The 115343-nt window shown below is 61.2% G+C and carries 98 protein-coding genes and 3 pseudogenes; 45 read left to right on the top strand and 56 right to left on the bottom strand.

Annotated features, from left to right (window positions below; all coding sequences use genetic code 11):
- Positions 1-3: 3 nt before the first annotated feature.
- The 4 genes from FH061_RS19260 to FH061_RS19245 all read right to left on the bottom strand — a co-directional run bounded on the left by FH061_RS19260 (position 4) and on the right by FH061_RS19245 (position 4603).
- Positions 4-765 (bottom strand): type 1 glutamine amidotransferase domain-containing protein, encoded by a 762-nt coding sequence (locus FH061_RS19260; protein ID WP_151637453.1) that lies wholly within the window; start codon positions 763-765, stop codon positions 4-6.
- Between the two features lie 19 nt (positions 766-784).
- The gene (locus tag FH061_RS19255) at positions 785-1360 is read right to left on the bottom strand and encodes a hypothetical protein (protein ID WP_225984732.1); all 576 of its coding nucleotides are present in this window, start codon (positions 1358-1360) and stop codon (positions 785-787) included.
- Positions 1361-1396: 36 nt separating this feature from the next.
- The gene (locus tag FH061_RS19250) at positions 1397-2566 is read right to left on the bottom strand and encodes a zinc-dependent alcohol dehydrogenase (protein ID WP_151637452.1); all 1170 of its coding nucleotides are present in this window, start codon (positions 2564-2566) and stop codon (positions 1397-1399) included.
- Between the two features lie 1458 nt (positions 2567-4024).
- Positions 4025-4603, bottom strand: coding sequence for a hypothetical protein (locus tag FH061_RS19245; protein WP_151637511.1), 579 nt, complete (start codon positions 4601-4603; stop codon positions 4025-4027).
- A 669-nt stretch (positions 4604-5272) separates the two neighbouring features.
- Here FH061_RS19245 and FH061_RS19240 point away from each other — a divergent pair.
- The 3 genes from FH061_RS19240 to FH061_RS19230 all read left to right on the top strand — a co-directional run bounded on the left by FH061_RS19240 (position 5273) and on the right by FH061_RS19230 (position 12408).
- Positions 5273-8323 (top strand): PAS domain S-box protein, encoded by a 3051-nt coding sequence (locus FH061_RS19240; protein WP_151637451.1) that lies wholly within the window; start codon positions 5273-5275, stop codon positions 8321-8323.
- Between the two features lie 643 nt (positions 8324-8966).
- Positions 8967-11165 carry a hybrid sensor histidine kinase/response regulator gene (locus FH061_RS19235; protein ID WP_151637450.1) on the top strand — a complete coding sequence of 733 codons (2199 nt, stop codon included), beginning with the start codon at positions 8967-8969 and terminating at the stop codon, positions 11163-11165.
- A gap of 94 nt (positions 11166-11259) precedes the next feature.
- Positions 11260-12408, top strand: a complete 1149-nt coding sequence (locus FH061_RS19230) for a sensor histidine kinase (protein WP_151637449.1) — start codon at positions 11260-11262, stop codon at positions 12406-12408.
- Between the two features lie 15 nt (positions 12409-12423).
- Here FH061_RS19230 and manD read toward each other — a convergent pair whose 3' ends face one another.
- Entirely contained in the window at positions 12424-13635 is a 1212-nt protein-coding gene (manD, locus tag FH061_RS19225; RefSeq protein ID WP_151637448.1) for a D-mannonate dehydratase ManD, read from the bottom strand.
- A 48-nt stretch (positions 13636-13683) separates the two neighbouring features.
- A complete protein-coding gene (locus tag FH061_RS19220; RefSeq protein WP_151637447.1) occupies positions 13684-15153 on the bottom strand; it encodes a mannitol dehydrogenase family protein in 1470 nt (489 codons plus the stop codon).
- A gap of 167 nt (positions 15154-15320) precedes the next feature.
- On the opposite strand from FH061_RS19220, the gene FH061_RS19215 reads away from it, so the two are divergent.
- The 4 genes from FH061_RS19215 to FH061_RS19200 all read left to right on the top strand — a co-directional run bounded on the left by FH061_RS19215 (position 15321) and on the right by FH061_RS19200 (position 18355).
- Entirely contained in the window at positions 15321-16073 is a 753-nt protein-coding gene (locus tag FH061_RS19215; RefSeq protein ID WP_151637446.1) for an SDR family oxidoreductase, read from the top strand.
- Positions 16074-16131: 58 nt separating this feature from the next.
- A complete protein-coding gene (locus FH061_RS19210) occupies positions 16132-16998 on the top strand; it encodes a fumarylacetoacetate hydrolase family protein (protein WP_151637445.1) in 867 nt (288 codons plus the stop codon).
- Positions 16999-17122: 124 nt separating this feature from the next.
- Complete coding sequence (locus FH061_RS19205) at positions 17123-17854, top strand: SDR family NAD(P)-dependent oxidoreductase (protein WP_151637510.1); 732 nt, start codon at positions 17123-17125, stop codon at positions 17852-17854.
- A 9-nt stretch (positions 17855-17863) separates the two neighbouring features.
- Positions 17864-18355: a 2,4'-dihydroxyacetophenone dioxygenase family protein gene (locus FH061_RS19200; RefSeq protein WP_151637444.1), complete on the top strand. Its 492-nt coding sequence runs from the start codon at positions 17864-17866 to the stop codon at positions 18353-18355.
- A gap of 325 nt (positions 18356-18680) precedes the next feature.
- On the opposite strand, the gene FH061_RS19195 is transcribed toward FH061_RS19200, so the two are convergent.
- Together FH061_RS19195 and FH061_RS19190 are read right to left on the bottom strand one after the other, a co-directional pair.
- Positions 18681-19007: a BON domain-containing protein gene (locus FH061_RS19195; protein ID WP_192805140.1), complete on the bottom strand. Its 327-nt coding sequence runs from the start codon at positions 19005-19007 to the stop codon at positions 18681-18683.
- 322 nt (positions 19008-19329) lie between these two features.
- On the bottom strand, positions 19330-20310 hold the full coding sequence (locus tag FH061_RS19190; RefSeq protein WP_151637442.1) for a Bug family tripartite tricarboxylate transporter substrate binding protein: 981 nt from the start codon (positions 20308-20310) through the stop codon (positions 19330-19332).
- Between the two features lie 310 nt (positions 20311-20620).
- Here FH061_RS19190 and FH061_RS19185 point away from each other — a divergent pair, with 310 nt between their 5' ends.
- Positions 20621-21394: a ferredoxin--NADP reductase gene (locus FH061_RS19185; protein ID WP_151637441.1), complete on the top strand. Its 774-nt coding sequence runs from the start codon at positions 20621-20623 to the stop codon at positions 21392-21394.
- A gap of 70 nt (positions 21395-21464) precedes the next feature.
- Here FH061_RS19185 and FH061_RS19180 read toward each other — a convergent pair whose 3' ends face one another.
- Positions 21465-22376, bottom strand: coding sequence for an AraC family transcriptional regulator (locus FH061_RS19180; RefSeq protein WP_151637440.1), 912 nt, complete (start codon positions 22374-22376; stop codon positions 21465-21467).
- Positions 22377-22537: 161 nt separating this feature from the next.
- On the opposite strand from FH061_RS19180, the gene FH061_RS19175 reads away from it, so the two are divergent.
- Both FH061_RS19175 and FH061_RS19170 read left to right on the top strand, forming a co-directional pair.
- On the top strand, positions 22538-23074 hold the full coding sequence (locus FH061_RS19175; protein WP_151637439.1) for a carboxymuconolactone decarboxylase family protein: 537 nt from the start codon (positions 22538-22540) through the stop codon (positions 23072-23074).
- A gap of 69 nt (positions 23075-23143) precedes the next feature.
- Entirely contained in the window at positions 23144-23707 is a 564-nt protein-coding gene (locus FH061_RS19170) for a peroxiredoxin family protein (protein WP_151637438.1), read from the top strand.
- Positions 23708-23890: 183 nt separating this feature from the next.
- Here FH061_RS19170 and FH061_RS19165 read toward each other — a convergent pair whose 3' ends face one another.
- From FH061_RS19165 to FH061_RS19155, 3 genes are all read right to left on the bottom strand, one after another.
- On the bottom strand, positions 23891-24856 hold the full coding sequence (locus FH061_RS19165; RefSeq protein ID WP_151637437.1) for a Bug family tripartite tricarboxylate transporter substrate binding protein: 966 nt from the start codon (positions 24854-24856) through the stop codon (positions 23891-23893).
- A 60-nt stretch (positions 24857-24916) separates the two neighbouring features.
- Positions 24917-25570 (bottom strand): aspartate/glutamate racemase family protein, encoded by a 654-nt coding sequence (locus FH061_RS19160; RefSeq protein ID WP_151637436.1) that lies wholly within the window; start codon positions 25568-25570, stop codon positions 24917-24919.
- 79 nt (positions 25571-25649) lie between these two features.
- Entirely contained in the window at positions 25650-26642 is a 993-nt protein-coding gene (locus tag FH061_RS19155; RefSeq protein ID WP_151637435.1) for a 3-hydroxyacyl-CoA dehydrogenase family protein, read from the bottom strand.
- Between the two features lie 94 nt (positions 26643-26736).
- On the opposite strand from FH061_RS19155, the gene FH061_RS19150 reads away from it, so the two are divergent.
- Positions 26737-27648, top strand: a complete 912-nt coding sequence (locus tag FH061_RS19150; protein WP_151637434.1) for a LysR family transcriptional regulator — start codon at positions 26737-26739, stop codon at positions 27646-27648.
- A 67-nt stretch (positions 27649-27715) separates the two neighbouring features.
- On the opposite strand, the gene FH061_RS19145 is transcribed toward FH061_RS19150, so the two are convergent.
- Positions 27716-28420, bottom strand: a complete 705-nt coding sequence (locus tag FH061_RS19145; RefSeq protein WP_151637433.1) for a GntR family transcriptional regulator — start codon at positions 28418-28420, stop codon at positions 27716-27718.
- A 230-nt stretch (positions 28421-28650) separates the two neighbouring features.
- On the opposite strand from FH061_RS19145, the gene araD reads away from it, so the two are divergent.
- From araD to FH061_RS19130, 3 genes are all read left to right on the top strand, one after another.
- A complete protein-coding gene (gene araD / locus FH061_RS19140; RefSeq protein ID WP_151637432.1) occupies positions 28651-30390 on the top strand; it encodes an L-arabinonate dehydratase in 1740 nt (579 codons plus the stop codon).
- 28 nt (positions 30391-30418) lie between these two features.
- Positions 30419-31135, top strand: a complete 717-nt coding sequence (locus FH061_RS19135; RefSeq protein WP_151637431.1) for a ribonuclease activity regulator RraA — start codon at positions 30419-30421, stop codon at positions 31133-31135.
- A 92-nt stretch (positions 31136-31227) separates the two neighbouring features.
- Positions 31228-32205 (top strand): Bug family tripartite tricarboxylate transporter substrate binding protein, encoded by a 978-nt coding sequence (locus FH061_RS19130; protein WP_151637430.1) that lies wholly within the window; start codon positions 31228-31230, stop codon positions 32203-32205.
- A gap of 84 nt (positions 32206-32289) precedes the next feature.
- Here the strand turns inward: FH061_RS19130 and FH061_RS19125 are convergent, their stop codons facing one another.
- Positions 32290-32757 (bottom strand): chemotaxis protein CheW, encoded by a 468-nt coding sequence (locus FH061_RS19125; protein WP_192805139.1) that lies wholly within the window; start codon positions 32755-32757, stop codon positions 32290-32292.
- A 624-nt stretch (positions 32758-33381) separates the two neighbouring features.
- Between FH061_RS19125 and FH061_RS19120 the strand changes: the two genes are divergently transcribed.
- The gene (locus FH061_RS19120) at positions 33382-35574 is read left to right on the top strand and encodes a hybrid sensor histidine kinase/response regulator (protein ID WP_151637428.1); all 2193 of its coding nucleotides are present in this window, start codon (positions 33382-33384) and stop codon (positions 35572-35574) included.
- A 65-nt stretch (positions 35575-35639) separates the two neighbouring features.
- Here the strand turns inward: FH061_RS19120 and FH061_RS19115 are convergent, their stop codons facing one another.
- The gene (locus tag FH061_RS19115) at positions 35640-36026 is read right to left on the bottom strand and encodes a response regulator (RefSeq protein ID WP_151637427.1); all 387 of its coding nucleotides are present in this window, start codon (positions 36024-36026) and stop codon (positions 35640-35642) included.
- Between the two features lie 602 nt (positions 36027-36628).
- Between FH061_RS19115 and FH061_RS19110 the strand changes: the two genes are divergently transcribed.
- Positions 36629-38365, top strand: coding sequence for a histidine kinase famiy protein (locus tag FH061_RS19110; protein WP_151637426.1), 1737 nt, complete (start codon positions 36629-36631; stop codon positions 38363-38365).
- A 104-nt stretch (positions 38366-38469) separates the two neighbouring features.
- Here FH061_RS19110 and FH061_RS19105 read toward each other — a convergent pair whose 3' ends face one another.
- Positions 38470-38781 carry a DUF4148 domain-containing protein gene (locus tag FH061_RS19105; protein WP_192805138.1) on the bottom strand — a complete coding sequence of 104 codons (312 nt, stop codon included), beginning with the start codon at positions 38779-38781 and terminating at the stop codon, positions 38470-38472.
- Positions 38782-39281: 500 nt separating this feature from the next.
- Between FH061_RS19105 and FH061_RS19100 the strand changes: the two genes are divergently transcribed.
- Both FH061_RS19100 and FH061_RS19095 read left to right on the top strand, forming a co-directional pair.
- Positions 39282-39938 (top strand): DUF1028 domain-containing protein, encoded by a 657-nt coding sequence (locus FH061_RS19100; RefSeq protein WP_151637424.1) that lies wholly within the window; start codon positions 39282-39284, stop codon positions 39936-39938.
- A 697-nt stretch (positions 39939-40635) separates the two neighbouring features.
- A complete protein-coding gene (locus tag FH061_RS19095; RefSeq protein WP_192805137.1) occupies positions 40636-43467 on the top strand; it encodes a hybrid sensor histidine kinase/response regulator in 2832 nt (943 codons plus the stop codon).
- Between the two features lie 151 nt (positions 43468-43618).
- On the opposite strand, the gene FH061_RS19090 is transcribed toward FH061_RS19095, so the two are convergent.
- Complete coding sequence (locus FH061_RS19090) at positions 43619-45055, bottom strand: DUF2254 domain-containing protein (RefSeq protein ID WP_151637422.1); 1437 nt, start codon at positions 45053-45055, stop codon at positions 43619-43621.
- A gap of 313 nt (positions 45056-45368) precedes the next feature.
- Between FH061_RS19090 and FH061_RS19085 the strand changes: the two genes are divergently transcribed.
- The 6 genes from FH061_RS19085 (at position 45369) to FH061_RS19065 (ending at position 49853) form a co-directional block, all read left to right on the top strand.
- Positions 45369-46616, top strand: a complete 1248-nt coding sequence (locus FH061_RS19085; RefSeq protein WP_151637421.1) for an HTH domain-containing protein — start codon at positions 45369-45371, stop codon at positions 46614-46616.
- Between the two features lie 52 nt (positions 46617-46668).
- Entirely contained in the window at positions 46669-47376 is a 708-nt protein-coding gene (locus FH061_RS19080) for an NHL repeat-containing protein (protein ID WP_151637420.1), read from the top strand.
- Between the two features lie 149 nt (positions 47377-47525).
- On the top strand, positions 47526-48320 hold the full coding sequence (locus FH061_RS19075; RefSeq protein ID WP_151637509.1) for a DUF899 domain-containing protein: 795 nt from the start codon (positions 47526-47528) through the stop codon (positions 48318-48320).
- 31 nt (positions 48321-48351) lie between these two features.
- On the top strand, positions 48352-48681 hold the full coding sequence (locus FH061_RS31650; protein ID WP_318841031.1) for a hypothetical protein: 330 nt from the start codon (positions 48352-48354) through the stop codon (positions 48679-48681).
- Positions 48678-48929 carry a hypothetical protein gene (locus FH061_RS31645; protein ID WP_318841030.1) on the top strand — a complete coding sequence of 84 codons (252 nt, stop codon included), beginning with the start codon at positions 48678-48680 and terminating at the stop codon, positions 48927-48929. The genes FH061_RS31650 and FH061_RS31645 overlap by 4 nt, the downstream gene beginning before the upstream one ends.
- Positions 48930-49196: 267 nt before the next feature.
- The gene (locus tag FH061_RS19065; protein WP_151637419.1) at positions 49197-49853 is read left to right on the top strand and encodes an MlaC/ttg2D family ABC transporter substrate-binding protein; all 657 of its coding nucleotides are present in this window, start codon (positions 49197-49199) and stop codon (positions 49851-49853) included.
- A gap of 103 nt (positions 49854-49956) precedes the next feature.
- Here FH061_RS19065 and FH061_RS19060 read toward each other — a convergent pair whose 3' ends face one another.
- The 3 genes from FH061_RS19060 to FH061_RS19040 all read right to left on the bottom strand — a co-directional run bounded on the left by FH061_RS19060 (position 49957) and on the right by FH061_RS19040 (position 54047).
- A complete protein-coding gene (locus tag FH061_RS19060) occupies positions 49957-51927 on the bottom strand; it encodes a peptidase U32 family protein (RefSeq protein ID WP_151637418.1) in 1971 nt (656 codons plus the stop codon).
- Positions 51928-53175: 1248 nt separating this feature from the next.
- On the bottom strand, positions 53176-53511 hold the full coding sequence (locus FH061_RS19045) for a hypothetical protein (protein WP_151637417.1): 336 nt from the start codon (positions 53509-53511) through the stop codon (positions 53176-53178).
- 119 nt (positions 53512-53630) lie between these two features.
- A complete protein-coding gene (locus FH061_RS19040) occupies positions 53631-54047 on the bottom strand; it encodes a hypothetical protein (RefSeq protein WP_151637416.1) in 417 nt (138 codons plus the stop codon).
- Between the two features lie 306 nt (positions 54048-54353).
- Between FH061_RS19040 and FH061_RS19035 the strand changes: the two genes are divergently transcribed.
- The gene (locus FH061_RS19035) at positions 54354-54770 is read left to right on the top strand and encodes a hypothetical protein (protein WP_151637415.1); all 417 of its coding nucleotides are present in this window, start codon (positions 54354-54356) and stop codon (positions 54768-54770) included.
- A 523-nt stretch (positions 54771-55293) separates the two neighbouring features.
- Positions 55294-57006, top strand: coding sequence for a methyl-accepting chemotaxis protein (locus FH061_RS19030; RefSeq protein ID WP_151637414.1), 1713 nt, complete (start codon positions 55294-55296; stop codon positions 57004-57006).
- A gap of 321 nt (positions 57007-57327) precedes the next feature.
- Here the strand turns inward: FH061_RS19030 and FH061_RS19025 are convergent, their stop codons facing one another.
- Positions 57328-57573 (bottom strand): hypothetical protein, encoded by a 246-nt coding sequence (locus FH061_RS19025; RefSeq protein WP_151637413.1) that lies wholly within the window; start codon positions 57571-57573, stop codon positions 57328-57330.
- 34 nt (positions 57574-57607) lie between these two features.
- The gene (locus FH061_RS19020; protein ID WP_151637412.1) at positions 57608-58240 is read right to left on the bottom strand and encodes a phosphohydrolase; all 633 of its coding nucleotides are present in this window, start codon (positions 58238-58240) and stop codon (positions 57608-57610) included.
- 93 nt (positions 58241-58333) lie between these two features.
- Between FH061_RS19020 and FH061_RS19015 the strand changes: the two genes are divergently transcribed.
- A complete protein-coding gene (locus tag FH061_RS19015; protein ID WP_151637411.1) occupies positions 58334-58675 on the top strand; it encodes a DUF6173 family protein in 342 nt (113 codons plus the stop codon).
- Between the two features lie 257 nt (positions 58676-58932).
- Here FH061_RS19015 and FH061_RS31070 read toward each other — a convergent pair.
- From FH061_RS31070 to FH061_RS19000, 3 genes and pseudogenes are all read right to left on the bottom strand, one after another.
- Positions 58933-59106, bottom strand: a pseudogene (locus FH061_RS31070) (IS5/IS1182 family transposase); the annotation flags it as partial.
- A 21-nt stretch (positions 59107-59127) separates the two neighbouring features.
- Positions 59128-60477, bottom strand: coding sequence for a glutathione-disulfide reductase (gene gorA, locus FH061_RS19005; protein WP_151637409.1), 1350 nt, complete (start codon positions 60475-60477; stop codon positions 59128-59130).
- 413 nt (positions 60478-60890) lie between these two features.
- Positions 60891-61820 (bottom strand): LysR family transcriptional regulator, encoded by a 930-nt coding sequence (locus FH061_RS19000; protein ID WP_151637408.1) that lies wholly within the window; start codon positions 61818-61820, stop codon positions 60891-60893.
- A gap of 116 nt (positions 61821-61936) precedes the next feature.
- On the opposite strand from FH061_RS19000, the gene FH061_RS18995 reads away from it, so the two are divergent.
- The 3 genes from FH061_RS18995 (at position 61937) to FH061_RS18985 (ending at position 65453) form a co-directional block, all read left to right on the top strand.
- On the top strand, positions 61937-62689 hold the full coding sequence (locus FH061_RS18995) for a 3-oxoacyl-ACP reductase family protein (protein WP_151637407.1): 753 nt from the start codon (positions 61937-61939) through the stop codon (positions 62687-62689).
- 32 nt (positions 62690-62721) lie between these two features.
- Positions 62722-63324 (top strand): NADPH-dependent F420 reductase, encoded by a 603-nt coding sequence (locus FH061_RS18990; RefSeq protein ID WP_151637406.1) that lies wholly within the window; start codon positions 62722-62724, stop codon positions 63322-63324.
- Positions 63325-63971: 647 nt separating this feature from the next.
- Entirely contained in the window at positions 63972-65453 is a 1482-nt protein-coding gene (locus tag FH061_RS18985; protein ID WP_151637405.1) for a SulP family inorganic anion transporter, read from the top strand.
- Positions 65454-65707: 254 nt separating this feature from the next.
- On the opposite strand, the gene FH061_RS18980 is transcribed toward FH061_RS18985, so the two are convergent.
- The 3 genes from FH061_RS18980 to FH061_RS18970 all read right to left on the bottom strand — a co-directional run bounded on the left by FH061_RS18980 (position 65708) and on the right by FH061_RS18970 (position 68394).
- On the bottom strand, positions 65708-66166 hold the full coding sequence (locus tag FH061_RS18980; RefSeq protein WP_151637404.1) for a hypothetical protein: 459 nt from the start codon (positions 66164-66166) through the stop codon (positions 65708-65710).
- Positions 66167-66356: 190 nt separating this feature from the next.
- On the bottom strand, positions 66357-66962 hold the full coding sequence (locus FH061_RS18975; RefSeq protein WP_151637403.1) for an SAM-dependent methyltransferase: 606 nt from the start codon (positions 66960-66962) through the stop codon (positions 66357-66359).
- Positions 66963-66966: 4 nt separating this feature from the next.
- Positions 66967-68394 carry an APC family permease gene (locus FH061_RS18970; RefSeq protein WP_151637402.1) on the bottom strand — a complete coding sequence of 476 codons (1428 nt, stop codon included), beginning with the start codon at positions 68392-68394 and terminating at the stop codon, positions 66967-66969.
- Positions 68395-68817: 423 nt separating this feature from the next.
- Between FH061_RS18970 and FH061_RS18965 the strand changes: the two genes are divergently transcribed.
- A complete protein-coding gene (locus tag FH061_RS18965; RefSeq protein WP_151637401.1) occupies positions 68818-69708 on the top strand; it encodes a LysR family transcriptional regulator in 891 nt (296 codons plus the stop codon).
- On the opposite strand, the gene FH061_RS18960 is transcribed toward FH061_RS18965, so the two are convergent.
- From FH061_RS18960 to FH061_RS18935, 6 genes are all read right to left on the bottom strand, one after another.
- Positions 69683-70606, bottom strand: a complete 924-nt coding sequence (locus tag FH061_RS18960) for a LysR family transcriptional regulator (protein ID WP_151637400.1) — start codon at positions 70604-70606, stop codon at positions 69683-69685. The two genes, FH061_RS18965 and FH061_RS18960, sit on opposite strands and share 26 nt — an antisense overlap.
- 43 nt (positions 70607-70649) lie before the next feature.
- A complete protein-coding gene (locus FH061_RS18955) occupies positions 70650-71570 on the bottom strand; it encodes a dihydrodipicolinate synthase family protein (RefSeq protein ID WP_151637399.1) in 921 nt (306 codons plus the stop codon).
- A gap of 107 nt (positions 71571-71677) precedes the next feature.
- On the bottom strand, positions 71678-72637 hold the full coding sequence (locus FH061_RS18950; protein ID WP_151637398.1) for a Bug family tripartite tricarboxylate transporter substrate binding protein: 960 nt from the start codon (positions 72635-72637) through the stop codon (positions 71678-71680).
- 294 nt (positions 72638-72931) lie between these two features.
- Positions 72932-76021 (bottom strand): amidohydrolase family protein, encoded by a 3090-nt coding sequence (locus FH061_RS18945; protein ID WP_192805136.1) that lies wholly within the window; start codon positions 76019-76021, stop codon positions 72932-72934.
- 574 nt (positions 76022-76595) lie between these two features.
- Positions 76596-77216, bottom strand: coding sequence for a restriction endonuclease (locus tag FH061_RS18940; protein ID WP_151637396.1), 621 nt, complete (start codon positions 77214-77216; stop codon positions 76596-76598).
- 265 nt (positions 77217-77481) lie between these two features.
- Positions 77482-79146, bottom strand: a complete 1665-nt coding sequence (locus tag FH061_RS18935; RefSeq protein ID WP_151637395.1) for a PAS domain S-box protein — start codon at positions 79144-79146, stop codon at positions 77482-77484.
- Positions 79147-79536: 390 nt separating this feature from the next.
- On the opposite strand from FH061_RS18935, the gene FH061_RS18930 reads away from it, so the two are divergent.
- The 3 genes from FH061_RS18930 to FH061_RS18920 all read left to right on the top strand — a co-directional run bounded on the left by FH061_RS18930 (position 79537) and on the right by FH061_RS18920 (position 81218).
- On the top strand, positions 79537-79806 hold the full coding sequence (locus FH061_RS18930) for a VOC family protein (RefSeq protein WP_151637394.1): 270 nt from the start codon (positions 79537-79539) through the stop codon (positions 79804-79806).
- A complete protein-coding gene (locus FH061_RS18925; protein WP_151637393.1) occupies positions 79803-80186 on the top strand; it encodes a c-type cytochrome in 384 nt (127 codons plus the stop codon). The genes FH061_RS18930 and FH061_RS18925 overlap by 4 nt, the downstream gene beginning before the upstream one ends.
- Positions 80187-80279: 93 nt before the next feature.
- Entirely contained in the window at positions 80280-81218 is a 939-nt protein-coding gene (locus FH061_RS18920; protein WP_151637392.1) for a LysR family transcriptional regulator, read from the top strand.
- Between the two features lie 31 nt (positions 81219-81249).
- Here FH061_RS18920 and FH061_RS18915 read toward each other — a convergent pair whose 3' ends face one another.
- Positions 81250-82476 (bottom strand): cation:dicarboxylate symporter family transporter, encoded by a 1227-nt coding sequence (locus FH061_RS18915; protein WP_151637391.1) that lies wholly within the window; start codon positions 82474-82476, stop codon positions 81250-81252.
- 290 nt (positions 82477-82766) lie between these two features.
- Here FH061_RS18915 and FH061_RS18910 point away from each other — a divergent pair, with 290 nt between their 5' ends.
- The 4 genes from FH061_RS18910 (at position 82767) to FH061_RS18895 (ending at position 88175) form a co-directional block, all read left to right on the top strand.
- Complete coding sequence (locus FH061_RS18910) at positions 82767-84176, top strand: hypothetical protein (RefSeq protein ID WP_151637390.1); 1410 nt, start codon at positions 82767-82769, stop codon at positions 84174-84176.
- 71 nt (positions 84177-84247) lie between these two features.
- Entirely contained in the window at positions 84248-85297 is a 1050-nt protein-coding gene (locus tag FH061_RS18905) for a porin (protein WP_151637389.1), read from the top strand.
- A 446-nt stretch (positions 85298-85743) separates the two neighbouring features.
- Positions 85744-86454: an alpha/beta hydrolase family protein gene (locus FH061_RS18900; RefSeq protein WP_151637388.1), complete on the top strand. Its 711-nt coding sequence runs from the start codon at positions 85744-85746 to the stop codon at positions 86452-86454.
- A 179-nt stretch (positions 86455-86633) separates the two neighbouring features.
- Entirely contained in the window at positions 86634-88175 is a 1542-nt protein-coding gene (locus FH061_RS18895; RefSeq protein ID WP_151637387.1) for an acetolactate synthase large subunit, read from the top strand.
- 236 nt (positions 88176-88411) lie between these two features.
- Here the strand turns inward: FH061_RS18895 and FH061_RS18890 are convergent, their stop codons facing one another.
- Positions 88412-90361, bottom strand: a complete 1950-nt coding sequence (locus FH061_RS18890) for an FAD-dependent oxidoreductase (protein WP_225984731.1) — start codon at positions 90359-90361, stop codon at positions 88412-88414.
- A 165-nt stretch (positions 90362-90526) separates the two neighbouring features.
- Here FH061_RS18890 and FH061_RS18885 point away from each other — a divergent pair, with 165 nt between their 5' ends.
- From FH061_RS18885 to FH061_RS18875, 3 genes are all read left to right on the top strand, one after another.
- Complete coding sequence (locus FH061_RS18885) at positions 90527-91234, top strand: RNA polymerase sigma factor (protein ID WP_151637506.1); 708 nt, start codon at positions 90527-90529, stop codon at positions 91232-91234.
- Positions 91235-91361: 127 nt separating this feature from the next.
- Complete coding sequence (locus FH061_RS18880) at positions 91362-91895, top strand: DUF4142 domain-containing protein (RefSeq protein WP_151637386.1); 534 nt, start codon at positions 91362-91364, stop codon at positions 91893-91895.
- Positions 91896-91903: 8 nt separating this feature from the next.
- On the top strand, positions 91904-92272 hold the full coding sequence (locus tag FH061_RS18875) for a cupredoxin domain-containing protein (RefSeq protein ID WP_225984730.1): 369 nt from the start codon (positions 91904-91906) through the stop codon (positions 92270-92272).
- Here the strand turns inward: FH061_RS18875 and FH061_RS31790 are convergent.
- Positions 92259-92585 (bottom strand): transposase, encoded by a 327-nt coding sequence (locus FH061_RS31790; protein ID WP_404822482.1) that lies wholly within the window; start codon positions 92583-92585, stop codon positions 92259-92261. The genes FH061_RS18875 and FH061_RS31790 overlap by 14 nt on opposite strands.
- Positions 92586-93382: 797 nt before the next feature.
- On the opposite strand from FH061_RS31790, the gene FH061_RS18865 reads away from it, so the two are divergent.
- Entirely contained in the window at positions 93383-95098 is a 1716-nt protein-coding gene (locus FH061_RS18865) for a SulP family inorganic anion transporter (protein ID WP_151637385.1), read from the top strand.
- A 17-nt stretch (positions 95099-95115) separates the two neighbouring features.
- Here the strand turns inward: FH061_RS18865 and FH061_RS18860 are convergent, their stop codons facing one another.
- The gene (locus FH061_RS18860; RefSeq protein ID WP_225984729.1) at positions 95116-97071 is read right to left on the bottom strand and encodes an ABC transporter ATP-binding protein; all 1956 of its coding nucleotides are present in this window, start codon (positions 97069-97071) and stop codon (positions 95116-95118) included.
- Positions 97072-97434: 363 nt separating this feature from the next.
- Between FH061_RS18860 and FH061_RS18855 the strand changes: the two genes are divergently transcribed.
- Positions 97435-98232 (top strand): AraC family transcriptional regulator, encoded by a 798-nt coding sequence (locus FH061_RS18855; protein ID WP_151637384.1) that lies wholly within the window; start codon positions 97435-97437, stop codon positions 98230-98232.
- Here the strand turns inward: FH061_RS18855 and FH061_RS18850 are convergent.
- The 8 genes from FH061_RS18850 to FH061_RS18815 all read right to left on the bottom strand — a co-directional run bounded on the left by FH061_RS18850 (position 98180) and on the right by FH061_RS18815 (position 106093).
- On the bottom strand, positions 98180-99103 hold the full coding sequence (locus FH061_RS18850; RefSeq protein ID WP_151637383.1) for an NAD(P)-dependent oxidoreductase: 924 nt from the start codon (positions 99101-99103) through the stop codon (positions 98180-98182). The genes FH061_RS18855 and FH061_RS18850 overlap by 53 nt on opposite strands.
- Before the next feature lie 249 nt (positions 99104-99352).
- On the bottom strand, positions 99353-100630 hold the full coding sequence (locus FH061_RS18845; RefSeq protein ID WP_151637382.1) for a TRAP transporter large permease: 1278 nt from the start codon (positions 100628-100630) through the stop codon (positions 99353-99355).
- Between the two features lie 36 nt (positions 100631-100666).
- The gene (locus FH061_RS18840; RefSeq protein WP_151637381.1) at positions 100667-101161 is read right to left on the bottom strand and encodes a TRAP transporter small permease; all 495 of its coding nucleotides are present in this window, start codon (positions 101159-101161) and stop codon (positions 100667-100669) included.
- Positions 101162-101412: 251 nt separating this feature from the next.
- A complete protein-coding gene (locus FH061_RS18835; protein ID WP_404822481.1) occupies positions 101413-102399 on the bottom strand; it encodes a TRAP transporter substrate-binding protein in 987 nt (328 codons plus the stop codon).
- Between the two features lie 87 nt (positions 102400-102486).
- Entirely contained in the window at positions 102487-103281 is a 795-nt protein-coding gene (gene otnI / locus FH061_RS18830; protein ID WP_151637380.1) for a 2-oxo-tetronate isomerase, read from the bottom strand.
- A 60-nt stretch (positions 103282-103341) separates the two neighbouring features.
- Positions 103342-103983 (bottom strand): 3-oxo-tetronate 4-phosphate decarboxylase, encoded by a 642-nt coding sequence (gene otnC / locus FH061_RS18825; RefSeq protein WP_151637379.1) that lies wholly within the window; start codon positions 103981-103983, stop codon positions 103342-103344.
- A complete protein-coding gene (otnK, locus tag FH061_RS18820; RefSeq protein ID WP_151637378.1) occupies positions 103980-105248 on the bottom strand; it encodes a 3-oxo-tetronate kinase in 1269 nt (422 codons plus the stop codon). Before otnK ends, otnC begins: the two co-directional genes overlap by 4 nt.
- Before the next feature lie 59 nt (positions 105249-105307).
- Positions 105308-106093, bottom strand: a complete 786-nt coding sequence (locus FH061_RS18815) for a FadR/GntR family transcriptional regulator (RefSeq protein WP_151637377.1) — start codon at positions 106091-106093, stop codon at positions 105308-105310.
- A 162-nt stretch (positions 106094-106255) separates the two neighbouring features.
- Between FH061_RS18815 and denD the strand changes: the two genes are divergently transcribed.
- Positions 106256-107242, top strand: coding sequence for a D-erythronate dehydrogenase (gene denD / locus FH061_RS18810; RefSeq protein ID WP_151637376.1), 987 nt, complete (start codon positions 106256-106258; stop codon positions 107240-107242).
- Positions 107243-107374: 132 nt separating this feature from the next.
- Entirely contained in the window at positions 107375-108103 is a 729-nt protein-coding gene (locus FH061_RS18805) for a carbonic anhydrase (protein WP_151637375.1), read from the top strand.
- Here FH061_RS18805 and FH061_RS18800 read toward each other — a convergent pair.
- From FH061_RS18800 to FH061_RS18765, 10 genes and pseudogenes are all read right to left on the bottom strand, one after another.
- Positions 108061-108306: a hypothetical protein gene (locus FH061_RS18800; RefSeq protein ID WP_151637374.1), complete on the bottom strand. Its 246-nt coding sequence runs from the start codon at positions 108304-108306 to the stop codon at positions 108061-108063. The genes FH061_RS18805 and FH061_RS18800 overlap by 43 nt on opposite strands.
- Positions 108307-109098: 792 nt before the next feature.
- Positions 109099-109548, bottom strand: coding sequence for a hypothetical protein (locus tag FH061_RS18795; protein WP_225984728.1), 450 nt, complete (start codon positions 109546-109548; stop codon positions 109099-109101).
- A gap of 2 nt (positions 109549-109550) precedes the next feature.
- Positions 109551-109922 (bottom strand): polymorphic toxin type 47 domain-containing protein, encoded by a 372-nt coding sequence (locus FH061_RS18790; protein ID WP_449866995.1) that lies wholly within the window; start codon positions 109920-109922, stop codon positions 109551-109553.
- Positions 109923-109925: 3 nt separating this feature from the next.
- Positions 109926-110093, bottom strand: a pseudogene (locus FH061_RS31985) (RHS repeat-associated core domain-containing protein); the annotation flags it as partial.
- Positions 110094-110187: 94 nt separating this feature from the next.
- Entirely contained in the window at positions 110188-110652 is a 465-nt protein-coding gene (locus FH061_RS18785; RefSeq protein ID WP_151637373.1) for a hypothetical protein, read from the bottom strand.
- Positions 110609-110935, bottom strand: coding sequence for an HNH/endonuclease VII fold putative polymorphic toxin (locus tag FH061_RS31060; RefSeq protein ID WP_225984727.1), 327 nt, complete (start codon positions 110933-110935; stop codon positions 110609-110611). The genes FH061_RS18785 and FH061_RS31060 overlap by 44 nt, the downstream gene beginning before the upstream one ends.
- Before the next feature lie 99 nt (positions 110936-111034).
- Positions 111035-111112: pseudogene (locus tag FH061_RS31785) on the bottom strand (RHS repeat-associated core domain-containing protein); the annotation flags it as partial.
- A gap of 15 nt (positions 111113-111127) precedes the next feature.
- Positions 111128-112237 carry an RHS domain-containing protein gene (locus FH061_RS18775; protein WP_151637372.1) on the bottom strand — a complete coding sequence of 370 codons (1110 nt, stop codon included), beginning with the start codon at positions 112235-112237 and terminating at the stop codon, positions 111128-111130.
- A gap of 97 nt (positions 112238-112334) precedes the next feature.
- Positions 112335-112583 (bottom strand): hypothetical protein, encoded by a 249-nt coding sequence (locus FH061_RS18770; protein ID WP_151637371.1) that lies wholly within the window; start codon positions 112581-112583, stop codon positions 112335-112337.
- Positions 112584-112596: 13 nt separating this feature from the next.
- The coding region (locus FH061_RS18765) for an RHS repeat-associated core domain-containing protein (protein ID WP_192805135.1) at positions 112597-115343 on the bottom strand (2747 nt) is incomplete at its 5' end.

Genomic DNA, 115343 nt, shown 5'->3' with positions numbered 1-115343 from the left:
GGCCTAGGCCTGGCCCAGCCGATGTCGTTCCGGGGGCTGGTTCATCCGATAGTCCGGCCGCCGGCCTGTCGCAGCCAGTCCCGCGCCGAGCAGCATCACTCCCAATATGGTCCGGAATGAAGGGCGCGGCAGCCAGCGCATGGAATTGACGACCAGCGCGGGCGCCTGCTCCCGCTGCGGATCCGAACGGGCGGCTTGAGGAACGCTCCGAGTGTCTGCGGCACCGGAGAACAACTCGGTCATTGCGCTGACGAACGGCACCATGTCCTGCGGGCCGCGGCTGGTTACCCAATTGCCGTCTCTCACCACTTCCCGGTCCAGCCAGGTGGCGCCTGCGTTCACCATGTCATCCCGTATACCCGGCCAGGAAGTCATGGTCCTTCTCGAAGTGAGTCCCGCGGAGGCCAGCAGCCAGGGCCCATGGCAAAGGGTTGCGATTGGCTTGCGCTGCCGGTCGAACGCTCGCACGAAGTCGCGCGCCTTGGCGGACTGGCGCAACAGGTCCGGGTTGATGAACCCGCCCGGTATCAGCAGCCCGTCGTATTCCGCCGGACTGGCTTGGCCCAGGATTTTGTCAACGCGTACCTTGCTTGCAGGTTCATGCAGATTAACGCCGCGGATCCTCCCGGCATGCAGCGATACGATGTCGACATCCGCTCCCTCCATCTTGAGGGCGGCGACCGGAACGGCGAGTTCAACCTTCTCGAAACCGTCAACCGCCAGCACGGCGATGCGGCGGCCCGCAAGCGCATTCGGTTCAGGCATCACGTCCTCCAATGCGGGTTCAAAACCGGTATGCGCGCGCGTTCCGCCGCTTGAGCAGGAAATAGCCAATGCCGATCACCGCGGATGCTACCGCCGCCGTGCGGATGAGCCCTGCGCGGTTGTGGTGCCATTCGGCCTTAATGCCCATTTCGGCGAAGACATTGGGAACGCGGCCGCCCATGAGGTCCTGTCCTATGCCTTCCACGACGTTGACCCGGTCTGCCAGCAACAGCAGCATCCAGTGGCGAACGTCGTTCTCGCTGAATCCGTATGCGACGTCACGTATTTTTCCGCTGATGCCGCTGGGCGGCGTGCTGGTTCCGAACACCGGCGTGATGCCAGGCCGTTCGACCGAGTGGTATACCTTTATCCTCAGCGGCTGGTCTTCGACATCGTGCCAATGCAGCCCTTCTAGGCGCGGCGGGGTCCTCTCCATCGGATATGCCGGCCGGTCGTTGGGATCGAGATCGGCCCCCCAGCCCTTGATGTGGGAAAAATTGTCAGCCGACTTTTTACTGTCGTCGTGTTCATGCCGATGCTGCGCTTTTGTCCCGCTGTGGTCGCGCAGATTGGTTGGGCGAGTTTGTATGTCCATTTCGCTTCACTCCTTGGAATGGGTGGATAAGACCGTTCAATGCATCGTTGCTAGGCTCCGCGCTCTGGGCGGGACCAGGATGGTCTTGATGCAGTTATCCAGCTTGCTGGAGAAGATGTGATAAGCGTCGGACACTTCCTCAAGCGGCACCCGATGCGTGATGATCTTCCTCGGTTCCAGGTTGCCCGCACGGATATGCTCGAACAGGCGCGGCAGGTGGCGCTTCACGCTGGCCTGGTTCATGCGCATCGTGATGCCTTTGTTCAGCGCATTCCCGATCGGCACGATGTTGAATGGAGGCCCATACACGCCGACGATGGAAACCGTGCCGCCCTTGCGCACGGAATTGATTGCCCAGTGCAATGCCGTGCTGGTACCGGCTTGCCATTTCAGGTATCTGCCCGTGAGCCGCTGTATCGCGCTGCCGGCGGCTTCGCAGCCTACCGCATCGATGCAGACGTCGGCGCCTAGCCAGTCGGTCATCTTCTTGATATGGATGGCCATGTCATCGACCTCCCTGAAGTTGACCACCTCGCATTGCGCGAAATTCTTGACGAACTCCAGCCGGTATTCCACATGGTCGACCACGATGACACGTCCCGCGCCCATCAGCCAGGCCGACTTCGCGGCAAAGATGCCGACCGGTCCGGCGCCGAAAACGACCACGGTGTCTCCTTGAGCGATGTCGCCCATTTCCGCGGCCTGGTAGCCGGTCGGGCAGGCATCGGTCAACAGAACGGCATCGTCGGGATGAATGTCTTTGGGGATCACCGTCGGGCCGACATCAGCCATCGGCACACGCACGTATTCCGCCTGGCCACCGTCATAGCCCCCGGTCGTGTGCGAGTAGCCGTAGATGCCGCCGACGGCTGTGGCTTCTGGGTTTACGTTATGGCAGTTGCTGTAAAGTTCTTTTTGGCAGAAAAAACAGGAGCCGCAAAAGATATTGAAAGGCACGAGCACATGGTCGCCCACTTTCAAGTTCTGGACCGACGGGCCGACCTCTTCCACTATGCCGGTGAACTCGTGGCCGAAGATCATGCCGACCCTGGTGTCGGGGACCAGGCCATGATAAAGATGCAGATCCGATCCGCAGATGCATGCGCGCGAGACTCGTACGATCGCGTCGTTCGGGTGCTCGATTTGCGGATCGGGCTTTTGTTCTGCGCGTACCCTGTAGGGGCCTCTGTAATTCATTGCCAGCATAAGATTCTCCTAACCAGAAATAGTGATGGCAGCCGCTCGCAACAACATGACAAGCCTTACAGCCGCTCCTTTCGGAAACGCCGCGCTGCCTTCGATTCGTCGGCCGATGTCCTTTTCCATTGCACCGTTTCATTAGCAAGCCGTTCAGCTGCGGCAGCAGCCTGCGCGGGCCATAGTCAGAAATCTTTCATCATGAGCTAGGGTGGCTTCGTGTCCCAGGTCAGAATTTTTCTAACCAGAAGATATTCGCCTCAGCAGGATGCTTTCCGTAGCCGAGCCTGCGATGGCAGGCTCGATACCGCAGGGCCAGCCATGACTGCTTCTTTACGAGATATGACGATTGTCTTCATCGTACGGTCCGATGATCCGCGGCCTCGTCATCACATATGGATGCAGATGAAATCGCAGACCTAATGAACGGCTGAGAATGGCTTTGTGTACGTAAGTTCAATAAAAAAACTGAATGCGATGTGCTTCGATACGGCGGCTGTGCGTTCCTTGGCGCGCCAAAAAATATGGGATGCAGGAGGTGTCGAAATCTGCACGCAAGCATAGTCGGGCGGCTGATGATTTCGGTGTTGTGTGACCGTCCGTTTCGCTTTCCCGTGCCGGTGCCCGCCGGCATATGCCGTCTTCAGTTCGGGCGGCTGCGGATAACATCGAACATCATCAATTAGTATGGAGTGCCACTTTCTGCCATAGACAAAACTTGGGCGTGCACACGGCACATGGTGGGAATGGGCCAACATGTGGTAACTGTCCTGCCTCCGAATATTGATAGGCGCTTTCTCGCGGATCGGACACAAGAAATCACCAGTGGTGAATCCGAAGATGAAACCACTGCGTACAGCATCGAGGTTTAGAAGAGTGTCGAGCGACGCAACATGGTGACGATGCAGCCGGCAAACGGGAGCCGCGGCGTCGTGGCCCAAACAGTGCCTTGGTCTGGTGCGGATGGCAGCCTGTTCCGGATCACTGTTGTCTCCATGATTCTGCCTTCAAATATTTCGAGTTATTTCCGAGCTTCGTGGACCATTGCTACGCGTGTGCCGCAGCCCCATGCAAGAGTACCGACAATAATGTCTGCTGCCATGTGATTGGAACGCGCTCAATGAAAGAGTGCGAATAACATCGGCTTCTGAAGCTTAAGTGAAAATGCGTTTGCCGCTCGCAGTTGGTCTTGGCCGAAGAAGGGCTGCTTGCTTACTGGTTGCGTACGGATCGCGAGGGACTTCTTGGAAGCCGCATCATGAACTAGAAGGCAGCCTGAAGCTGAAGGGAAGCGGTTTGCCCTCGGAACCTCGGTGTGCGGACAATACGCTATCAAGCGGCGCGGGGCGTGTGCTTGAGAGGTTGCGCAACGGTCTCAAAATCCCAACGATGAAATGGCAGCGGGATTGCCGGCCTGATTCAAGTGTGCAGCGCCGTGGCCAAGCCGTTCCACGGTATCCGTACGGCTCATTTGTCGACTCTCTTGAAGCTCACCACCCAGACCCATGGATTCGAGTCCCAGCTGCCGGCTCCGTTAAGGTCTTTCCACAGTTGCCGGTAGGCGTCCCGGCTGGTCGGCACCAGGCTGCTGATGCCGTCGACACCCTCGGCAGCCGCGTCAGGCTCGCTGATGTCTTGCAATCGTTCCACCCACACGCCACTCACTTCCAGCAGGATGCGTGACAGGCGACGCGGGCAGTGGATTGATGCCAGATGATTTCGCTGCCACGGCCAGGCGTCAGCTATGGTCGGCATGCCATCGGCCGAGTAACGCGACATCTGCATGTCATTGCCATAGCCGCGTACGATACTTTCCTTCACCCAAAGCCGGTCGCCCGGGACGCCGTAGGGGCATCTCCAGTTCTGATCAGGCAAGAGACGGCTTTCGGTGTCGCTCCATGGGTGAAAGAAATTTTCCTTGTACTCAAGGACATCTTCCGTCCCCGCTTGCGGCTGTGGTTTCAGGATGCGCCGCGTCTGCGTTTTGCGGTCATCAAGCAAGGCTCGGACCATGGGAGCGGAAAAAAGGATAGGGCGTTCTTTCATTTCATCATTTCTTTCTGGAGGGATGATAGGAATAAGTTTTGGGAAATGATGACCGCACCGGGCACGGTTGCAGCCGTGGTCCTGGCACTGATGTTGGCCTGCCAGCAGTTCTTTTCGCATGCACGAATCCATGAATTGTGCCTATGTGATTGCGGCTTTTCTTGCCTCCACGCTTGAAGGTTGAAATGGGGTAGAGTGTCTTCGACGTGAGAGTTGGTAAATCCGTCTTTCCTGAGATTGAGACACAACCACTTCTTGTAATGGACACCTTTAGTGTACCGACAGAGGAACTCTTTACTCTTTGCGTTCTTCCAAAGAATGTTGCATACCGCTTCGCTTATCCATCTCGCTTTTGGAAGCAGCGAAACCTTCAATTGGCCGGATTGCCCAGATGCCAAATTGCGCTTTTCGTACTGGAATCGATGGCATGCCGGAGCAGGGCGAATTTCGAAAGCCATTTCGACATGTCATGACCATTGTTTTCGCTCTTTTGTGTTCGCTTCGCTCTAGGCCGGGAATGTGCATTCGAGAATGGGTATCTTCGCCTCGCGAAGAATCGAAGGAAATGAATTGAACATACATTCCATCTATGGCGAGACTAAACTCGAGTTACCTGATCTGCCACCTCCTATGTATTCATAAAGGCTTTTTCTCTGCTGGAAGGCGACCATGCGCAGCCCCGCAATTTCTGCCGAAAAGATAAAAGACATCCTGCGCTTAAAAATGGACATGCGGCTTTCGCACGAGCAAATCGCGCAAACCTTGGGCCTCTCAAAAGGCGTGGTTGGGAAATATGTCGGATTAGCGAAGGGCGTCGCGCTCGATTGGCCGGCAGTGCGACTGATGAGCGAAGCCGACCTCAAGCGATGCCTGCATGTGGGCCGGCAACAAGTCTTCCCCTATGTGCGGCCTGACTATGGCCGTCTCCATCTTCGTTTATGCCGCAGCGGCAACACACTCCTAAGCGAATGGGAGCGATACAAGGCCGATTATGCTGAACAGAAAACCTACCGTTATACCCAGTTCTGCGAGCACTATCATTCCTTCGTCTTGCGCATTGGCCGCTCGTTGCGTCAGGTGTTTCGGGGTGGCGAAAGAATGTTCTGCGGTTTCGCCGTATCGGCCGTTCCCTTGACCGAAGGAGGCTGCGCGTATATTTTTCTGGCCACCATGGGCGCTTCCAGGCTGGCCTTCGCCTGCGTCGCCTCCGCAGACACGGCGCATGAATGGATTTGTTGCGCCGTCCGGGCCTTGCATTTCTATGGCGGCGTGCCCCGGCTCATTATTCCCGATGGCTCGAATCAAACGCTACCCATCGATGACACGCGCGATGGTGAGATGGTGCTCGGCTTCGCCCGCCATTACGGTACCTCGGTGTTGCCATCAATGCCCCAGGATGCCAGACAGAAGGCGCAGGCCGTATTGCAGGTCAAATTCCTTGAACGCTGGATCTTGCGGGACTTGCGTCACCTGCGGTTCGCCACGGCAGCCGAAGTCGAGGCCGCGCTGCATCCCTGCATGGAGCGCTTGAACCAGCACCCGTTCCGACGGTTGCCCGGCAACCGCGCCAGCGCATTTGCCGAGTGGGACCAGACTGCCTTGTCTGCGTTGCCGGCACAATCCTATGAATTTCCAAATCCATCAATCGGGCCGATTACGGTTAGGGCTTTGCATCCCGCTACCAAGGGCAAGCCGAAGGCCAGGATACTGGTAGCGGAATCCGATGCTGGCATGCGGACCTACCTGGAACAGTTGTTCGGCAAAGAATACCAAGTCATCTCAGCACCCAACGGGCCCGTGGCATTGCAGGCAGCCTTGGAACACCGGCCGGAGATGGTGCTAAGCGGACTGGCCAGGCCGGAGTCGGACGGTTTCGATTTGCTTCGCGGTCTGCGCGCTCAATCCTCTACCTCGACAATCGCGTTCGTCCTGCTGTTCTTCGGGCCGAACGTTAACGCCGATGAGGAAGGCATGCTCGCCGGGGCCGACGACTGGCTTGCCAAGCCTTTCAACGGACGCGAACTGTTAAGCAAGGCAAGAGGGATGATTGCCCTGACGAGATCGCGGCGCGAAATGCAATGCAGCGATGAGCGACTGCGCGTGGTGCCCTTGACCATCCTCGAAGATTTGGGCGGGGGACTCATGGCGGTCGATTCCGAATGGCGTATCACCTACCTCAACACCGCGGCTGAAAAACGGGTTCGCCTGCCACGATCTTATCTGGTCAACAGAAACTATTGGGAGGTCTTTCGCACCGTGCGAGGAACCCTGGTCGAGTTGGAATGCCGCCGCGCGATGTCGAGTCGCATAGCGGTACGCTTCGAGTACTATGATGTGCATTCTCAGGCATGGACCGAGATGAGCGCATCGCCAATGGAGGATGGCGGGATTCTGCTGTACGCGAACGACATTACCGACCGCAAGCGCGCACAGGAAGCCCTGCAGGGAGCCGAAGCGCGGCTGAGCACTGAGTTGCAGGCGATGAGCCAACTGCAGCTTCTCGGCACCCGCCTGCTAGACATCCCGGACTTTGAACTCGCGCTCAAGGAAGTGTTGAATGCAGCGATTTCCTTGCTTGGCACGACTATGGGAACGATACAGCTTTACAGGCCACAGACCCAAACTCTGGAAATCGTCACGCAACAAGGACTCAGCGCGGAATTCTTGGCGCATTTCCACTTCGTGAAATGCGACGACAGCACCGCAAGCGGTGAGGCTGCCAAACACTGCAAGCGCACCATCGTTCAGGATGGCTATCTTGATTACCGTTTTGCGGCAGACAGGTCGCTTCTCGACTCGGCCGGCATCCGGGCTTGGCAATCCACGCCCCTGTTTGGCCGCAATGGAATATTGCTGGGAGTCCTTTCCACTCATTTCCGCGAGCCGCACTATCCTCCGGACCGTGAATTGCGCATGCTTGATCTTTATTCGCGCCAGGCGGTCAGCATTATCGAGCGCTTGTTCGCAGAGACCGCACTGCGCGAACAACAAGAGTTTGTCATGATGGTATTGAACAGCACCATCGATGGACTGATGACCCTGGATGCCGAGTCCCGGTTCGTCTATTTCAGCGCGGCCGCAAGAAAGATGCTTGCCGAGCAGGGAATCAACGCCGACAGTCTGATCGGCAAACAATATCTCACCGAAGCTTTTCGTGATGCGAGCGAGGATGAATCGGGACTGGGCTTCCAGCGCGCGGTGAGCGAGCGGGTGCTGGTCGAGGTTGAAAACTACTATGTGCCTTTCAACCGCTGGTATCTGATCCGCTTTTTCCCGATGAATGGGGAGAGAATGGCGATCATCGTACAGGACATTACCGAGCGCAGACGCGCCGTGGAAGCCTTGCGCGAGAGCGAAACCCGGTTCCGCGCGCTGGCCGAGGCCTCCCCCGGCCTGATATGGCAGTTGGATGCCACGGGAAATGCGATTTATCTGAACCCGCGGTTCCGCGAATTACTGGGCGTGCCGCTGAAAGATCTCATGGGCGCCGCGTGGCATAAGGTGGTTCACCCACAAGATTTGCCATCCTATGTGGCTGCGATCGACAAGGCGATCCGTGAGCACGGACGCTTGCAGCATCGGGTGCGTGTCAAAAGAAAGGATGGGGAATGGCGCTGGCTGGAAACCAATGCGCTGCCGTGGTTCACCTCCGAGGGTGAATATGCGGGGCACGTTGGCATTTCCATCGACATCAGCGAAGCGTTGGAGGCTGCGGGGTAGCCGCGTTCATGCAGTCCGATGACCTCGATCGCGAGACGTTCGCGGAGCTACGCCGGGGGATAACCTCGTTCAAACCTGCCCGCATCGCGGTGTCATCAGGACCCACCGCTATATGCTCGTTCAAGCCGGCCACCTTTTCCGCGAGGCGTTGATTCGCCTTCGTGATCTGTTTAGCTTCGCCCGCTAATCGGGCCCATTTGTGCCGAAGCCCTTGCACCCCCATGCTGTTTGCCATGGCACTTCCTCCAGACATGATTGGTAGGCGGCACATCCGCCCTCATCCAGTCTAAAAGATTGCCATGCAGACAAGATCGCTAAAAAAGCCGAAAATTTCCAGGTGTCATGTACAACAGCGACATAATGCCGCATTTGCGGATTGTCATGGTGCAATGGCATTCCGGGCATGGCTTGACTTGGCAAGTAAAAGAATGTGAGGGTTTGTGACAGTCGTCACGGTAGCGGCTGCTCGATGGGCATACAGTCGGGCCAACGACTTACGCATGGTCGCCAAAGGTTTAGCCCGCATGCCGTTCGGCATGCGGGCTTTTTTATTGCCGCTGGTACCGGAAAACCGCAAGAATACCGAACCGGTATACTTCAAATCCTGCAATTCTTACGAATCCTGCAAATACCGAAAGCATTCATGCGCATCCGAACCCGCCTGCTGGTCCTGATCCTGTCGGTCCTGATCCCGTCGTTTCTGGCATCGCTGCTGGCGGTCTGGTTCGTCTACAAGGAACAGCAGCAGGAACAGATCAACGGCATGTCGGAAACGGCGCGCGCGCTGTCGGCGCTGGTCGACAGCGACCTGCAGGCAACGGAGAGCTTGCTGCGTGCGCTGGCAAGCTCTCCGGCGATTGCCGGAAACGACCTGCGGGCCTTCTATGATCATGCGCGCAGTCTGGCGCCGCCGGAGACATCGACGGTCGTCATCCGCGACTTGTCGGGCAAGCAGTTGCTCAATACCCGGTTGCCCTTCGGCGCGCCTCTTCCCAAGGGCAATTCCAATCTTTCCGAGCTGCAGCGCCGCTATGGCCTGGAAAAGACGGTGGTATCCGACCTGTTCTTTGCGCCCGCCGGCAAGCGCTACGACTATGCAGTGCAGGTGCCCATCATGCAGGGCGGCGAGGTGCGCCATCACCTGGCGATGGGCATCGCCGCATCGAACCTGCAGTCGCTACTCAATGGCCAAGGCTTGCCCGCCGGCTGGCTGACCGTGCTGGTCGACCGCCAGGGCATGGTGATGGCAAGGACAAGCGAACCCGAAAGGTACGTCGGCAAATTGGCGAACGAGGCGCTCAGAAAGCGCATTCTCGCGGGAGAAAAGTCGGGACTGCATTACGGCACGACGCTGGACGGCAGGCAGACCGCGGCGTTTTTCAGCCGCGCCGCGAAGTCCGAATGGACGGTGGTGGTCAATATCCCGGTCGCGGAAATGCGGCGCCCCGCCATTTACGCCGCGCAATTCCTTGGCGGCATCATGCTGGTCCTGCTGGGCGTGGCCATCGCCGGCGCCCGCTGGTATGCCCGACGCACCGCCGAGCCCATCGAGCAGCTGAGAATGGCCGCGAAAAGCCTGGGCCGGGGCGAGCCCGTGCGCGTCATGCCTTCCGGCATGCTGGAGACGGATGCGGCCGGCTTTGCGATGGTCGATGCCAGCCGCCAGATCCGCCAGCATCAGGCCAACCTGGAGCTGCGGGTTGCCGAAGCGGTGGCCGCCGCCGAGCGGGCGCAGCGCGCCTTGCTTCAGGGCCAGAAACTGGAAGCGCTCGGCCGCCTGACCGGCGGCATCGCGCATGACTTCAACAATATCCTCCAGACCCTGGCGACCTCGCTGCAGCTGATCCGCCTGAACAAGGATGCCTCGCGCATCCCGTCGCTGGTCGACACCTGCGAACGGGCGATCGAACGGGCCGCGCTGCTAACCGGGCAGATGCGCTCCTTCGGCAGGGCGCAGGAAGCGCGGCTCGACACGATCCGCCCGGATGACACCCTGCATGCGGCGCTGCCGCTGCTGCAAAGCGCGCTGCCGAGCAGTATCCGCCTCGATCTGCGATTGGACGACGGCTTGTGGCCGGTGACGGTGGACACGCTGCAGTTCGAACTGGCCCTGCTCAATGTCGTGATCAACGCGCGCGACGCCATGCCCGACGGCGGCGGCATTACGCTGGACATGCGCAATGTCGTCATGGCCGAATCCGTCAATGGCCTTGCGCCCGGAAACTATGTGCGTATCGCCATCACCGACACTGGAACGGGCATGTCGGCCGAGGTGCTTTCCAGGGCGCTCGATCCCTTCTTCACCACCAAGCCGGTGGACAAGGGCAGCGGCTGGGGCCTGTCGCAGACTTATGCGTTCGCGACCCAGGCACGGGGCACGGCTCTGCTGCACAGCGAGGAAGGCAAGGGCACCACCGTCACGCTGTATCTGCCGCAAGCCACTGGCGCGCTTCAGGCAACGCGGTCGGGCGAGAAGGCGGGACAGCCGCTCGCGGGGTCCGGCACGCTGCTGCTTGTCGAGGACGATGCGCTGGTGCGGGAATCGATGGCGCCGGCACTGTCGAACGCCGGATTCCGTGTCGTCGCCGCCGCCGACGGCGAACAGGCGCTGGCCATGCTCGACAGCGAACCGTCGATTTCCATGGTGCTCTCGGACATCGTCATGCCGGGCGGCGTCAGCGGCATCGATCTTGCCCGCATCGTCAGGGAGCGCTTTCCGCATATCCGCGTGGTGCTGGCCACCGGTTATACCGAAACGCGGGTGGACATGCCACACGTCGGCCTGCTTGCCAAGCCCTACAGGCTGTCCGACGCGGTGCGGATATTGAGCGAATCGGCATGATCTTCATTCAGACCGCGCCGGGCCGGGTAGGGTGGCGCAGCGATTGCTACAATCGGGGCAGCTCATTGCTTTTATGTTAATTAAAGGTAATAACGTGACATTCGCAAGCGATCAACAACTGGATGACGACAAGCTGTCCGCCAACGCAAGGCGGATGCTGGCACTGCGCGAGGCTGTGCTCCAGGAATGGGGGCAACGCCTGCGCGCGACGGTCAAGGAAGCCGAGCATCTGCCGCATCCGATCATGATCAATACCTTTCCCGGCCTGTACGACAACATCGCCGAAGCCATTACGCCCGGCTATGCGCGCAGTCCGGAAACCGAAACCAATACGGTGGCATCCGAACACGGCGGCGAACGCGCCCGCCTGACCAACTACAACGCCCAGGCCGTCGTCTCCGAATACCAGCTGCTGCGCTGGACCATCTTCGATGTGCTGCGCGAACATGGCGTGCAGCTCAACAGCGACGAGTTCGCCATCATCAATGCCTCGATCGACAATTCCATTCGCGATGCGGTCAATGCCTTCGCGCTGGCCCAGTCCGCGCTGCGCGAGCGCTTCGTGGCCGCGCTCACCCATGACCTGCGCAATCCGCTCGCCACCGCGGTGGCGGCGGCCGACCTGATCAAGCATTCCACCGACCCGGAAAAAATGAAGTCGCTGGCCGACCGCATCCTGAGCAATCTCAGCCGCATGGACGGCATGATCCAGAATCTGCTCGACGCCATCGTGTTCCAGACCGGCGAGCGCCTGCGACTGCGCATCGAGCCGTTCGACATGCTGGAACTGACGCGCGAGGTGGCCGAACAGTTCGCCTCCATCCATGGCGCATTGTTCGAAGTGGACGGCAGCCCGGTCAACGGCCATTGGGACCGCGAGGCGGTCAGGCGCTGCATTGAAAACCTGGCGAACAATGCGGTCAAATACGGCACGCCCGGCAGCCCGGTGCGTTTCAGCGTGACTGCATTGCATGGGCGGGCCGTGGTGTCAGTGCATAACGAAGGCCCGGCGATTCCTCCCGATCAGATGGAATCGGTATTCCAGGTGTTCCGGCGCGCCGTGTCGGCCAAGGAAGGCGGCAGCCGCGGCTGGGGCATCGGCTTGCCCTACGTGCGCGGCGTGGTCGAAAGCCACGGCGGCAGCGTCGGCGTCGACAGCACCGCCCAGCGCGGCACCACCTTCATCATCGACATGCCGGTGGATGCGCGCCCGTTTCAGCATGCCCCGACACTGGCGGAGTAATCTGCCTTTCAGGCATCACCAATGCCACAGCGTGCCGTCATGCGCCAGGCGGTTTACCGGCAGGTAGGCGGGCCTGTATGGATAGCGTGCCGCCAGCGTCTCGTCGATGTCGACACCATGGCCGGGCGCATCGCCCGGATACAGGAAGCCGTCCTCGAAGGTGTAGGCATGCGGGAAGACCGCATCGGTTTCATCGGTATGGCGCATGTATTCCTGAATGCCGAAATTGGGTACCCACAGGTCGAAATGCAGGGCCGCGCCCATGCAGGCCGGCGACAGATCGGTTGCGCCGTGCGATCCGGTGCGCACCTGGTACATGCCGGCGAAATCGGCGATGCGGCGCAGCTGCGTGATGCCGCCGGCATGGACCACGGTGGTACGGATGTAGTCGATCAGCTGCTGCTGGATCAGGTCCTTGCAATCCCAGATGGAATTGAAGATTTCCCCCACCGCCAGCGGCGTCGTGGTGTGCTGCCGGATCAGGCGGAAGCTCTCCTGGTTTTCGGCAGGCGTCGCATCCTCCATCCAGAACAGATGGTATGGCTCGAGCGCCTTGCCCAGCCGTGCCGCTTCGATGGGCGTCAGCCGGTGATGCACGTCGTGCAGCAGATGCACGTCCGGCCCCACCGCTTCGCGCACCGCCGCAAACAGCTTCGGCGTATGCAGCAGATAGCGCTCGGTGCTCCAGTCATGCTCCGACGGCAGCGTGCTGTCGGCCGGCTCATAGAACAGCGAGCCGCGTCCCACGCCGTATACCTTGTTCAGCCCGGGCACGCCCGACTGCGCGCGGATGGCCTTGTAGCCGAGCTTCTTGTAATGCAGCACCTGCTCGACCGTCTCGTCGATGTCGGCGCCGTTGGCATGGCCGTACACCATGACGCCGGTGCGGCTCTTCCCGCCCAGCAGCTGATACAGCGGCATGCCGGCCGCCTTGGCCTTGATGTCCCACAGCGCGGTATCGACCGCGGCGATCGCCGTCATTGTCACCGGCCCGCGCCGCCAGTAGGCGCCGCGGTACAGGTACTGCCAGATATCCTCGATCTGATGCGCGTCGCGCCCGATCAGGCAGGGAATGACATGGTCCGTCAGATAAGATGCCACCGACAACTCGCGTCCGTTCAATGTCGCATCGCCGATGCCGCTGAGGCCGTCGTCGGTGATGATCTTGAGCGTGACGAAATTGCGGCCGGGCGAACAGACGATGACCTTGGCATCGATGATTTTCATGGAGTCTCCTGGTTCGATTTATTGTGATCCGGATGCCTGGCGAAATAATCAGGCGGTGACGTATTCCATCACGGCCGCGCGGCTGCCGACCTGTTGCAGACGCTGCAGCGCGGCGACCAGTTCGCCGCGGAAGCGCTCGCTGCGCGGCAGGTCTTCACCGAAGATGGAACGCATGCCGAGCACGCGATCGACGATGTCCGCGGCGCTGCCCTGCGCGGCCGCCTGCAGCTGCTGCGCCAGCGGATCCTGCACCGCGATGGGCCGGCCATTCTCGTCGGCGCCGCCGACATAACGCATCCAGGCGGCGACCGCCAGCGCCGACAGGCGCACCGGCCTGCCGGCCGCCAGGTTGTCGCGCACCACCGCGAGAAAACGCTGCGGCAGCTTCTGCGAACCATCCATTGCAATCTGGTGGCAGCGGTGCGGCAGGGCCGTATTGCCGAAACGCTCGATGAGCTGCGCCTGATAGGCGCCGAGGTCCTGCTCCGCGGGCATCGACAGCGTAGGCGCGGCTTCTTCCTGCATGAAGCGCCGCACCAGCTGCGCATAGCCGGGCAAGGCGATGGCCTGGTAGACATAATCGCAGCCGCCGAGATAGCCGAGGTAGGCGAGCAGGGAATTGCTGCTGTTGAGCAGCCGCAGCTTCATGTCTTCATAAGGCTTCACGTCGCTGACGAACTGCGCGCCGCCGGCTTCCCAGCGCGGCCGTTCGCCGGCGAACGCATCCTCGATCACCCACTGCATGAAGGGCTCGCCCCAGACCGCGGCAGCGTCGCGCAGGCCGAGCCTTTCCTCGACCTCGTCCAGCGTCGCAGGCGTGGTGGCGGGCACGATGCGGTCCACCATGGTGTCGGGGAAGGCGACCCGGGATTCGATCCAGCGCGCGGTGGCGCCATCGACCTGTTCGGCAAAGGCCAGCACGAGCTGCCTCAGCAGGCGGCCGTTGTGCTGCAGGTTGTCGCAGCACAGTACGGTCAGCGGCTGGCCATGCGCAAGCCGGCGCGCATGCAGGCCGGCGAACAGCGTGCCGACGGTGCTTGCGGGCAGGTGCGGTGCGCGCAGGTCTTGTGCGATATCGGGATGGGTGAAGTCGAGCGAGCGCGTCGCCGGATCCAGCCCGTATCCCTTCTCGGTCACGGTCAGCGATACCAGCCTGATCTGCGGCGAAGCAATCAGCGCGGGCAGGCGCTGCGGATCGGAAGGCGTGTGGATCACGTCGCGGAGGCAGGCGATCACGCGCACGCCGCTGCCCGCGGCGCTCCTGGTAAGCACGCTGTACAAGCTGTCCTGCGCGCGCAGCGTGTCGCCCACGCCGGGCTGGCGCAGGCTTGCGCCGATGATTCCCCAGTCGCCGTAATCGGCGGCCAGCGCTTCTTCGGTATACACGGCCTGGTGGGCGCGATGAAACGCGCCGGTGCCGATGTGAACGATTCCGGCACGCAATGCTGCCGGGTCGTAATGCGGCCTGATTGCCAACGGCAGGCGGGCGAATGTGCTCAGCGATAACGATTGCGTCATGTCCGGTGAAAAAATAATTGAGAATGAATTGATAAAGTGGTCTTACCAATTTATCATACGGTCAATCGGCGTTCAACACGAAAAATCATCCCGCCCCATCGACGCGCCGGCATGCCTGCAAGGGCACGCCGGTATCGATGAAGCGGGAACAGACCATGGAGACCAGCATGCCCCGCCTTTCCAACAAGATCGCCCTCGTGACCGCAGCCGGCCAGGGCATAGGCCGCGCCACCGTCGAGGCCTTCGTGCGCGAAGGCGCACGCGTGATCGCCACCGACATCAATGAAGACCTGCTGCCGGAACTGGCCGAACTGCCCGGTTGCACCGCGCGCCGCCTCGATGTCACCGATGCGGCCGCCATCGAGGCGCTGGCCCGCGAAGTGGGACATATCGATGTGCTGTTCAACTGCGCCGGCTTTGTCGATCACGGCAGCATCCTTGAATGCGACGAGAAGTCATGGGATTTCTCCTTCGATCTCAACGTGCGCGCGATGTACCGCATGATGCGCGCCTTCCTGCCGGCGATGGTCGAAGGCGGCGGCGGTTCCATCATCAACATGTCCTCGGCCGCGTCCAGCATCAAGGGCGTGCCCAACCGTTTCGTCTATGGCGCATCAAAGGCAGCGGTAATCGGCATGACCAAGTCGGTCGCCGCCGATTTCGTCACCAGGGGCATACGCTGCAACGCGATTTGTCCCGGCACCGTAGAATCACCTTCATTGAGGCAGCGGATAGAAACGCAGGCCCGCAACAGCGGACAAAGCATTGCCGCAGTGGAAGCCGCCTTCGTCGCGCGCCAGCCCATGGGCCGCGTCGGCCGGGCAAGCGAAATCGCCGCGCTGGCGGTGTATCTTGCCTCCGACGAATCCTCATTCACGACCGGCACCGCGCAGCTCATCGACGGCGGCTGGTCCAATTGAAGACATCTCAGTCATTGAAGAGCTGAGCACAATCACTACACCTGATCAAGGAAGACACATGAAGTTGATGCGATATGGCGCGAAGGGAAACGAGAAACCGGCAATCGTCGATACCGGCGGCAAGGTGAGGGACCTGTCCTCCGTGGTGCCGGACTTCACGACCGGGACGTTGTCGCCGGAGGCGCTCGCCAGGCTGGCCGACATCGATACCGGCAAGCTGCCGGTGGTCGAGAATCCCGGCCGCATCGCGACGCCGTATTCCGGCGTCGGCAAGTTCATCTGCGTCGGCCTCAACTACGCCGATCATGCGGCCGAATCGAATCTGCCGGTGCCGCCGGAGCCGGTGCTGTTCATGAAGGCCACCAGCGCCGTGATCGGCTGCAATGATCCGGTGGTGCTGCCGCAGGGCTCGGTGAAGACCGACTGGGAAGTCGAGCTCGGCGTGGTGATCGGCTCCAAGGCGCGCTATGTCAGCGAAGAGAATGCGCTGGATTATGTTGCCGGCTACTGCGTGGTGAACGACATCTCCGAGCGCGAATTCCAGATCGAGCGCGCGGGCCAGTGGGACAAGGGCAAGGGCTGCGATACCTTCGGTCCCATCGGACCCTGGCTGGTCACTAAAGATGAAGTGCCCGATCCGCAGAATCTCGACATGTGGCTCGAAGTCAACGGCAAGCGTTTCCAGAACGGCAGCACCCGCACCATGGTCTACAAGGTGGCGCACCTGGTCAGCTATATCAGCCGTTTCATGACCCTGTACCCGGGCGACGTCATCAGCACCGGCACGCCGCCGGGCGTGGGCATGGGCCAGAAGCCTGCGCCGGTCTATCTGAAGGCGGGCGATGTGATGCGTCTCGGCGTTGCCGGCCTCGGCGAACAGCAGCAGACCGTGCATGCCTGGAATCCGGAACTGATCGACAACTGAGTTCCGGCGATATTGCGGCGACATGGCCACCATATAGCTGCTATGTCGGCGCAATGCGAGGGATGGACAAATCATGTCTGCCCCTCGTCCTCACTTTGATTCTTCCTGCATCGACGAGGTGGCAATGACGGCAATGAATTTCGGACTGGCCGGGAAATCGGTATTGGTGGCCGGCGGGACCAGCGGCATCGGCGCCGGCATCGCGGCGGCGTTCGCCCAACAGGACGCGCGCGTGCTGGTGACCGGCGCCACCGAACGCGAGGTGGAAGCAGCCGCGGCGGGCGGCAAGGCGGTGAATGCGCGCGTTCTCGATGTGCGCGACGGCGACGCGGTGACGCAGTTGATCGCGGGCTTCGACAGCCTCGATGTCGTCGTCAATTGCGCCGGCGTCATCCGCCGCGGCGCCGAGCATGATCCGGCCGCGTTCGAAGATGTCATCGACATCAACCTCAACGGCAGCATGCGCGTCTGCGCCGCCGCGCGTTCCCTGCTCAGGCAGTCGAAAGGCTGCATCATCAATACCGCGTCGATGCTGTCGTATTTCGGCGGCGGCCTGGTGCCCGGCTACAGCGCGAGCAAGGGCGGCGTCATGCAGCTGACCAAGTCGCTGGCGATCGCCTATGCGGAGGATGGCATCCGCGTCAACGCGGTGGCGCCCGGATGGATCGCCACGCCTCTGACGCAGGCGCTGCAGGACGACGAGGGCCGCAGCAGGCAGATCCTTGACCGCACGCCGCTGCGGCGCTGGGGCACGCCGGCCGATGTGGCGGCGCCGGTGCTGTTCCTTGCCAGCGATGCAGCGCGTTTCATCACCGGCGTCATCCTCCCTGTCGATGGCGGTTATCTCGTTGCCTAAGGAATCAGCATGTCTGCCTTTATTGCGCCAGCCGGCGGCATACAGCCGGAAATCGTAGCCACCGCCATTCCTGCCGACGAGCGCGAGTGGGTGCCGCAAGCGCAGGACGTCTGGTTCCGTCCCCTGCTGCTCAATACCGTCACCGGGGGCTGGTGCAACCTGCTGCGGGTGCGCAAGTCGGGCGTGCTGTCCCGGCATCGCCATCCGATGCTGGTGGTCGGCTATGTCATCAGGGGCAAGTGGTTCTACCGCGAGCACGACTGGGTGGCCAATGCCGGCGACTTCGTCTATGAGCCGCCGGGCGAGATCCATACGCTGGAAGTGCCCGCCGACTGCGAGGAAATGATCACCTTCTTCAATATCAGCGGGGCCATGATCTATGTCGACGAGAACGGCATGCAGACCGGCTATGAAGATGTGTTCACCAAGATCGACATGTGCCGGCGCCATTACGAGGCCGTGGGATTGGGTGCCGATTACGTCCAGCGCTTCGTGCGTTAGGGCCTGTTCACACTTCCTTCGGGAGATGCGTTCGCATCAAAACGCGTGTTGGCGGTGGCGCGTGGCGACGCAAAGGCTTGCCGCCTTTGCCGGCCCTGCAACGCCTACGGTGCCTTCGCACTCCCGAACGAAGTGTGAACAGGCCCCGGAGCGGACTGCCGTTTGCACTTCGGAAAATGAAAAGCCCCGCGTTGCGGGGCCTGGGGCATCGAGATATTCGGGTACTGGCAGCGAAGTTGTCGCTTGCGCCCGATACCGCTGCCTTCCTTCATGAAGCCGGCATGCCTGCCGGCCACGTATCCGGTATGGTGCGGCCGCGACAGGCTTAGCCTGTGACGATCAGCTGGTTGTCGACCGACTTGACGCCGGGGACATCCTTGACGATCGCGTCGACCTTGCGGCGCAGTGCGAGCGACTTGATTTCGCCTTTCAGGCGTACCGCGCCCTGGGCGCTGGTGACATCGATCTTGGTGTCCTTGAGATCGGCGTCGGCAGCCAGGCCGCTCTTGATCTTGCTGACGATGGCCGTATCGTCGGTAGCGGAGCTGCTTTGCTGCGAGGCACTGGAGCCTGCGCCCGACTGTTTCATGCCGGCGCAGCCTGCGAGCACTGCGGCAGACAATACGAGAGCGAGTAATTTGATATTTTTCATGAGTTGTCTCTCTTTCTTGGTGGGACCGTTTAAGTAAAAAGTCATCTGATGGCTGCCCCGGCCATCAAACGTAAACTGCGGAGCAGGCTCATTCTGCCAGCCTCCGATGCGGGCCGCTTTGGCGCGCATCATCGGACATGCCGGTCAGGCCGAAACTGCTACAGTGGTGCGAGTCGAAAATCTGCTGGTCCGATGCAGACGGGAATCGGGCCGGTACCGCGCCGACAATGCCCGCAAGGCCCTGGCCTTGCTGCGCTTGTCCTTGTCCCGACACGATGTTGCCGCGTCTGCCTTAACCTTATCAAATTTCCAAGCCACCCCGCTAGTCTAACTTGATATTGGCATCGGAGATAACTTTAGCCCAGTTTGCGATTTCGGTCTTCATCCAGGCGCCGAATTCCTCGGGGCTGTTGGTCTGGGCTTCGGCGCCGAGCGCGGTCATCTTCTCGCGCACGTCCGGCATTCTGACGATGGCCGCCATTTCCTTGTTGAGCTTGTCGATGATGGGCTTGGGCGTGCCAGCCGGTGCCATCACGCCCTGCCAGCTGCCGGTCACGAAGCCCGGGATCATTTCACTGACGGTGGGCACGTCCGGCAACTGCGGCAGGCGCTTGGCGCTCGATACCGCGAGCAGCTTGATCTTGCCGGCCTTGACGTGCGGATAGGTGGCGACCATGCCGTTCATGGTCACGTCGATCTGGCCGCCGATCAGGTCATTGAGCGCCTGCGCGCCGCCGCGATAGGGCACATAACCCCAGTCGGCGCCGGTCTTCTGGGCAAACAGCACGCCGGCCAGGTGGGTGGCGCTGCCGGTTCCCGCGGCCGCGGCGAAATTGAGCTTGTTCTTGTTGGCCTTGCTGTAGTTCACCAGCTCGGCCTGCGACTTGACCGGGAGCGAATTGGTGGTCACCAGCAGGTGGGGCGAGTAGGCCAGCATCGTCACCGGCACCAGGTCCCTGACCGGGCTGAAAGGCAGTTTCGGATACAGCGTGGGGCTGAGAGTGAGATTGCCCATGTCCATCAGCAGCAGGGTATAGCCGTCGGGATCGGACTTGGCCACCTGGTCGGCGCCGATGTTGCCGTTGGCGCCGCTGCGATTGTCGATCACCACCGGCTGTCCCCAGGCTGCCGTCAGCTTCTGGCCGACCAGGCGCGCCAGGACATCCGAGGTGCCGCCTGCGGGGAAGGGCACCACGATCTTGATCGACTTCTTCGGATAATCGGCGGCGTTCTGGGCGATAGCGGGTGCGGCGAGCGTGGCGGCGCAGCATGCGGCCAGCGCGAGGGACATGAGTTTTTTCATGCAGTCTCCTGATCGGCAATAAGTCTGCCTTGTTTGACGGGAAGGTGGTAATGGCACCCGGATGCCGGCCACGATGTCCGGCCGTCGGTGCGCGCAAACATTATACATGTTGGCTGGCTTGTATGATGTCTAAGAATGCATCTGCGCGGGCTATTGCCATTCATCCATCATTCCGGCGAGCCCAGGGAATTGCACGTTCGGCAAGGTCTTGCGCGGGCGCGCAATGGCTGAAAAGCACAACTTGCAAGCCGTCCGCGCGCCGGAGCGGTAAAATGTCGCCTTTTTCCCGGTTTATGAGGAACGGAAACCAATGAGTGCCCTGCACGAAGAACGCGTCCTGAGTGTTCACCACTGGACGGATCGTCTTTTCACCTTCACCACTACGCGTGACCCCGCCCTGCGCTTTTCCAACGGCCATTTCACGATGATCGGCCTGCGGGTCGAAGGCAAGCCGCTGCTGCGCGCCTACAGCATCGTCAGCGCCAACTACGAGGAACACCTGGAATTCCTGAGCATTAAAGTGCCGGAAGGTCCGCTGACCTCGCGCCTTCAGCATATCCAGGTCGGCGACACCATCATCGTCGGACGCAAGCCGACCGGTACGCTGCTGATCGATTACCTGCTGCCCGGCCGCCGCCTCTATCTGCTGTCCACCGGTACCGGCCTGGCGCCGTTCATGAGCATCATCCGCGATCCGGAAACCTACGAGAAATTTGAACAGGTGGTGCTGGTGCATGGCGTGCGCCAGGTGGATGAACTGGCTTACCACGACGTCCTGATGGAGCACCTGCCCAATCATGAATTCCTCGGTGAACTGGTCACCAGCAAGCTGCGCTACTACCCGACCGTGACGCGCGAACAGTACAAGAACATGGGCCGCATCACCGACCTCATCAGCACCGGCAAGCTGTGCGCCGACCTCGGCACCCCGCCGCTGAATGCGAAGGAAGACCGCGTGATGATCTGCGGCAGTCCGGCCATGCTGCGCGACCTCAAGCGCATGCTTGAAGAAGGCGGCTTCAAGGAAGGCAATACTTCGACTCCGGGCGATTTCGTGATCGAGCGCGCATTCGCCGAGCAGTGAAGCAATAATGCAGTAATGCAGGAAACTGCGTTTCTTTCCTGAATCGACCGGTTCCCGGACCGCGGCCGGTTCAGGGAAGGTTCTGCGGGACCGTGTCGCTGCCGGCTTGCGCTTCGCCGGCGCCCCGGTCCCGAGTCAGCCAGTCCCTTGGCGACAGTCCCACCTTTGCCGCAAAGGCGCGCGACAGCGCCGGCGGATTCGCATAGCCGAGCTGTTCGGCCAGCAGCTTGACCGGCCGCCCCTCGCGCAGCCCGGCCTGGGCGAGCGCGATACGGCAGCTCGCCACATGATCCGCCGGCGTCTGCCCCACCACCTGCTTGAACACCGTTGCGAAACTCGTGCGCGACATGCCCGCGCATTCCGCCAGGCGTTCCAGCGTCCATGCGTCGCCGGGCGCTTCATGCAGCGCCACCAGCGCGCGCGCAAGTCGCGGGTGGGAGAGCCCGGTGATCAGTCCGGGCTGTATGCCTGCCTGTTCCGGATGATCCAGCAGCCATCGCAGCAACTGAATCAGCACCACTTCAAAAAGCCGGTCCGCCAGCACGCGCTGGCCGCAGCGCACCCGGTCCGTCTCTGCGAACAGCAGCGCCAGCGCGGGTTCCAGCCCTTCGACGGCGTCCAGCCGCAGGCGGAGGAACGGCGGCAGGCTGCGTGCGAGAAGATTGTTTTCGCCGCCTTCGAATTCCAGTGCGGCGCAGGTGAAATCCGACCCGTCCCTGGGCGGATTGTGGAAATGATGCGTCAGCGGCCGCGGGTAGAACAGCAGGCTCGGCTCATCCAGCACCAGCTTTTCCGGCATGCCGGCGGTGCCGTGATGCGTCACCTCCATCCTGCCGCGCCGAAGCACATGCAGAAAACCAAGACCGCTGCCGCAGTCAAACTTTTGCAGGCCGCACAGCGGCCCCGAATGGAAAAGGCTGACGCGCACACGGAAGCGCGTCAGCAGCGCCGATAACCTGTCGATGGGGGCCTGGAGATCCATTTGAACGAAAAGGTATGAATGATGGATGAAATGGTGCCAATCATACGCTTTCGAATCGCATACTGCATCTCACTGAAGCCGCCGGATGTGAAATTCCCGCCGCGACAGGAGTTCTCCATCGTGATCAAGTGATCAAGCCTCGCCTTTGAAAGGAAACCAGCATGTCCCGTATCAATATGAATATCGAACACGTTCCCGATGCCAGCCAGCAGACCTTGAAGCAGATCCATGCGGCCTTCGGCGCCACGCCTAACATGTTCAGGACGGTGGCCAATTCCCCGGCCGCCCTGAAAAGCATGTGGGGTGCGTTCGGCGCGCTGGGCGGCGGCGCCATCGACCCGAAGCTTGGCGAGCAGATCGCCGTCGCCATTGCCAACCGTAACCGGTGCGAATACTGCCTGGCGGCCCATACCATGCTCGGCAAGAAGGCCGGCGCCAGCGCGGAGGAAATGGCTGCGGCCCAGGCCGGCCGCGCCGCGGAGCCGAAAACGGCGGCTGCGCTCGCGTTTGCCCTCAAGGTGGTGAACGAGCGTGCGCAGGTATCGGCTGCCGACATCTCGGCATTGCGTGAAGCGGGTTTCAATGATGAGCACATCGTCGAGATCATGGCGCATGTGGCGCTGAACCTGTTCACCAACTATGTCAATGTCGCCTTCGACGTGCCGCTGGATTTTCCGGCGGTGGCATTGAGCAATTGAGCAATTCGGAAACCGAGTACTGAAAGCCAAGGGCGGCGCCTGCCGCCCGCAATCAACCCGGAGGACAACATGCAGAATTTTTCTCTGTATCCCGAGCTCGACGTGGCCGAGTGGATCAATACCCCGCAGCCAATCCGGCTGGCCGACCTGCGCGGCCGCGTGGTGGTGCTGCATGCCTTCCAGATGCTGTGCCCCGGCTGCGTGATGTACGGCATTCCCCAGGCCGAACGCATCGTTCGCGCATTCCCCACCCCGGACGTCGCCGTGCTTGGTCTGCATACGGTGTTCGAGCACCATGACGTGATGACCCCGGCGGCGCTGCGCGCCTTCGCCAGCGAATACCGGATCAGCATGCCGATCGGCATCGACCGTCCGGCCGAGCAGGGTTCCGTGCCGCGCACGATGCGGATGCTGCAGCTGCGCGGCACGCCCAGCCTGGTGCTGATCGACAGGAGCGGCAGGATCAGGCACCAGCACCTGGGACAGGTGGAAGACTTGCGTGTGGGAGCGGAGATCGGGGCGCTGCTGGCCGAGAGCGCGAACACAGCGCAGACGACGAATGGCGATGCAATGAGTCCGGCGCCTGATGACGGCGGATGCGATGCGGACAGCTGCCGCGCGAATGCAGGATGACGCCTTCCCGTACTGGTCCTGTACGGGAAGGCATCTGGCGTACCGGTGCGACTCCTGCACTGGCCGAGCCGGAATGAGCCGCAGCCCTTCGATCTCAAGACTCTGGAAAGTCTGGAGATCGATCTTCCAGATTCCTTAACGTAGCGGCGGAGCCAAGCGCTCGGTCAAGCGCCCGGACAAGGCTCAGTCAAGCGTGACGCCGGTGTCCCTGACCAGCTTGCCCAGCTTGGACGACTCCGAACGCATCAATGCGCCGAAATTTTCCGGTGTGCCGCCGACGATGGGCGTGCCGAGTTCTTCCCATCTTTTCTTGAAGGCGGGATCGGCGAAGATTTCGTTGATGGCCTGGTTCAGCCTGGCGACAATCGGCTTGGGAGTCGCCGCCGGCGCGACGATGCCATGCCAGGCCGAAAACGTGTATCCCGGCAGGCCGGCTTCCGCCAGGGTCGGTACGTCAGGCAGCGCCGGGCTGCGGGCTGCCGTGGTGACGGCAAGCGGACGCAGCTTTCCGGCCTTGATGTGCTGAACCGAGCTGCCGAGGATGTCGTACATGACCTTCACATGGCCGCCCACGACATCGTTGAGCGCCGGACCGGCCCCCTTGTAAGGTATGTGCTGCAGTTTCATCTTGGTTGCGCTATTGAACAATTCCCCCGCCAGATGCTGCGGAGTGCCGTTGCCGGCGGAGGCGAAGCTGAGTTCGCCCGGCCGCTCCTTGGCAAGCGCAAGAAATTGCTTCAGGTTGGAGGCGGGCACCGAGGGATGCACTTCCAGCACCAGCGGAAACTCCGATATCTGGATGATGGGCGCGAAATCCTTTTCCGGATCGAAGGGAAGCGATTTGTACAAGGTCTTGTTGACAGACATCGGACCGCTTGCCGCCAGCAGAATCGTGTAGCCATCGCCCGGCGACTTGGCGACGAAGTCCGAGCCGAGGTTGCCGCCGGCGCCGCCGCGGTTGTCGATGATGACCGGAGTATTCAATTTTGCCTGCAGGGGTCCCTGGATAAGCCGTGCCATGGCGTCGGTGGGCCCGCCCGGCGGATAGGGAACGACGAACTTGATCGGCTTCGACGGATACGCTTCATTCGCCCCGGCGCTGAGCGCCTGGGCAAAGAGCACGGATGCGAACATGAGCTTTTTAAGCATGATTTGTCTCCTCGTTTTAACCACTTGAATTATGAAACTTCGCCTTGTTGATTTACCCCGTCAAATCGCCTGGCTCGACAGGCGCCGCTTCAATTCCATCACCGCGCTGTGAACGGTCGTGAGCACCCGCCTGCCGGCCGCCTGTTCGCAGGCATGGCGCGCGCGGGCCATGCTGAACTGCGCAAGGGCAATCGTGCTGCATCCTTCAGCGGATAATCGCTTCGCCTGTTCAGCGATCAGCGCGTCATGTCGTTCGGCGTCGCCGCGATTGAGGGCATCGAGCGCGCCTTCGGCGAGCGCGCAGCGGAGCTCCACGGAAGCGGGAAACTCGGGCGGCATCGACTCCAGCGTCGGCCCGAATGTCGCGATCAATCCTATCGGGCCGTCGGCGCTCAGGGCATCCGCGATCATTGCCTCGTTCGGCTTGAGGACAGGCAGGCGCGCGTGACGGCGCGCCACGGCTTCGATGCAGGAGCCGAAGGCCGAGCAGGTGAAAAGGATCGCCTGCGCGCCTGTGCCGACGGCATAGCCGGCCAGGTCCTGGAAGCGCTGGTGCATGAGGTCATCGAGGCCCCGGCCGGAATGCAGCAGGTCCGCCGACAGCGAGTCGTCCAGCAGGTTCATGCGTATGGCTTCGGGCCATTCACGCGCAATGGCGTCGTTGATCGGATCGACCGAATGGCTTAAAGCATGGATGAGTGCAAGGCGTGGCATGGTTGGTCACTGGTCAACATGGAGGTTGGCCCTGCGATGCCGCTCATTGCCGCACCGCAGGGCGTTGATTCGTCAATCGTCAATCGTCAATCTTCGGGAGCTCGGCCGCCAGCAGGCGCAAGCCGGCCTTCAGCAGATCGTCATAACGCTTGCGTTCGGCGGCGATGCTCTCGGGCGTCCATTTGAAGAAGCCTTGCCCTGTCTTCATGCCGAATCGTCCGGTGGCGAGGCGTTCCGACAGCGCCCTGGAAGGTACGGTATTGGTCGCGAGCGACGGATACATGGTGGCCGCGGCCGGACAATGCACGTCGATGCCGGCATGGTCACGCTGCAGCACCGGCCCCGCGGCGAGAAAGCGGAAGCCGAAGCCGAAGCGTACCGCCGCATCGACATCCTCCGGTGTCGCAATGCCGGCATCGATGAGTGCAAAGGCTTCGCGCGCCAGCGCATGCTGGAGGCGGTTGGCGAGAAATCCCGGCAGATCCTTGCGCACCAACACCGGCACCATGCCGCAGCCGCGCATGAAGGCCGTCAGGGATTCGGCAAGCGCCATCGAGGAGCGCTCGCCGAGCACGACTTCCACCAGCGGAACCAGGTGCGCCGGCATGAAGAAATGCAGGCCGAGCATGCGGTCTGCAGTGTCGAGGCCTGCGCCGATCGCCGAGATCGGGAAGCTGGAGCTGTTGCTGCACAACACGGTGTCGCCGCGCGCACGCCGCACCAGATCCGCGAACAGTTCCTGCTTGAGCGGCAGTTTTTCGGGAATGCATTCAATGACCAGGTCGATGTCTTGCCAGTCGACCTCATCCAGCGATGCACAGGTGGAAAGGCGATTGCGCCTGTGCTCCGCATCAAGCTCGCGCAATCCATTGGTGAAATGGGATTCGAGCGCCTGCCGGCGAATGTCGCCGCGTTCCAGAACGATGGTGCGGCAGCCGCCGCGGGCCAGCACCAGGGCAACATCGGCGCCCATCGTGCCGCCCCCGATGACAAGAGCGCATGCCTGCGAAGGCTTCGGCAGCAAGGTTGATTGATTTGCAAGCGGGGACGAGGAGGCGTTCCGGGTATCCATGTGTTTGATGAGTGCTGGGTAACCAAAAGGAGAGTCCAGTGTGCCGCCATGGTTTTTATCTGTAAATCGCATATTTTCTATAAACTTATCAATCATGGAGATAAATTTATCGAACCGCGATTTGCGGGCTTTTCTTGCCGTGGCCAACAGCCTGAGTTTCAGCCAGGCTGCGCAGCAGATGCATCTTTCGCAATCGGCGCTGTCGACCCTGATCGGCCGGCTGGAAGAGGCCTTCGGCTCGCGGCTGTTTGACCGGACGACCCGTTCGGTGGCCCTGACCGCGGCCGGAGAGGTGCTGGCGTCGCATGCCGAGGAATTGCTGTCGGACATGGAGCGCACGGTGGCGGCGGTGAAGGATGTCACTGCGCTGCGCCGGGGACGCGTGGCGCTCGCCGCCCTGCCGTCCCTGGCTGCCCATGTGATTCCTCCCCTGTTCCGCGCCTTCGGCGAGAAATATCCCGACATCAAGCTGGCGCTGATCGATACCCTGTCCGAACCGGCATTCGAACTGGTACGGGAAGGACGCGTCGACTTCGCGCTCACGGCAGCCAATCCCGCCTATACCGACCTCGACTACCTGCCGCTCACGACAGACAGCTTCGTTCTGCTGGCGGCGCGCGGTCATCCGCTCGGAGCGGAAAGCGGCGAGATCAGCCTGGCCGATACCCTGTCGGCGCCGCACATTTCGATGTCGCGCCATACCAGCGTGCGCCAGTACATGGAAGCCGCTGCGCTGCAGAACGGCTTCGGCTTTCACCCTGCGTATGAAGTGGATCACTTGGCGACCATCGGCGCGATGGTGAGCGAGCAACTGGGCGTGGCGGCGCTGCCTTCCATGGCGGCCGATGTCATCAGTGGCGGAAAAATCGTGCGCCGCCCGCTGGTCGGGCCCATCATCCGCAGGTCCATCGGCCTGGTCAGGCGCAGGGAAGGCTCGCTGTCTCCCGCGGCGGAGGCGATGCTTTCAATGTTGCGGCAGCAGCTTCAAGGCGTCGCCGCCGCTTGAGGCGCTTGAGGCGCTTGAGCCGCTTGAGCCGCTTGATCCGCTTGCGCAAGCGGTCGAGCATCCATCCTCAATTTTTCAAATAATCCCGGTGCCTCGTCCGGATCTCCTCGACATTGGCGAGCGTTCCAGACAAATGCCTGCGCACGCTCTGCTCGGCCAGGCTTGAATCGCCTTGGGCGATGGCCTCCAGGATCGCATCATGATCGGCCAGCACGGCCAATGCCTTGCCGGGCGCCGGCAGATGCAGGCTGCGCAGGCGGTCGAGGTGGCCGCTGTGGCGGCGGACCAGCGAAAAGAGATGGGGGACTTTCGCCGCTTCATACATCTGCCGGTGGAAAGCCTGGTCGGCGAGAGCAAAGCCGGACAGGTCCTTCTCCTCGAGAGCAGCCTTCTGCCGCGACACAAGCCTGCGCAGGCGTTCGATCAGCGCCGGGTCCGCTACCGCCGCGAGCGTGCGGGCAATCTCCATCTCCACCGAAAGCCGCAGGAAATGCGCCTCCTGCGCCAGGTTCACGTCGATGCGGCTGACGACCGTCGCATGCTGCGGATAGACATCGACCAGTCCTTCCTCGCTCAGCCGGATCAGCGCGTCCCGTACCGGCGTCTGGCTGATGTTGTACTGCAGGGCAAGCTCCGCGCGCGAGAGCACCATGCCGGGCGTCAGCGACATGGAAATGATGAGTTCGCGCAGATGTTCGAAGATCTGCGGCGCGGCATGGCGGGTGCGATCCAGGTTGAACTGGGCGGGGGTCACGTCGGTCAGGGCGTCCATTCGTAGGCGGTACGGAAAGGGATGGATTGCATGTCGGCACAAAAGGAATATCGACATGATAAGTCCTTATCGGTGGTTTGACATACTAATATATTAGTGTTGTAATCCTGTTCAAGCATGCATAGCCTTCGCGGCTTTGCCGAACTGCCTTGCCGAGCTGCCTTGCCGAGCTGCCTTGCGTCTGCGCAGTCAAGGTCCTTTTCCATTGTTGCCATCCCATGTGAGGCCGCATGAGCACTCCTAAAAAGAGCATAGAATCCCTCCGCAGCGCCCGCTGGTTCGCCAAGGACGACCTGCGTTCCTTCGGCCACCGGTCCCGTGTCATGCAGATGGGCTATTCGCCGGACGAATTCGTCGGCAAACCCGTCATTGCCATCCTCAATACCTGGTCGGACATGAATTCCTGCCACATGCACTTCAAGCAGCGCGTCGAGGACGTCAAGCGCGGCGTGCTGCAGGCGGGCGGATTTCCGGTGGAACTGCCGGCCATCTCCCTGTCCGAGAGCGCGGTCAAGCCGACCACCATGCTGTACCGGAACCTGCTGGCGATCGAGGCGGAAGAACTGATCCGTTCGCATCCGGTCGACGGCGTCGTTCTCATGGGCGGCTGCGACAAGACCACGCCCGGCCTGCTGATGGGCGCCACCAGCGCCGGCGTGCCGGCCATCTTCGTGCCTGCCGGCCCGATGTTGCGCGGCAACTGGAAGGGCCATGTGCTCGGTTCCGGATCGGACGCCTGGAAGTTCTGGGACGAGCGCCGCGCCGGCAAGATCAGCAAGGAAGAGTGGGTCGAAATTGAAGGCGGCATCGCCCGCAGCCACGGCACCTGCATGACCATGGGCACGGCCAGCACCATGACCGGCATCGCCGAAGCCGTCGGCTTCACGCTGCCCGGCGCGTCCTCGATTCCCGCGCCGGACGCCGGCCATATCCGCATGTCTTCCGAGTCCGGCCGCCGCATCGTCGACATGGTGTGGGAAGACCTGACACCCGCGCGCATGCTCACGCGCCGCTCGTTCGAGAACGGCATCGTCATGGCCATGGCGATGGGCTGCTCGACCAATGCCATCATCCATGTCATCTCGATGGCGCGCCGCGCCGGCTTCGATATCGGCCTGGAAGATTTCGACAAGGCCAGCCGCCATGTGCCGGTGATCGCCAACATCCGGCCCAGCGGCGATACCTACCTGATGGAAGATTTCTACTATGCCGGCGGCATGACGGCCCTGATGAATCGCCTGAGCAGCAAGCTGCACCTGGATGCGCTGAGCGTCAACGGCCGCACCATCGGCGAAAACATCCAGGGCGCCGAAGTCTACAACGACGACGTCATCCGCACCATGGACAATCCGCTGTATGAGGAAGGCGCGCTCGCCGTCCTCAAGGGCAACATCGCTCCCGACGGCTGCGTGATCAAGCCCAGCGCCTGCGAGAAGCGCTTCTTCAAGCATTCCGGCCGCGCGCTGGTGTTCGACGATTATCCGACGATGAAGGAAGCGGTCGAGCGCGACGATCTTGATGTGACCGCCGACGACTTCCTCATCCTGCGCAACGCCGGCCCGCTCGGCGGCCCCGGCATGCCGGAGTGGGGCATGCTGCCGATTCCGAAGAAGCTGGTGAAGCAGGGCGTGCGCGACATGCTGCGCATGTCGGATGCGCGCATGAGCGGCACCAGCTACGGCGCCTGCATCCTGCATGTGGCGCCCGAATCCTACATCGGCGGCCCGCTGGCCCTGGTGCGCACCGGCGACATCATCACCATCGACATCCCTGCGCGCAGCATCAACATGGAAGTCTCCGAGGAAGAGCTTGCACGCCGCAAGGCGGAATGGAAGCAGCCGCCCAAGCGCTTCGAGCGCGGCTACGGCTGGATGTTCTCGCAGCATATCAAGCAGGCCAACGACGGCTGCGACTTCGACTTCCTTGAAACCGGCTTCGGCGCGCCGGTGGGCGAACCCGACATCTTCTAATTACAACATCGAACAGGACAGAATTCACATGGCACTCAATCAGCAGACAAAAGAACTACTGCAGAAGGTCAGCACGGCCACGCTGTGCACCGCACTGTTCAAGCGCGGCCTGCGCAACCAGTTCATCCAGGATGTGCGCCCGCTCGATCCGAACAAGGGCAACATGGTGGGCGAGGCTTTCACGCTGCGCTACATTCCGGCGCGCGAGGATCTCAATCCGATCAGCGTGTTCCAGGACCGCGCGCATCCTCAGCGCAAGGCGGTCGAGGAGTGCCCGCCGGGCGCGGTGATGGTGATCGACAGCCGCAAGGATGCGCGCGCCGCGTCGGCCGGCTCCATCCTGGTATCGCGCCTGATGGTGCGCGGCGCGGCCGGCATCGTCACCGACGGCGGCTTCCGTGATTCGCCGGAAATCGCCAGGCTGTCCATTCCGGCCTATCACAACCGTCCCTCGGCGCCCACCAACCTGACGCTGCACCAGGCGCTCGACATCAATGTGCCGATCGGCTGCGGCGACGTGGCCGTGTTCCCCGGCGACGTGATGGTCGGCGACGGCGAAGGCGTGATCGTCATTCCCGCCCATCTCGCCGACGAGATCGCGAAAGAAGCCACCGAGATGACAGCCTTCGAAGACTTCGTGACCGAAGAGGTGCTCAAGGGCAGGTCCATCCTCGGCCTGTATCCACCCACCGACGAGCAGTCGAAAACCGATTTCGAAGCCTGGCGCGCAAAGACCGGACGTTGAAGACCGGTGCCGGAGCAACAGCAGCCGGCCATCGGATATCGGACATCAGCCACCAGCAACGCAAAAGAGAAGCATCCAATCAAGGAGACATCATGAACACCACTCGCAGAAGCGCGCTCGCCGTCATCGGCCTTTCCCTTCTTGCCGCATCCCTGCCGGGAATGGCGCAGGATAAATGGCCGGCCAGGACGATTACCTATGTCGCGGCGTTCCCGCCGGGCGGCAATACCGACACGCTGGCGCGCCTGATTGCGCCCAAGCTCGGCGCGGCCCTCGGCCAGCAGGTCATCGTCGAGAATCGCGGCGGCGCCGGCGGCAGCGTCGGTTCGGCCTACGTGGCGCGCCAGCCGGCCGACGGCTATACGCTGCTCGGCGGCACCATCAGTTCCCATGCGATCAACCAGAGCCTGTATCCCAACATCGGCTACGACTCCATCAAGAGCTTCGAGCCGGTGGCGATGCTGGGCATGATTCCCAACCTGATCCTGGTGCGCGCCGACTCGCCGTACAAGACCATCCAGGACCTGATCACCGCGGCCAAGGCGAAGAAGCAGATCACTTCCGGTTCGCCGGGCAGCGGCACCTCGCCGCACATGGCGCTGGAACTGATGAAGCAAAGCCTGGGCATCGACATCACGCACGTGCCCTACAAGGGCGGCGGTCCCGCGCTGCAGGATCTGCTGGGCGGCCAGATCGACATGATGATCGAGACCACCATCGTCGGCGGCCCGCATATCCAGCAGGGCAAGCTGCGGGCGCTGGCGACCACCGCTTCCACGCGCGTACCGACCATGCCGAACGTGCCGACGCTGGCCGAGGCGGGCGCTCCCGGATACGATGTGCAGTCCTGGCAGGCGGTGTTCGCCCCGGCCGGCACGCCCAAGCCCATCGTCGAGCGGCTGCATAATGAAATCATGAAGGCCCTGGCCGAGCCCGAGCTGCAGGATCGCCTGTCGAAAATGGGATTGAACAATCCCAAGATGACGATTGATCAATTCAACAAGTTCCAGCGCGAGGAAGTGGCGAAATGGGCTGCGGTGGTGAAGAAGGGCAATATCAAGGTGGATTGATGGCAGGCGCCGGCAACAACGCCCGGCGCTTTCTCCGTCATGAACCGGGCTGCGGTTTCATTGCGGCGTACGGCTGCAGCGGCTCTATCCCCGTTCCTGTTCCGACGGATAGAGCAGCTTCCCGATATCCACGACCAGCGTTTTTCCATCGTCGTTGCTGATGATGCCGTCGACATACTCGGCGCTGCAGGACCCGTCGAACTGTGCCGGCTCGATATCAAGCGCCGGCACATCGATCACATCGCCCACCTGCTGCACGATGATGCCGACAAGCTGCTGCCGCAGTGAAAGCACAATCAGCGGAAGCGGCGACTCCGGCCCGGCGGAGGCAGCTTCGCCGCGCAGGTCAACCACCGGGATCACGGCATCGCGGTAGAAGGCGAGATTGCCGATGGCAACCCCTTCTGCATCGACCCGGCGTACCTGCCGCGTATCGAGGATATGTTCGACGCGGCGCACATCCATTGCAAAATCCACATCCTGGGTGCGGAAGCGCAGCAGGGACATTGGCTGCATCAAGGGGCCGATGGTGGTGTGTGTGCCGATGGTCATTGTCATTCCGGTATCGAGTCAGGCAGGCGGCAGAGCGCAGCGCCGCCCGGCCTTTCGTTGATCAAATGATACCTGCCTGTCCTGATTCATGCATTCTCCCCGGAAATGACAATGGTTTTCCCCATCACGGTGCATCCAAGCCATTGGCGTATCAGAACGGGGCATTGGGTCAGCGCTTTTGCTGCGGATTGAATCAAGTCACTCGCAGTCACCGGACCAGGTTGCAATACGCGTGCCATTTACTCCGTTATGGATCCGGCCCGAAAATAGGTTGAGCCGGATTCCCTCGCCCCGGCCCTCTCCCAGAGGTAGAGGGTGAGATCAGCGACCCGGAAAATGAGCCATTTTCGGGCCGAATCAATAGGAGCGAGCTTGAAGCGGATTGCAGGTAAATGGTCGGTCGCCTCGGCCTCAGAATCTCCAGGCATGACACCGCTTGCAATACCGCCGCAGGAGCATTCGCGGAGTCTGTGAAATAATGTCGGATTTCGCCGCCACGGGCCACGCCGGACTTAGTGGCTTTGCTTGTCCTCCTTAACATCGCTTCAACAGGCAACACCTTCCCAACCGCGCCCGGCAAGTGCGCCGCAGGGCAACTATCCTGATCACGTTTTCCATGATTTCATGCTGACCAACAAGACCGTACGGCTACGCAGCCTCCTCGTGCTGCTGACGGCGCTGGGCCTTCTGCCCATTGCGCTGATCGGCGCCTGGGGCATACGCGCCGCGATCGACCAGCAACAGCAACAGTTCGAAGCATCCATGCTCAATCTGTCACGGGCGCTTGCCAGTGCGGTGGACGCGGAACTGGAGTCCGCGGTCGATACGCTCCGGACGCTGTCGTACAACCAGTCGCTGGTCTATGGCGAGCTGGAAAATTTTTACAAGGTGGCCGGGGAAACGGCGCGTTCGAAGCCGGAGTGGACATCGGTGATCCTTACCGACGGCAACGGCAATCTCATCTTCAAGACGGCATCGCCTTTCGGCGCGGTGGACACGCGCGTCAACGACCCCGACAGCCTGATGCGCGTCATCGGCGACCGCGAACCCGTGGTCGGAAAAATCGTCAAGGGGCCCCGCGGCGGGGTGGCCTTTCCGGTGCGCATTCCGGTCATCGAGAACGGCAGGCTCACCTATGTGCTCAGCGCGGCGATCAGGCCCAACCGCATCGTCGAATACCTGAAGCGCCAGCAGATGCCGCCCGGCTGGATCGTCTCGATCCATGATGCGGCAAACCTGCGCGTGGCCAGGTCGAAGGACCATGACGAGACCGTCGCCACCGGCATATCGCCGACCCTGGCGCAACTCCTGGCAGACGGGAAAAGCGAGGGCAGCGGCATCAGCAGGACGATCGACGGCGTGGAAGTGCTGACCGCCTTTGCGCGCACATCGCGGCACGGCTGGACGGTCGTGGTCGGCGCGCCCGACACCTATTTCAGACAAGCCTTGCTGGAAAACCTTGCGCTCTATGCAGCCGGCATCGCCGCATCGCTGGCGGTCTGTATCGCGTTTGCATTTTTCATTGCCCGCAGGATTGCCGGCGCGATCGGCGGCCTGCAGATCCAGGCACTGCAACTGGTGCACAGCGAGCCGGTGCGGGCCGTGCCCAGCTTCATCCAGGAAGTCGATGCCATGAGCGCCGTGCTGGAGTCGGCATCGAAGGAGCGCAGGGCGGTCGAGCAGGAGCGCGAACAGTTGCTTGTCTCGCTCAACAAGGCGCTGGCCAATGCCGAGGAAGCCGGCCATGCCAAGGACAGTTTCCTTGCGGTGCTGGGTCACGAATTGCGCAATCCGCTGGCGCCGATGGTCGCCGCGCTTGATCTGATGGATGTCAAGAAGGAAACCGCGAACCTGCGGGAGCGCCAGATCATGCGCCGCCAGGTGGAACACATGAAGCGCCTTGTTGACGATCTCCTCGATGTGTCACGCATTACCCGAGGCAAGCTGGAAATACGCCATGCGCCCGTGGACCTGGTGCCGGTCATCGAGCAGGCGGTCGAAGCATTGCAGCATGCAGTCACCATGCGCGGCCGCGGCATTCGCGTCTCGTTGCCGGAGGCGGCATGGGTCATCGGCGACGAAGCCCGGCTGGTGCAGATAGTGACCAACCTGCTGAACAACGCCCTGCATTTCGATCCCGAGGGCGAGATCAGCGTCAGCATTGCGCAGGATAAGGACAGCCGTGAGACAGGCATCATCATTCGCGACGAAGGCGCGGGCATGCTGCCGGAAACGGTGACCAGGATTTTCGAGCCGTTTTACCAGGCGCCGCAATCGCTCGCCCGTTCCTCCGGGGGACTGGGCCTGGGACTGGCGATCGTGCGTAGCATCGTCGAACTGCATGGCGGACGGGTGACGGCGGTTAGCTCCGGGCCGGGCCAGGGCAGCGAATTCAAGGTGATACTGCCGTCAATCGATGCACCGCAGAAGCAGCCATTGCAGAACGAGGTCTCCACAGGCGTGCAGGCCCATCGCATCCTGGTGGTGGACGACAATGTCGATGCCGCCGAAATGCTCGCCAGCCTGCTGAAGCTGCATGGACATGAAGTGAGGATGGCGCATGATGCGCGTGCGGCACTGTCCTTGCTCGGCGAGTTTGTGCCGGACATTGCGTTTCTCGACATCGGTCTGCCCGACATCGACGGCTTTGCCCTTGCCGGCATGATGCGCGCACGGCTGCCGCATTGGCACGGCAAGCTGATCGCCCTGACCGGCTACGGCCAGGAGGGGGACAAGGCGCGTGCCGCCGAAGCCGGATTCGACATGCATCTCACCAAGCCGGTGGACGCGGATACGGTGTTTGCCGTCGCGGGATGAATGGTGGATTGAGGTTTTGCCGCATGCGCGGCCCTTCGCTGACCTTCGCTGACTTGCGATCTGCCCTACGGCAGCGCGTCCGGTCTCATGCTTCTCACGGTCTCGACATCGACAAGCATGTCGCTCATCCGGTGCACCAGGATCATCGGATCGACTGGCTTGCTGAAGATTTTCGTGCGGTGGTCCTCATCCGGCGCATCGCTTGCAAAGGCCGACACGATGATCGCCGGCAGGTCCGGCTGTCTGGACCGCAAGCGTTGGACCAGTTCGCGTCCATCCATGCCTGCCATGCGAAAGTCCGTGACAACGCCGTCGATCGGATCGGTTTCGCTGATCCGGAGCGCGGCTTGCCCATCTGCGGCAATGCTGACCCGGAATCTATGCCGCTGGAAATACTTGGAAAAAAGATATGCAATTGCCTCGGCATCATCGACAACAAGAATATGTTTCATAAAAACGGGTGTTCTTTGCAAAGATCACTAGTGGTGTGAGTTGGAAATTTGTTGAAAGCAAATGTGGCGAAATCATGTCGAGGCAAGGAAAAAAGCACAGCAAGGCCGCGCCTTGTCATTCGTTGCGCGTATTGTTGACGCAGTATCGGCATGCTTCCCGTCCACCATTTGATCAACAAATGTTTAACTCGCACCGCTAGGAACTCACTGCACTGTTCGTTGCGGCGATTGTCATCGGTCAAGCAAGAGCTGCCGCCCGGCATTTTACTGGTCTTGCCGCTGCTCCACCAAACGACGCGGCGGTTCACAGTTGGCAGAACTAGGAAGTCGTACCTCGAAACGCCGTTCTTCACGGCTCGATCAGCGGCACTGAAACGTCTTGCAGGATTGGACAGGCATTATGCAGACATCCCGGATGTGTCCGTTGTTCCGGCTCCGATGAGTTCGGCGCCGTGACGGAACTGCCTTGCGGGCGGGAAGTCCGTATGTGGTATGGCGCTTGCATAATCGTCAATCGAACATTCCCGACGATACGTCCTGCGCCGGGTCAGTCTTTTAAAAGGTCATGATGCAGTAGAACGGCTGGGTATACCGGAGCGAATATGGCAACTGGCGGCAAGCGCGACGACGACGACAAGAAAACTCTCAATGTGCAGGGCGATGGCGCCAGCGTCGGCGTGCAGGCCGACGGGGAACTGGAAGGCAATGCCTACCACCCGCTTGGAGGTCCTGGAGTCCGGCACTGGCAGGCCAGCTACATCACGCGTCCCGGTCTCGACGATCGCAGCAGCGTATTCTTTGCCGCGGTCGAGATGACACGCATGCCAATGGTTGTCACCGATCCCAACCAGCCGGACAACCCGATCGTGTTCGTGAACCGCGCCTTCCTGGATCTGACCAATTATCGCGAAGAGGATGTGCTCGGAAGAAATTGCCGTTTCCTGCAGGGCGAACTCACCGACCCCGATACGGTGGCCGAGGTACGCGCAGCACTGAAGGAACAGCGCGCGGTCGCCGTGGATATCCTGAACTACAAGGCCGACAGCACTTCATTCTGGAACGCATTATTCATCGGCCCGATCTTCGACCAGAATGGCAAGCTGCTGTACTGGTTCGCCTCGCAGATCGACATCACGAGACGGCGGGTTTCCGAACAATCGTTCCGGCATGCGCAGAAGATGGAGGCGATTGGCCAGCTCACCGCCGGCCTCGCGCACGACTTCAACAATCTCCTGCAAGTCATCACCGGCAATCTCGAAGTCATCGAACAGCGGATGCGCAACGACGCCACGGTCCTGCAGGCGCTGGACCATGCCCAGCGCGCCGCGGAAAAAGGCGGAAGGCTCACGCAGCAACTGCTGACTTTCGCGCGCAAGCAGCGCCTCGAACCCAGGCGCGTCAGTCTCAACGCGCTCGTGGTCGAGTTCAGCGAAATGCTGGTGCGCACGCTGGGCGACAAGGTCGACCTGCGGCTGGATCTGAAGCCGGGGCTTCCGTCGTGCACGATCGATCCGACGCACATGGAGATGGCACTGCTCAACGTGCTGATCAATGCCCGCGATGCCATGCCCAGGGGCGGCAAGATCACCATTGCGACGGCCACCATCCATGACAAGGACCGCACCGACATGCATCATCTGCCGAGCGGGACCTATGTCGTGATTTGCGTGATCGACGAGGGCGAGGGCATGGCACCCGAAGTCGCGCACCGTGCGACCGAGCCTTTCTTCACCACCAAGGAAACGGGAACCGGGCTCGGCCTGGCGATGGTGCACGGCTTCGTCCAGCAGTCGCAGGGACGCATGGAGATCGAAAGCACGCCCGGCAAGGGTACGACGGTTCACATGATCTTCCCCGTGGCGACGGAGCGCACCGTGCCGCCGGAGCCCGAAGACATTCCCGACCTGATGCCGGACCTGCAAACCGAGCCGCAGACCATCCTGCTCGTCGAGGACAGCGACGATGTGCTGCAGGTGACGGATGCGTATCTGCGTTCCATCGGCTATCGCGTGCTCGCCGCGCACAGCGGTGAAGAAGCGCTGAAGCTTCTCGACCGCACCGGAAAAATCGACCTGCTGTTTACGGACATCATGATGCCGGGCGGGATAAACGGCCTGGTACTGGCCGAGCGCGCACGGCAGCGGATTCCGGAATTGCCCGTGCTGTTTGCGACCGGCTACATGGATGAACTGTCCAGCCAGGGCATCAATACGGCAACTTACTCCATGCTGGTAAAGCCGTACCGGCGCACCGAGCTGGCGGACCGGATCCGGGCCGCGCTCAACACGAAAGACGCCGCCGCGAGAGGGGCGTCTGCCAATTTCCGGCACGAGGGATAAGGGGAACCCCGCCGCCCGCCGCCCTCGAAAGCGCCATGTTCCCGCGGCGCTTTCGAGGGCGGCAACCTGTCCGGGGTCGGCAGGCAGTGCAGGGTGAAACCGCTTTAGTGGCCAAAGTAGTAGCTGTAGAGATAGCCGCGCGGATTTTCGCGCTTGTACTCTTTCAGTTCGGCGACCACCTCCGCGCGCGTCCTGGCTTGGACGACAGAAGCAGCTTGCGCGGCGGCGACCGGATAGTCGCTGTCTTTCATGGCAACCGAAGAGGTGCCGGCGGCATTGGCTTCGGCCAGTTCCTGCACGACTTCGGCGCGGGTCTTTGTCGAAACAAAACCGGCATCCGGCTGCACGAATTCCTGCGCGTAAGCGCCGGCGGTGACGGTAAGCAGCAGGGCGGTAATCAGCGATTTGGCTTTCATGTTCATTCTCCTGAGACGTTAAGTTGATAACTTGATTGCAGCGAGACTTGCACGCCCGCCGGCGAACCGGCTTGTTACTTTCGTTTTGCAAGTGACGCAGTGACTGAACTATAGCCAGCCAGCCGGAATAGATAAACCGCCTTTCTCTGGATTCACTGTTCATGAAATCGGCATAATCGGGGAAATGCGCTTGTGCTTATCGGAAGCATTGCCGCATCCGCTCTATTGCCGGGCGGGGCGGGGACGTGTTCGAAGGGGCAGGGCGTCCCGCCGGCGTGGACAGAAGCAGGGCGTCGGCCGTTGATGTGAAATCCGCACCTTGACCCGATGGCGCATGCCGGTGCAAGTGCAAAGGCAAGTGCGAGTGCAGCGGGGCGATGCCGGAAAGCCATTGCGGCGGCGTTCTGTTCGGGAACGACTTCTCTTTTCTTTACTCTTCTCTAGTGGAAGTACCGTGATTCAATGCACGGATCGCAGCTGATTTGCCTTGGAGACATGTCATGACGTTTTCCATCGTCGCGCGTTGCAGCCGCACCGGACAGATCGGCGTGGCTGCCGCAACCGCGGTGCAGGCCGTAGGCAAGCTTGCATGCCATGCGGTTGCCAATGTCGGCGCCATCGCCTCGCAAGCGCTGACCAACCCGTATCTCGCCTATGATGGGCTGCGGCTTCTCGAGCAGGGCGCCTCTGCCGACGAAGCGCTAAGGCGCGTTATGGCCACGGACGCGAATGCACACAGGCGACAGGTAGGCGTCGTCGACAACCAGGGACGAACGGCGGCGTGGACCGGCACCGGAACCGTCAAGTGGTCGGGGCATCTTGAAGGACGCCATTGCAGCGTCCAGGGAAACCGCTTGCCCGGGCCGCAGGTGCTGGAAAGAGCGCTGGAGACAATGCACGGCACCGAGCATCTCGACCTGGCGGAACGGCTCATGCTGGCCTTGCTGGCGGGAGACGAGGCCGGTGGAGACCTCAAGGGCGAGCGTTCGGTGAACATACTCGTATTTTCGGCCGAGGAATATGCGCTGTGCGATATCCGTGTCGATGATCATGACGCACCGATGGAAGAACTGCAACGCCTGTTCCAGGTGTACCGGGAGAAGATCCTGCCGAATGTGCTCGGCCTTCCCAAGCGCATCGAGATTCCCAGGCCCTAGTGGTGCGAGTTAAACATTTGTTGATCAAATGGTGGACGGGAAGCATGCCGATACTGCGTCAACAATACGCGCAACGAATGACAAGGCGCGGCCTTGCTGTGCTTTTTTCCTTGCCTCGACATGATTTCGCCACATTGGCTTTCAACAAATTTCCAACTCATACCACTAGGCTGTGTTTGATAGGGTTGCGAGCGGTCCGGATTGGCGCCGGTGAGCGCACGCGTACGCAGGGTACGCCGAGCACCGCAGGCGCCAATCCGGATCGCGCAGCGGCTTATCAAACACAGCCTAGGGCCGATTCTCCCGCCTTGCCCCGCCTCCCGAGGCAAACCGATTCTTCCAGCCACCCACCTGCAATCCGCTCCAGCTTCTCGCCGCTGGTCTGGCGGTTTTGCCAACCTGTCCTGCATCCTGCGGCAGCAACCGGAGTCAGCGAAGGGAAGCTTTCGTACGCCTCACTATCCACTATCCGCAGGGCCGGCCGGGCCGATGGACTTGCAAATGCTGCGCCAGCCGGCCCTGAAAATAACCGTCCCGGAAGAGGTTGCGGGAGGAGCTTCAAAGCAGCACGGCCGGGATTATTTGTTTCGGCACCATGCCTGGCTTAGAATGGGTCGCTGAATGCGGAATCCGCGCGGACGCCTTGTCAAGCAATGCATTCCGACCGCAACAGTCGTCCTGTCCAAAAGAGAAATCCATGTCACTTGATATCCCGCCCATCCCCGATGTCATCGACACACATGCCTTGCCTTCCATGCCCGATCCGTCATCGGTGCTCGGCGCCTTTCATGAAATGGTACTGGACAGCATGTCGGAAGGCGTCAGCGTTTCGACCGAAGACGGGATCATCATTTATACGAACCCCGCCGAGGACGCGATGTTCGGTTATGCGCGGGGCGCCCTCATCGGGATGCACGTCACCGCACTCAACGCCTACCAGGCTGGCGAAAACGACCGTATCGTCAGCGGGGTGATGGATACTCTGCGCCAGCATGGCGTGTGGGAGGGAGAGTGGCATAACCGGAACAGGGAAGGCGCGACCTTCTTTACGCACTCGCGCATCACCGCATTGCGGCATAACGGCCAGCTTTTCTGGGTGTGCGTACAGCGCGACATCACCGTGCAGAAGCGGGAACGGGAAGAGCTCGCGGCGGCCCGGCAATACCTGTCGCTGATCCTGGCAAGCGTGGCGGAGTATGTGATCAGTTACGACAGCCAGGGGCGCGTCACCTTCGTCAGCGCCCGGGCAGCGGAATTCGTGGGCCTGACGGCGGAAGCCATCATGGGGAAGACCCATCAGGAGCTGTTTCCCGAATACGCCGGCAGCGCTTATTCCAAGGCCCTGGAATGGACATTCCAGACACAGCAAAAGGCCACCGTGCTGAGTTTTTATGAAAAGACCCGGCAATGGTTCGAGAACCATCTCTTTCCGTCGCAGGCTGGAGTGACGGTCCTTGCCACCAACATCACGGAAAAGAAGCAGCTGGAAACCAAGGCCGCCGAAACCGAGGCGCGGATGTCGCTCGCGCTCAAGGCCGGACGCATGGGCGGCTGGCATTGGGACTTGCGGACCGGCCAGGGGCACTGGCTGCATGGCATGGCCGAATTGCATGGATTGCCGGAGAGCGTGCGCAGCCTTCCAATGGCTGAGTATCTGGAGCATGTCCATCCGGAGGATCGGGAATCGCTGGCAAAGGTGGTGGAATCGGCGCTGGCCCGAAACGAAGATTATCGCTGCGCATACCGCATCGTCTGGCCGGACAAGAGCATCCACTGGCTTGAAAGCCAGGCGGTGCTCTTTATTGGCGAAGGCGGCGAGGTGGAAAAGATAGCGGGTGTCTGCATCGACGTCACGGAACGCCTGCGGAAGGAGAGGGACCTCGCCTTTCTGGCGCAGGCCAGTGCGGAACTGGCCGAGTTCGTGGACCGCCAGGGCACGCTGGACAAGGTTGCGCAACTCGCCGTGCCGGGATTTGCAGACTGGTGCGCGGTCGATCTGCTGGCCGCTCCGGATATTCTTTCCCGCGTGGCGGTAGCGCACATCGATCCCGAAAAGGTGGCGCTGGCCCATGAGCTTCAGAAGCGCTTTCCACCGGATAAAAAAAGCCCGAACGGTGCCTGGGAAGCGGTCCGCACGGGCAAGTCGATCTTTGTTCCCCTCATTACCGAAGAGATGTTCGAGGTGGCGGACATCGATCCCGAATACAAGCGCATCCTGCGCTCGCTTGGCCTGACGTCCTACATCTGCGCGCCCCTCATGGCACACGGAAGGTGCCTCGGGGTACTGACCTTCGTCGCCGCCGAATCGATGCGAAGCTACACGCTCGAAGACCTTGCCATGGCCGAGGACCTCGCCCGGCGGGCGGCGATCGCCATTGAAAACGCGGAGCTCTACAGCACGCTCAAGGAATCGGATCGGCGAAAAGACGTGTTCCTGGCGACCCTGGCGCATGAATTGCGCAATCCGCTGGCGCCCATCATCAACGGACTGGAAATCATCAAGCTGGCGCCGGAAGACACGCGCCGCATCATGTCATCGGCCCGGCTCATGGAAAGGCAGGCGCAGCAGCTGGCAAGGCTGGTTGACGATCTGCTCGACATCTCGCGCATCACCGCCGGAAAGATCGTGCTGCAGAAGGAAAGGACCACGCTGGCCAACGTGATCAATGCGGCTGTCGAAACCAGCCAGCCGCATGTTCAGGCGGCGCGCCACAATCTGTCGATTTCGCTTCCCGGCGTGCCGACGGACATCGTCTGTGATCCGGTGCGCCTGGCGCAAGTGTTTTCCAACCTGATCAACAATGCGGCGCGATATACCCTGCCCGGGGGGCAGCTCCATGTGGAAGTGGAAGCGGCGCCGGAGGAATATATCGTTCGCGTGCGTGACAACGGCATCGGCATTCCCGCCGGCATGCTGACCAAGGTCTTCGACATGTTCACGCAGGTAGAGCATCCGATCGACCGCCGCCACGGCGGCCTCGGCATCGGCTTGTCTCTGGTGCAGGGACTGGTCAGCCTGCATGGCGGGACTGTGCTTGCGCGCAGCGACGGGGAAGGCAAGGGTAGCGAATTCGCCGTTCATCTGCCGCATGCCTCGGGCAGTGACCCCGCATCGCCCGGACCGGTTTCTTCCTCGCCGACGGAAGATGCCCAAAAGGAGGCGCTTCGCATCCTGCTGGTCGACGACAATGTCGATGCCGCTACCACGACGGCCCAGATCCTGGAGATACTTGGCCATCAAGTGAGCGCGGTGCACACCGGCCAGTCCGCAATCGAGGCGTTCGAACGCATGTCGCCGGATGTCATCCTGCTGGACCTGGGCCTGCCTGACATGAGCGGCTACGATGTGGCGCGGCGCATCCGCGAATACGCCGCCCAGGCTCAGCCCTTGCTCGTCGCACTGACCGGCTGGGGCCAGGACCGCGACAAGGCATCCACCGCGCAAGCCGGATTCGACGACCATATGGTCAAGCCGGTCAGCATAAGCGAGCTGATGAGCACCATCACGAAGAAACGCAAGGCGCGTTGAAGGCGACAGGGCGGGAATGCCGCTCCCGCTTCAAGGCGCTGGCGGGGTTGATGCAATGTCTTGTGGTTGCCCTCTGTCCTCTGCCGTGCTGCGGAGCGGCCGCGCTGCAGGCCCGCCGCAGCCTGCGCGGCCAGCTACAAGGCATGTCGTCTCATCGCGATCTGAGGCGCGCGACTTCAGCGGGCGACATTCCCTTTTTTTCCTCGAGTGCCTGCCGTACGGCGGACAGCCTTTCCTGCAGCCGGCGGCGGGAGTTCGCGGTCTTGGTTTCGGATTCGATGATTTCGGCGATTGCATCCAGCTGCTCCCGCAGCGGCTGCAATCGCTCGATGTCGCAAAGCGAGTCCGCTATCCTCTCGATCGCCGCCATCAGGCGCAGGAGAATTTCGGTATTGCCCTTGGCATTTTCCAGGATCTGTTCGAACGCCAGCGACACCAGATAATCAAAACTGCGCGGCTGCGCGATCAGCCGCAATTTTCCATCGTGCACATGCCATGGCGGGCGCACCGGACGCGGCGCGCAATAAGCCAGCAGCGCGGACAGGTGTTCGATACAGGTTACCGCGGTGGTTGTATCGTTGATTCCGGGCGACAGCGCCTTGAGGGAAATGTCGACCAGCTGGCGGAATCCGAACGCCGCGTCCTGGTCGATGGTCCGGTAGCTGTCCACCACATAGATATGGTTGACGTACTCGATCATCTTTTCGCTGGCCGGCTGCGTTCCGGCGATATAGGCCATGGTCCAGCCTTGCGCCACGAAATCGCCGACGTCGCATTCCATGCGCACGATAGTGTCGTACTGGCAGGCGAAGTCGATGAGCGCTTGCACGTCGACGGTCTGGATATAGCCCACGTCCCGCGCGGGCAGCGGCTGCCATGTCGCTTCCGGCGCGGCGCTATCGTGCGGATGGCGATTCGGCGAGCCGTGCGCCGGAAATTCCGTGTCCAGCGCAGCCATCGTTTCCAAGGTGATCGATTTCGCCAGTTCCGAAGCCTGGATGGAAGAGGCGATGTGGTGGATGAAGATGATGAAGGTGGCGCTGGCCAGGATCGTCAGCGCCACGGCCGCAAGCAGCGCCACCGAAGGAACGAAGCTGTCATTGATGAAGCGCATCACCAGCAGGCAGTAGAGAAAGACGCCGATGAAGATGCCGAGCATCGACTGGTTGAGGCGGTCGCGCATGAAATTGCGCAGGACACGGGTGGTGTACTGGGTCGATGCCTGCGCCAGCGCGACGATGGTGATGGAAAAGACCACGCCCGCGACGGTGGCCATCGAGCCGGCAATCGTCTGCAGGATACTGCGGGCGCCCTCCGCATCATTCTCGAACCATCGCGGGTTCCATTGCATCCATGCCTTGCCGGCATGCTGATCCAGCTCCACCAGGCCTAATGCAAGCGCCATCGAAGCCAGGACGATGAGCGCCGGGAGAAACCAGAAACTCGACCGCATGGCGATGAATGCCTGGCGCACGCGTGCTCCCTGCAGCATCCTGACCCGGGTGCCGATGCCGCCCGGCAGGCCTTCTCCATCCTTCCTGGTCTTGGTGCCAACGTTGCTTGTTTCAGTCTTTTCTGTGCGGTGCATGGAGGCTCTTTTGGCGTGATCGGTGGTGCGATTCCTTCCCGTGACCACGCCCTATCTTCATCATGCTGATCTGACAACGCCGCGCGACCGTGGTTCAGGGTTCACGGGCGAAGGTCGTTGCCATGCCGTGCTGTCGTACACCTTTACGCTCCGCACAAAATGCAGGGTTGATGAGGCGCAAGCGTATGCAGTCATACACAGACGCCATGACAGCCATCGTGGCATGTACCGGTTAGCCGCCGCACTCCGGCCTGATGCATGCCGACGATGTGCAATTCAATGGCATGGCTGGAGATTGCGTTAAGCTGTCGCCATGGATTCCCTGATTACCGCCTCCGCACGCGCGCTTGCCGCCGGCGACGCGCTCGGCGCCCTGAAGCGCGTGGCCTTGCGCGACGATCCTCCGGCGCTGGCATTGCGGGGCATTGCCATGGCCCAGCTTGGCGAATATCCTCGCGCGCGTGAACTCCTCAAGCGCGCGGCCCGCGGCTTCGGTGCGCGCGAGGAACTGGCGCGTGCCCGCTGCGTCGTGGCTGATGCCGAAGTGGCGCTGGCCATGCGCGACCTCGGCGGCTCGCCGCGACCGCTGGCCGCAGCCGCGGCTACGCTGGACGCGCATGCCGATCACGCCAACGCGCTGCATGCACGTCTCGTTGCGGCACGCCGCTTCCTGCTGCTTGGCCGTCTCGGCGAAGCCGGGGCCCTGCTGTCGCGGTTCGATGCGCGCCCGCTGCCGCTCCCGCTTGCCGCCATCGCCGAATTGACCATGGCGGAACTGGCGCTGCGCTCGCTGCAGATCGACACGGCCCGGACAGCGCTCGCACGCGCGCACCAGGCCGCCGAAAGCGCGCGCGTGCCGGCGCTGCTGGCTGAAGTCACGGAAGCGCGGGCCGCGCTCGAGCGCCCGGCTGCGCGTCGCCTTGCTGCCGGAGCTGGAGCAGGCGTGGCGGGTGCTGCGGGCGGACAGTCGCTGCGCCTGGACGAAGTTTCCGCACTCCTGAAGTCGGACACCCTGGTGATCGACGCCTGCCGCCGCAGGCTCGGCACCGAGGCGGCATGGCTGCCTCTGGCGCGCCGGCCGGTGCTGTTTACCCTCGCGCGGACCCTCGCCGAAGCATGGCCCGGCGCTGCCGATCGCGAAGCCTTGATCGCCTCCGCGTTCCGCACGCGACATGCCGACGAGACGCACCGCTCCCGCCTGAGGGTCGAGATCGGCCGGCTGCGCGCACTGATCGCAGCAATGGCCGGCATCGAGGCCACTCCTCGCGGATTCCTTCTCAAGCCGCACGACAACCGCGCCGTCGCCGTCCTTGCACCGCCCGTGGACGGTGAATCGGGAGCGCTGGTCGCACTGCTCTCCGACGGCGCGGCCTGGTCGACCTCGGCGCTTGCGCAGGCCCTGGGAACGAGCCAGCGCACGGTGCAGCGAGCACTCGCGGAGCTCGAGGCTGACGGACGGGTCCGCTCCATCGGACAGGCAAGGGCGCGCCGCTGGCTGTCGGCGCCGCTCGCGGAATTCACGACGATCTTGTTACTCCCCCCTTCGCTGCCAATTGGTTAAAGTTGCCTTGCCGCGCCTGATCCGGGCGCACAACAAGGAACAAGGAGGAGCAATGTCCAGCAAGACAAACAAGGAAAATCCAAGGGAAAAGGTGCGCACGGCCGAGATCGTGCGCGAGTACGGGCCGTTTGCCGGCGCCGAGCGCATACATGGCGTGACCCATGACGGCCAGCATGTGTGGGCCGCCACCGGGGCCAGGCTGATCGCCTTCGATCCCGACAGCGGCACGACCGCGCAAGCGCTCGACTGTGCCTGCGATGCCGGCACCGCCTTCGACGGCACCTACCTCTATCAGATCGCCGAAGCGCGCATCGACAAGATCGATCCCGCCACCGGCAAGGTCGTGGCATCGATTCCGGCTCCCGGCCAGGGAACCGACTCGGGGCTTGCCTGGGCCGAAGGCAGCCTGTGGGTGGGCCAATACCGCGACCGCAGGATCCACCAGGTCGATCCCGCGACCGGCGCCATCCGGCGCACCATCGAGTCCAACCGCTTCGTCACCGGCGTGACCTGGGTCGAGGGCGAACTGTGGCATGGAACCTGGGAAGGCGATGACAGCGACATACGCCGCATCGATCCGGGGAGCGGCGCCGTGCTGGAGCGGCTCGAGATGCCGCAGGGTACGGGCGTCAGCGGACTCGAGTCCGACGGCGGCGGCCTGTTTTACTGCGGCGGCGGCCCGAGCGGAAAGATACGTGCCGTACGCCGGCCCAAGGAGGAACCCGCGGCGGCGCCCACGGCACCGAAATCCGCAGCCTGATCCGCAGCATCGGCGGGCCGCCGGCCCGCTCGTCAACCGGCACCGCCCCGTGCCCGGACGTTGCATCGTTACGAAGGCAGGGGCGGCGCATTGCGCAAACCCGGAAACGCACGGCGGCTCGTCGAGCCAAGGAGATCTCCATGAATACAATGAACACAATGGCCATCGGAACTACGGAAACCGGCACGGCAAACCATCGCGTCGTGTCGAGGGAACGCTGGATCGCAGAACGCATGACGCTGCTGGCGCATGAGAAGGAACTGACGCAACTGCGCGACCGGCTTGCACGCGAGCGGCGGGCGCTGCCGTGGGTGCGTATCGATAAGGACTATGTTTTCGAAGGGCTCGATGGACGACGCACGCTCGCAGAGCTGTTCGAAGGGCGGCGCCAGCTGCTCGTGCAGCATTTCATGTTCGGCCCCGGCTGGGAACAGGGATGCCCGAGCTGCTCCTACATGGCCGATCATATCGACGGCATGAACGTGCACCTCGCGCAGCGGGATCTTGCGCTGCTGGTGGTTTCCCGTGCGCCGCTGGCAGAGATCGAGCGTTTCCGCCAGCGCATGGGCTGGAAGTTCAAGTGGGTATCCTCGCATGGCAGCGACTTCAACCATGACTTCGGCGTCAGCTTCACGCCGGAAGAGCGCAGCCGCGGCGAGGTCGGCTACAACTACACCATGCAGCCATTCCCCAGCGAGGAAGCGCCCGGCATCAGCATCTTCTACAAGAACGATGCCGGCGAAGTCTTCCACACCTACTCGACCTACGGGCGCGGCGTGGAAGTGATGATGGGTACATATGCGCTGCTCGATCTCGTGCCCAAGGGCCGTGATGAACATAATCCGGTTCGTACCATGGATTGGGTGCGGCATCATGACCGCTATGAACCGGTGCCGGCTGCCAGGCCGCAAGCGGCGGGTTCATGCTGCCATGCGCAGGCCTGAGGAATGCATGGACTGAGCGGGAGCCTGCGTCATGACGAGCCTTTACCCATGGCTGGCGGTTGCCTCGGTCGGCGCCCTGCACGGGCTCAACCCGGCGACCGGCTGGATGTTCGCCGCGGCCTGGGGTTGGCGTTCGCATGATCGGCGGCGTGCGCTGCGAGCCCTGATTCCAATTGCCGCCGGACATGCCGCATCGGTAGCGCTCGTGGCCGCCGTTCTGATGTTCGGCCTGTCGGTGAACCGCGAGGCAATGCAGTGGATTGCGGGCGGGCTGGCAATCGCCGCCGCTGTCATCCACCTGGCGTGCCGCGAGTCCGGGGCGGCATGCGCGCCGGCAGGGCATGCGGCGCGTCCTTCATGATGGCTACCGCGCACGGCGCCGGACTGATGCTGTTGCCGGCGCTGATCCCGCTCTGCATGGGAAACGGTGCCGCCCGGCAGGTCGCGGCTTCGGACTCCCTGCTGCCGGCGCTTGTCGCAGTGGCAATTCACACCGCGGCAATGCTCGCGGTCACCGGCCTGATCGCCGCCGGGGTCTGCAGCGGCCGCGATGCCGGCGGCCGCTCGCTGCGGCGTTGCGGACGGGGATATCATGCGGCCTCGCCCTGAAGGCGACGCGTATGTATCGGATGCTTTCCAGATTGTCAGCCCCCGTTCCGGTTCTGGCCCGGCGTTCCGGCAGGGCCGATTGTGCACGCTGACGGAACAGTGAGTTCGTCCGGAGCCCGTTTATCGCGGATCGCTTGCTGCCTACAATACAGCCTTGCCACATGCCGATGCGCCGCCGGCGCCGGACCGATTCCATGCAATGCATGGCTTGAGATTGGCGCCAGGCACCAGATTGAAGCAACAGAAATTAAAGCACCAGAGGTCGTCGTGAAAAATATCAAGAAAATCCTATTGCCGGCAGTCGCGGCTTTTGCTTTCGGCCTGGCCGGGCTCATTCCCGCCGCGGGAGCGGCGGATGTCCAGGAAGCCCCGGAAGCGCTGGTCCAGCGCGTGACCCAGGAGGTGCTGGAAATTGCCCGCAGCGACAAGGATGTCAAGGCCGGCGACCGCAAGCGCATCCAGCAGCTGGTGGAAACCAGGATCCTGCCGCATGTCGATTTCCATCGCACCACGTCAATGGCGGTCGGCCGCCACTGGCGCGAGGCTTCGCCGCAGCAACAGCAGCAGCTGATCAGCGAGTTTCGCGCATTGCTGATGCATACCTATGCCGGAGCGCTTGCGCAGATCGGCACGCAGAAGCCCGATTTCCGGCCGCAGCGCAGCCATGTCGACGACACCGAGGCGGAAGTGCGCTTCCAGGTGTCGCAGGCGCGCGGCGGCGACCCGATGCAGCTCAGCTACCGCCTGCACCGGTCGAGCGAGGGCTGGAAGGTTTATGACGTCAATCTGCTCGGCGCCTGGCTCATCGAAACCTACAAGGGCAGCTTTACCGCCGAAATCAGCAAGGGCGGCCTGGATGGCCTGATCCGCTCGCTGACCGAAAAGAACAGGAAGCTGGCGGGTGCCGGCGTGGCAAAGGTTTAATGTGTCTTGTGTCTCTCGTTAGTTCCGGATGAACTAACTTGCCCCCTGCGGCCTTGCCGCAGGGGGCTTTTTTCATGAGGCCTGCCATTGCAGGTCATCTGCCTCAGGCAGCGGGCCGCCTGCGATGGAACACCAGCGGGCTGTACGGCACGGCCGACGGCGGCGGTGAATTCAGGATGCCCGGCTTCATCGCGCCGACCACATGCATTTCGCAGGGCTTGCAGTCGAAGCGCAGCGTATAGCGCTCGTTGCCGCTGACCAGCGTCATCGGTTCCGCCTTGACCTGCCCCTGCACTCCTTGCACGCCCTTGGCCTGCTTGGGACAGAGATTGAAGGAAAAGCGCAGGCAGTGCTTGGTGATCATCAGCGATACTTCGCCGGCTTCCTCGTGCGCTTCATAAGCCGCATCGATCAGCTGCACGCCGTGCTTGTGATAGAAGGCGCGCGCCTTTTCGTTGTAGACGTTGGCCAGATAGGAAAGTTGGGTTTCCGGGTAGGCGGGGCGCGGTTCGACGGGCGCCTTGCGCGGCGGACGCTGCCACGCAGCCAGGCGCGCCGCCTCGTGGGCCGCGATGGCATCGCGGCGCAGCGCATTGATGGCCGCCGCCGGCACGAACCAGGCTTGCGACAGCGACAGCTCCACCCGCTCCGCCTCGAACATGGTGTTGCCGAGCTTGCCGAGACTGGTGCGCAATGCGGATTCGGCCTGCGCGACCTGCTGCGCCGGCTGCAGCGGGATGTTTGCCTCGGTGATGCTGGTGATGCCGTCCTCGTCGGTCAGCGACAGGCGCAGGCCGTCGGCGTGTTCCGACAGCGCCAGCCGCAGCGCCACCTTGCGTTCCGAAGATTTCTTGTGCAGCGAGCCTTCCCACTGGTGGTCGCGGTTGCGGTGAATGACGCTGCCCACCTTCAGGCCGGTCAGGGTGGACAGGCTTTCATTTGGATAGATGCGCCAGTGCTGGCCTTCCGCATCTTCGCGCAGCTTTTCCGCCCGGTTGGCCAGGATACCGACGGTGCTGCGCTTGTGCATGAAATTGAGGCCGTCGCCATTGGCCAGCGGCATGTTCGTGACGAGATCGAAATGATCGCCGCCGATGCGGCTGACCGTGCCCAGTTCCACGCCCACGTACTTTGGCGAATCGAAGGCGCCGATGTCGGCCTGGCGTCCCTGCGCGAAATAGTCGGTGTGGCCGCGGTGGAAGTTCTTGTCGACGTCCGGAGAGAACAGCAGGCGGGTGCGGCCGCTGGAGGCGCGCGCCAGTTCCGGGCGGCGTTCCAGGATGTCGTCGAGCAGCAGGCGGTAATGGCCGGTGATGTTCTTCACATAGCCCATGTCCTTGTAGCGGCCCTCGATCTTGAAGGAGCGTATGCCGGCATCGATCAGCGCTTCCAGGTTGCGGCTCTGGTCATTGTCCTTCATCGACAGCAGATGCTTTTCATAGGCCACCACGCGGCCCTCGCCGTCGGTGAGCGTATAGGGCAGGCGGCAGGCCTGAGAACAGTCGCCGCGGTTGGCGCTGCGGCCGGTGTCGGCATGCGAGATATAGCATTGCCCGGAGAAGGCCACGCACAGCGCGCCATGGATGAAATACTCGAGCGGCGTATCGACCGCGTCGCGGATCTTGCGAATCTGTTCCAGCGTGAGTTCTCGCGCCAGCACCAGCTGCGAGAAGCCGGCGGCGCCGAGGAAGCGCGCCTTGTCGACGGTGCGGATGTCGCATTGGGTGCTGGCATGCAGCTGGATGGGCGGCAAGTCCATTTCAAGCAGGCCCATGTCCTGCACGATGAGCGCATCGATACCCGCGTCATAAAGTTGCCATATCTGCTTGCGCGCCGTCTCCAGTTCCGCATCGTGCATGATGGTATTCATGGTCACGAAAATGCGGGCACGGTAACGGTGGGCGAATTCCACCAGGCTGGCGATGTCTTCCAGGGAATTGCTGGCATTGTGGCGCGCCCCGAACGCCGGACCGCCGATGTAGACGGCATCGGCGCCGTGCAGGATAGCTTCGCGGCCGATCTCGGCGGTTTTGGCGGGAGACAACAATTCAAGCTGGTGGTCGAGGAGTGACATGGCGGATCCAATCGGGCGACGGCGGCGGACAAGGCGAAGATTATAGCCAAAGCGACGAAGCGCTTCAGCAGGGAAGAAGGGCTGAATGGCTTCGATGTAATGCAGGCCATATCGGGCCGGCAAGCCTTGTGCAAGGCTGCCGTCGTCATACCTCTGCTAATCGTGTTTCACACAAAACAGGGATGCCTTCAGCCAGCCAGTCTCGCAGGGCACGGACCCTGGAATGATCTCCATTGCCAATCCGATACACCAGGTCGTAGCCTTTTTCGCTACAGGCAGGCCAAAAGCGCTCCGGGCTACACTCACAGACCGATTCCGCCATTCACCGAAGTCCTGTGGCATGTTGCGTGGAAACGACTGTGGCAACGGCAATTCCTAACACCCGTTATCATTACGCCTCCTTGCACTTTGGATTTCTTCCTATGATGTTCCGCTCCCTGTTTGCGCTGATTGCAGTTGTCTCAATGGTTGGCTGTACCGTCACGCCCGCTACCGTTCGCGTAGCATCTCCGGTTCCCGTTGTTGTTGTCGATCCTGCTCCTGTGGTGGTAGTCCCGGCTGGCGGAGGCCATTGCCCACCGGGTCAGGCAAAGAAGGGCCGTTGCTAGAGTGGTTTTAACCCTGGCCGGCATAGTCGAGGCCGAGGCAGCAATCTGTCCGGGATCCACCGGCAGGTCAGGGTGAAACCACTCTAAGGAGGTCAACTTAATGGCTTGGCTAACCGCGAAGTCCGATATCGAGGCAAAGGAAAGGTGGAGGCGGATTGATCCTTCTAGCATATGAGCTTCCGGTCGAATGCCCGTCTTGCGGTAATGATCGGATGGATAAATGGGGCAGCCTTGACCGTATTGCTTTTGCCGCCGGGGTTTCCATGCATTGCGAATGCGGCATGCGGTATCAGTGTGTCGATGTGGCCCTTCCTGAAGGCGGAGACGCTCCAGCGAGCTATAGCAACGACGAAGACCCGCAGTGAAACTGTTCTAAATACCGAGATCGCGTCGCCTTTTCTCTGTCGGAACTCGACCAAGCTTATATCCGGTTCCTGACACGCACAGGATGGAATCTGCCTAGCGCTGCAGTGATCTTGGCAAGCTATTGAAATCGTGCCGTAAAAGAGAAGTGATATCCCAATTCCCGGCATGGACTCAATGGGGTATCGCCAGCTACAAGGTATCAAGGAGGCGCTCGACATGGATTGCGGAGCGCCTCCTACATTACGTTAGCTGTTTATCGGTATCTGCAGCGGTGTTATTGCTTATCCATTCCGCAGCAGCTGCACCCGCCTGAACCCATCTTGCCCATATCACAGCAGCCACATCCGGACTTGCCCGTGTTCTTGCTGGGCATGCACATTGCACCTTGCTGCGGCATGGATTGTCCTGGCTTCATGCCATTCGACATTGCGCCTTTATGCATTCCGCAGCAGCTGCAGCCTCCATCTGCCATCATCTTATGATGGTTGGCCATGCCGGCGGCCATGGATGAATTATGAGTATCCGGGTTTGCCAAGGACCCGGCGCACCCCGTCAGAACGGAGGCGGCAAACAATGCCGGGAGAACTGGAGAAAAAGAGAACGATTTCATACTTGAATTCCTATATTGGTGAGTCGACAACTCAGTATCGCGGCGCAAGAGGCTTGCGTAAGCGTTGCAGATAAATTGCACGCTTAAGACGCCATCAATCTTGCGGCGTCTCGCCGCAGTCAGTCTTGGAAGTACGCGCGAATAAGCCGAGGAGGACGCTCCAAGCCCTCGGGAATATAGGAAAGATAGAACTCGTCGGTAAAGCCCGACGATCGCGTCGATGTGTCGATTGACATCGTGCGGGTATCAGGAAGGACCGCAATCGATGCGAGTGCCAGACAGCTGCTGCTCATGCCACAGGGAGACGAGTGAGACGGCTGGGAAGATTCAGTATGCGGCGTGAGATCCGGGATGCCGGTATCCTGCATGGTCCGCTGCATCATCGAGGCATCCTGGCAGTCTTCCATGACATGCTCAACCGCGACGGCGCGTTTCATTTCAACATAGCAATTCAAAACGGCTACGGTTGCCTGAGCCTGTACAGGCAATAGCAGCAGTAATAGATAGGCCAGGAAGCGATTGAAGGAGCCATACATGGCGTAATGGTATCAAACTTCTTTGGGCTTCTTGCCCGATTGAGCTATGTGAAAACGCAGCCGAAGTACTTTTCGAAGGACGGTGCTGCCAAGAGCCGTGGATTAGGAAGTGACCTTGACGGCAGCTTGCCAATCAATCCATTTCAACGCGTATTTCATGCAACGACAGGCCTATAGTGGTAATGATAATGAAGCGCCAACCATTAACACGGGTCAGCCATCAGTGCATGATCGAGCGAAAAAATTTCCATAATGAAATGGATCTATAATCGAAAGTGAATTTCCAACCAATGAAACTTCATACTGATGACATCGAAACGCGTTCTGGTTGCTGTTCGTCCTGAAGACGATAACCTTGTGTCAGCTGTCCTCGACGGTCACTTCGATTTCACCATCCGCCATCGTCTCGCAGAGGCTGTGGAAGGCTTGGACGAATCCTTCGGTTTGATTGTATGCGGTGTTCATTTCGACCAAGGCGCAATGTTCGACTTACTTGCTACCGCAAAAGCTCACCCAGCCGCGTCCCTGGTCCCTTTCTTTCTCGTTCTTCGTGAAGAAACCCATCATTCTCCGAGCGTTATTACAGGAATTCGCAGCGCAGCCACTGTGCGCGGCGCAGATGCTTTCATTGACATGCGGGACCTCAAGACGCAAATGGATGAACAACAGATGCTGGTACATCTCAGAAACATCGTACGGGACGTCTTTCTGTCGCAAAACTGATTTCGAGAAGATAGCGGTATCTATCAACGCGCCATGACTTCTCTAAGGTCTCCTGTGCATGCCATGGGAGCGTCCGGGGGACGTCAGGATGGGCCGTGCGGAAAGACTGGCACGGCGAACGTTGGCCCGTTATGGCGTCTTCCAGACTTTTTTCGAGTGCATGAGGCACCACTTGCGACGGCGCAGATACAGCGTCCACAGTTCCGAACCCAAGGCTTACTGTCTATATGTGATGAGCCTGGGTTTGTATCGTGCTAGTTGCGGAAGTGAGTTCCAGGCAATCTCTGGATTCAGCGGTGATGCCCCGCGCTAGCGAACGCGGATAATGCCTATATGGCAATGTTGCTTCGAAGATACATCAGGATTTAATTGCTTGTTCAGCCCGCGAATGTAAGCAAATAATGCCGTTCCTGTCACGAGCGATGCGTCCCCAATTGAAGCAGTGGTAATTCAAACGCCCCCGTACAGCCAAATAGGCAGCGGCCGCCCTCCAGCGGTTCCGGATACCCAACCATTGAAACTCATGAACTTCCTACATAACTCCCGCATCGGGACGCGCTTGGCCGTTGGCTTCGCCGTCATTCTTGCTCTTTCCATCATTTCTACGATTGCCGGCATCCTCGAATTGCAGGGAGTCAAGGATTCGACCAAGGAAATGATGGAAAAGCCGCTCGCCAAGGAGCGCATGGCAAGCGATTGGTACCGGAACACCTATGGTGCGATCCGCCGGACATCCGCTATTGTCAAAAGCAGCGACGAATCGCTTGTCACGTTCTTCAAAGACGACATTCAGGCTACCTCCAAGAGTTCGAGCGAAATCCAGAAGGCATTCGAGACATTGCTTACTAGCCAGGAAGAGCGCGCACTGTACGACAAGATCGGTGAAGTGAGGCAGAAGTATGCGAAGTCGCGGGATGCCGCCGTCAAAGCCAAGGCCGAAGGCAATGCAGCCGAATCGACGCGGATTCTTGAGCAAGAGTATTTGCCCTACTCGGTCGAATACGAAAATTTGCTGAAGGATCTGGTCGCTCATCAGCGCAAAGCCATTGATGCAAACGCTGTCGCGGTAGAGGAAGCAGCAAATCGCGGTTCCCGGTTGATGGGCTTGCTGACTGCATTGATCGTGGCTTTCGGTGCGGTGTGCGCATTCATCATTGCGCGCAGCATCACCAGGCCGCTCTCCTATGCCGTTGAAGTGGCCACCAAAGTTGCCGGCGGTGACTTGACGAGCAAGATTGAGTCCTCATCGAAGGACGAGATCGGAAGGTTGCTGCAGGCTTTGCAGTCCATGAACAGCAGCCTTCAACGCATTGTTACTCAGGTGCAGAGTGGTACTCATGCCATGTCAACGGCGTCTGCGGAGATCGCCAGCGGAAATCAGGATCTGTCGTCACGCACAGAGGAACAAGCCAGCTCGCTCGAGGAGACTGCCTCGTCAATGGAAGAGCTGACCTCGACTGTCAGGCAAAATGCGGACAATGCCCGTCAGGCGAATCAGTTGGCCGCGTCTGCTTCTGACGTGGCAAGCAAGGGTGGTCAGGTCGTGTCCCAGGTAATTGATACGATGGCGTCGATCAATGATTCGTCGCGCAAGATCGTCGATATCATCAGTGTCATTGACGGCATTGCGTTCCAGACAAATATTCTGGCGCTGAATGCTGCGGTGGAAGCCGCACGCGCTGGTGAACAGGGGCGCGGGTTTGCAGTAGTGGCTTCCGAGGTACGGACGCTTGCGCAACGCTCAGCCGCGGCGGCAAAAGAAATCAAGTCGCTGATCGACGACTCGGTCGGAAAAGTGGAAGTGGGCAGCGCGCTGGTTGATCAGGCCGGCGTCACGATGGATGAAGTGGTCGTCAGCGTCAAGCGCGTGAGCGATATCATCAATGAGATTGCGTCGGCAAGTCAGGAGCAAAGTGCCGGCATTGAAGAGATCAATCAGGCTATCAGCCAGATGGACCAGGTTACCCAGCAAAACGCCGCACTGGTCGAGGAGGCGGCCGCGGCTGCCGAATCAATGCAGGAACAGGCGGGGAACCTCGCACAGGTGGTTGCCGTTTTCAAGACCGATGGCGCGCAGCACGATGCGCCTACCATTCCGGTGAAACGGGCGACCACGGCGGCAACCACACCGGGCATCACCAGCCGAGTCGGTCCGGGTCGATCGGTGGCACAAGCGCCGGTCAAGCGGAACGTCGCAGCCTTGCCCTCATCAAGTGGTGATTGGGAAGAGTTCTAAGGCCGCTCCGCAAACAGCCCGACGCAATGCAGTCGAGGGTGGCGGAAAAACAAGCATGCGGGGGCCGGCGAAATGATGCTGGCCCTTCGTTTTACTTTTCCACGACACTATAAGGGTCGAGGTAGGGCCGCATTCGACAAATTCATATCCACTCTTCACCATAGGGCGTACAGCCGCTGCCGAGTATTTCGCCACCACCGTTGAGTGCCGACCATTAAAGACAGCTCTTGAACATTAATTTGGTCCGTGGATGCTATACCCCCTGTCCGCGATCCTTCCATCCCAAAGAGGTGGGATGGAAGGATCGCGGACCCAATCGGCTTATCCGTTACCGGAGTCCATGGTCAGGCGCTTGAGGCGCTGGCCGTAGATACCCCAGATGGTCTCCACGCCGTCAAGGTTTCCAGCCAGGGCCCATCCTGTGCCGATCTTGCGTGGTTCAACTACCACCCCAAGCTCCTTGCCAACCTGTTCGGCCCATTGCTTGGCAGCTCCCTGGCCTTTGAATAGTTCGTTACCGTCGACGATGACGGTGCCTTCAAATACGGGTTTGCTAAAAACGCTCATCAATCATTCCTTCGATATGCTCCACTTCGCCGCATTATTGGCGGTGAGCCTGGGTAAGAGTATGTAGTTCTTTTAAGAACTGATTTGCTGCCACGTCAGCCGGCCACGGCTCCCACGGTGCATAACCGGAAGGACGGGGGAGAGGATCTTCGTTCAGAATCGAGTGGGTGATGCCAAGCACGTCGCGGACTTCGTGTCTTTGCCACCCGACGACATGGACGGCCTCGCAGGCGGCGGCGATGCGGTCGGCTTCCTTATGCACTCGGTATTCCTCCGGCTGCCAGGCTCGTAGGGAATACCTTTCCTCAATGGCGCCCATCAGCCGGTCGCAGACGTCCTTGAAGGGCTGTCCCAATACGCCCTTCAGGGGCGTAATGCAGTCGAACGAGAGGAAAGCCTCCTCGCCATCATGAAGCAGACATTTCAGCTGCTGCTCGACCCCCAGCGTTTCCTTTGACCACTGTCTTCGCAATGCCAGAACGGTCAGGCTGTGCTGTGCAACCGACAACGGCAGTGGCCAGGCCGAGTCGCCGCCCCAGCGATAGGTACGGGCGATTCGCACGGCCAGGTCCTCATCAGTCCATGCTTCTGGTGATGGGTTCAACAAGTCGAGGCGGCCTCCGGATACTGGCAAGCGTATCCAGGCGCGCGGCGTAGTCGGAAGCATGGTTGAATAGAGTTCCTCAAAGGACGCACCAGGTATCATTTTATCAATAGCGGCGCGAGAAGTCGTTCGTGCCCAGGGTCACAAAGGAAAGCGATGATGGATCCAGTCATCCCGAAAGTGAATGTCCCGGCTCTGCCGGAAAACAAAACGCCGGCGGAGTATGCCTATGAATCATTGGTGGACCAGATCAAGCAGTTTGAGGCACAAACGAAGGACGAGGAGGTCGTCGGCGCGATGTTGGCATCATTCGGGCAATCCGTTGTCCTCCATATTCGCCAGCTGCGGCTCTGTGGCCAGATGATTTGCATGGAAGGGCTGACGGATGGCGGCGGGCCGGCAACGCTGGTACAGCACTTTACTCAGGCATCAATACTGTTGCTCAAGGTGCCTAAGGTGCCGACGGAAGCCAAACGGCCTATTGGGTTCCTGTCCTGATCGGCATGGCTTTGGCCGGACTGCGAACTTCCGGGTTCAACCCGATGTTGTCGAAATGGTCTTTGTGCACTACGGCGACATCTCTAATCCAGGAATCGTCATCGACTCCAAGTACTACGCATTGGAATGCCGAAGCTCATCCTGGCCGTCCGGGAAGCCCCGGATTCGTCAGCTAGATAGACTTCGGTGGATCCACGAGAGAATTGGCTGCGGCTAATGCAGCAAGGCATTCTCTGAAATGGACGAGTCCATTGATCGGGATTGCCCCGGTCGATCTCTTGTACACCTTTTGTCGCATGCTGGCGCCGAACATCCGCCTTGATGACGCTCGCATCCGTAGCAAAGCCTTCGCCACTAACAAGATTCTCGGCCATACATCGGCGCAGTACTGAGTCGAACAATTCACGGAACGCATCACTATCGCGAAACCGGCTTGCCATGCGAATGACCTGTCAGCGCATCGTCACGAATTCCTCGGCCGCGGTGGGATGGATTGCCATGGTGTCGTCCAGGTCCTTCTTGGTGGCGCCCATCTTCAAGGCAACGGCGAAACCCTGCAGGATTTCATCCATACCGTGTCCAATGCCATGGATGCCGACCACACGCTCGTCGGTACCGACGCAGACAAGCTTCATGCATGCTGGCTGCCGATGTTGCGTGACCGCGGTATACATGGCGGTGAACGAGGACTGATAGACCTTCACATGCGCATCGCCGAATTGCAGGCGGGCTTCCGGTTCGCTCAGGCCGACCGTTCCGATTGGCGGATGACTGAAGACCACCGTTGGAACATTCGCATAATCGAGGTGTTCGTCCGGCTTGCCGTTGAACAGGCGCTCTGACAGGCGGCGGCCGGCGGCGACCGCAACGGGCGTCAGGTCCAGCAGTCCGGTGATGTCTCCGACGGCGTAGATGCCCTTGACGCTGGTGTTCTGGTACTTGTCCACTACGATGCGTCCGTCAGGATCGAGCGCCACCCCGGCGGCCTCCGGGCGCAGCCCTGCCGTATCCGCGCGGCGGCCGATAGCCCAGATCAGGCAATCCACGGTATGGGTGCGGCCGTTTTCTAGCGCAAGGGTCAGGCTGCCGTCGCCGTTTTTGACGACCGACGTCGGAACCGAATGGCGATGCAGCGTCGGTCCGTCCGTCTTCATTGCCTGCATCAGCGCCTCGCTCAGGATCGGGTCGAAACCGCGAAGCGGCGCCTCGTGGCGGACGAACAGGTGCGTCTCCGATCCAAGGGCATGGAGCACGCCGGCCAGTTCGACCGCAATGTAGCCGCCGCCCACGATAGCGGTGCGCCCGGGCAGCGCAGTCAGGGTAAAGAATCCGTCGGAGTCCATGCCATGCTCGGCACCCGGGATATCGGAGCGGGCAGGGCGGGTGCCGGTAGCGATCAGGATGTGATCGGCCGTCATCCGCCGGCCGCCCACGTCGATGGTGCGGGCATCGATAAAGCTGGCAAAGCCACGGATCACTTCGACATTGTTGCGCTCCAGGCTGCTTTCATAAGACGCATGGATGCGCTCGATGTAGGCGCTGCGGTTCCTTACCAGCGTTGCCCAGTCGAAGCGGTTCACCGTAGTATCAAACCCGTAGTCCGGACCATAGTGATGGATCGCCTCGGCAATCTGCGCCGCATGCCACATGACTTTCTTGGGAACGCAGCCCACGTTGACGCAAGTGCCGCCGATCTCTCTTGCTTCGATCAGGGCGCATTTCTTCCCGTACATGGCCGCCCGGTTCGCAGAAGCGATGCCGCCGCTGCCGCCACCAATGACAATATAGTCGTAATGTTTCATTCTGACTCCCTGAAATTCCTGGCCCGTCGGCGCAACATGCGTCGAACACATCGTCGGCCCGTTCCATCAATACTACGATGCCCGCAACAAGCTTTCCAGCCGATAGCGCTTCATGCGGCAGGGGAAGGTCGCAGAGGCTGCGCTCGACACGAATGCGGAAGGTTGCACGGTCCCTACGACGATTTTGCCATGCGTAACCGCAACCGGTCTCACGCGACATATCCCGTTGCCGAGGTCATGTACTCTGCGAGTGTGGCATAGATCAACCCGGTTGATCCGGTCTGAAACCGATCTTGCCAACATCGCGGAAGGGGCAGCTTCGGCGCGCGCTCTGGACGAAACCTTCGGCCCTGGCCTGTCATGTCGTCTATGGTCCCACAGGCTTTCCGCAAGCCTATTGTTTTCGAATATTTTCAACCAATGCTTCCGGCAAACCGTTTGGCCAACTGCTCCCGCTCGAAGGTTTCCACAATAAAATCGATGAGCGCCCTTGTTTTGGCCGGCAACAGTGAACGGCTGGGATAGTAGATGGAAATGGCGCCGGCATCGGCATACCATTTGGGTGCCAGCCTGACCAAGTCTCCGGCCTCCAACCACGGCAGTACATCTGGCACCGCCAGTGCCGCAACCCCGAGCCCGATCAGCGCGGCCTGGCATATGGCAGCGGGGTCATTGAATACCATGTGTTCCGTCAGCCTTGCAGGCATCTCCTTGCCTGCCGCATTGCGCATGGTCCACTGGCGTACGCGGCCCGTGTTGGCCGATCTCATCACAATGCCATTCAATGCGGATAGTCCTTCCGGGTCTGCCGGAAGTGTTCGCCGGGCCATGTAGGCAGGCGAAGCCACGGCAATGATATGGGCTGGAGCCAGCGGTCGCGATACAAGTCCTGGCGCAAGCTCGAAGCCGCCGCCAATGGCAATATCGTAGCCCTCGGCAATCAGGTCAACCTGCCGGTTCTCGAAATGCCAGTCCGGGCGAATCAGCGGATAACGCTCCATGAAGGACGGCAGCAACGGCAGGATATAGGTCAGGCCGAATGTCGGGGAAAGACTGAGCTTCAATACGCCTGCCGGCTCGCCCGTATCCCTGGCGACCGAAGCAATCGCGCCCTCCAATCCTTCCAGGTGCTCCCTGACTCCCAGGAGAAAGCGCTCTCCGGCCTCAGTTAAGGTCAGCTTGCGTGTGGAGCGCTGGAACAGACGCACGCCAATATTCTTTTCCAGTATCGAAACATTGCGACTGACCGCGGCAGGCGTCAGCGCCAATCGCCTGGCGGCCTCGGAAAAACTTCCGGTTTCGGCGCTGCGGACGAAAGACTCCAGATTTGCCAGGGTTTCCATTCCGTCCCTTCAATTCAAATTTGAAAATGATTCAAACCATTACCCGCTAATCATAACGCAATCGCAAGCCTATGATTCACTCCATCAACCAACCACACATGAAGGAGTAAAACCAAATGACCACCACCACATCAACTCTCGCCGGAAAAATTGCACTCGTTACCGGAGGCTCGCGTTCAATCGGTGCATCCATCGCCAAGAAACTGGCTGCCGACGGCGCCTTGGTGGCTTTTACCTATAGCGCTTCTCCTGACAAAGCCGAACAGGTCATAGATGCGATCAAGCAAGCGGGCGGCCGGGCAATTGCCATACAAGCCGATGCGGGCAACGCCGCAGCAGTGCGCGCTGCAGTCGCAAAGACAGTAGAAGCCTTCGGCGGCATTGATATTCTCGTCAACAATGCGGGTATTGCCCTGGGCGGCCCCATTGAGCAGATCACGTTTGAAGATTACGAGCGCATGATCGCTGTCAATGTCACAGGCGTATTCGTCGCCACGCAGGAGGCTGTTCGCCACATGAAGGAAGGCGGTCGCGTCATCCATATCGGCTCCTCAATGACTCGTTACGCCGCCTTTCCCGGCGCATCCCTCTACACATTGACCAAAGGCGCGGTGTCAGGCTTCAACCGTAGTCTGGTCCGTGATCTGGGCCCGAAAGGAATCACCGTCAATACAGTGCATCCTGGCCCGACCGATACCGACATGAACCCGGATGGCGGTCCGGTCAGCAAGATTGTAGGCCCCGGCATGGCCATCGGTCGTTATGGCAAGTCCCATGAGATTGCCAGTGTCGTTGCCTTCCTTGCCAGCGCGGAAGCCGCATTCGTGACTGGTGCGGACATCCTTGCAGACGGTGGATTTACTGCTTAATCCCTACCCCATATCCAGATAAAGGAGTCATCATGCAAACCATCGGAATCATCGGCGCAGGTGCCATCGGCTCTGCCTTTGCCAAAGCTATCGCCAACAAAGGCATTCGAGCTGTTATTGCAAACAGCCGCGGACCGGAATCGTTGAAAGAACTGGTTCGGGAGCTTGGCCCATCCATCAAGGCAGGCACAAAGGAGGAGGCTGCCGCACAGGACATCGTTCTAGTGGCGGTCAACTGGTCAAAACTGCCCCGGGCGCTTGCAGGGCTGCCGGATTTCAAGGGACGCATCGTGATCGATGCCAACAACCCGATCGAAGCACCGCTGTTCAAGCCGGCGGAACTGCATGGCCGGCTCTCGACTGAAGTTTTCAGTGACATGGTTCCTGGCGCACGCGTGGTCAAGGCGTTCAATCATCTGCAAGCGGAACTGCTCGCGCAGGATCCTTCTTCCGACGGTGGCAAGCGAATCCTGTTCTACTCGGGAGACCATGACCAGTCCAAGGCTGTCGTGAACGGACTGATTGATCAACTGGGATTTTTCGGCATCGACTTGGGCCCCGTCAGCATAGGCGGCAAACTGGCCCAGTTCCCCGGCGGCTCCTTGCCTGCGCTTAATCTGGTCAAGATGGGATGATCCAATCGAGACCGGAGTAAATGTGCGCTGCCGGCCGGGGTTTGTGACTGGCCGGTAAATGCCGTGTCGCACTACGTTCGAGCGCCTCGGCCGCTTGGGGAGGACTGGTCGAATATGCATCGATCGTGAGTATCAACCGAGAAATTCGCAGCTGTCTGAAGCCCGCTTTTTAACGAACTTGCTCGTAGCCCGGTTCCGCGTCGACCGGGGCTTGCCTCGAGCGCAGCGGTATGGGAGGGAAAGCCACGCGCTGAACGTGGACCGATCAGCCCCTGACAGGGTCTTGTGAGGCATGCGCGATACGGACGTTCCTTGACTCACGCTATGCTGCAGTGCAAAATAGCGGCCTATGACCCCTCCGCCTTCACTGCCGAACCCGATCTCGCGCGCAATACACAGCGACGAGTGTGCTCGTTTCGTGCGCTTGGGCCTTGAGGTAGTTTCCTTTGCGGGATCCGGTATGCCGCGTGGCCATTTCTGTTCAGTAACTCCCCCGTAAGACCCCTTTCCTTCGGCAGATAGCCCGATGTCGCCGCGCGGCGTCGTGCCTGTTCTTGCTCCGTTACCCATGCCACGCGGATCCTTCGCGTAGAGTCTTTTCCATCTAGTTCTCGGCAGCATTGCTACTCGCCCGAGAAGGTGCATCCATGTCTTTATCAAATATTCGCCAGGACTGGTTTTCCAATGTCCGTAATGATCTGCTCGCAGGTCTCGTCGTCGCGCTCGCTCTTATTCCGGAGGCGATCGCTTTTTCCATCATTGCCGGTGTGGACCCGAAGGTAGGCTTGTATGCTTCCTTCTCCATCGCGACCCTGATCGCCTTCTTCGGGGGGCGTCCGGGAATGATTTCCGCTGCCACCGGGGCCATGGCCCTCGTCATGGCCACGCTGGTGAAAACCCATGGGCTGGACTATCTTCTTGCAGCAACGGTGCTGGCCGGCGTTCTGCAAATTGTCGCCGGATGGATAAAGCTGGGCCGACTGATGCGCTTCGTCTCGCGCTCGGTTGTGACAGGTTTCGTGAACGCACTGGCCATCCTGATCTTCCTCGCGCAATTGCCCGAGCTGACGAACGTCACATGGCATGTATACGCCGTCACGGCCGCGGGTCTGGCGATCATCTACGGCTTGCCATATCTGACACGTGCCGTGCCTTCCCCGCTGGTCGCCATTGTCGCGCTGACAGGCGTATCGCTGGCATTGGGCCTGGAAATCCGTACCGTCGGCGACATGGGGCAACTTCCGGAGAGCCTGCCGTCGTTCCTGATCCCGAACATCCCGTTCAATCTCGAAACCTTGCAGATCATCCTGCCTTACTCGGTGACCTTGATGGTGGTCGGCCTGCTTGAGTCATTGATGACGGCCACCATCGTCGATGACATGACGGACACCAAGAGCGACAAGAACCGCGAGTGCATAGGCCAGGGAATTTCGAACATTGCGACCGGCTTCATCGGCGGCATGGCGGGTTGCGCAATGATTGGACAGTCCGTCATCAACGTGAAGTCCGGCGGCCGCGGCCGCCTCTCCACCCTGACCGCGGGCGTGGTGCTGTTGATTCTGGTCGTGTTCCTGGGCGAATGGGTGCGGCAGATTCCGATGGCGGCCCTTGTTGCGGTGATGATCATGGTGTCCATCGGCACATTCAACTGGGGGTCGATCAAACACCTGCGGGAGCACCCGCCAAGTTCGAGCATCGTGATGATTGCCACCGTCGTCGTCACGGTGGCGACCCATGATCTGGCGAAAGGCGTGCTGACCGGCGTTTTGCTGTCTGGCGTCTTTTTCGCGCAGAAGGTCAGCAGGCTGCTCAGCGTCAGTTCTCAGGCGGAAGACGCCGGTCGCACCCGCCGGTACCAGGTAACGGGGCAAGTCTTCTTTGCTTCGTCGGATCAGCTCGTTCATTCGTTCGACTATGGCGAGGCTGTCGACAAGGTGTATATCGACCTCAGCCAGGCGCACTTCTGGGATATCACCGCGATCAGCGCACTGGACAAGGTCGTATTCAAGTTCCGCAAGTCAGGCGCGCAAGTAGACGTACACGGCCTCAACGAAGCCAGCGCCACCTTGGTCGACAGGTTTGGCGTACACGACAAGCATGACGGGCACGATGTTCTGGTTGGCCACTAGTGGTGCGAGTTAAAAATTTGTTGATCAAATGGTGGACGAGAATCATGCCGATACTGCGTCAACAATGCGCGCAACGCATGACAAAGGCGCGGCCTTGCTTTGCTTGTTTCCTTGTCTCGACATGATTTCGCCACATTAGCCTTCAACAAATTGCAAACTCACGCCACTAGGGCGTAGCGACGGGCGGCCGGCACGCGCCGCCCGTGTTTCGTGACCGCAGTACGCGAAACGTCAGCCTGCATCGCGACAGCCATTCATCCATACACGATTTCATCGAACAGCCCGATCTGCACAATGCAATCGGCCGCTTCCGTATCGATGTCCGAGGCGTCGCCGTCTTCCACCGCGACGCTGATGATTTCCCGGATGCCTTCCGGCACTTCGGCGTCGCCGCTGACGATGCGCTCGATCGCATCGGCCACGCCCTGCAAATCGAGCGTGCCGCCTTGCGCCGGGTCCTTGGAGGCGAGGAAGGTGGCCGAGGCATAGACCGGTGCGTCGCCGTCGTCCACATCCGAATCGTGTTCGACATAGTCGCTCAGGTCGAAGTCGCGGATGCTTTCGTTGCCCTGCGCCTTGTCGGCCGCCTCGCCGCTGGCGTCGGCCCAGTAGGAGCAGCCGCCTTCGACGGCCAGTTCCAGCACATGGGAGAGGAATTCATCGCTCAATTCATAGGCTGCGCCGTCGATTGTGATCGTAGTCCGTGTTTTCATTTGCTGACTCCATTGATAAGGCCGCCGGCCGGCAACGCGACGAACCAGGCAACTGGTTCCGGGTTCGTCGCATTGCCGGCGCATTGAACTGGATGGACACGCCGGCGCATGAAGCGTTTCATGTTTCATCAATGAAGAAATGAAGAAGCCGTTTTTCCTGCCGTGGCCGAAGCCGCCGGCTTGGCTCAACTCAACTCTTCGTGGAATTGCCAGCCGCCTTGTGCGCCGGCGTGATCGTCCAGTAGTAGAGCGTCTTGCCGCCGATGCGTTCCTCCCTTTCCGGCGGCCATTCCGCGCCCATGTCGAAGTCGTGCGATACCACGCGGGTGCCGACCTTCAATTGCTTCCAGAGCATCGGCCGGATCTTGCGGTTGACTTCCGGCAGCAGGTAAAGCGTTACCACGGTGGCTTTCGACACGTCGGCCTTGAACAGGTCGCCCACCTTGAAGTCGACCTGGCTTTCGACGCCGGCGGCTTTCGCATTGGCCTTGGCTTCCTCGATGCGCACCGGATTGAGATCGATGCCGACGCCGGTTGCGCCGCGCTCCTTCGCGGCGGTGATGACGATGCGTCCGTCGCCGCAGCCGAGGTCGTACAGCACATCATTCTTTCCGACCTTGGCCATGTCCAGCATGCGGTTGACGATGTTTTCCGGCGTGGGAACGTAGGGCACATCGAGCTTGGGCGAGGTCTGCGCCCGCGCGCCCGCGATGCCCAGGGCCCAGATCAGCGCAAACAGGAAAAGGCCAGACAGGCCGATGGGTAAGGCGGGGCGGGAGCGGGAACGCGATTGCATGGCATTACTCCTTGCTGGTTTGTGGGGGAAGATGGCGCGGCGACGAATCCGGGTGCAGGACATGCATCAGGCCCAGAAGCAGGATGCCGGCGAGCAGGACGGCCACCCCGATCCAGGCGGCGTTGAGGCCGCCGAGTTCCTGGCTGTACACGTAAGACAGGCTGGACCACAGCATGAAGGCGCTGGTGGCGCAAAAGCAGAGCGGCAGCAGCGGATAGAGCGGCACGCGGAAGGGGCGCTCGGTGTGCGGGTCGCGGATGCGCAGCACGATCAGCGACAGGCCCGACAGCAGGAAGAACAGCCAGAAGACCGGCGCGGTGAATTCCACCATGGCCTTGAAGCCGCTGCCGATCATCGCGCCCAGGGCCAGCAGGCACAGCGCGGCCACGCCCTGGACCAGCATGGCGGTGGCCGGGCTGTCGCGGTGCGCGTCCCATACCGCCAGCCTGCCGAGCACCGGCCAGTCGCAGGCCAGCGCATAGCTGGTGCGGGCGCCGACGATCATCGTGGCATTGATCGATGTCACCGACGACACCACGACCAGCAGCGCGATGAAGATCTGCCCGGCGGAGCCGAGCGTGGACTGCATCATGTCGGCGGCCACCGCGTCGGACTTGGCCATGGCGCCGATGCCCAGCCCCTTCCAGAAAGCCCAGTTCACCAGCACATACAGCAGGGTGATGATGATGATGGACAAGGAGAGCGCCTTCACCATGTTGCGCCGCGCGTCCTTGATCTCGGCGCTGATATAGGCGGCCTCGTTCCAGCCGCCGTAGGTCAGCAGCACGAAGACCATCGCCAGGCCGAATGAGGCGCTTGTCGGCGCGGCCGCGGGCACGGCGGGCTCCGGCGGGCCGCCCCGTATTGCCAGCGCGGCAATGACGATCACCAGCAAGCCGAGGATTTCCATCACCGTCAGCCAGGTCTGCATGGAGGAACCGGCCTTGATGCCGAGCAGGTTGATGCCGGTCAGCACGATCACCGCCGCCGCCGCATAGAGTACCGGCCCCCATTCCTTGCCGACGAATTCCAGCGGCAGCAGGCGATGCAGATAGTCCCCGAACACGAAGGCGAGCAGCGCGATCGAGCCGGTGGTGATGACCGAGAGCCGCGCCCAGCCGAACAGGAAGGCCACCGAGCGGCCGTAGGCGCGATGAAGGAAATGATAGTCGCCGCCGGCATGCGAATAGGCGGTGGTCAGCTCGGCATAGCAAAGCGCCCCGATCAGCGAAATGACGCCGCCGAAGATCCAGGCGGCGAACATCCATTCGGTGCTGCCCGCCATGCCGGCCACCATCGACGGCGACTTGAAGATGCCGGCGCCGACCACCACGCCGACGATCAGCGCGACCGCCTGCGGCAGTCCGAGCGTCGGGCGCGGCAGGGCCGCGGCGGTGGATGACGAAACAGGCGCGCGTGCACTGTCTGGCATGTCGTAACCCCTGGCTCCGGCGGCCTGCCGCGGGGAAAAACGTGCCAGTGCTCGCGCTCGTCTCCTTCTGCAGCAAAGCCTGAATCGAATGAAAAAGGGCCGATACGCCGGACTTCCGGTGATCGCGGGCGCAATGCTCGTACCAGCCGCTGGTTTATTGGGATGCGAGGCAAAGCCGGGGAAAAGGTTCGTGCCTTGCATGCGAGACATGACATGGATCACATGCTATTAGAACGCGGCAATCTTGCGGCCGGACATGAATTTCACCGGAAGATACCCTTGGCATGCCCTTCGATACTGACGTTGACGTCGGCCCCGGCAAGATGCTTCCCATGAAGCTCGCCTATACTTGCCGTGGTCGCAACTTCAGGACTTCGTACCGCCGATGGCAAACCGCGTTGGCGATGAAGCGCACAGCACAAGATGATTCAACTCAGCCAAGTCAGATGCTTTGTCATGGTGGCGCAGGAATTGAACTTCGGCCGCGCCGCCGAACGCCTCAACATGACGCAGCCGCCGCTCAGCAGGCAGATACAGCAACTGGAAAAGACGCTGGGCCTGCGGCTGCTCGACCGCGACCGGCGCGGCGTGGTGCTGACCGAAGCCGGCAGCGCCTTCCTGCCGGAAGCCATTCACCTGCTCAAGTCCGGCGAGGCCGCGGCCGAGGCAGCGCAGCATGCGTTTCGCGGCGATGCCGGCCGCGTGGCCATCGGCCACAGCGTCAGCTATGCCTTCGTGCCGGATCTCGTCGCCGCCGCCGCGGCGCGCCTGCCCGACGTGCGGATCGCGCTGGAGGAACTGCTGGTCGATGAACAGCTGGAAAGACTGCGCGGCGGCCGCATCGATCTTGCATTGATTCCCATGGCGCCGGACCTGCCCGACCTGTCATCGGTTCCGGTGCTGCGCGAACCCTTTCTTGCGGCGCTGCCGGCCGGCCACCGGCTGGCGCAAGGCGAGGAAGTCAGCTTGCAGGACCTCGACGGCGAACCGCTCATCATGTTTCCGCCCGGAGCGGAGGGCCACTATCACCAGATGCTCACGGCGATGTTTGCCGGGCGGGGTGTCGCGCCGCGCTATGTGCAGTTCATCCGCCACCTGCATTCCATCCTTGCGCTGGTCAATCTTGGCGCGGGGCATGCGCTGGTGCCGGCATCGGCGGCGCGCATGGCCTATCCCGAGGTGGTCTTCCGGCCGCTGTCGCCGGCCGGCTGCGCGCTGGCGGAACTGCACCTGGTCTGGCGCCGCGCCGACGAAAAGGATAATCCGGTGGTCAATGAAATGCGCAGATTCATTCTGTCGCAGGCAAGGGCATAGCGTCCGGCAGATCGAGGATCAGTTCGCGCAGCTGCTCGATGTGGCGCGCCGCCGACCTGCCTCCGCGCGGCCACGCCAGGTGCAGCTCCGATACGATGGGCGCCGGCAGGTCGATGGGACGGAAGGTGACGCCGGCAAAGCGCGCCGCGGCGGTGGCCTGCGGCAACAGCGCCAGCCCCAGCCCGCTGCCCACCAGCGAGAGGATGGTATGCGTCTTCTGCACATGCTGCACGTAGCGCGGCGCGATGCCCGAGGTATGAAAGGCGGCGGTGGCCAGTTCATAGAAGTAGCCGCCCTGGCCGGGGCTATACATGATGAAGGGCTGTTCATGCAGGTCGTTGATGGCCAGCCGTCGCCTTGCGGCAAGCGGATGCGAAGCCGGAATGGCGGCCACCACCGGTTCCCGCACCACGCAGCGGGCATGCAGGCCGTCGAAGTGCGCCGGGGCGCGCACCACGGCAAGGTCGAGCCGTCCCGCATGCAGTGCTGCAATCGCCTCGGGCGTGGACATTTCATGGAGGATCATCTCGATGCCCGGCAGGCTGCGCGCCACCGCCGCCATTACCCGCGGCAGAAAATCGAACCCGGCCGAGGGCACGTAACCGATGAGGGCGATCGATGCCGCCCCGGCCGCGCCGGCGCTGCGGCGCGCCACCGATGTCATGGCGTCCGCCAGGTCGAGCAGATGCACCGCCTTTGGCAGGAAGGCACGGCCGGCGGCGGTGAGCGCGACCGCATTCTGCCTGCGCTCGAACAGGATCACGCCGAGCTCCCATTCCAGCTGCTGTATCGCCCGGCTCAGCGGCGGCTGCGTCATGTGCAGACGTTCGGCGGCGCGGCCGAAATGCAGCTCCCTGGCCAATTCGACGAAACACTGGACTTGATTGAGCTGCAGCATGGATGGGTTAAGGAGCCTCTGTCGTAGAGGCCGCTATCTTAGCTTAGCCAGGCATTTCCCACTTCTTCAGCAGATGGCCGAGGCGTTCCAGGTCCCGCGGCGCGAGCGGCCAGGTTGCCGGCGGACGCGCGGCGCCGCAATCCTGTCCCATCAGCTGCAGGGCCGCCTTCACCACGCTCACGTTGGAGCCGTTGCGCTCCTGGGCGCGCAGCGCTTCAAAGTCGGCCATGCTGCGGATCAGGCGGCGCGCCTCGGCGTAATCGCCGCGGTCGAGCGCGCCATGGATCTGCATCGAGAGTTCGGGAAAGACGTTGATCAACCCCGAGGTGAAGCCGCGCGCGCCGACCGCATACAGCGGCGGCGCCCAGGTTTCGGCGAGTCCGCCGACCCAGGCAATGTTGCGGTCGGCGAGGCGGTCCATCACCTCGGCCAGCTGCAGCGGCGTGGGCGATGCCCACTTGACGCCGATCACTTCCGGAATCCGGCACAGCTGTTCGATGACGTCGTTGCCGACGCTGGCGTCGCGCAGATACAGCACCAGAGGCAGGCCGTCGGCGGCTTCGGCAATGCGCCGCAGATAGGCTGCGATGCCGCTCGGCGCAACGAAAGGATCGGGCAGCTGGTGCACCATCAGCGCGGCGGCGCCCGCCTTGCGCGAGGCCTTCGCCAGGGCGCAGGCTTCATGCACGCTGCGCCCGACGCCGCCGACCAGCGGAATGCGGCCGTCGACATGCTCGGCGGCCGCATGGATCATCTGTTCGGCTTCGCTTGCGGTGAGGCCATAGAACTCGCTGGTATTGCCGTTGGCCACCAGGATGTGGACGCCCGCATTGACGGCGCGGTCGACCACGGGCTTGAGCCGCTGCGGCGCGATCCGGTCCTGCGCATCGAAGGGCGTGACGAGGATGCCGGAAATGCCGTCGAGGGCTTGCCTCAGGGATAAGGAGGTCGGTGTGGAATTCATGATGTGCGCGGTATAGGTTTGACGTTCGTTGCGGCGGGAACAGCACCCGGGCCGCCTGCGCCGGGGTCCATGGCGCGGGCGTGGATGCGGCATGCGTGCATGCGGGCTTACTCCGGCTGGATGCCGGCTTTCTTGATGATGCTGCCCCAGCGCGAGAGTTCCGCCATCTGGAAGGAAGCCAGTCCCTCCGGCGTGGTGGTATAGATTTCCATGCCGGTCTGGGTCATGTACTTGCGCACGGAGTCGGTCTGCGTCGCCCGGGTCAGCAATTCATTGAGGCGCTTGACGGTGGCCGCGGGCGTGCCCGCCGGCGCGTAGAGCGCATTCCAGTAGCTCATCTCGTAGCCGGGCAGGCCGCTTTCGCTGAGCGTCGGCAATTCCGGCGCCAGCGGCGAGCGCTTGGGGCTGGTCACGCCGAGCGCCTTGAGCTTGCCGGACTTCACGTGCGACATGGTGGTGGCAAGGTCGACGATCATCATGTCGATCTGCCCGCCGATCAGGTCGGTCACCGCCGGCGGATTGGCTTTGTAGGGCACGTACAGCAATTCCGCCCCGGTCATTTGTTGCACCAGTTCAACCGCCACCCGGGAAGAGGAGGTGCCGGCGCCGAAGCTCAGCTTGCCGGGTTCCTTCTTGGCGAGACTGATGACGTCGGCGATGGACTTCGCCGGCAGGTTGGGCGTCGTGACCATGACGAGATAGCCCTTGGCGATCGCCCCGACCGGAACGAAGTCCTTGACCGGGTCATAGGGCAGCTTCTTGTACAGATGCGGATTGGCCGCCTGCGTCGTGTTGGTCGTCATGAACACGGTATAGCCGTCCGGCGTCGAGCGGGCCACCGCCTGCGCCGCGATGGCGCCGTTGGCGCCGGGCTTGTTGTCGATGATGACCGGGGCCTTGGTTTCGCTGGTGATTTCCTGCGCGATGGCGCGCGCGAGTCCGTCGGTGGCGCTGCCGGCGGTGCCGCCGACGACGATGGTGATGGTCTTGGATGGAAAGGCCTGGGCCGACGCCAGCATGGGAACAAGGCTTCCCAGCATCGCGCACAGCAGTTGCTTCAACTTCATATCGTCTCCTGATCGAATTCATGGCAAGCGCGGATAAGCGAGCGTCAGTGTCGCCGTGAGGACGGTGAACTGTCCAATGCCATGAGGGAATCGGCCCATGCGCGTTTTGAATCAGGGAGCGATGCGGGCGCCAGCCTTGGCGGCGAAGCGATGAAAGGGAGAGGAACGGGAGAGAAACGGGAAAGGAATGAAAAAATCAGCGGGCGCCGCCTTGCATTTGCTCGGGCAAGGCGGCGCCCGCTGTTGCGGACCATGAAGCCATGGTCCGCAACCGGCATGGATCAGCGGCGAAGCTCAGTGCGCATGCATGCCGTGACCGCAGTCGTTATGGTCCTTCGCGCACAGGATGCGGTAGGCGATCAGCGACTTCTTGCGCGCCGCGATGGCCGCCGGCGTCTTGAAGGGCTCCAGGATCTGGCCCACCGAGAAGTTGAGGCCGTTCTTCATCACATACTCGACGTTGGCGGCGGTCTTCAGGTCCGCCAGCGGATTGCCTCTCACCATCACCAGGTCCGCCAGCTTGCCGGCCTCGATGGTGCCGAGGTCCTTGTCGACCATGCTCATCTTCGCCGCATTGATCGTCACCGTCTGCAGCGCCTGGTGATTGTTGAGCACCAGGCCGGCGCCGCGCAGGTTCATGTGCAACGCGATGCCCGGCGCCACCAGCGGCGAGTCGGTGCCGTAGGCCAGCAGGCCGCCGGCGGCCAGGATCTTGGCCGACTGCTCCGCATCCTTCCTGACGGTGGCTACCTGCGTCGCCGTCGGCTGGGCGGTGCCCAGCAGGCCGGAGATGAAGTTGGGCGGCACCAGCAGGCTGAAGCGCTCGCCGGTCAGCAGGGTCGGATCATCGCCCACCAGCGTCATCGACGAGAACAGCGTGTCGACCAGCCGGAAGTCGGTCTTCGCATGCATGTCCACCGCATCCTGGTAGGTGAAGCCGCCAACCGACTTCGACCAGCCGTAACCCATGCGCTGGGTTGCCGACAGGTGGGTGGTGCCGCCCAGCCCGGTCGCCGCCCCCGGCGACAGCATGTGGGTGCCGGTCGGCACGCCGAGGTCCAGCCCCGCCTGCGCGATCCTGGTCATGATGGGTATCGGGGCGCGCACATAGGACTTCATGTAATCGGTATCCATGGCCTTGGCCTTGGCGATTTCCATGTCGGCGATTTCCGGCGTGCGCAGCGTGCGGGCGAAGTTGTAGAACAGGCGATTGCCTTCCCACAGCGGCGGCGAGATGAAGAGCCGCGGCCCGTTCAGGTTGCCGGCTTCCAGCGCCTCGCGCATTTCCAGGCTCTGGTGCAGCGGGCCGGCCACCGACTGGGTGGAGGTGATGCCGTAGGACAGCATCAGCGCCGCGATCTGTCCGTACTGGCCGCCCTGGTACAGCGTCAGCGGGTGGATGTGCGCATCCCACAGCCCGGGCATGACGGTCAATGCCGAGGCATCGACGAAGCGGTCCGCCGACGCCTGCGCATTGTCCTGGTGCGGCCGGATCTCGGTGATGCGGTTGCCGGTGATGACGATGTCGACGTTCTGTCGCAGCTGCGGGCTCACGCCGTCCCAGACCGCGCCCGCATGCACGATGGTGGTGCCCTGCGGCACCGCCTGCCGCCATTGCAGGTTGACCGGCACGTCGGTCGGCGAGCCGCCGCCGGCGGGAATGGTCCTGAGCCTGGTGGCCGACTTGTAGAGGATGGTCGAGGAATCGCCGCTCCAGGACGGCAGGTCGGCCACCTCGTCGGTGAGCTTGCGCGCCGCGCCGGCGGGCGAGCCATCGGCATTGACCGGCATCACATGCAGCACCGAGTCCATGATGAAGGCTACCGTCTTGCCGTCGGGCGACAGCGCCGCCGCGCCTTCGTCGCGCTCGGAGATCTGCTGCGGCGGCGGCGCCACCGGATAGAACCTGGCTTCCCTGCTGGCGACATCGATCACGCGCAGCTTGTTGTAGCCTTCGCGGAAGCGGTTGTTGATGCGCTCGTTATCGACCAGCATGATGCGCGATCCATCGGGCATCCAGTACGGGGTGCTCACCTGGGTGCTGATCGACGGCGTGATGACTTGCGCCGAGCGCGCCGCGATGTTCCAGATTTCCAGCTGGCCGGAGCCGGTGGTGTAGGCGATGCGGTCGCCGGTGGGCGACAGCTTCGGCGTGACCATCGACTTGGCGGCGATCGATGCCAGTCGCGTGCGCCGGCCGGAAGCGACTTCCACCTGGTCGACCGCCAGCGCGCCGGCATTGCCCCTTTCGGACGAGAAATACACGGCGCTGCCGTCGGCGGTCCATTGCGGGCTGCCGTCGCGGTCCTTGTCGTTGGTCAGGCGCACCGGGGCTTCGCCGATGGTCATGACCCACACATCATTGAGCGCGACGAAGGCGATGCGCCTGCCGTCGGGCGACAGCGCCGGCGCGCTGATGCCCATCACCTGCCGCGGATCGAGGTTGTTGAACTGGCGTTCCTTGGTGCGCGTGAAGTTGGGCCGCTTGACGGTGATCGAGGCGTTGAACGGCACATCCCGCGCGCTGCCGCCCGCGCTGTCGCGGATGCGGATCTTGCCGTCGGCGGTATAGAGGAAGCGGCCGTCGGGCAGCCAGCGCACCGGGAAGGGGAACAGGTCTTCGCCGCTGGTCACTTCCCTGCCGCCCACGTTCAGCGCCCGCTCCGCGGTCTGGAAGGCCAGTCCCTGGCCGTTGGGCGCCCATGCCGGGAAGGCGCCCGGCCCGAGCAGGGTGGCCGCTTCGCTGCCCGAATACGCGGTGCGGAATACGCGGTTGGTATCGACATAGGCAATCTGGGTGCCGTCGGGCGACACCACCGGATTGCTTTCCGCGCCGGGGCCTTTCGTGATCTGGACCGGCGCGCCGCCGCTCAGCGCCACGCGCCAGATCTTGTATTGCCCGTCGCTGCTGCGGTCGGAAGCGAACACCAGCGAACCGCTGTCCGGCGTCCATGCCGGTTCGCGGTCATCGAAGCCGCCGGTGGTGATTTCCTTCAGGTTCGCGCCGTTGGGCTCGATGGTGTAGAGATGGTAATTGCCTTGCGGCGTGTAATTCTGGAATGCGATCAGCTTGCCGTCGGGCGACCATACCGGCGCGGTCGGTTCGACTTCCCATCCGGTGATGCGGGTGGCCGTGCCGCCGGCCGCCGGAATGACCCACAGCGCGCCTTGCGCGGTAAAGGCGATGCGGCTGCCGTCGGGCGAGGGAGATGCCGCCATGTTGGTGCCCTGCTGGAATTCGACCGTGACTTCGCGGGTCGGACCGGTCAGGTTGTTAAGCTGGGAAATCGTTGGCGCCTGCTGGCTGGTGTTCGTGCTGCCGACCGCGGCCGGCTGGTCGCCGTCGCTGCTGCCGCAGGCGCTCAGCAGGCCGGCCATTGCCATGGTTATCAGGGATACGGAGCGCTTGACGCGCAATGATGCGGCATGAGGTGTTGCGGCGCAAGGGAATGAAGGATGCTGCGGGAAAGGAAGGGGAACTGCTTCAGAACGACGTTCCTGTGCTCTCATGAGTGTCTCCAGGCGAATCTCGGGGGATTGTGTTTGTTCGCTTCTCCTTTAATCCAGTATTGACACGATGGAAGGCTTGTAAATCACGAAATGGTGCGGGCTTATGAAATCTCAATGAGCTTGCACCCGTGGATTCGCGCCGCGACGCAGCAGAAAACGACATGATGGACAGGCGGGATAATGGCCAGGCGGTCAGGCCACCAGTACATTTGTACAATTGCTGCGGCCGCACCGGCGGTTGTGCATCGGGTGCGTTGCACAAGAGGGCGCCGGACGTGAAAAATCGTCTGTCACGCTCAGGCATGCGGTGCGGTTGCCGCCGGATTGCCCGGAACGGGCGGGGGCGGCTGGCGTCGGATTAAGGCAGGAGGACGGAGTCGTTAAGCCGGACGTCGCCGCAAGGAGGACTATTGCGGCGACGCCCTCATGAGCACGCTCTAGTAAAGACTCAGCGCGCCCTGTCTTTCGAAGCGCCCGGTTTCGGCGATGCGGAGGCGGTGGATGACACGAGCGAGGCGAGCACGACGAGGTCGGCGTCCTGCATCAGGGTGATGCGGTTGCCGGCCGCGAAGGTCCTGGCGTTTTCCGTCAGTTCGCCGAGCGTCATGTAGATGGCTCCGGCGGATTCCTTCTCGGCCGCATTCGCGAGTTCCTGCAGCGGTTCCACGCCGGTGCGCGCGGCTTTCCATCGCTTGCAGCCCAACATCAGTTTTCCCTGCGGCCCCAGGATTTCGAAATCCGCGCCGGCACCCGCATAGGGCGCAATGCTGGACCCCTTGCTCCGGTAGGCTTGTTCGATGGCGGCGGAAAGCTCGCCCCAGCTCACTCCGGCCAGCGTTTGCCGGGCCTGCGCGATGCGGGCGGCACTCGGCGCGCGCAGCTGCTGCCAGGCGGCGATGAGGCCGATCACCAGAAAAGGAAATCCGGCCGATGATCCGAGCGCCGCGTATTGACGCGGCAACATGGCGCTTGCCAGCAGCCCGAGCACGATGGCAAGCACGAAACTGATCCACCACGGCGAGCGCAGCAGGATTGCGAACAGGGACCGTTCCGCCATCTTCAGCTTCATGGATGGACTCCGGCGGTGAAAGCGTGGGCGGACGGCGGGAAATGCTGGAGTGCGGCGTGGGGATCGGAAGGCATCGTGATGTCAATCGGGTTGCGTCGGTAGCGATTGTACAGAAGAAGCGCAACTGCGCCGCGTGAGAATCGGCGGGCTTTCGCGCCCGTGAAGCTGCGGATGATGTCGAATTGTTAAAACATTCCGGCGACGGACAGCGATGCCGTGCGCCCAGGGCAGACCGGGGCGACGGTACATTCCCCTGCAATCCTTCCTAATGTTCCCGCCTGGTCGGCGACAGGATGGTCCACTCATTGTTAAGGTGCAGGGCAACCCGATTCTTGCCTGCCTGCTTGGCGACATACATGGCGGCATCGGCCCGGGACAGCAGTTCGACGGCCCCTTCCTCCCGCTGATGCACCGCGATGCCTACCGTGGCGCCCAGGCCGTATCCGCCGCTGACCGGCTTCAATCCCTCCGAGCCGGCCGTCAGCACTTCCTGTGCGACCTGCTTGGCCCGGTCCAGGGTGACTTCTTCGAGCAGGATCACGAATTCGTCTCCGGCAAGGCGCGCCGCGGTATCGATCTCGTTGCGCATCAGCCGCGACAGATTGGCGCCGAAGGTCTTGAGCACCGTATCGCCGGCGTCGTGGCCGAGCGCGTCGTTGATCTGCTTGAAGCCGTCAAGGTCAATGAACAACAGCGCGGCGACATGATCCTTCCTGGCGCGCGTGTCGCGCCGGATCGCGCGCTCCAGCCTTGCCATGAACTCATAACGGTTGGGCAGGCCGGTGAGGAAATCGCGGGTAGCCTGGTAATGCAGCTGCTGCTCCATCGCCTTGCGATGGGAAATGTCGCGCATGAAGGTCGCGAAATAGTACTGGTCCGCATGCTTGATGGCGCCGACCGTCATTTCCACCAGGACTTCCTTGCCGGCCTTGGTCTGCACCGGCAGCTCCACGCGCTTGTTGACCATATTCGCCTGTCCGGTGCGCAGGAAGGCGGCGATGCCTTCGGTATGCCTGCTCCGGTACCGCTCGGGCGCGATCAGCTCCGCCATGGGTTTTCCGAGGGCTTCCGCAGCCGACCAGCCGAGGATGTTCTCCGCCTGGCGGTTCCATTCGGTAATGAATCCGGCCTGGTTCATGCCAATGAAGGCATCGCTGCCGTTGTCGATCAGGATCCGGATCTTTTCTTCCTGCAACTGCTGCAACTGGGCTGCATGGTATTCATGCGTGATGTCGCGCGCAATGGAAAAGCTGCGGCCGCCGGCAAGCGTCGGCATGCTCCACTCCAGCCAGCGGTAACTGCCGTCCCGGTGGAGGTAGCGGTTGCGGAATCCCTTGGTCGGCAAGCCCGAGTACAAGGCGCGGCTTTCGGCAAGCGTCAGTTCCCGGTCTTCCGGATGGACGAACTCGATGAAGGGCCGGGAAGTCAGTTCTTCCTTGCTCCACCCGAGGGTCGTGGTCCATGCATGGCAGACTTCCACGAAGTAGCCGTCTTCATTCGAAATGGCGATCAAGTCCGGCGACAAATGAAAGAACAGGTCATGGTCCGATTCCCTCTGCCGCAGCTGACTGACATCAAGCATTTCCACAATCAGGCATCGTGTCTCGCCGCGCGCATCCGCAATGCCGGCCGTGGCGATCGAGAGCAACAGCGATACGGTCGAGCCATCCTTGCGGGTATGCCGTCTTTCGATCTGACAGGAGGGCAATTCCCCATTGCGCAAGCGATCGAACAGCGCCGGATCCTCCGGGCGCGTGATGTCCTGCAGTGTCAGACCCGGAAGTTCCTCGCGGGAATGGCCGAGCAGGTGGCAAAACGCATCGTTAACTTCCAGCCAGTTTCCGTCGGGAGATACCAGCGCCTTTCCCGTACCCGCATATTGAAAGGCAATGCCGAACAGGTCCCTGGTGAATGCATGTGACTGCGTCATGTTGTTACATGCTTGAAAGGAAAAAATGGAGCATCGGGGCAATGGGCCTTATATACCTCGCGGATTCTGCATTTGCCGGCAATTGCGCTTTTCTTGCGTCTCGTTATCCGCAGATGCCTGGCGCATGTTCATAATGGACTAATAAAGACAGGCCTTAGTTTAATTTTTTTGTCGGCCCAAGCGGTTTAGGTGCCCATTATTTCCATGCCGATAGAACGGCGTGGCGCTGTTGTCCCGGTACTGGCAACATGAGTGCCGCAAAGTCCGGGAAGTCAACCTCACTCACATTGATGCAGCGGATTCCGAACCGGATTACGGCATGGATATAACATCCACGCTGGCAGCAAACGCACTTCACATCAGGAAAAATGAACAAAGGAGCCGTCATCCATGATTGATTACACCGGAACTGCCGTGAACGACTTCATCAGGAGCAAGTACTTCTTCGTGCAAGCGCTTGCTCCCTTGGCCTATGCGATTGCGTGTCGCGTGTCGTCGCGCAAAATTGTCGATCTCTTCCATGAAGCCGCCCTTGCCGCGGGCGGCATCGACAATGGCGTTCCGGGCCTGCGTCCGCATCACCATCCCGACTATTACGGCGCCTTCGTCCTTGATCCCGAAGGCCGCAACATCGAAGCGGCCTGCCGCCAACCCGCATGAGCGGGGCCGTCCTTGCCTTCGCGCTTGGGTTTTCGGTGTTGCTGGCCGCCCCGGCATCTCCGGCACATGCCGCCGGCGATGCCGAGGCGGGCCGGCGCGCCTTTGTCAAATGCGCATCCTGCCACCAGCTGGGGCCGTCGGCGCGCGCCGCGTTCGGCCCGCAGCTCAATGGCATCATCGGCAGGCAGGCGGGCGCAACCGCCGACTACAAGTATTCGGATGCGATGAAAAAATCCGGCATCGTGTGGACCGAAGAAAAACTGGTCGCATTCCTGAAGTCGCCCGACGATACGGTGCCGGGCAACAAGATGCGCTTTTTCGGCATACGCAGCGAACAGCAGATCGCGGACCTGCTGGCCTATCTGAAGCAATATCCATAATTTCCGGCGGCAGGCGTGCGTTCGCAAACGGTATAGGTAGAATGTCTGGCAACTGCCTATGGCAGACATTTTTCATATATACGGAATACCTCCATGGAACTCAGGCACCTGCGCTACTTTCTGGTCGTGGCGGAAGAAGGACACTTCACGCGCGCCGCGCAGCGGCTCGGCATGCAGCAGCCGCCCCTGAGCCAGCAGATACGGGCGCTCGAACAGGAACTCGGCTTCGACTTGTTCAGACGGCATCCCAAGGGCGCGGACCTGACCGTTGGCGGAGCGGCTTTCCTGCAGGAAGCCAAGGCGATTCTCGGCAGTGTCGAGCAGGGCGCGGCGCGCGCGGCAAGGGCCGCCAGCGGCGTCGAGGGCAGGCTGACCATCGGCTTCACCAGTTCCGCCGCCGCCCATGGCCTGATCCCGCAGATCGTGCGCGGCTACCGTGCCGCCAGGCCCGGTGTCTCGATCGAATACAAGGAAGGCAATGCGGCTGAGCTGACCGAGGCGCTGCAAGCGGCAAGCATCGACGTGGCCTTCCTGCGCCTGCCGGTCAGCCGGCCCGACAACGTGGCGTTCCTGCAGTTGCTGGAGGAGGAAATGCTGCTGGTGCTGCCGCTCGGGCATGCGTTGCTGAGAAAGCATGCGGGACGGGGCATGCCCAGCATACCGCTCAAGTCGCTTAGGGACGAACAGTTCATCCTGGTGCGCAGGCATGGCGCGCCCGGGATGTATTCCAACCTGATCGATGCCTGCGTCAAGGCGGGATTCACGCCCAACATCGCGGTGGAGGTGGAAAGAATGATCACCAACATCAGTCTGGTCGCCGCCGGCGCGGGCGTGTCGGCGGTGCCGGCATCGATGCAGGGTTTCCATGCCGACGCCGTGGTCTACTGCCGGTTCCAGGACGCGCGGCGCGAATTGAGCGCCCCGCTCACGCTGGCCTATCGCAACGACAGCGATGCGCCCACCGTGAAGCGGTTCGTTGAAGAGGCTGCGCGCATATCGGGCTCGGGGGCGGCGAAAAGAAGCCGTCGTTGATGAGGTGGCCGAGCGCGGCCGAGCGTGGCAGTCAGCGCAGCCGCTGGGATTCCAGCGCGGCGTCATCCAGTTTTCCATCCCAGGCCGCAATCGTCATGCAGGCGACGCCGTTTCCAATCACATTGGCCAGCGGCCGGCATTTCAGCAGACGCTCGATGCCGACGATCAGCAGCAAACTGCTGTCCGGCAAAGCCGGAACCGCGGCAATGGTCGCCGCCAGCGCCATGAAGGCGGAGCCGGCCACTCCGCTGGCGCCCTTGGAGGTCACCATCGCCACGGCAAGAATGGTCAGGTATTCGCCGAATCCGAGCCGGATCTGGAACGCCTGGGCAAGGAACACGACCGCCATGGTCAGATAGATACTGCTGCCGTTGAGATTGAAGGAATAGCCGGCCGGGATCGCCACCCCGACCACGATGCGCGGGCAGCCTGCCATTTCAAGCTTCTTCAGCAAGCCCGGCATGGCGGTCACGGAAGAGGAGGTGCCGAACACCAGCATCAGCTCTTCCTTCAGATAGCGGATGAATGCTCCGATGCGAAAGCCGGCCTGGCGGGCGAGCAGCCCCAGCGGCAGAAGAACGAACAGTGCCGTGGTTGCATAAAGCAATGCAAGCAGGCGTATCAGGGGCGTCACCGAATGTACGCCGTACCTGCCTACCGAAAAGGCAATCGCGCCGAATGCCGCCAGCGGCGCGAGCCGCATCAGCCATCCCACCAGTGTCAGCAGCCGCGCGCCGATCCAGTCGCAGCGGGCCGAGAACGGCTTCGCGCGGTCCCCCAGCAAGACGGTCGCCACGCCAAAGCCGCAGGCGAGCAACAAGGTCTGCAGGATGCTGCTTTTCCTGAATGCCTGACCGATGGTGTCCGGCAGGCTCGGCATCACGGCCGCCGCACTGCCACCGGCATTCGGCGTGACGCCACTGAGCGCATCGCCGCTTAACGGAAAACCGGCGCCCGGCTGGAAAAGATGCGCGGCCAGCATGCCGGCCGCAAGTGCCAGCGTCGATATCAGTTCGAAGCAGAGAAGGGCGCGTATGCCCAGCCTGCCGACCTGGCGCACCTGTCCGAGCGCTCCGATACCCGACATCACCGTGAAGAACACGATAGGCACGATCAGGAAGCGTATGGCGGCGAGGAACCAGTCTCCCAGCGGCTTCATCTGCATCGCGGCGCGTGGGTCGAAATAGCCTAGGAGGATGCCACCGGCGATGGCAAATGCCATCTGCGCAAACGGGCCCGGGAATGGAAGTCTCTTCATGATTGTTATCGGCCTGAACCTGAGCTGAGCTGAGCTGCGGCAGGCGTGTCTGGTGAGGCGATTCTACAGCAGTTCATGCCGGCGAAAGAAGGCCGATTCATGTCATGCGCGGGCCTTGTCTATACGTCATGCATCGCCGCGCTTCTATGCCTGTTCATATGTATAACGTATTGAAATGAGAATATTGAGATATTTGACATGCAGTAGTTTCATTTCTAGTATCGCGTTCATGGCCGGCCCGGCTGCCTGTGATGCAGGCCGGACGCATAACAATGGAAATAGGAGACAGCATGTCAACTTCGCGCCTGCTCGCCGCGGCAGCCCTTACCGGCGTTCTCGCCGCCTGCAGCCAGATTCCCGAGGTATCGCAATCCGGTTCGGGGCCCGCCCTGCCGTCCTCGACGCGCTCCGTCCATGCGGAGCGCAGCCACGTGCAGGCATCCTGTCCCGCCGGCCTTGACGCGGTCGCGCGCTGCTACACCGGCGTCGATACCCAAGGCGCGCATTACTGGATTGCCATTCCCGCCAACTGGAACCGCATGCTCGTCATGCATGCCCATGGCGGCCCGCGCCTGGCGCCGATCTCTCGCGATATCAGCGTGGAAGACCTGGAACGCTTCGCCGTGACCGTACGGCAGGGCTATGCCTGGGCCGGCTCCAGTTACCGGCGTCCCGGCTATGGCGTGCGCATGGCCGCCGAGGATACCGAGAACCTGCGCAGGATCTTCGTCAGCCGCTTCGGCAAGCCGGCCTACACCATCCTGCACGGCCAGTCCTGGGGCGGCAACATCGCCGCCAAGGGTATCGAGCTGTATGCGCGCGACGCCGCCGGCAACCGCAGTTATGACGGCGTCATCTATACCAACGGCATGCTCGCCGGCGGCTCGCGCAACTATCTGCACCGCGCCGATCTGCGCGCCGTGTACCAATACTATTGCAACAACCATCCTCGTCCGGACGAACCGCAGTATCCGCTGTGGATGGGGCTGCCGGCCGATGCGAAGATGACCGGCAAGGAACTCGCCGATCGCGTCAGGGACTGCACCGGCGCCGGACTCAAGCCGGAGCAGCGCAGTGCGGCGCAGCAGCGCAACCTGGCCAACATACTCGGCGTGATCCGCATCCCGGAGCGAAGCCTGGTGTCGCATCTGAACTGGGCCACCTTCCTGTTCCGCGACATGACGCAGCGCGTGCTCGGCGGCCGCAATCCCTTTAGCAACCGCGATGTGGTCTACCGCGGCTCCGATGATGACGCAGCGCTCAACCGCGGCGTGCAGCGCTTCGAGGCCGATCCGGTCGCGGCAAGACTGCTCGCCCACGATTCCGACATGAGCGGCGATCTGACGGTGCCGGCCATCAGCCTGCACGCGATTCATGATCCGACGGCGATGGTCGAATATGAAGCCGATTACCGCGACCTCGTCGCGGCGAAGGGCAACGAGGGCAGGCTGGTGCAGGTATTCACCACCGAAAAAGAACACAGCAAGCTGTCCGACGCCGAGTATGCAGCGGTATTCGACGCCATGCGGCAATGGATCGCCGGAGGCAGCAAGCCGACCGGGACGCAGATCGCGGCCGACTGCGAAAGGCAAGCTGCCGCTTTCTCCGGCGGATGCCATTTCGATACGCAGTTTAAGCCGCCCGCACTGAACACCCGGGTAGCACCGAGGGCGGCCGCATCCGCTGGCCACGGCCGGTGATTTCAGGTCCTCGATACCGCAACACGGCAACACCACGACACCCCACAACACCCCACAACACCAGGAGATATATGAAGCACCAGCTCACCGCGATCGCGCTCGGCGCGATGTCCACGTTCGCCCTTGCGCAGTCGAATGTGACCGTCTACGGTTCCGTCGATGCCGGCCTGCGCAACGTGACCAATGTGAATGCCGCCGGCGACGACAGGCTGACCATGGGTTCCAACGGCACCTTCCGTTCCAACCGCATCGGCTTCCGCGGCAGCGAAGATCTTGGCGCCGATCTCAAGGCCATCTTCCTGCTGGAAGCCGGCTTCAATACCGGAACCGGCGCGCTCAACAATACGAACAGTCAATTGTTCCAGCGCGAAGCGCGGGTCGGACTGGCCGGGAGGTGGGGACAAGTCGACCTTGGCCGGCAGTACACGGTTGCCTACAAGACCATTCTTGCCTTCGATCCCTTCGTCTACCGCTATCCGAGCGTGACCTATGCGCTGTCATCAACCGCGGGTACCCGCAACAGCAACGATATCCAGTACACCGGCAGCTTCGGCGACGTGACGCTGCGCGCGGAGTACGCGCTGGGCGAGGTCGCAGGCAGCAACTCCCGGGGAGCGACGCAGGCAGTGGGCGCGACATATGCGAGCGGACCGGTCAAGCTGGGCGCGTCCTACACCCGGGCGGAGCGCAATGTCGGCACGGCCGCGGCAGCGAATTACCGCGACTATGATCATTTCGCCGTCGGCGGCGCCTATACCTTCGGCAAGGCCACCGCCTCGCTCGGCTATGTCGATGAAACCCAGGAGGGCACGGCGCGCGACAGCACCGCCAAGTGGATGTGGGCGGGACTGGCCTACAAGCTGACGCCGCAGCTCGGGCTGACCGGCGCCTGGTATCGCAACAAGGTCTTCAATACCGCGGCATCCGCCGCCGTCGCGGCCGGCGATGCCAAGCGCAACCTGTACATGGCGGGCGTGACGTACGAGTTGTCGCGCCGCACCACGCTGTATTCGGAAATCGATATCCAGAAGCTTGATGGCGGATATGCGACGGGCGGCACGACGCGCCTGAACCAGAGTCGTCAGACCGGCATTTCCGCCGGCATCATGCATATGTTCTGACAATGTTACTACGCGGGCAGTGGTGGCTACCGGGAAAGGATGTTCGCGGGAGCCGCTCGTTGTCATGGTCAAGCACGCATATCATCAAGCCTCGTCGTCTCATTTTGATGAGCTGAATGTGCGTGCTTGTTCATGGGATGGCGAGCCTTATGCCTGCTTCGTTAAACGTCCTCTCGCCACGGTCCGCGACCGGCAGCCCGAGGTAACGTCCGGCGCTCGGGGCCAACCGCGTGGACCGGCCGACCGGACCGTCTTGTGAATCCTGCATGGAAGACTTTGATTGCCGATATGACGCAGTCGGCCAGAAGAAGTCCGTCAGTATCGGCAGGAACGCCAAAACGCCGCCGCTGAGTGCTTTTTCAGCATTCAACCATCACTGCTGGAATCAATTATCCTTGTAGGAAATGCAGGAGAGGGATACTGAGAAACCCGCAAAGGAGATATGCATGGCTGACTTCGTTCTTGTACATGGCGCCTGGCATGGCTCGTGGTGCTGGAAGAAAATCTTGCCCGGCTTGTGGGCGGCAGGCCATCGCGCCTTTGCAGTGACGCTCACGGGCACTGGAGAACGCGCGCATCAGCTCTCGTCAGACATCACGCTGCATACCCACGTCAGCGATGTGGCGGCGGTAATGGAGGCGGAAGAGTTGCGGCAAGCGATCGTCGTCGGTCATAGTTACGCAGGCATGATCATCACCGGACTCGCCGATCGCATGCCGGATCGCATTGCGCGTCTCGTGTACCTGGACGCTGTCGTGCCGCTGCCCGGCGAATGCTGGTCGAGTACGCATTCGGCGCCGACGCAGGAGCAACGCCGCCAGGCCATCCTTGCAACGGGCTCTATCCCGCCACCTGACCCCGCATTGTTCGGGCTGAGCGGTGACGATGCACAGTGGGTCGCTCGAAGGCAAACGCCCCACCCGGGCGGCGTTTACGATGACCCGCTACATTTTGATGAACAACGTGTGTCCGCTCTTCCACGCACCTTCGTTGATTGCCATGCACCAGCGCTGGCGACAATCGCCGTGATGCGCGAGCGCGTCCGGCAGCAAGCAGGCTGGCAGGTGCTGGAGATCGCTACGGGTCATGATGCGATGATCAGCGCGCATCAGGACCTGCTGCGCGTATTGTTGTCGATGGGCAGCAGCCGAGCATGATGTGAACGGCTTCCGGTCCCTGGAAAGCCGGCCCCCGAACGTACCCCAGGACATCGTTGCTGATCGCGGCTCGAATGAGGTGGAAAAGACCTGACTTTTATCAAGGACATCATCGCGAAGTGGTCGAAGGTAGCCACGACAGGGGTGAAGACAGAAGAAGTTTGACGAATGGAGAATGCATGAACGGAGCAAGAAGCCTGGTCGAGACGTTGCTGGCCAATGGAGTGGATACCTGTTTTGCCAATCCCGGCACGAGTGAGATGCACTTTGTCGCGGCGCTCGACCAAACACCGGGCATGCACTGCGTGCTGGGCCTTCAGGAAAATGTGGTCACCGGGATGGCCGACGGTTACTGGCGTATCGCGCGAAAACCGGCGGCCACCTTGCTGCACTGCGGTCCTGGTTTGGCGAACGGACTGGCCAACCTGCATAACGCGCGGCGTGCCCACAGTGCCATCGTCAACATCGTAGGCGACCATGCGACATACCATCGCCCCTTCGACCCTCCCCTGGCGGCCGACACCGAAGGGCTTGCACGCACTGTATCGGCCTGGGTCCGCACCTCGGCGCGCGCGGAAGACGTCGGCCGCGATGCGGCAGCCTGCGTGCAGGCCGCGCGCGCAGGCGCGGGCCAGATAGCGACACTCGTGCTGCCGTCGAACACATCCTGGGATGAAGGTGGAATCGTGGTCGGGGAACTGCCGCCGGTTTCCCTTCAGCCGGTGGACGCGGCTGCCGTGGATCACGCGGCGCGCGCGCTGCGTGCTGGCGGCAACGTGCTGCTTCTCCTGGCAGGCAGCGCGGCAGGGGTGGAGGGACAAGCATTGGCATGGAGCATTGCGCAGGCGACCGGCGCACAGCTGATGGCGGACTACACCAATGCAACGATCGCGCGCGGGCGTGGACGGGTACAGCTGGAACGCATGCCGTACAACACCGACCTTGCAATCGAAGCGCTGGCACGGTTCGAGCACATCGTGCTCGTCAATGCCAAGCCGCCGGTCGCTTTCTTCGCATATCCGGACAAACCTTCCGCTCAATATCCGTCGAACGCACAGCTGCATGTGCTGTCGCGCCCGGAACAGGACGCGGTTTCCGCGCTTCGTGCACTGGCCGAGGCGCTCGGCGTCAAGGCGGCCGAGATTCCCTCGTCCGGAGAACGGCCGACGCCGGCAAGCGGCGCGCCGACGCCGGAGGGGCTCGCGCAGACCGTGGCGGCGCTGTTGCCGGAAGATGCGATCGTTTCCGACGAGAGCATTTCTTTTGGCCGCGGTTTCTACCGGCTTACGCATGGGGCAGCGCCGAATGACTGGTTGCATGTCACGGGCGGTGCCATTGGCGGTGGTCTGCCGGTAGCGACCGGAGCCGCCATTGCCGCCGGCGGGCAGCGTCGTGTACTGAGCCTCCAGGCCGATGGCTCGGCCATGTACACGCTGCAGTCGCTGTGGACACAGGCACGCGAAAAGCTGCCATGCACGACGGTGCTTCTTTCCAATCGCAAGTACAACATCTTGATTGGCGAGTACAAGGCGGTAGGAGCAACGCCAGGCGCCACTGCAATGCAAATGCTGGATCTCGGTAATCCCGACCTTGACTGGGTGAGGCTTGCCAACGGCATGGGAGTGGAAGCCGCCCGCGCCCACACGATGGAAGAATGCGCGGACCTCATGGCTGCGAGCTTCCGGCAGGATGGACCGTTCCTCATTGAGCTGGTGATTTGAATCGGCCATCCTGGCACCGGCGCTGTCCGGTCCTGTACGGTACGGCCCAGTTGTAACGGGCCGAATGTTCAACCCCGGCGTTTTAAGTCACCGTCAATTAGGGCGAAACCGCCTAGGCTGTGTTTGATAAGCTGCTGCGCGATCCGGATTGGCGCCTGCGGTGCTCGGCGTACCGTGCGTACGCGTGCGCTCCTCGGCGCCAATCCGAACCGCTCGCAACGCTTATCAAACACCGCCTAGTGAGCCGGTTTCCGGTCCCGATGATCGGGATGGCCTGTCGTTGGCAGTGTTGCGCCTTCATGCGTCAATGTCGTCGCGTCCAGCGCCGCGACTGCCGGCCCGTGCATCACTTCGCCGGTGGTATCGAAGCGTGATCCATGGCAAGGGCAATCCCAGGACCGTTCCGCAGAATTCCAGTGAACCACGCATCCCAGATGCGTACATTTTGCGGAGAGCGCATGCACTTCGCCGTGCTCGTCCCGATAGACGGCCAGCATGCGAGCCCCTTCCCTGAGAATGGCGCCTTCGCCTGCCGGGATTTCGGTGACGCTTTCGACTTCGCCCTTTCTGGCCCAATCCCCGTATTTTGAAAGCGTGTTCGCCTGTTCCGCGACAAAGTCCGACAGCCCGTGCGTGACCTTGCGTGAAGGCGCATAGAGTGATTCCCATGGATTATCCCGCCCCATGATCAGATCGGTCACCAGCATTGCGCCTATCGTGCAATGAGTCATGCCGTTGCCGGAGTCTCCGGTAATGATGTAGACATTTCTGTCGTCCATCGGATTACGACCAAGATAGGCAGGTCCATCCGACGGCTCCATCACCTCGCCGGACCAGCGGTATTCGACTTCCTGCGCCATCGGAAAGTGTGCTCTTGTCCAGCGTTCAATCTCATCGTACCGATGCTGGGGATGCGTATCCTGTCCCACCTTGTGGTCGGCGCCGCCGACGATGAGAATGTCGTAATCGGCACCCACATCGGGCGTTTCCAGCCGGACGTAATAATACGGGTCTCCCGTGTCCCATAGCAGAATGCGCGGCACGGAATTCCTCGGCACCCTTACCCCAATGACATAGGTGCGGTATCCGGCCTGTTTCGTGTGCATGACGACACGGTCGTTGAAAGGGGTATTGGTAGCGACAACAACCGCCTTGGCCTGGATGTTTCCGCCTGTGGTCGTGACTGTCTGCAGTTTACTGTCGCCTTCAACCTCAAGTGCGCGCGTGCCGCAATAGATTCTTCCGCCGTTGCGCCTAAAGGCCTCCGCCAGACCATGCAGATATTTCAGCGGATGGAATTGGGCTTGGTTGCCGTATCTCACGCATGTTCCGGTATCGAAGCTCAATCCCGGTACCCGCTCAAGCAATTCCACTTCGACGTCTGCCCGGCGCGCAGCTTCATATTCCTTATCCAATTCCTTGAAACCGTTTTCCGGAAGGGCATACAGATATCCGTCCAGGCGTTCAAACGAGCAGTCGATATGCTCACGCTGGACAATGGATTCGACCAGGCTCACTGCCTCCGAGAAACTTTCGCCCACCAGGCGCGCTCCATCGGTTCCAAAGCTGCTCTCCACATCGGCATACCACTCGTCAGGCGGGAAAAAATGCGCCGTCGTGCGCCCCGTTTCGCCCGCGCCGATGCCGAGCGCATCGATCAGGACAACCTGCTGCCCTTCGCGGGAAAGCAGGTAGGCAGTGGTCAGACCGGCGATGCCGGCGCCAATCACGCAGACGTCGGCGGCGATATCACCCGCAAGCATCGGGAATTCCGGCACCGTGGACGTTGCCATCCAGACCGACGTGGACGCACCATTTGTTGCTCTCAGCATATTTGGCTCCCGTAATTCATGATGAACATCGCGAACAAACGTTACCGACTGCAAGTGTTGGATCAAGATAATGCATAAATGTTCATGCCAGAAAGTTACGCGATGCGGCTGCGTTTGCTTATGCAAGCTGCCCGATTGCGGCTGTCTTGCTTCCTTCAGATAGCTCCATAAAGAGGATGCCCGGCGAAGCACAGGACTAGCCAAGCCCAACCAGGGCCAACCAGGACAAAGACAGGAACAGTCCAGCCGTCTTCGCGGACGGCATCGGCGTTCTGACTGGATAAAGACAGCCGGGCAATCCGCTAACAACATTTCATCGGTAGCATGACATTGGATGAAAATGGGAATTGCCACGTTCCCGGTATCTGCGCTTTTTTCCCGCGGCAGGCATGTACGGCATCGGGCAGACTCGCTGGCAACCCTATACGGATCCGGCAGGGCCCGAAACACCGAATATCGGGAACGTGAAGCTTTTCGCATTCATCTAATGTCATGAAAGCCACGCCAAGGGGAACCATGATGCGATCCGAAGCAATGCGAGACCAGAGACAAGAGGGCGCCGATACCGAGGTCATACAACGCATTCTCAATGGCGAAAGGAACGCGTTTGCATTGCTGATGCGGCGTTATAACAGGCCGCTCTACCGAACCGCACGGAGTATTCTGAAAGACGATGCCGATGCCGAGGATGCACTTCAGGAGGCGTATCTCCTGGCTTATAAAAATCTGGATATTTTCCGCGGCGACTCTCACCTCGTTACCTGGTTGACCCGGATTGTAGTGAATGAGTCCGTTGCGAGGTTACGCAAGAATGCCCGCCGCGCACAAGTCTTTCAGCTGAGCGGGAATGCAGACAACGAAGACGGAGGCTTTGAAGAGGCAATGAATTCAGTAAGTACAGAGCAACCGGAGCAGGCTACGGAACGTACCGAAATGCGGCATCTGATCGAGAAGAAGATTGATGCCCTGCCCGAGGCTTTCCGCGTGGTCTTCATGTTGCGTGCAGTGGAGGAAATGACGGTTGAAGATACGGCGGCTTGCCTCGGCATTCCGGAGGCCACTGTCCGCACGCGATATTTTCGCGCCAAGAGCCTGCTGCGGGAATCCTTGGCCAGGGAATTTGATTTCGCGCTTGAGGATGCATTCTCGTTCGATGGCGTGCGATGTGACAGGATTGTCGAGGGCGTCATGCAGCGCTTGAACGACTTGCCCTTGAGCCGGGACTGAACGCTCGACAGGCACGCCTGCCTCAGGCTGGTTTGGACAATCACGATGCAATGTAATGCCGCGGTGGCATTCATCAACGCCGGGACCCGTTCGCAGCAGGACATTTGACATACAAGGAGGCTTCATCATGAACCGTTCCCTATATTCGCTCGCCTCTGGGCTGGTCGCCATTTGCGCCATGTGCGCCATGGCGTCGCATGCCCAATCGACATCACCTACTGACGCTCAGATCGCTGGCATCGTCGTTGCAGCCAATACTGTCGATATTAACGCCGGGCAGCTGGCCGAAAAAACATCAAAGAATGAGGAAGTGAAAAAGTTTGCAAGGCAAATGGTGACCGATCATAGCGGGGTCAACAAGCAAGCCACCGCGCTCGTCAAGAAGTTAAAAATCGCACCGGAAGACAGCGACATCAGCAAGAGCCTGAAAAGCGAAGGCGACAGCAATATCGGCAAGCTGAAGGCGCTCAAGGGCGAGGAGTTCGATAAGGCCTATATCGACAACGAAGTGACATACCACGAGACTGTTATTGACGCTCTCGACAAGACATTGATTCCGAACGCGAAGAACGCCGAGCTCAAGGAAACACTGATCAAGGTGCGCCCCGCATTTGTCGCCCATCGTGATCATGCCAGACAGATCCAGCAATCCCTGAAATAGGAACGGGCATGAACGAAAGTATGTCTTCCCGGCGGTACGATTGGTGGAGGCACGAACCGGCATCATCATTGTTTCTGGTGCTGTTGACGTGCACCATGCCTGTGAAAGGTTACGCTGAGCCGCCAGCGGCCGTGCACACGGCGACGATTGAAGCGATGCAGTTTTCCCCTGCATCGCTTGAGATCAGTGTCGGTGATCGTGTCACATGGAAGAATGCCGATCCCTTCCCGCATACTGCCACGGCTGTTGGCCAACAATTCGACTCCGGGATTATCGCGGCGGGAGAAACCTGGACCTGGACGAGCAAGCGAAAGGGCATCTATCCTTATATCTGCACGCTGCATCCGGGGATGAAGGGCACCATCACGGTAAAGTAGCCAACGGGCGCTTACGGTAAGCCCTCTTGACGCAGGGCATGCCAAAGCCGCAGGACCTGCAAATGCCGAGCAGGATGGCTGGTGAGGCAGAATTAAAGTCTAAGGTCCGAGCCATGCGTTCATAGTCGCGTGCCAATCTTCGAAAGCATACGGCCCGAGCGAAGCTGCGTTCAACGACCCAGCGCCGTGGCACTAGGCTGTGTTTGATAAGCGTTGCGAGCGGTTCGGAGTGGTGCCGAGGAGCGCACGCGTACGCAGGGTACGCCGAGCACCGCAGGCGCCAATCCGGATCGCGCAGCAGCTTATCAAACATAGCCTAGTGCCTGTTCTCACTGTTCTCCGCGAAAACACCTTTCTCCATTTTCTTACCGTTCCTTCGCTGGTTTTCCAACCTGCAACCGGCCTAGCGTCATTTACTTTTCGATTATCCGAACTAACCGCGAGCGGTTAAGGGTTTATTCCGTCGACCTTCAGGCCATGGGCCTGCAGGTCTCCTGGTCTGCAAGTAACCGGGGTCCAGCAGCGAGAAGTGCGGAACCGAATGGTGTATTCCTGTCATCCTGACCGTCGGCGCAAGCCATTCACGCAAGGTCTTTGCTTCTTCATCAAGCATGGACGACGAGGTGCGGCTGGCGGAGTGGAGTATTGGAACGCCTGACGCAGGGCAGGGTAGGGTTTACTACACGACGATAGACCTGTTGCTCTCGTGATTTCGATCCCGAGGCTTGCATGCCCCCGGACTTCGCAGGCGCAATGCATGTGCTGCGATGTCGTACTGCGTCCTGATGACAATCCCGAGCCAAGCCATGCCTTGGAATGGATTTTTTCCGCCTGGCCGCCTCGCGCTCATCATCCATTGTCGATAGCCCCGCCATGGATTCCCGATAACGCGCATCGGCCTTGCCAGCCGAAAAAATTCATCGATCCCAGTCGGTAAGGTTTGTCCTGCGACTGGTATAACACGCCAGTCACCCTTGAAAGGGGAGAGGCGCACGATAAGCTCGCAGACCGCCCTTTTACATCCGCCGTCTCCGCTTCACGCCCACCCGGCTCCGCCCATTGCCAATCTCTGGCATCATGAAGCCGTTACCCCGGCTCCCCTCATATCCGATGCAATCACGATTCATGCGCTGGCTGCCTTTCCTGCGCTGGCCGCGCCCCACCGCCGGTTCTCTGGCGCGCGATGCATGGGCTGGCCTTAGCGTCGGCCTCATCCTGATTCCCCAGGCGATCGCTTATGCGACGCTTGCCGGCATGCCGCCGCAGACCGGGTTGTATGCGGCGCTGATTCCGGCCGTCATCGGCGCGCTGTGGGGTTCCAGCCAGCTGCTTGCGGTCGGCCCCGTGGCGCTGACCAGCCTGCTGGTATTCGGTTCGCTCTCGCCGCTGGCCGCGCCGGGCAGCGGGCAGTGGGTAGCCCTTGCCATCTGGCTGGCGGTGTATTCCGGACTCTTTCAGCTCATGCTCGGCGCATTCCGGCTGGGCAGGGTGGCCGACCTGGTTTCGCAGCCCGTCATTCATGGCTTCATCAATGCCGCCGCGCTGATCATCATCGTCTCCCAGCTGCCCGACCTGTTCGGAGTGCGCGGCATGTCTTCCGGACAGTGGCGTGCGCTGATCGCCGGAGAGGCGGTCCTACCGGCAGGCGCCCTGATCTCTTCGGTCTTCGGTATCGCGGCCGTCCTCCTGCTGTTCGTGTTCAAGCGCCTGCTGCCGCGCTTTCCCGGCATCCTCGCCGTCAGCGCGCTGGGCATCGCGGCCAGCTGGCAGCTGGGCTACCAAGCACTCGGCGGCGCCGTCATCGGGCACCTGCCGTCAGGGTTGCCGGTGCTTGCGCTGCCGCCGGCGATCTCCTTCGAGCAGCACCAGGCTCTGTGGCCTGCCGCGTTTATCCTGGCGCTGGTCAGCTTCACGGAAGCCATGTCGAGCTGCCGCACGCTGGCCCGCAGGCAGCAAACGCCATGGGATGAAAACCAGGAACTGATCGGGCAGGGCCTGGCAAAGATTGCCAGCGGCATCAGCGGATCGTTTCCCGTCAGCGGATCGTTCTCGCGTTCGGCGCTGAATCTGTATGCGGGCGCCGTCAGTGCCTGGTCGACGATGTTCTCCACCGCCTGCGTCCTGCTGGCGCTGCTGTTCCTGCTGGATGTCGTTTCCTATCTGCCGCGCTCGGTGCTGGCCGCGCTGATCATCGTGCCCACTCTCTCGCTGCTCGATCCGGGCGTCTTCAGGCGCCTGCTGAGGATGTCGCGCGACGACGCGATGGTCGCCGCCGTCACCTTCATCGTGACGATCTTTTCCATGCCCTACCTGCACTGGGGCGTATTCGCGGGCATCGGGCTGGCCATGACGTCCTTCCTGTATCGCCGTTCGCATCCGCGCATCATCGAAGTCAGCCTGCATCAGGACGGCACCCTGCGCGACCGCCAGCGTTTCGCCTTGCCGCCGCTTGCCGATGACGTGCTCGCGGTGCGCATGGATTCGGCGCTCAATTTCCTGACGGCGGGGCCGCTCGACCGTTTCGTGTCGTCATGCTGCACGCGGGATGCATCGATCAGGCGGGTATTGCTGTGCGCAAGCGGCATCAACGACATCGACGCGTCGGGAATCGAGGCGCTCGACGCCATGCGATCCACCCTGGAAGCCAAGGGCGTGGTGCTTTACATGAGCGCGGTCAAGAAACAGGTATCGGATGTGATCGAACGTGCGGGCCTGCTTGCCCGTATCGGGCCGGAACGCATCTTCGTTACCGATGCGGCAGCGGTTGCCATCCTGCGCAGTGCGTCGGCGCATCCGGCCGACCTGAACGTGGCTGCTTCCAACTGAGCGCACCGCCGGCGCGGCTAACCGGGGCTGGAGAGCGCCAACGCTGCACCGGCTTCACCAATTGCACCAGTCGCACCATCCGTAACAGCCGCACCCGCTTCGCCGGCTGCCGGTGAGGCGGGCAGCTTCAGCATCCGCCGGAATGCGGGCTGCCGGACAAGCAGCTCATCCACCGTCCCCGCGTCCAGCACCCGGCCATTTTCCATCATCACGATCCTGTTGAAGTGATGCAGCAGGCTCATGCGGTGCACCGACGCCAGCAGGCAGGCATCGGGAAATGCCGCCGCGATCCGGCCGAGCACGGTGTCTTCCGTCACCGGATCAAGCGCGCTGGTCGGTTCGTCGAGCATGATCAGCGAGCTCGACTGCGCCGCGAGCAGTCCGCGCGCCAGGCAGAGCCGCTGGCGCTGGCCTCCCGACAGATTGGCGCCGCGCTCGGTGACGGGCGTATCCAGCGTCATGTCCATGTCCGCCATGACGGCATCGAAGGCGCTGGCGTGGATCATCTTCGAGATGTCATCGTCGCCGTGCGTTCCGCTCAGGGAAATGTTTTCGCGCACGCTGGCCTCGAACACATCGGCTTCCTGCGGAATGAATGTCGCAATGCTGTCGAGGTGGCGTGTCGCCGGAAACGGCAGGCCGTTGACTTCGACATGCTGCCGCGTCGGCGCATAGTGGCCGGCGAGCACCTTCATCAGCGTGCTCTTGCCGGAACCGCTAGGGCCCACCAGCGCGATGCGCTCGCCGCGTTCGAAGGACAGGGACACATGATGAAGACCGGCCGGCGCCTGCGCCGACGCGCTCGCCGCCAGCGCCGGATGCTCGTAGCACAGGCCCCTGACGGCGAGGCGCTTCCAGTCCGGGGGCAGCGCCTCCCCCGCGCCGGGAGCTTCCGCCGCGGTCCAGATGGGTTCGGCACTGGCCACGTCGGTGCGGGTGCGGGCGAAGGACTGGAACTTGTCGGCCGCCGACAGCACCACGCCGCGGGCCTGCTGCGCATATTGGTGCACCAGGAAGACGCTGCCCAGCAAAATGGCGCCGCCGGTGCTTTCGTCCGGCCACGCCGCAGCCGCCACCAGGCCCCAGGTCAGCACGACGCTCAGCAGGTCGGCCGCGCACCACTTCGCCTCCACCAGGACGATGCTGCGCCTCTGCGGCACGAAGACCCTGGCGAGACGCTCGTTGATGGCCTGCCGCGAACTCTGCTGCATGCGCAAGGAAAACACGGTGGAGACATTGCCCAGGAAATCCAGCATCCTGGCCTGATATCGGCGTTCCGCCGCATTCTCTTCCTTCGCCAGACGCATCAGCTGGCGGTCGAATCGAAACATCAGATAGGCGATGCCGACATAACCGGCCAGCGCCAGCAGGCCCAGCGCGCGGGAGAACAGTACAAGCGCGACCGCCGCGCCAATGAAATGCACGGCGCTCTTGAGATAGGAGAACTGGTTCTGCGCGAAGTTGAACAGCGCGAAGGTGGATTGGCTGATGCGCTGCTGCACCTCGCCGGAGTGATGCTGTTCATGCCATGCCATCGGCAGGCGCATCAGTCTTGCATACAGCGCATCGGTGAATTGCTGGCGGATGCGCAGCGCCACTTTGCGTTCACCGACGCGTCCCGGGCCATGCAATGCCCAGGCGATGCCCGACACGACCAGGATGGCGACGACATGCAGCGCGGCCTCGGCCACTGCGCCGGGCTGGTTCTTCTGCAGGATGTCGATGGCGCGGGAGGCCAGCCAGGGCGAAACAAGCTCGAGGACGGCCGCGCCGATGAGCATCAGGCTGCATGCGACCAGCTGCAATCGCGCGCCCGCGGCGTAGCGCCAGAGATTGCGATACAAGCCGCCCATGGGCGCCGGGAATGGCGTTGCGAGCAAGGCAAGTGTGTTGGCTTGAGGGCCGGAACCCGGCTGCCTGCGGTCGCCCGCTTGATGGCTGCCACGTCCTGCAGCCTCGGAAGATGACGCCACGATCGAATCGAAAGAAATTGAAGAGGCGCAATGTTAGCGCCGGGAAAAGCATGCGCCAATGTCGAATCGACATGAAAGACGGCTGAATTAGGTAACAGGCTGCAACAGAAACCAGGCGATGCGCAGATCAAGCCCAAGCGACAATCATTCGGAAGTTCATCTCGCATGCCACGGATGTCCTGCCATCGATACCCGGGCGGCGAGACCGGAGGCAATGCGAATTTCAGATAACGCACTTGCGTATTTATGAATTCAACATGCTTGCGGCGCGGCCTATACTGGATTCGGATTTCAGGTCTTCAACGATGCCGGGCGCAGCGTGGATGCCGGCGACGAAGAAGCAGGCGAAGAGGTGTGACAAGGATGGACCCAAGAGACCGCATCAGATCCGGCCGCGGTGCGCCGGGTGTCGAACGGCTGCAGGCGAACCTGCATGGCCAGGCCTTCGCACCGCACCGGCACGACACCTATGCCATCGGCATCACGCTGTCAGGCGTCCAGCGCTTTCATTTCCGCGGCCGAACATGGCATTGCCTGCCGGGGCAATGCCATGTGCTTCATCCCGACGAACTGCATGACGGCGGCGCGGGTACCGACCAGGGCTTCTGTTACCGCATCGTGTATGTCGATCCCGCGCTGGTTCGGGATGCGCTGCAGGGGCGGGCGCTGCCTTTCGTCGCCGATCCGGTGGTGGATGCGGCAAGGCTGCCGCCGGCCATGATTGCCGAAATCTGGGACATCGACAGCGAACTGGATGAGCTTTCGCGCATCGATTTCGTCGATGCGCTGTCACACTGGCTTGACCGCATCGCGGCGCGGACCGGCTGGGCGGAGACGCCGCTTGCGCTCGATGCCCTGCTGCGCGTTCGGGAGTGCATCGCGGCGACGCCGGCGACGCGTCATGCGATGGAGGAACTCGAGCGCATTGCCGGCATCGACCGCTGGACGCTCGCGCGCCAGTTCCGCGCGGCCTTCGGCACCAGCCCCAGCCGTTTCCGCATGCTGCGCCGGCTTGATCATCTGCGCGGCCTGGTGGCCGCAGGCCGCAGCCTGAGCGAGGCGGCGCTGGATGCGGGTTTCGCCGACCAGGCCCATATGTCGCGCCAGTTCAAGCTTGCCTATGGTTTGACGCCTGCGCGCTGGGCAGCGGCGATCCGGTAAGGGATGCCGTGCGGGCTTCGATCGCCTGCACGACCGCGATCATGTCCTCATGCCCGTGACCAAGGGCGGCAGCTTCTCCGTACAGCGCATGGCAGACATCGAGCAGGGGCGAGGCGATGCCGCAGTGCCGCGCCGCCTCCGCCACCAGACGGTTGTTCTTCAGCACGTCCAGAATGGATGCCTGCACATCGAAGTTGCGCTCGACCAGCTTGGCAATCTTCATCCGCGACACTGCGCTCGCCATCGGTCCGGCATCAAGCACCGACAGGAATTGACGCATGTCCAGCCCATGGCGCCGGGCGAAATGGGAAGCCTCGGACAGCCCTGTCACCATGGTGATCAGGAACAGGTTGACCGCGAGCTTCATCAGCAATGCCGATGGCGCCGCGCCGCAAACAAAGGTATCGCGGCACATCGGCCCGAGCAGCGGCATCACTTCCGCGACGGCGGATTGCTCGCCGGCGAGCATGGCGACCAGCTGGCCCGACTCGGCCGGCAGGCGCGAACCCGACACCGGGCATTCCGCATAGCGTCCGCCGGCAGCGAGGATGTCGGCCTCCAGTGCCTTCGAATACTCAGGCGAAGTCGTTCCCATGTGCACGATCAGATGTCCGGCTACCTTAGCGTGAAATCCGGCCGTGCCGCGGCCGAGAACCTGGTCCATCGCCTCTGCGCCGATCAGCATCAGAAAAACGATGCGCGTCCGATCGAATACTTCGCCGGTATTGCCGGCGACGGCTGCACCGGCCGCCCGCAGCGCCTCGCAGCGTTCGGGACTGCGGTTCCAGACGACAAGCGGTATGCCCGCCCGCGCAAGATTGAGCGCCATGGGTTGTCCCATCACGCCAAGTCCGATAAAGCCGATATCCATGTTCGCTTCCCCCATCTCAAGACCGTTCGCCGTCGGCGCGTGCACCATGCACCGTGCTGCAAATCTAGTGCTTGCCGCGCAGCGTGTCTTGAAGCTTTGTGATGATGTCCGGGCAGCCGTTTCAGCCGTTTCAGCTGTTTGAAAAGGCAGGCCGTCGCATCCTTGATTTCACCGGACCGGGGGAATTCATGCTCCATGACGGGTGCCGGTATGGATACGGGCACCCGTCATGGAGCATGGTTGATTGTCTTACTTTACGAAGACGAGATCGCGCAGATAGAGCGAAAGCGGGGGGAAGTAGGTGATGAGCAAAAGGCAGCCCAGGATCACGAGGATGAAGGGGATCAGCCTCCCGACGATCTTATCCAGCGAGATCCTCGCCACGGTGCAGGCGGCGAACAGGTTCACGCCGAACGGCGGCGTGATCATGCCGAGCGCCAGGTTGACGATCATGATCATGCCGAAATGCACCGGATCGACGCCGAACTTGATCGCCACCGGCACGAGAATCGGCGCCAGCACGATGATGGCCGCAGAGGTCTCGATGAACATGCCGATGACGAACAGCGCCGCGTTGACGCCCAGCAGGAAGAACATCGGGTTCTGCAGGTTTTCGGCCAGGAATGCGCCGATGGCGTCCGGCACGCCGGCGCGGGTGATCATGAAGCTGAACAGGCCGGCATTGGCGATGATGAACATGATCACCGCCGACGACAGCGCCGACTTTCTCAGGATCGCACCGAGATCGGACCAGCGGGTCTCGCGATAGATGAATACGCCGATGATGAAGGCATAGAACACCGCCACCACGGATGCCTCGGTCGGCGTGAACACGCCGCCATAGATGCCGCCGAGAATGATGACCGGCATCAGCAGGGCAAGCCATGCCTGCTTGAATGCGGCGCCGAAGCTCATCTTGCCGACATGGTCATTCTTGCCATAGCCCTTGACGCGAGCCCAAATGATGACGAACACCATCAGCGCGACGCCGATCAGCAGGCCGGGGCCGAAACCTGCGATGAAGAGTTCGCCGATCGAGACTTCCGCCGAGACGCCGTAGAGAATCATCGGAATCGATGGCGGAATGATGACGCCGAGTTCGGCCGATGTGGCCTGCAGCGCGGCGGCGAAGTTGAGCGGATAACCATGCTTGACCAGCGCCGGAATCAGGATGGCGCCGATGGCGAACGTGGTCGCGACCGACGAGCCGGAGACGGCGGCAAAGATCATGCAGGTCAGAACGCAGGTCGCGGCCAGGCCGCCTTGCACGCCGCCGACGATCGACTTGGCGAATTCGACCAGCCGCTGGGAAATGCCGCCGGTTTCCATCAGGTTGCCTGCCAGGATGAAGAAGGGAATCGCCGCCAGCGGAAACTTGTTGATGGAGGTGAAGATCTCCTTGGCAGCCAGCAGCATCGGGGCATTCGAGGAGTAGACGCCGATGACGCTGGCCAGGCCGATCGATACCGCGATCGATATCGACAGGGCGAAGCACACGATCATCGTGATGAGCATCGTAAGGGACATGGTGGTTACTCTTGTTGGTCTTGTGGATATTGCCTGTTATTGGGCGGTCTCGAGTTCGTGCTTCTGGGGTTCAAGGAAGTTGGCGATGACGCCGAACACCGCGCATGCCGATCCGACCGGCAGCGCAAGATAGGCCCAGAACATCGACAAGTCCTCCAGTCCCGCCATGGTCTGCACCTTGCCGCGCTGGGCGTAGTCCCAGCCGAACCAGATGATGACGGCCAGCAGCGCCAGCGAGGCAACCATGATCACCACATCCAGCACCCGGCGCAGCGGCGGCGGGGACAGGCGGTGCAGCATGTCGATGGACACCATGGAGCCGATCCGGAAGGCTTCCGGCAGCGCCATGAAGACCATCCAGATCAGGAAGAAGCGGATGAGCACCTCGCTCCATTCGGCCGGCTGCTCGAAGATGAAACGGGTGACGACCTGGAACATGCCCAGGCAGGCGGACAGCACCAGCATGAGGCAGGCGAAGGCCAGGGAGAAGGCGGAAACGCCGCGGCCCAATGATAAGAAGGCGGATTTCATGTTGTGAATGTTGGCGAATTAGAATGTTGCGCATGCCGCGCGTCTCAGACAGCCATCAGAGCGCTTTCAGGTTGAGTGTATCGACGATAACGGAAGATTTCCCCGCGGTACGGCATCGTGTGAAGGTGCCGAGCCCGCCATGTCGTGTCGCCACGCCTTGATCTGCAGGCAATCCCCTCGGCCTCGTCCTGGTACGGTCAATCCGAAAACGCTCTTGAAAACGCCCCGCTGGCGGCGGGGCGTGGCTTGCATTACTTGTAGTTGCGGATCTTGTCGATGTTGGCCTTGCCGAACTGCTTTTCGAAGTCGGCGAAGACCGGTGCCAGCGACGCCTGGTACTTTGCCTTGTCGACGTTCTCGACGACCTGCATGCCCTTGGAGCTCAGGTACTTGACCGCAGTCCTCTCGTCTTCGTCGACGCGGTCGCGATTGGCCTTGGCCGCCACCTTTGCTGCTTCGAGGAAGGCGGTCTGGTCAGCCGGGGACAGCTTGTCGAAGGCGCCCTTGTTCATCAGGAACACGCCCGGCGAGTAGACATGGCCGGTCAGGGTCAGGTGCTTCTGTACCTGTTCGAACTTGTTGGCGGTGATGACCGACAGCGGGTTTTCCTGGCCGTCGACCGTGCCCTGCTGCATCGCCGTGAACACTTCGGTAAAGGCCATCGGCGTCGGGATGATGCCGAAGCCCTTGTAAGCCTGGATGTGCACCGGGTTTTCCATGGTGCGCATCTTCAGCCCCTTCATGTCTTCCGGGTTGTTGATGGCGCGCTTGTTGTTGGTCATGTGGCGGAAACCGTTTTCGCCCCAGGCCAGTGCCTTGATTCCCTTGCTTTCGAATTTCTTCAGCATGTCCTGGCCGATCGGGCCGTCCAGCACGGCACGGGCATGCGCATAGTCGCGGAACAGGAAGGGAATGTCGAGGATCTTCACTTCGGGCACGAAGTTGGGAATCGGGCCGGTCGATGTCCAGGTCAGTTCCTGGGTGCCGAGCTGCACCGCTTCCACTGCTTCACGCTCCGCGCCCAGCGAGCCGCCGTAGAAGGTCTGGATCTTGTAGCGGCCATTGGTGCGCTTTTCCACTTCCTTGGCCAGCGTATCGATGGCCACGCCCTGGTGCGAATTCTGCGCGGTCGACACGCTGATGCGCATCACGGTCTGCGCGGAAGCGCTGGAAGAAAGAAAGCCGACGGCCAGTGCGGACACGGCCAGGGCGATTGCGTTAAGACGGATGGTTTTCATTCAAGTCTCCTGAAAAAAATTTTATAACCTCATACGAACCACATTGATTACCCCGCCGGCGCCGCCGTCGGAGAACATGTTCTGCAGTCATGCCTTGCCGGCCTGCGCGGCAAAATGCCTGAACCAGCCCAGGCCTTCCACCGTTCCCCTTGCCGGTCGATACTCGCAGCCCAGCCAGCCGCCGTAGCCGACCTCGTCGAGCAGCTTGAACAGGTAAGGATAATTGATCTCGCCGGTGTCGGGCTCATTGCGCTCCGGGACGCCCGCAATCTGGATATGGCCGATGTGCGGCAGGTAGCGCCGCACCTTCATCGCGATGTCGCCTTCGACGATCTGCACATGGTAGAAGTCCATCTGCACCTTCAGGTTGGGCGCGCCGATTTCTTCTCGGATCGCATGCGCCTCGGCCTGGGTGTTGAGGAAATACCCGGGAATGTCGCGGGTATTGATGGGCTCGATCAGTATCGTGATGTTGTGCCTGGCGGCTTCCGCGCAGGCCTGGCGCAGGTTGGCGACATAGGTGGCGCGGGCGACGCCGCGGTCTCCGCCGGCGGGCAGGAGACCCGACATCACGTGCAGCATTGGCGTGCCGAGTTCCTGCGCATAGCGGATCGCCTTGTCGATGCCTTCGCGGAATTCTTCCTCGCGCCCCGGCAGCGAAGCCAGCCCGCGTTCGCCTTCGGCCCAGGCGCCGGGCGGCATGTTGAACAGCACGTTCTGCAAACCGTTGTCCTTCAACGCGCGGGAGATATCCTCGGCCGGGTGCTCATACGGGAACAGGAATTCCACGGCGGTGAAGCCCGCGTCGGCGGCGGCGGAAAACCTTTCCAGGAAGGGCACTTCATTGAACATCATTGTCAGGTTGGCGGCAAATTTCGGCACGATCTTTCCTTTAGTTCCCTTGATGCGAAGCGTGAATCGGATGTAATTCAATCACTGCGGTCATTGCTGGTCCAGCTTGAATACCTGCCTCAGTTCCTCGATCTGCTCGGCATTGAGCGCGCGCGGATTGTGGCCGCGCAGCAGCAGGAACAGCTTTGCCGTTTCTTCGAGTTCCTCGGTCGCATACAGCGCGGCCTCGAGATTCTTGCCCGATACCACCGGGCCGTGATTGGCCAGCAGCACCGCGCTGTGCTTCGCCGCCAGGCCGCGGATGGCATCGCCCAGTTTTGGATCGCCCGGCCGGTGATACGGTATCAGCGGCAGCTTGCCGATCTTCATGACGAAGTACGCCGTCAGCGGCGGTATGCAGTCGCAGGCATCCAGCCCCGACATGCACGACACGGCGGCGGAATGCGTGGAATGCAGGTGAACGATCGCGCCGGCGCCGTTGCGCTCCTCGTACATGGCGCGGTGCAGGAAGGCTTCCTTGGACGGCGCATCGCCCGACACCAGGTTGCCCTGCCAGTCGAGCTTGGCCAGGCGGGCCGGATCGAGATGGCCGAGCGAGGCATTGGTGGGCGTCAGCAGCCAGCCGTCATCGAGCCGCACGCTGATATTGCCGCTGCTGCCCGTGGCCAGCCCGCGGTCGTACAGCGACCTGCCGCATTCGCAGATGTGTTCGCGCAGTGCCGACTCGTTCATCGCAGCACGCTCCATGCCTTGGTGAAGAAGTCCACGCTGCCGAAGTTGCCCGACTTGAGCGCAAGCGCCAGCGGCGTGGCGCCGAGGGTGGTAGTCCATGGCACGCCGGGATCGATCTGCGGGCCGATATGCAGGCCGTGCACGCCCAGGGCCTGCACCACCGCGCCCGAGGTTTCCCCGCCCGCCACCAGCATCTGCCGCACGCCGCGTTCGACCAATCCCTTGGCGATGCCGGCAAGGGCTTCCTCGACCAGCAGGCCGGCGCGTTCCACGCCGAGCCGCGCCTGCACCGCCTTGACCGCTTCCGGCGCCGCGGTCGCATAGACCAGCGGCGGGCCGTCCGCGAGCAGGGGCGCAGCCCAGTCAAGCGCCATGCTCACGAGATCCTCGCCATTTGCGAGGCGCAGCGGATCGATGGCAAATGCCGGCCGGCCGGAAGCGATGAAATGCGCGACCTGGGCATTGGTGGCGACCGAGCAGCTGCCGGAAATCACGGCGCGCAAGCCCTGCGGCACCTCCAGCGTGTCGGCGACCGCCCCTTCGTCGAGCAGCCCCGCCTTGCGGAAATTCTGCGGCAGGCCGAGGGCGATGCCGGAGCCCGCGGTGACCAAGGGCATGCCGGCCAGCGCCGCGCCGATGCGCATCAGGTCATCGTTCGATACCGCATCGACGATCGCAATCTGGATGCCGTCGCGCTTCAATGCCTCGATGTGCGCCGCGATGGCTTCGGCGCCGCGCGCGACGACCTCGTGGCCGATCAGTCCGACCTTGCGCGCCGTCTGCCGCTGCAGCACGCGCACCAGGTTGGCATCGGTCATCGGCGTCAGAGGATGATTGCGCATGCCGCTTTCGCTGAGCAGTTCATCGCCGACGAACAGGTAACCCTTGAAAATGGTGCGCTTGTTTTCCGGGAAGGCCGGGCAGGCAATCGTGAAGTCGGTGCCCAGCGCCGTCATCAGCGCATCCGTGACCGGGCCGATATTGCCGCGGTCGGTGGAATCGAAGGTGGAGCAGTACTTGAAATAAAACTGGCGGCAGCCGGCATTGCGCAGCCATTCCAGCGCCGCCAGCGATTCATCGACCGCTTCCTGCGGCGGCGTGGTGCGCGACTTCAGGGCGATGACGACGGCATCGACGTCCCGCGGCAGCGGTTCCTGCGGCACGCCGATCATCTGCACCGTGCGCATGCCGGCGCGTACCAGCATGCCGGCCAGGTCGGTCGCGCCGGTGAAATCGTCAGCGATGCATCCGAGTAATAAGCTCATGTTGCCTGTTCCGTATCAGTTCAAAAAATGCCGTGCCTTCACGGCGTCTTGCGGCGTCCTTACGATTCGGCGCCGGCCGCCCGCCGTCGAACCGGTTTCTTCGCCTTGCCGGCGACGAAATCCGGATCGATGTTGCGGATGCGGTGCGACGACATTTCCATATGCTTGCGTGCGGCTTCGCGCGCAGCATTCGCATCGCGCCGGACGATGGCGTCATACACGGCCTGATGTTCGTCCAGCACCTGCTGCCGCGTTTCTTCGCGCTGCGCCTCCCAGGTGCGGGTCAGCTTGATCGTGCCTTTCAGGAACTGGCCGAGGTAGTCCCACAGGGCGAGGAAATGCGGATTGCCGGTGGCGCGGGCGATGCTGCGGTGAAATTCAATGTCGGCCGCGACGCCGTCGCCGCCGGCGGCCACATCGCCGTCGATGGCCGCAAGCCGCGTGCCGATCTCGGCGATCTGTTCTTCGCTGGCACGCTCGGCGGCCAGGGCGGCGATTTCCGCCTCCATGCCGCGCCGGAGTTCGGCCACCTGCAGCACTTCCTGCACCGAATCAATCACGCTCGGCTTGATCCTGAAGGGGCGGTCGGGCCCGGCTTCACGCACGAAGACACCGCTGCCCTGGCGCGATTCCACCAGGCCTTCCGCCTTCAGGCGCGACACCGCTTCGCGCATGACCGTGCGGCTGACGCCGAAATGCTGCGCCATCTCGCCTTCCGAAGGAAGTCGGGACTTCGGCGGATAGGTTCCCTTGAGGATCAGATCCTGGAGGATCTTCGTGATTCGTTCCGGCATTTTTGCCGAAGCCTCAAGGCGGTCCACCTGGAACAGGGGGTTTTCGCTCATTCGTTGATATCGAGATTGATGATTACATAATATGCGCTTATCATATAACTTCACAACTTAAACCACAACTGGCTTGTTGATCGGCATTGCTTGCCGAAGCCTGGCCAGACCGCGAACGGTGCCATGCAAGGCGGCGCCGTCCGCGCACTTTTTGAGGAAAGCATGGAAGTTCTAATTACCGGTGGCGCCGGCTTGCTGGGCGCCCGTTTGGCAAAGCAGCTGCTCGAGCGCGGAACGCTGGCAAACGCACAGGGCGCACAGACTCCGATTTCCCGCATCACGCTGCTTGATGTCGTGCCTGCCAAGGGGTTTTCCGACGAACGGATCAACATCGTGACCGGCGATATCGCCGATGCCGCCACCATCGAACAGCTCGTGACGCCGCAGACTGGCTCCATTTTTCATCTCGCGGCCATCGTCAGCAGCCACGCCGAAGCGGAATTCGACCTTGGCATACGCATCAATTTCGATGCGACACGCCTGATCCTGGAGCGCGCCCGCCAGAACGGCAACAAGCCGCGCGTGGTGTTCACCTCGTCGGTGGCCGTCTTCGGCGGCGAATTGCCGGCGCAGGTGCCCGACAACCAGGTGCTCACGCCGCAGAGTTCCTACGGCACCCAGAAGGTGATGGGCGAATTGCTGGTCAACGATTACAGCCGCAAGGGCTTCATCGACGGCCGCGCACTGCGCATGCCGACCGTATGCGTGCGCCCCGGGGTGCCGAACAAGGCGGCATCGAGCTTTGCCAGCGGCATCATCCGCGAACCGCTCAACGGCATCGAGGCGGTGTGCCCGGTTGCTCCCGACACGCCGATGTGGCTGCTGTCGCCGCGCTATGCGATCAACAGCCTGATCCACGGACATGACATCGACGGCAGCGCATTCGGCAGCAGCCGCGCGCTCAGCCTGCCCGGCCTTGCCACCACCGTCAAGGAAATGGTGTCCGCGCTCGAGCGCGTCGCCGGGAGCAGCGTGGTCAAGCGCATCCGCTGGGAAGAAGACCCGGCCATCATCAGGATCGTCAATTCCTGGCCGGGCGATTTCATCACCCGCCGCGGCGATGCGATGGGCTTCCAGCGCGATGCGGATTTCGACAGCATCATCCGCAGCTACATCGAGGATGAGCTGGGCGGCAAGGTCGCTGCCTGAGATCGGACGCGGCAAGTGATTCACGTAAGACAGCAATAAATATGCGGAATCAGTCGCGAATCAATCGAGAAAAGAAGATGAACTGAAGAACTCTTTCCCGTTCAAAACAGAATTTTGAGCGGGGAGGATGCCATGCATTCGCATGATTCAGACAAGCGTCGTTTATTGAAAGCCTTATGCTGCGGCGGTATTGCGCTGGGGACGGTGGCTGCGGCTGCAGGCGTCGGCGCGGCCGCCGGCAAGAAAACCGCCATGACGGCGCAGCAGGCATTGCAGGCCCTCAAGGAGGGCAATGAGAAATTCCTCAACGACAGTCTCCAGGCCCCCGTACAAAGCAAGGAGCGCAGGCTTGAGATAGCCCAGGGCCAGCAGCCCTTCGCGGTGCTTGTCAGTTGTTCGGATTCCCGGGTGCCGCCGGAATTGCTGTTCGGCCGCGGACTGGGCGAGCTTTTCATCGTACGCAATGCGGGCAATACCGTGGACACCGTTGCGATGGGAAGCATTCAGTACGCGGTCGCTCAGCTCGGCGTGCCGCTTATCGTCGTGATGGGGCATGAGCGCTGCGGCGCGGTCGATGCCGCGCTGAGCGTCGTCGAAAAGAACACGAGTTTTCCCGGCAGTATCGGACAAATGGTCGAGCCCATCGTGCCCGCGGTATTGAAGGCGCAATCTTCCATGAAGGGAAGCGCCACGCGCGATGCGCTGCTCGATGCGGCAGTCCGGCACAACGTGATGCGTGTCGTGGAGCGGCTGCGCACCACCGAAGCCATGCTGGCCGAGCCGATCAAGGCAGGCAAGCTGATGATCGTCGGCGCACGCTACGATCTGGACGACGGACGGGTCGAGTTTTTCAATGCGTGATGTGATTTCGGGCGTGCCGCCCACTGTGCCAGTGCGTCCGGTATTTGCTTTAACCTCGCATGGTAATAGTCCATCACTTGCCGCAATAGCGCCTCGCCGCTCGCGGCGGCATCGGCTGCTAAAGAAGGAAGATGCTGCTTGGTGCCGCGCGCCACGCCGACGCGCTCGCCTGCAAACGATGCGCCATCGTGCAGGATGTTCATCGCGTGCTACGAGGAGACACCTTGCGTTTTCAGCACACGGTCGATCACGCTGTCCAGCGCATCGCAGCCGAAGAAGTGATACCGGTCCTTGCTCTCGGAGACTAACAAACCGGGCGTAGCTTACTCGTGGAATACGTAGCGCATCACCCAATCCCTGCCGCGCTTTTGCAGCTTGTGAACTTGGCTTCCGACCAGATTCGGCAGGTCTATACCGTAAGCTATCAGTGGCTTATCCCACCTGAAGGGGAAAAACCGAAGCCCATGTCTCCCTCCATTGTGAAGCACATGCACCAGGAAAATTCAGAACTGATTAAGTAATGATGCTGAGGGACTGCCAATAATTCAGGAAGGGCTTCCCTTATACACTCTATTGATCCCGCAAGCGCAAAGTCAGTCGCGCTGTCACCCACATATACGACGTTACCTTTCAGCTAAAAATTTAGACTAACTTTGTCGAAGAACGACAATCTGCTGCTCGGCAAACTTGCTTTTCTTTATGGCATGACTCCTGCTTCCCAGAGTACAACATCACGCCGAAAATTCTACGCCTGAACGGTACTGTTTATTGGAATACGGTCAAACTCATTCCACGCTGCCGGCACACAACCGGCGTGCCGGCTTCTGCCTGCTTGAGAATGGAAATAATTTAGCTTACCGAAAAACGCGACTTCTTCATGTAAAACTTCTTCGTTTCTGATTGGAGAAAGTTTTACCTCCATGCCGCTTACTTTTCGGGAGTATTTCCTCCGCTTAAGATCAACTTTAGGCTCTGTATCACTTTCATGAACTGGTCTATTTCGATTCGCTTAAGGATGCAAGAAGTTCTTTCGCTTTTCCCGTAATCTCAATCGCATACCAATTCACTGCAATTAGATATGAAATATTTTCATCGGAAACAAAATACTCCATACCAAAAGCTTCTTTCAAAACGATTCCGATTTTTTGAGCATTCCCAATTCTTATAACAACATTTTTGTCTAATCCAGATTGGTCAAAAAAGACATACGCAGGAGTGGCATTGAGTTCTTCTGAATATGTATACTCATACTTCTCTAGAGGGATCGTGATAATTTCACCTCGTAGGGAAAGATGCCCTGTAGTTTTATGGGGGGGAAACTTACGGAATGTGGCACCAATGAATTTACAGCCTTCTTCTCTTGACAAGACTTCTGTTCGAACCCCTACCAAATTTGCTGCCTTAATAAACTCTAGTGCTGCTCCTAGTTTGTGCAGGGATTCCATAGTTATCTCCCAGTCGCCGGAACGTCGTCGACAAATACATGACCTCTTACGCGAGTGCTTCCCTTGCCGGGAGTTTGGTAACCTATGTGTGGCTGATGAGGTCCCTCTCCAAGACTTCCATCGGGTTTTAAGTTATTCCATCTTGGAATGTCAAGGTTGACATTTGCCCCACCGGGACCTTGGTACCCTACTGGAATACTTTTTCCATCACTAGTTTTCCCCCACTTTATTACTTCGAATTGATCCTTGCGTACACCAGTTCTATTGAATGCTTCTTCTAAGGCGTCTCGGAAAGGTAAAGTTGAGCCACGTAGGTCAAGATCTTTTTCAGGGTCATATTTCCAGTTTTTCCCTGTTAGGCCATCACCACACAGACATGCGGTTAACCCCAGTGGATCAGTGCAGCTTACCGGATTGACAGCATAGCGATAGAGGTTACTCCCACCCGCCAATCCAATCGGATCCTGCCCAACAAACCGCCCGCAATCCGGATCGTAACACCGGAATCGATTGTAATGCAGCCCCGTCTCCGCATCGTAGTACTGTCACTGAAACTGCAATGGCTGCACTTCCCCGAAATAGCCGAGCTCCTTATCACTATGCATAAAAGTTATTGATGCTCGGAGTATTTTTATTGATTCATGCCTCAAAATAATATATGCCGTCTTCACGCTCTTGCAAATCAATTACCCATATTGGTTCTTTAATAAAGATGGTCATATCGTGTGTTCCATGAATAGACCATAAGCTATTTATGAATTCCAATGCATCCTCGACTTCGACCCTGACAATGAATGGAACTTCAAAAGGAACATAATATGCATCCTCAATGACTTGAGCTAATCGACTTGCAAACCAGTTGGCGACCTCATGTTCTTCATAGGTATCCAAGTCCCATTTCTTTACCGGTAAAGAGTCCAGATTGGCATGCTTTGCCAAGAGACTTCTATGCTGAATGAAATCGTCTCTGCCAATTCGCTCAACACTGGATTTCTTTACGCCCAGTATCGATTTTGCAAATGCGATCGCGCGACGTTCAAGCAGCTTTTCTCTTAACAACTCACTTTGCATAATAGACATGATGGTCGTCGGTTGCTTCGTCATTTATTTTTTGATAGGGATGGTTCTTAAAATCATAGTTTCTTGGATCATCGCCCTTACTACGTCCTGCATGAGTATGTGGACCATTTGAATCTTTGATGTGCTCTACCACTACCTTTCTATGGCCATTCTCGTCAATATATTCATAGAAACGTCCAAAGTGTGTAGGATTCTCTGAGTATTTATAATTTTTCATACCCCTTTTGGTCGGATCATTTCCTACTTGCCATTGAGCGACAGGTTGTTGGCCTCTTGGAATCCCTGCCAAATCCTTCGCTTTGTTCAAAGCTTGAGTTCGATTAAGAGCGCATGGGCAATTTGCTGCTAACCCTAGCGGGTCAATCCAGCTTATTGGATTCGCTGCATACCGATACAGGTTGATCCCGCCCTGCAGCCCAATCGGATCCTGCCCAACAAACCGCCCACAATCCGGATCGTAATACCGGAATCGATTGTAATGCAGCCCCGTCTCCGCATCTTAGTACTGTCCCTGAAACCGCAGTGGCTGCACTTCCTCGAACGCCTGCTGCTGAGCTCGCTCTTCAGTATGCTCGACCACCTCCGGCGCTTCCACCCGCAACACATTACCCCACGCCCGGTACGTCGCCGCCCAGCGCAGTTGCCCCTGCTCATCCGTCATCTCCCTCGGCGTGCCAAGATGATCGGTATGCATGTGCAGTATCTGCGCGGTGTGCTTTTGCGTCTGGGTGACTCGTCCCGCTTCGTCATCTTGCTTGATGACCCGATTCACCTGCGCCAGCGGCACGAACGATTCCGGCCGGTACAGATACGTGCGCGCATGACTGCCGCGCACTTCCTGCAGCAGCCTATTTCCATCCCATACGAAATGCGTGATACCAAACGCATCCTTCTTGTACAGCCGCCGCCCGAACGGGTCGTAGCCATACGTCACCGTCTGCACCGTCGGCTGGTCGGTATGTGCCCGCCTTGTCGTCACCGCCCTGACCAGCTGATGCTCGCCATTCCCCTGCAGCGCAATTTCGATATGCCGGCCGATCTTCTTGCCGGTCAGATCGCCATGCACGTCGTAGGCGTAGCGCTTGTCCTCGAACACGGTGACGCGGCTGTTCTCGATCCGCCCGCCCTGGTTCTGCAGGCTGTCATCGAGCAGGTTGTGCGCCGGGTCGAAGGCGAAGCGTTCCTGCGTGGTCGGATGCACCGCCGACAGGATGCGCCCGAGCGCGTCGTAATGGTAGGCGGTGCGGCCCAGCCGGGCGTCGCCGATGGCAATCAGCTCGCCGCTCCTGTCATAGTCGTAGCGGCGGGCAATGAGGCTGCCGCCTTCGTACATATCCGGCTTGTCCAGCGCCTGCCATGCGCGGCGCTGCTCTGCGAGGCTGCCGCTGACTTGCTGCCCGGTCAGCCGGCCCAGCCGGTCGTACTGGAACAGGCTCTTCAGCGCGCCCTGGCTGCGGCTGATTTCCCGGTGCAAACCGTCGCGCTCGATGTCGCAGATGACTTGTCCATCCAAGTTGACCTGATGCAAGTGCCCGGAACCGTAGAACAGCTGGTTGAGCTGGCGGCCGTCCGTCATCTCCCTCGGCGTGCCGAGGCGGTCGATATGCATGTGTATTACTTACGTCTGCTATTTATCCTATTTTGCTTCCTAATTAGCGGCGCGTGATATTAATCCAGCGCCGCACCTCGCTCTACATCATTTATTTTTAATTTTTTGGCATCCACTCAGATACAGTCTGAATAAACTTGTCTAGTTCTATCTCAATTGTTTCATTTTCATCCCATAGATTTTCTATATGTACTCCAGATATCAGAAAGCGGACATTAAATGCATTTCCAGTCAGTTCAAGTTCCGTATGCTGGCCTGATTGCACATTTTTTGCATATCCTAGATAAGCCTCCCGGCTTTGGATATTTTGTATATCACTGTTTAAAAAATCATTCATAGTGCTCATATGGTAATTTCCTTTACATCTTAGGAAAAGCGGTGTTGATATTTCCAGCTTGATCTAAATAGCCTTCTATTTTTACTCCTGACTTCGATATGCCCATGAATTTTTTACCAGAAATGGCTCCATTGCTTACCGCATCTTGATAGGCAGAGCGTATTTCGTCTAAAGTCTGAGCTCTTGACCAACTTTTAGGAAACATTGTTGATTTTTTAGTCTGATATATTCCGGTAGACGGATTCAACACTGCGACATTTGCTTGATAAATGCCGTGAGCATCTGCTGAGCCACGTTGAGTAGTAATCGCGTTGTTGCCGTGTCCAATAGATCCTTCATGATGAAAACCTGTCGGACGGCCTCTGCGATTTGTTTCTCCGTGAAAGATGTGTTTCACATTGATTGCTGGTGAACACAAGCATGGAGTAAGTCCCAAAGGATCAATCCATGTAATTGGATTGGCCGCATACCGATACAGGTTAACTCCACCTTGCAACCCAAGTGGGTCTTGACCAATAAACCGCCCACAATCCGGATCGTAATACCGGAATCGATTGTAATGCAGCCCCGTCTCGACATCGTAGTACTGCCCCTGGAACCGCAGTGGCTGTACTTCCTCGAACGCCTGTCTTTGTGCCAGTTCAGCGTCCTGCTCAACCACCTCCGGCGCTTCCACTCGCAGCACATTACCCCACGCCCGGTACGTCGCCGCCCAGCGCAGTTGCCCCTGCTCATCCGTCATCTCCCTCGGCGTACCAAGATGATCGGTATGCATGTGCAGCACCTGCGCCGTCTGCTTCTGCGTCTGCGTGCCTTGTTCCGTCTCATCATCTTGCTTGATGACCCGATTCACCTGCGCCAGCGGCACGAACGATTCCGGCTGATACAGATACGTCCGCGCATGACTGCCGCGAACTTCTTCCAGCAGCCGGTTGCCATCCCATACGAAATGCGTGATGCCAATCGCATCCTTCTTGTACAGCCGCCGCCCAAACGGGTCGTAGCCATACGTCACCGTCTGCACCGTCGGCTGGTCGGTGTGTGCCTGTCTCGTCGTCACGGCCCTGACCAGCTGATGCTCACCATTCCACTGCAGCGCAATCTCGGTATGCCGGCCGATCTTCTTGCCGGTCAGATCGCCATGCACGTCGTAGGCGTAGCGCTTGTCTTCAAAGACGGTGACGCGGTTGTTCTCGATGCGCCCGCCCTTATCCTGCAGGCTGTCATCGAGCAGGTTGTGCGCCGGGTCGAAGGCGAAGCGTTCCTGCACATCCGGATGCACCGCCGACAGGATGCGGCCGAGGGCGTCGTAGTGGTAGGCGGTGCGGCCCAGACGGGCGTCGTCGATGGCGATCAGCTCGCCGCTCCTGTCATAGTCGTAGCGGCGGGCAATAAGGCTGCCGCCTTCGTCCATATCCGGCTTGTCCAGTACCCGCCACGCTCGGCGCTGCTCCGCGAGGCTGCCGCTGACTTGCTGCCCGGTCAGCCGGCCCAGCCTGTCGTACTGGAACAGGCTCTTCAGTGGGCCCTGGCTGCGGCTGATTTCCCGGTGCAAACCGTCGCGCTCGATGTCGCAGATGACTTGTCCATCCAGGTTGACCTGGTGCAAGTGCCCGGAGCCGTAGAACAGCTGGTTGAGCTGGCGGCCATCTGGCAAGACCGTCTGGATGCGGTTGCCCAGCGCATCATAGGCATGCGTGATGCGGCTGGCATGATGGCGGGCGGTGGTGGCTTCGGCAATGAGCTGGCCGATGGCGTCGTACTGCAGTTCGACTTCGGCTTGCGCATTGCTTGCCTGGATCAGGCGGCCCAGCTTGTCGTAGCGGTAGCGGGTGCGCAGCTGTTCGGCCATCGAGGGGCCGGTGATGCGCGAGACGATCTTTTCCACCAGCCGGCCGGCGGCATCGCGCTGGTAATGGGTGTCGATGCGGGCGTCGGCATGGCGCCCCGCACCTTTCACGCCAGCACTACCCGGACTGCCGTGTTCCTCCCGAGCCACCGGCAGGCCGGCGGCATCATAGCGGTAACGCGTCAGGCGGCCGTCGAAGCCGGTTTCCTCGTGCAAGCGGTCGAGTACGTCATAGCTGAACGCATACACCGCGCCGTTCTCGTTGATCAGCTGCGCCAGCCGCCTGGCGGCGTCGTAGCGGTAGTGCAGCGTGTGACCCAGCGCATCGGTGCGGCTGGTCGGCAATCCCTCGGCGTCCAGTGCATAGACGGTGCGCCGGCCGGCGGCATCGGTCTGCGCCACCAGCCTGCCGGCACGGTCGTATTCGAGCTGTTCCTCGCTGCCGTCGGGCCGGGTGACGGCGAGCAGGCGGCCGGCGGCGTCGTAGCGGTAGGCGGTGCTCTGGCCGAGCGCATCGGTGAGCTTGCTCAGCTGGCCCCAGCCATCGTAGTCGTAGCGGGTGGTCTGGCCGGAACAGTCGGTATGGCGGATGACTTGCCCGGCATCGTTGTAGGCCAGCGTGCGGCTGCGGCCGGCGGCATCGGTGATGACGACCGGCAAGCCGTGGGCGCCGTAGCGGTAGGCGGTGCGCTGGCCGAGGGCGTCGGTGATGCTGGCCAGGTTGCCCGCTTCGTCATAGCGCAGCGCAGTGATGCCGCCCATGGCATCGGTGATGAGCGCGGGCTTGCCGTGGTGCGGGTCGTAGGCAATCCTGGTGATGGCGCCGTCGGGCTGCTCGACGGCAATGAGACGGCCGAGCGCGTCATGCCGATAGCCGGTGCGGCGGCCGGCGGCATCGGTGAGCTCGACCGGATGGCCGT

Origin of the sequence: Noviherbaspirillum aerium (assembly GCF_008929045.1) — a bacterium.
GTDB lineage: Bacteria > Pseudomonadota > Gammaproteobacteria > Burkholderiales > Burkholderiaceae_D > Noviherbaspirillum > Noviherbaspirillum aerium.
Note: the sequence above shows the minus strand (reverse complement) of the source record. Positions and strands in the feature narration are given on the sequence as shown.

Coding starts and splice junctions, on each gene's coding strand:
- FH061_RS19220 (WP_151637447.1), bottom strand. CDS start 15,153: ATGACGCAATCGTTATCGCTGAGCACATTCGCCCGCCTGCCGTTGGCA.
- FH061_RS18960 (WP_151637400.1), bottom strand. CDS start 70,606: ATGCTGCAGCTCAATCAAGTCCAGTGTTTCGTCGAATTGGCCAGGGAG.
- FH061_RS18900 (WP_151637388.1), top strand. CDS start 85,744: ATGGCTGACTTCGTTCTTGTACATGGCGCCTGGCATGGCTCGTGGTGC.
- FH061_RS18940 (WP_151637396.1), bottom strand. CDS start 77,216: ATGAAGCTGAAGATGGCGGAACGGTCCCTGTTCGCAATCCTGCTGCGC.
- otnK (WP_151637378.1), bottom strand. CDS start 105,248: ATGAGCTTATTACTCGGATGCATCGCTGACGATTTCACCGGCGCGACC.
- FH061_RS19030 (WP_151637414.1), top strand. CDS start 55,294: ATGAACTTCCTACATAACTCCCGCATCGGGACGCGCTTGGCCGTTGGC.
- FH061_RS19135 (WP_151637431.1), top strand. CDS start 30,419: ATGGCACTCAATCAGCAGACAAAAGAACTACTGCAGAAGGTCAGCACG.
- FH061_RS18880 (WP_151637386.1), top strand. CDS start 91,362: ATGAACCGTTCCCTATATTCGCTCGCCTCTGGGCTGGTCGCCATTTGC.
- FH061_RS18915 (WP_151637391.1), bottom strand. CDS start 82,476: ATGAAGAGACTTCCATTCCCGGGCCCGTTTGCGCAGATGGCATTTGCC.
- FH061_RS19185 (WP_151637441.1), top strand. CDS start 20,621: ATGAGTGCCCTGCACGAAGAACGCGTCCTGAGTGTTCACCACTGGACG.
- FH061_RS18995 (WP_151637407.1), top strand. CDS start 61,937: ATGACCACCACCACATCAACTCTCGCCGGAAAAATTGCACTCGTTACC.
- FH061_RS18980 (WP_151637404.1), bottom strand. CDS start 66,166: ATGAAAACACGGACTACGATCACAATCGACGGCGCAGCCTATGAATTG.
- FH061_RS19020 (WP_151637412.1), bottom strand. CDS start 58,240: ATGCTTCCGACTACGCCGCGCGCCTGGATACGCTTGCCAGTATCCGGA.
- FH061_RS19060 (WP_151637418.1), bottom strand. CDS start 51,927: ATGTCACTCCTCGACCACCAGCTTGAATTGTTGTCTCCCGCCAAAACC.
- FH061_RS18805 (WP_151637375.1), top strand. CDS start 107,375: ATGCATTCGCATGATTCAGACAAGCGTCGTTTATTGAAAGCCTTATGC.
- FH061_RS18935 (WP_151637395.1), bottom strand. CDS start 79,146: ATGACGCAGTCACATGCATTCACCAGGGACCTGTTCGGCATTGCCTTT.
- FH061_RS18945 (WP_192805136.1), bottom strand. CDS start 76,021: ATGGCAATGGCCGGCCTGCTGAGCGCCTGCGGCAGCAGCGACGGCGAC.
- FH061_RS31645 (WP_318841030.1), top strand. CDS start 48,678: ATGATGGCTACCGCGCACGGCGCCGGACTGATGCTGTTGCCGGCGCTG.
- FH061_RS19045 (WP_151637417.1), bottom strand. CDS start 53,511: ATGAAATCGTTCTCTTTTTCTCCAGTTCTCCCGGCATTGTTTGCCGCC.
- FH061_RS18990 (WP_151637406.1), top strand. CDS start 62,722: ATGCAAACCATCGGAATCATCGGCGCAGGTGCCATCGGCTCTGCCTTT.
- FH061_RS18875 (WP_225984730.1), top strand. CDS start 91,904: ATGAACGAAAGTATGTCTTCCCGGCGGTACGATTGGTGGAGGCACGAA.
- FH061_RS19205 (WP_151637510.1), top strand. CDS start 17,123: ATGACGGCAATGAATTTCGGACTGGCCGGGAAATCGGTATTGGTGGCC.
- FH061_RS18970 (WP_151637402.1), bottom strand. CDS start 68,394: ATGCCAGACAGTGCACGCGCGCCTGTTTCGTCATCCACCGCCGCGGCC.
- FH061_RS19170 (WP_151637438.1), top strand. CDS start 23,144: ATGCAGAATTTTTCTCTGTATCCCGAGCTCGACGTGGCCGAGTGGATC.
- manD (WP_151637448.1), bottom strand. CDS start 13,635: ATGAAAATCATCGATGCCAAGGTCATCGTCTGTTCGCCCGGCCGCAAT.
- FH061_RS19110 (WP_151637426.1), top strand. CDS start 36,629: ATGGCAACTGGCGGCAAGCGCGACGACGACGACAAGAAAACTCTCAAT.
- FH061_RS19105 (WP_192805138.1), bottom strand. CDS start 38,781: ATGAAAGCCAAATCGCTGATTACCGCCCTGCTGCTTACCGTCACCGCC.
- araD (WP_151637432.1), top strand. CDS start 28,651: ATGAGCACTCCTAAAAAGAGCATAGAATCCCTCCGCAGCGCCCGCTGG.
- FH061_RS19015 (WP_151637411.1), top strand. CDS start 58,334: ATGATGGATCCAGTCATCCCGAAAGTGAATGTCCCGGCTCTGCCGGAA.
- FH061_RS18965 (WP_151637401.1), top strand. CDS start 68,818: ATGATTCAACTCAGCCAAGTCAGATGCTTTGTCATGGTGGCGCAGGAA.
- FH061_RS18835 (WP_404822481.1), bottom strand. CDS start 102,399: ATGAAAACCATCCGTCTTAACGCAATCGCCCTGGCCGTGTCCGCACTG.
- gorA (WP_151637409.1), bottom strand. CDS start 60,477: ATGAAACATTACGACTATATTGTCATTGGTGGCGGCAGCGGCGGCATC.
- FH061_RS18850 (WP_151637383.1), bottom strand. CDS start 99,103: ATGGATATCGGCTTTATCGGACTTGGCGTGATGGGACAACCCATGGCG.
- FH061_RS19250 (WP_151637452.1), bottom strand. CDS start 2,566: ATGCTGGCAATGAATTACAGAGGCCCCTACAGGGTACGCGCAGAACAA.
- FH061_RS19245 (WP_151637511.1), bottom strand. CDS start 4,603: ATGAAAGAACGCCCTATCCTTTTTTCCGCTCCCATGGTCCGAGCCTTG.
- FH061_RS19000 (WP_151637408.1), bottom strand. CDS start 61,820: ATGGAAACCCTGGCAAATCTGGAGTCTTTCGTCCGCAGCGCCGAAACC.
- FH061_RS18795 (WP_225984728.1), bottom strand. CDS start 109,548: ATGGAATCCCTGCACAAACTAGGAGCAGCACTAGAGTTTATTAAGGCA.
- FH061_RS19160 (WP_151637436.1), bottom strand. CDS start 25,570: ATGCCACGCCTTGCACTCATCCATGCTTTAAGCCATTCGGTCGATCCG.
- FH061_RS18865 (WP_151637385.1), top strand. CDS start 93,383: ATGCAATCACGATTCATGCGCTGGCTGCCTTTCCTGCGCTGGCCGCGC.
- FH061_RS19175 (WP_151637439.1), top strand. CDS start 22,538: ATGTCCCGTATCAATATGAATATCGAACACGTTCCCGATGCCAGCCAG.
- FH061_RS19130 (WP_151637430.1), top strand. CDS start 31,228: ATGAACACCACTCGCAGAAGCGCGCTCGCCGTCATCGGCCTTTCCCTT.
- FH061_RS18845 (WP_151637382.1), bottom strand. CDS start 100,630: ATGTCCCTTACGATGCTCATCACGATGATCGTGTGCTTCGCCCTGTCG.
- FH061_RS19125 (WP_192805139.1), bottom strand. CDS start 32,757: ATGACCATCGGCACACACACCACCATCGGCCCCTTGATGCAGCCAATG.
- FH061_RS18775 (WP_151637372.1), bottom strand. CDS start 112,237: ATGCATATCGACCGCCTCGGCACGCCGAGGGAGATGACGGACGGCCGC.
- FH061_RS31790 (WP_404822482.1), bottom strand. CDS start 92,585: ATGTTTGATAAGCTGCTGCGCGATCCGGATTGGCGCCTGCGGTGCTCG.
- otnC (WP_151637379.1), bottom strand. CDS start 103,983: ATGAACGAGTCGGCACTGCGCGAACACATCTGCGAATGCGGCAGGTCG.
- FH061_RS19150 (WP_151637434.1), top strand. CDS start 26,737: ATGGAGATAAATTTATCGAACCGCGATTTGCGGGCTTTTCTTGCCGTG.
- FH061_RS19120 (WP_151637428.1), top strand. CDS start 33,382: ATGCTGACCAACAAGACCGTACGGCTACGCAGCCTCCTCGTGCTGCTG.
- FH061_RS19240 (WP_151637451.1), top strand. CDS start 5,273: ATGCGCAGCCCCGCAATTTCTGCCGAAAAGATAAAAGACATCCTGCGC.
- FH061_RS18905 (WP_151637389.1), top strand. CDS start 84,248: ATGAAGCACCAGCTCACCGCGATCGCGCTCGGCGCGATGTCCACGTTC.
- FH061_RS19215 (WP_151637446.1), top strand. CDS start 15,321: ATGCCCCGCCTTTCCAACAAGATCGCCCTCGTGACCGCAGCCGGCCAG.
- FH061_RS19210 (WP_151637445.1), top strand. CDS start 16,132: ATGAAGTTGATGCGATATGGCGCGAAGGGAAACGAGAAACCGGCAATC.
- FH061_RS19075 (WP_151637509.1), top strand. CDS start 47,526: ATGAACACAATGGCCATCGGAACTACGGAAACCGGCACGGCAAACCAT.
- FH061_RS18925 (WP_151637393.1), top strand. CDS start 79,803: ATGAGCGGGGCCGTCCTTGCCTTCGCGCTTGGGTTTTCGGTGTTGCTG.
- FH061_RS18910 (WP_151637390.1), top strand. CDS start 82,767: ATGTCAACTTCGCGCCTGCTCGCCGCGGCAGCCCTTACCGGCGTTCTC.
- FH061_RS18885 (WP_151637506.1), top strand. CDS start 90,527: ATGCGATCCGAAGCAATGCGAGACCAGAGACAAGAGGGCGCCGATACC.
- FH061_RS18895 (WP_151637387.1), top strand. CDS start 86,634: ATGAACGGAGCAAGAAGCCTGGTCGAGACGTTGCTGGCCAATGGAGTG.
- FH061_RS19040 (WP_151637416.1), bottom strand. CDS start 54,047: ATGTATGGCTCCTTCAATCGCTTCCTGGCCTATCTATTACTGCTGCTA.
- FH061_RS18785 (WP_151637373.1), bottom strand. CDS start 110,652: ATGACGAAGCAACCGACGACCATCATGTCTATTATGCAAAGTGAGTTG.
- FH061_RS18955 (WP_151637399.1), bottom strand. CDS start 71,570: ATGAATTCCACACCGACCTCCTTATCCCTGAGGCAAGCCCTCGACGGC.
- FH061_RS19025 (WP_151637413.1), bottom strand. CDS start 57,573: ATGAGCGTTTTTAGCAAACCCGTATTTGAAGGCACCGTCATCGTCGAC.
- FH061_RS19155 (WP_151637435.1), bottom strand. CDS start 26,642: ATGGATACCCGGAACGCCTCCTCGTCCCCGCTTGCAAATCAATCAACC.
- FH061_RS19145 (WP_151637433.1), bottom strand. CDS start 28,420: ATGGACGCCCTGACCGACGTGACCCCCGCCCAGTTCAACCTGGATCGC.
- FH061_RS18950 (WP_151637398.1), bottom strand. CDS start 72,637: ATGAAGTTGAAGCAACTGCTGTGCGCGATGCTGGGAAGCCTTGTTCCC.
- FH061_RS19235 (WP_151637450.1), top strand. CDS start 8,967: ATGCGCATCCGAACCCGCCTGCTGGTCCTGATCCTGTCGGTCCTGATC.
- FH061_RS19090 (WP_151637422.1), bottom strand. CDS start 45,055: ATGCACCGCACAGAAAAGACTGAAACAAGCAACGTTGGCACCAAGACC.
- FH061_RS18840 (WP_151637381.1), bottom strand. CDS start 101,161: ATGAAATCCGCCTTCTTATCATTGGGCCGCGGCGTTTCCGCCTTCTCC.
- FH061_RS18985 (WP_151637405.1), top strand. CDS start 63,972: ATGTCTTTATCAAATATTCGCCAGGACTGGTTTTCCAATGTCCGTAAT.
- FH061_RS18855 (WP_151637384.1), top strand. CDS start 97,435: ATGGACCCAAGAGACCGCATCAGATCCGGCCGCGGTGCGCCGGGTGTC.
- FH061_RS19195 (WP_192805140.1), bottom strand. CDS start 19,007: ATGAAAAATATCAAATTACTCGCTCTCGTATTGTCTGCCGCAGTGCTC.
- FH061_RS19165 (WP_151637437.1), bottom strand. CDS start 24,856: ATGCTTAAAAAGCTCATGTTCGCATCCGTGCTCTTTGCCCAGGCGCTC.
- FH061_RS31650 (WP_318841031.1), top strand. CDS start 48,352: ATGACGAGCCTTTACCCATGGCTGGCGGTTGCCTCGGTCGGCGCCCTG.
- FH061_RS19035 (WP_151637415.1), top strand. CDS start 54,354: ATGACATCGAAACGCGTTCTGGTTGCTGTTCGTCCTGAAGACGATAAC.
- FH061_RS18800 (WP_151637374.1), bottom strand. CDS start 108,306: ATGAACATCCTGCACGATGGCGCATCGTTTGCAGGCGAGCGCGTCGGC.
- FH061_RS19200 (WP_151637444.1), top strand. CDS start 17,864: ATGTCTGCCTTTATTGCGCCAGCCGGCGGCATACAGCCGGAAATCGTA.
- FH061_RS19115 (WP_151637427.1), bottom strand. CDS start 36,026: ATGAAACATATTCTTGTTGTCGATGATGCCGAGGCAATTGCATATCTT.
- denD (WP_151637376.1), top strand. CDS start 106,256: ATGGAAGTTCTAATTACCGGTGGCGCCGGCTTGCTGGGCGCCCGTTTG.
- FH061_RS19080 (WP_151637420.1), top strand. CDS start 46,669: ATGTCCAGCAAGACAAACAAGGAAAATCCAAGGGAAAAGGTGCGCACG.
- FH061_RS19100 (WP_151637424.1), top strand. CDS start 39,282: ATGACGTTTTCCATCGTCGCGCGTTGCAGCCGCACCGGACAGATCGGC.
- FH061_RS18920 (WP_151637392.1), top strand. CDS start 80,280: ATGGAACTCAGGCACCTGCGCTACTTTCTGGTCGTGGCGGAAGAAGGA.
- FH061_RS19180 (WP_151637440.1), bottom strand. CDS start 22,376: ATGGATCTCCAGGCCCCCATCGACAGGTTATCGGCGCTGCTGACGCGC.
- FH061_RS19260 (WP_151637453.1), bottom strand. CDS start 765: ATGCCTGAACCGAATGCGCTTGCGGGCCGCCGCATCGCCGTGCTGGCG.
- FH061_RS19085 (WP_151637421.1), top strand. CDS start 45,369: ATGGATTCCCTGATTACCGCCTCCGCACGCGCGCTTGCCGCCGGCGAC.
- FH061_RS18975 (WP_151637403.1), bottom strand. CDS start 66,962: ATGCAATCGCGTTCCCGCTCCCGCCCCGCCTTACCCATCGGCCTGTCT.
- FH061_RS19190 (WP_151637442.1), bottom strand. CDS start 20,310: ATGAAAAAACTCATGTCCCTCGCGCTGGCCGCATGCTGCGCCGCCACG.
- FH061_RS19255 (WP_225984732.1), bottom strand. CDS start 1,360: ATGGACATACAAACTCGCCCAACCAATCTGCGCGACCACAGCGGGACA.
- FH061_RS18815 (WP_151637377.1), bottom strand. CDS start 106,093: ATGAGCGAAAACCCCCTGTTCCAGGTGGACCGCCTTGAGGCTTCGGCA.
- FH061_RS18930 (WP_151637394.1), top strand. CDS start 79,537: ATGATTGATTACACCGGAACTGCCGTGAACGACTTCATCAGGAGCAAG.
- FH061_RS18770 (WP_151637371.1), bottom strand. CDS start 112,583: ATGAGCACTATGAATGATTTTTTAAACAGTGATATACAAAATATCCAA.
- FH061_RS19095 (WP_192805137.1), top strand. CDS start 40,636: ATGTCACTTGATATCCCGCCCATCCCCGATGTCATCGACACACATGCC.